The 97600-nt window shown below is 58.4% G+C and carries 97 protein-coding genes and 15 pseudogenes (1 of these 112 running past the window's edge); 63 read left to right on the top strand and 49 right to left on the bottom strand.

Annotated features, from left to right (window positions below):
• The 6 genes and pseudogenes from CUR85_RS19310 to CUR85_RS19335 form a co-directional block, all read left to right on the top strand.
• Positions 1 to 320, top strand: partial view of an integrase gene (locus tag CUR85_RS19310; RefSeq protein ID WP_280323172.1) — the end only. It extends 841 nt beyond the left edge of the window; only the last 320 of its 1161 coding nucleotides appear in the window; its start codon lies off the left edge, out of view; its stop codon occupies positions 318 to 320.
• The gene (locus tag CUR85_RS19315; protein ID WP_280323173.1) at positions 293 to 685 is read left to right on the top strand and encodes a tyrosine-type recombinase/integrase; all 393 of its coding nucleotides are present in this window, start codon (positions 293 to 295) and stop codon (positions 683 to 685) included. The genes CUR85_RS19310 and CUR85_RS19315 overlap by 28 nt, the downstream gene beginning before the upstream one ends.
• Complete coding sequence (locus CUR85_RS19320) at positions 682 to 1464, top strand: tyrosine-type recombinase/integrase (RefSeq protein WP_280323174.1); 783 nt, start codon at positions 682 to 684, stop codon at positions 1462 to 1464. Before CUR85_RS19315 ends, CUR85_RS19320 begins: the two co-directional genes overlap by 4 nt.
• 5 nt (positions 1465 to 1469) lie before the next feature.
• Positions 1470 to 1592: a hypothetical protein gene (locus CUR85_RS19325; RefSeq protein ID WP_280323175.1), complete on the top strand. Its 123-nt coding sequence runs from the start codon at positions 1470 to 1472 to the stop codon at positions 1590 to 1592.
• A pseudogene (locus CUR85_RS19330) lies at positions 1589 to 1819 on the top strand (site-specific integrase); the annotation flags it as partial. The gene CUR85_RS19325 and the pseudogene CUR85_RS19330, both read left to right, overlap by 4 nt.
• 87 nt (positions 1820 to 1906) lie before the next feature.
• Positions 1907 to 2593: a tyrosine-type recombinase/integrase gene (locus CUR85_RS19335; RefSeq protein ID WP_280323208.1), complete on the top strand. Its 687-nt coding sequence runs from the start codon at positions 1907 to 1909 to the stop codon at positions 2591 to 2593.
• A 39-nt stretch (positions 2594 to 2632) separates the two neighbouring features.
• On the opposite strand, the gene CUR85_RS19340 is transcribed toward CUR85_RS19335, so the two are convergent.
• Positions 2633 to 5074, bottom strand: a complete 2442-nt coding sequence (locus tag CUR85_RS19340; RefSeq protein ID WP_280323176.1) for a TOTE conflict system archaeo-eukaryotic primase domain-containing protein — start codon at positions 5072 to 5074, stop codon at positions 2633 to 2635.
• Positions 5075 to 5314: 240 nt separating this feature from the next.
• Between CUR85_RS19340 and CUR85_RS19345 the strand changes: the two are divergent.
• The 5 genes and pseudogenes from CUR85_RS19345 to CUR85_RS19365 all read left to right on the top strand — a co-directional run.
• Positions 5315 to 7099, top strand: a pseudogene (locus CUR85_RS19345) (strawberry notch C-terminal domain-containing protein); the annotation flags it as partial.
• A gap of 120 nt (positions 7100 to 7219) precedes the next feature.
• Entirely contained in the window at positions 7220 to 7606 is a 387-nt protein-coding gene (locus CUR85_RS19350) for a DUF6878 family protein (RefSeq protein WP_184583025.1), read from the top strand.
• Between the two features lies 1 nt (position 7607).
• A complete protein-coding gene (locus CUR85_RS19355; RefSeq protein WP_280323177.1) occupies positions 7608 to 8069 on the top strand; it encodes a DUF6915 family protein in 462 nt (153 codons plus the stop codon).
• 100 nt (positions 8070 to 8169) lie between these two features.
• Positions 8170 to 8472, top strand: a complete 303-nt coding sequence (locus CUR85_RS19360; protein ID WP_280323178.1) for a hypothetical protein — start codon at positions 8170 to 8172, stop codon at positions 8470 to 8472.
• A 124-nt stretch (positions 8473 to 8596) separates the two neighbouring features.
• Complete coding sequence (locus CUR85_RS19365) at positions 8597 to 9325, top strand: DUF736 family protein (protein WP_280323179.1); 729 nt, start codon at positions 8597 to 8599, stop codon at positions 9323 to 9325.
• Between the two features lie 479 nt (positions 9326 to 9804).
• Here CUR85_RS19365 and CUR85_RS19370 read toward each other — a convergent pair whose 3' ends face one another.
• The 4 genes from CUR85_RS19370 to CUR85_RS19385 all read right to left on the bottom strand — a co-directional run bounded on the left by CUR85_RS19370 (position 9805) and on the right by CUR85_RS19385 (position 12995).
• Positions 9805 to 11037, bottom strand: coding sequence for a type II toxin-antitoxin system HipA family toxin (locus tag CUR85_RS19370; protein WP_280323180.1), 1233 nt, complete (start codon positions 11035 to 11037; stop codon positions 9805 to 9807).
• The gene (locus tag CUR85_RS19375) at positions 11030 to 11638 is read right to left on the bottom strand and encodes a helix-turn-helix domain-containing protein (protein ID WP_280323181.1); all 609 of its coding nucleotides are present in this window, start codon (positions 11636 to 11638) and stop codon (positions 11030 to 11032) included. Before CUR85_RS19375 ends, CUR85_RS19370 begins: the two co-directional genes overlap by 8 nt.
• A 125-nt stretch (positions 11639 to 11763) precedes the next feature.
• Positions 11764 to 12675: an ImmA/IrrE family metallo-endopeptidase gene (locus CUR85_RS19380; RefSeq protein ID WP_065331961.1), complete on the bottom strand. Its 912-nt coding sequence runs from the start codon at positions 12673 to 12675 to the stop codon at positions 11764 to 11766.
• Entirely contained in the window at positions 12672 to 12995 is a 324-nt protein-coding gene (locus CUR85_RS19385) for a helix-turn-helix domain-containing protein (protein WP_065331960.1), read from the bottom strand. Before CUR85_RS19385 ends, CUR85_RS19380 begins: the two co-directional genes overlap by 4 nt.
• A gap of 141 nt (positions 12996 to 13136) precedes the next feature.
• On the opposite strand from CUR85_RS19385, the gene CUR85_RS19390 reads away from it, so the two are divergent.
• The 18 genes from CUR85_RS19390 (at position 13137) to CUR85_RS19475 (ending at position 33943) form a co-directional block, all read left to right on the top strand.
• Positions 13137 to 13370, top strand: a complete 234-nt coding sequence (locus CUR85_RS19390; RefSeq protein ID WP_065331965.1) for a DUF2188 domain-containing protein — start codon at positions 13137 to 13139, stop codon at positions 13368 to 13370.
• A gap of 17 nt (positions 13371 to 13387) precedes the next feature.
• Complete coding sequence (locus tag CUR85_RS19395; RefSeq protein WP_065331959.1) at positions 13388 to 13654, top strand: multiubiquitin domain-containing protein; 267 nt, start codon at positions 13388 to 13390, stop codon at positions 13652 to 13654.
• Positions 13629 to 14813 (top strand): ThiF family adenylyltransferase, encoded by a 1185-nt coding sequence (locus CUR85_RS19400; protein ID WP_065331958.1) that lies wholly within the window; start codon positions 13629 to 13631, stop codon positions 14811 to 14813. The genes CUR85_RS19395 and CUR85_RS19400 overlap by 26 nt, the downstream gene beginning before the upstream one ends.
• Complete coding sequence (locus CUR85_RS19405; protein WP_280323182.1) at positions 14803 to 15228, top strand: ubiquitination-like system serine protease family protein; 426 nt, start codon at positions 14803 to 14805, stop codon at positions 15226 to 15228. The genes CUR85_RS19400 and CUR85_RS19405 overlap by 11 nt, the downstream gene beginning before the upstream one ends.
• Before the next feature lie 840 nt (positions 15229 to 16068).
• Positions 16069 to 16998, top strand: coding sequence for a DUF2493 domain-containing protein (locus tag CUR85_RS19410; RefSeq protein WP_280323183.1), 930 nt, complete (start codon positions 16069 to 16071; stop codon positions 16996 to 16998).
• A gap of 534 nt (positions 16999 to 17532) precedes the next feature.
• A complete protein-coding gene (locus CUR85_RS19415; RefSeq protein WP_007120662.1) occupies positions 17533 to 17739 on the top strand; it encodes a hypothetical protein in 207 nt (68 codons plus the stop codon).
• A gap of 562 nt (positions 17740 to 18301) precedes the next feature.
• Positions 18302 to 18895 carry an HTH domain-containing protein gene (locus CUR85_RS19420; protein ID WP_343245500.1) on the top strand — a complete coding sequence of 198 codons (594 nt, stop codon included), beginning with the start codon at positions 18302 to 18304 and terminating at the stop codon, positions 18893 to 18895.
• Entirely contained in the window at positions 18882 to 21215 is a 2334-nt protein-coding gene (locus CUR85_RS19425; RefSeq protein ID WP_280323185.1) for a relaxase/mobilization nuclease domain-containing protein, read from the top strand. Before CUR85_RS19420 ends, CUR85_RS19425 begins: the two co-directional genes overlap by 14 nt.
• Before the next feature lie 8 nt (positions 21216 to 21223).
• Positions 21224 to 23203 (top strand): type IV secretory system conjugative DNA transfer family protein, encoded by a 1980-nt coding sequence (locus CUR85_RS19430; protein WP_280323186.1) that lies wholly within the window; start codon positions 21224 to 21226, stop codon positions 23201 to 23203.
• A gap of 206 nt (positions 23204 to 23409) precedes the next feature.
• Positions 23410 to 24567, top strand: coding sequence for a cysteine desulfurase family protein (locus CUR85_RS19435; RefSeq protein WP_280323187.1), 1158 nt, complete (start codon positions 23410 to 23412; stop codon positions 24565 to 24567).
• 9 nt (positions 24568 to 24576) lie between these two features.
• On the top strand, positions 24577 to 25515 hold the full coding sequence (locus CUR85_RS19440; protein ID WP_271423243.1) for a DUF4007 family protein: 939 nt from the start codon (positions 24577 to 24579) through the stop codon (positions 25513 to 25515).
• The gene (locus CUR85_RS19445) at positions 25505 to 26518 is read left to right on the top strand and encodes a hypothetical protein (RefSeq protein WP_280323188.1); all 1014 of its coding nucleotides are present in this window, start codon (positions 25505 to 25507) and stop codon (positions 26516 to 26518) included. Before CUR85_RS19440 ends, CUR85_RS19445 begins: the two co-directional genes overlap by 11 nt.
• A gap of 107 nt (positions 26519 to 26625) precedes the next feature.
• A complete protein-coding gene (locus CUR85_RS19450; RefSeq protein ID WP_280323189.1) occupies positions 26626 to 28806 on the top strand; it encodes a hypothetical protein in 2181 nt (726 codons plus the stop codon).
• The gene (locus CUR85_RS19455) at positions 28803 to 29639 is read left to right on the top strand and encodes a phosphoadenosine phosphosulfate reductase family protein (protein WP_271423245.1); all 837 of its coding nucleotides are present in this window, start codon (positions 28803 to 28805) and stop codon (positions 29637 to 29639) included. The genes CUR85_RS19450 and CUR85_RS19455 overlap by 4 nt, the downstream gene beginning before the upstream one ends.
• Before the next feature lie 67 nt (positions 29640 to 29706).
• Entirely contained in the window at positions 29707 to 30627 is a 921-nt protein-coding gene (locus CUR85_RS19460) for an ATP-binding protein (RefSeq protein WP_280323190.1), read from the top strand.
• A gap of 190 nt (positions 30628 to 30817) precedes the next feature.
• Positions 30818 to 32053 (top strand): sensor histidine kinase, encoded by a 1236-nt coding sequence (locus CUR85_RS19465; protein WP_280323191.1) that lies wholly within the window; start codon positions 30818 to 30820, stop codon positions 32051 to 32053.
• Positions 32053 to 32244, top strand: a complete 192-nt coding sequence (locus tag CUR85_RS19470; protein ID WP_280323192.1) for a hypothetical protein — start codon at positions 32053 to 32055, stop codon at positions 32242 to 32244. The genes CUR85_RS19465 and CUR85_RS19470 overlap by 1 nt, the downstream gene beginning before the upstream one ends.
• A gap of 70 nt (positions 32245 to 32314) precedes the next feature.
• Positions 32315 to 33943, top strand: coding sequence for a hypothetical protein (locus CUR85_RS19475; RefSeq protein WP_280323193.1), 1629 nt, complete (start codon positions 32315 to 32317; stop codon positions 33941 to 33943).
• Between the two features lie 17 nt (positions 33944 to 33960).
• On the opposite strand, the gene CUR85_RS19480 is transcribed toward CUR85_RS19475, so the two are convergent.
• From CUR85_RS19480 to CUR85_RS19570, 19 genes and pseudogenes are all read right to left on the bottom strand, one after another.
• Positions 33961 to 34902 (bottom strand): phospholipase D family protein, encoded by a 942-nt coding sequence (locus CUR85_RS19480; protein WP_280323194.1) that lies wholly within the window; start codon positions 34900 to 34902, stop codon positions 33961 to 33963.
• Positions 34902 to 35300 (bottom strand): hypothetical protein, encoded by a 399-nt coding sequence (locus CUR85_RS19485; protein ID WP_280323195.1) that lies wholly within the window; start codon positions 35298 to 35300, stop codon positions 34902 to 34904. The genes CUR85_RS19480 and CUR85_RS19485 overlap by 1 nt, the downstream gene beginning before the upstream one ends.
• Positions 35297 to 36733, bottom strand: coding sequence for an ATP-binding protein (locus CUR85_RS19490; protein ID WP_280323196.1), 1437 nt, complete (start codon positions 36731 to 36733; stop codon positions 35297 to 35299). The genes CUR85_RS19485 and CUR85_RS19490 overlap by 4 nt, the downstream gene beginning before the upstream one ends.
• Positions 36717 to 38369 carry a DEAD/DEAH box helicase gene (locus tag CUR85_RS19495; protein ID WP_280323197.1) on the bottom strand — a complete coding sequence of 551 codons (1653 nt, stop codon included), beginning with the start codon at positions 38367 to 38369 and terminating at the stop codon, positions 36717 to 36719. Before CUR85_RS19495 ends, CUR85_RS19490 begins: the two co-directional genes overlap by 17 nt.
• A gap of 187 nt (positions 38370 to 38556) precedes the next feature.
• Positions 38557 to 39635, bottom strand: a pseudogene (locus CUR85_RS19500) (TrbL/VirB6 family protein).
• Between the two features lie 6 nt (positions 39636 to 39641).
• A complete protein-coding gene (locus CUR85_RS19505; protein ID WP_082386782.1) occupies positions 39642 to 40046 on the bottom strand; it encodes a hypothetical protein in 405 nt (134 codons plus the stop codon).
• A complete protein-coding gene (locus CUR85_RS19510; RefSeq protein ID WP_054540613.1) occupies positions 40043 to 40231 on the bottom strand; it encodes a hypothetical protein in 189 nt (62 codons plus the stop codon). The genes CUR85_RS19505 and CUR85_RS19510 overlap by 4 nt, the downstream gene beginning before the upstream one ends.
• Positions 40228 to 41214, bottom strand: coding sequence for an ATPase, T2SS/T4P/T4SS family (locus tag CUR85_RS19515; protein ID WP_280323199.1), 987 nt, complete (start codon positions 41212 to 41214; stop codon positions 40228 to 40230). The genes CUR85_RS19510 and CUR85_RS19515 overlap by 4 nt, the downstream gene beginning before the upstream one ends.
• Before the next feature lie 4 nt (positions 41215 to 41218).
• Positions 41219 to 42597, bottom strand: a pseudogene (locus CUR85_RS19520) (TraB/TrbI/VirB10 family type IV secretion system protein).
• Positions 42594 to 43289 carry a TrbG/VirB9 family P-type conjugative transfer protein gene (locus tag CUR85_RS19525; protein WP_067261115.1) on the bottom strand — a complete coding sequence of 232 codons (696 nt, stop codon included), beginning with the start codon at positions 43287 to 43289 and terminating at the stop codon, positions 42594 to 42596. The pseudogene CUR85_RS19520 and the gene CUR85_RS19525 overlap by 4 nt, the downstream one beginning before the upstream one ends.
• 2 nt (positions 43290 to 43291) lie before the next feature.
• The gene (locus CUR85_RS19530; RefSeq protein ID WP_280323046.1) at positions 43292 to 43945 is read right to left on the bottom strand and encodes a VirB8 family type IV secretion system protein; all 654 of its coding nucleotides are present in this window, start codon (positions 43943 to 43945) and stop codon (positions 43292 to 43294) included.
• 17 nt (positions 43946 to 43962) lie between these two features.
• The gene (locus tag CUR85_RS19535) at positions 43963 to 44772 is read right to left on the bottom strand and encodes a type IV secretion system protein (protein WP_280323209.1); all 810 of its coding nucleotides are present in this window, start codon (positions 44770 to 44772) and stop codon (positions 43963 to 43965) included.
• Positions 44772 to 45926 (bottom strand): lytic transglycosylase domain-containing protein, encoded by a 1155-nt coding sequence (locus tag CUR85_RS19540; RefSeq protein ID WP_280323045.1) that lies wholly within the window; start codon positions 45924 to 45926, stop codon positions 44772 to 44774. The genes CUR85_RS19535 and CUR85_RS19540 overlap by 1 nt, the downstream gene beginning before the upstream one ends.
• On the bottom strand, positions 45916 to 46083 hold the full coding sequence (locus CUR85_RS19545) for a hypothetical protein (protein ID WP_280323044.1): 168 nt from the start codon (positions 46081 to 46083) through the stop codon (positions 45916 to 45918). Before CUR85_RS19545 ends, CUR85_RS19540 begins: the two co-directional genes overlap by 11 nt.
• Positions 46080 to 48455 carry a VirB4 family type IV secretion/conjugal transfer ATPase gene (locus CUR85_RS19550; RefSeq protein WP_425520178.1) on the bottom strand — a complete coding sequence of 792 codons (2376 nt, stop codon included), beginning with the start codon at positions 48453 to 48455 and terminating at the stop codon, positions 46080 to 46082. Before CUR85_RS19550 ends, CUR85_RS19545 begins: the two co-directional genes overlap by 4 nt.
• Positions 48445 to 48723: a VirB3 family type IV secretion system protein gene (locus tag CUR85_RS19555; RefSeq protein WP_008327373.1), complete on the bottom strand. Its 279-nt coding sequence runs from the start codon at positions 48721 to 48723 to the stop codon at positions 48445 to 48447. Before CUR85_RS19555 ends, CUR85_RS19550 begins: the two co-directional genes overlap by 11 nt.
• Positions 48716 to 49000, bottom strand: coding sequence for a TrbC/VirB2 family protein (locus tag CUR85_RS19560; protein ID WP_027246639.1), 285 nt, complete (start codon positions 48998 to 49000; stop codon positions 48716 to 48718). The genes CUR85_RS19555 and CUR85_RS19560 overlap by 8 nt, the downstream gene beginning before the upstream one ends.
• 107 nt (positions 49001 to 49107) lie before the next feature.
• Complete coding sequence (locus CUR85_RS19565) at positions 49108 to 49728, bottom strand: lytic transglycosylase domain-containing protein (RefSeq protein ID WP_067261108.1); 621 nt, start codon at positions 49726 to 49728, stop codon at positions 49108 to 49110.
• A gap of 43 nt (positions 49729 to 49771) precedes the next feature.
• Positions 49772 to 50140, bottom strand: a complete 369-nt coding sequence (locus CUR85_RS19570) for a hypothetical protein (protein WP_047997960.1) — start codon at positions 50138 to 50140, stop codon at positions 49772 to 49774.
• Positions 50141 to 50282: 142 nt separating this feature from the next.
• Between CUR85_RS19570 and CUR85_RS19575 the strand changes: the two genes are divergently transcribed.
• Positions 50283 to 50603: a hypothetical protein gene (locus CUR85_RS19575; protein WP_231886268.1), complete on the top strand. Its 321-nt coding sequence runs from the start codon at positions 50283 to 50285 to the stop codon at positions 50601 to 50603.
• Between the two features lie 105 nt (positions 50604 to 50708).
• Here the strand turns inward: CUR85_RS19575 and CUR85_RS19580 are convergent, their stop codons facing one another.
• Entirely contained in the window at positions 50709 to 51716 is a 1008-nt protein-coding gene (locus tag CUR85_RS19580) for an alpha/beta hydrolase family protein (RefSeq protein ID WP_067261105.1), read from the bottom strand.
• Positions 51706 to 52857, bottom strand: coding sequence for an RcgA family putative transporter (locus CUR85_RS19585; protein ID WP_280323200.1), 1152 nt, complete (start codon positions 52855 to 52857; stop codon positions 51706 to 51708). Before CUR85_RS19585 ends, CUR85_RS19580 begins: the two co-directional genes overlap by 11 nt.
• A gap of 658 nt (positions 52858 to 53515) precedes the next feature.
• Between CUR85_RS19585 and CUR85_RS19590 the strand changes: the two genes are divergently transcribed.
• The 3 genes and pseudogenes from CUR85_RS19590 to CUR85_RS19595 all read left to right on the top strand — a co-directional run bounded on the left by CUR85_RS19590 (position 53516) and on the right by CUR85_RS19595 (position 54641).
• Complete coding sequence (locus CUR85_RS19590; protein WP_136720524.1) at positions 53516 to 53791, top strand: hypothetical protein; 276 nt, start codon at positions 53516 to 53518, stop codon at positions 53789 to 53791.
• A 98-nt stretch (positions 53792 to 53889) separates the two neighbouring features.
• Positions 53890 to 54372, top strand: a pseudogene (locus CUR85_RS20665) (hypothetical protein); the annotation flags it as partial.
• Between the two features lie 143 nt (positions 54373 to 54515).
• A complete protein-coding gene (locus CUR85_RS19595; RefSeq protein ID WP_280323212.1) occupies positions 54516 to 54641 on the top strand; it encodes a hypothetical protein in 126 nt (41 codons plus the stop codon).
• An 80-nt stretch (positions 54642 to 54721) separates the two neighbouring features.
• Here the strand turns inward: CUR85_RS19595 and rpsU are convergent, their stop codons facing one another.
• The gene (rpsU, locus tag CUR85_RS19600; RefSeq protein ID WP_067261102.1) at positions 54722 to 54916 is read right to left on the bottom strand and encodes a 30S ribosomal protein S21; all 195 of its coding nucleotides are present in this window, start codon (positions 54914 to 54916) and stop codon (positions 54722 to 54724) included.
• Between the two features lie 485 nt (positions 54917 to 55401).
• Positions 55402 to 55692: a hypothetical protein gene (locus CUR85_RS19605; protein ID WP_093743709.1), complete on the bottom strand. Its 291-nt coding sequence runs from the start codon at positions 55690 to 55692 to the stop codon at positions 55402 to 55404.
• Between the two features lie 44 nt (positions 55693 to 55736).
• Here CUR85_RS19605 and CUR85_RS19610 point away from each other — a divergent pair, with 44 nt between their 5' ends.
• From CUR85_RS19610 to CUR85_RS19645, 8 genes are all read left to right on the top strand, one after another.
• Positions 55737 to 56012: a hypothetical protein gene (locus CUR85_RS19610; protein ID WP_280323201.1), complete on the top strand. Its 276-nt coding sequence runs from the start codon at positions 55737 to 55739 to the stop codon at positions 56010 to 56012.
• Complete coding sequence (locus CUR85_RS19615) at positions 56009 to 56167, top strand: hypothetical protein (protein ID WP_156505593.1); 159 nt, start codon at positions 56009 to 56011, stop codon at positions 56165 to 56167. Before CUR85_RS19610 ends, CUR85_RS19615 begins: the two co-directional genes overlap by 4 nt.
• Positions 56164 to 56673, top strand: coding sequence for a hypothetical protein (locus CUR85_RS19620; protein WP_067261093.1), 510 nt, complete (start codon positions 56164 to 56166; stop codon positions 56671 to 56673). Before CUR85_RS19615 ends, CUR85_RS19620 begins: the two co-directional genes overlap by 4 nt.
• 215 nt (positions 56674 to 56888) lie before the next feature.
• Positions 56889 to 57182: a (2Fe-2S)-binding protein gene (locus tag CUR85_RS19625; RefSeq protein WP_082851923.1), complete on the top strand. Its 294-nt coding sequence runs from the start codon at positions 56889 to 56891 to the stop codon at positions 57180 to 57182.
• Positions 57130 to 57615 (top strand): bacterioferritin, encoded by a 486-nt coding sequence (bfr, locus tag CUR85_RS19630; protein WP_067261091.1) that lies wholly within the window; start codon positions 57130 to 57132, stop codon positions 57613 to 57615. The genes CUR85_RS19625 and bfr overlap by 53 nt, the downstream gene beginning before the upstream one ends.
• Before the next feature lie 277 nt (positions 57616 to 57892).
• Positions 57893 to 58132, top strand: coding sequence for a transposase (locus CUR85_RS19635; RefSeq protein WP_485129819.1), 240 nt, complete (start codon positions 57893 to 57895; stop codon positions 58130 to 58132).
• A gap of 272 nt (positions 58133 to 58404) precedes the next feature.
• On the top strand, positions 58405 to 59421 hold the full coding sequence (locus tag CUR85_RS19640; protein ID WP_067261087.1) for a Fe(3+) ABC transporter substrate-binding protein: 1017 nt from the start codon (positions 58405 to 58407) through the stop codon (positions 59419 to 59421).
• Between the two features lie 219 nt (positions 59422 to 59640).
• Entirely contained in the window at positions 59641 to 61029 is a 1389-nt protein-coding gene (locus CUR85_RS19645) for an IS1182 family transposase (protein ID WP_244153715.1), read from the top strand.
• A gap of 37 nt (positions 61030 to 61066) precedes the next feature.
• Here CUR85_RS19645 and CUR85_RS19650 read toward each other — a convergent pair whose 3' ends face one another.
• The 11 genes and pseudogenes from CUR85_RS19650 to CUR85_RS19700 all read right to left on the bottom strand — a co-directional run bounded on the left by CUR85_RS19650 (position 61067) and on the right by CUR85_RS19700 (position 73405).
• Complete coding sequence (locus tag CUR85_RS19650; protein ID WP_093743708.1) at positions 61067 to 61822, bottom strand: hypothetical protein; 756 nt, start codon at positions 61820 to 61822, stop codon at positions 61067 to 61069.
• A gap of 21 nt (positions 61823 to 61843) precedes the next feature.
• On the bottom strand, positions 61844 to 62488 hold the full coding sequence (locus tag CUR85_RS19655) for a hypothetical protein (protein WP_231886324.1): 645 nt from the start codon (positions 62486 to 62488) through the stop codon (positions 61844 to 61846).
• 811 nt (positions 62489 to 63299) lie between these two features.
• A complete protein-coding gene (locus CUR85_RS19660) occupies positions 63300 to 64253 on the bottom strand; it encodes a cation diffusion facilitator family transporter (protein WP_093743706.1) in 954 nt (317 codons plus the stop codon).
• A gap of 133 nt (positions 64254 to 64386) precedes the next feature.
• A complete protein-coding gene (locus CUR85_RS19665) occupies positions 64387 to 64821 on the bottom strand; it encodes a CBS domain-containing protein (protein ID WP_067631023.1) in 435 nt (144 codons plus the stop codon).
• Positions 64822 to 65025: 204 nt separating this feature from the next.
• Positions 65026 to 65646, bottom strand: coding sequence for a cation efflux transmembrane domain-containing protein (locus CUR85_RS19670; RefSeq protein ID WP_093743705.1), 621 nt, complete (start codon positions 65644 to 65646; stop codon positions 65026 to 65028).
• A 240-nt stretch (positions 65647 to 65886) separates the two neighbouring features.
• On the bottom strand, positions 65887 to 67248 hold the full coding sequence (locus CUR85_RS19675) for a c-type cytochrome (protein WP_280323202.1): 1362 nt from the start codon (positions 67246 to 67248) through the stop codon (positions 65887 to 65889).
• A 36-nt stretch (positions 67249 to 67284) separates the two neighbouring features.
• The gene (locus CUR85_RS19680) at positions 67285 to 67662 is read right to left on the bottom strand and encodes a hypothetical protein (RefSeq protein WP_136720527.1); all 378 of its coding nucleotides are present in this window, start codon (positions 67660 to 67662) and stop codon (positions 67285 to 67287) included.
• Between the two features lie 8 nt (positions 67663 to 67670).
• Positions 67671 to 70216 (bottom strand): annotated as a pseudogene (ctaD, locus tag CUR85_RS19685) (cytochrome c oxidase subunit I).
• Positions 70213 to 70809, bottom strand: a complete 597-nt coding sequence (locus CUR85_RS19690) for a c-type cytochrome (protein WP_248646527.1) — start codon at positions 70807 to 70809, stop codon at positions 70213 to 70215. The pseudogene ctaD and the gene CUR85_RS19690 overlap by 4 nt, the downstream one beginning before the upstream one ends.
• A gap of 397 nt (positions 70810 to 71206) precedes the next feature.
• Positions 71207 to 72202 carry a cytochrome c oxidase assembly protein gene (locus CUR85_RS19695; protein WP_067263753.1) on the bottom strand — a complete coding sequence of 332 codons (996 nt, stop codon included), beginning with the start codon at positions 72200 to 72202 and terminating at the stop codon, positions 71207 to 71209.
• A gap of 774 nt (positions 72203 to 72976) precedes the next feature.
• Positions 72977 to 73405: a MerR family transcriptional regulator gene (locus CUR85_RS19700; RefSeq protein WP_067263750.1), complete on the bottom strand. Its 429-nt coding sequence runs from the start codon at positions 73403 to 73405 to the stop codon at positions 72977 to 72979.
• A 214-nt stretch (positions 73406 to 73619) separates the two neighbouring features.
• On the opposite strand from CUR85_RS19700, the gene CUR85_RS19705 reads away from it, so the two are divergent.
• The 13 genes and pseudogenes from CUR85_RS19705 to CUR85_RS19770 all read left to right on the top strand — a co-directional run bounded on the left by CUR85_RS19705 (position 73620) and on the right by CUR85_RS19770 (position 84156).
• Positions 73620 to 74186, top strand: a complete 567-nt coding sequence (locus tag CUR85_RS19705; protein ID WP_067263755.1) for an SCO family protein — start codon at positions 73620 to 73622, stop codon at positions 74184 to 74186.
• Between the two features lie 5 nt (positions 74187 to 74191).
• Positions 74192 to 74613, top strand: a pseudogene (locus CUR85_RS19710) (disulfide bond formation protein B).
• On the top strand, positions 74610 to 75269 hold the full coding sequence (locus tag CUR85_RS19715; protein WP_067263745.1) for a DsbA family protein: 660 nt from the start codon (positions 74610 to 74612) through the stop codon (positions 75267 to 75269). The pseudogene CUR85_RS19710 and the gene CUR85_RS19715 overlap by 4 nt, the downstream one beginning before the upstream one ends.
• Before the next feature lie 28 nt (positions 75270 to 75297).
• On the top strand, positions 75298 to 75765 hold the full coding sequence (locus CUR85_RS19720; protein WP_209274031.1) for a copper chaperone PCu(A)C: 468 nt from the start codon (positions 75298 to 75300) through the stop codon (positions 75763 to 75765).
• A complete protein-coding gene (locus tag CUR85_RS19725; protein ID WP_067264364.1) occupies positions 75765 to 76382 on the top strand; it encodes an SCO family protein in 618 nt (205 codons plus the stop codon). Before CUR85_RS19720 ends, CUR85_RS19725 begins: the two co-directional genes overlap by 1 nt.
• Entirely contained in the window at positions 76379 to 77746 is a 1368-nt protein-coding gene (locus CUR85_RS19730; protein ID WP_136720529.1) for a M23 family metallopeptidase, read from the top strand. Before CUR85_RS19725 ends, CUR85_RS19730 begins: the two co-directional genes overlap by 4 nt.
• Positions 77747 to 77749: 3 nt before the next feature.
• A pseudogene (locus tag CUR85_RS19735) lies at positions 77750 to 78207 on the top strand (DUF411 domain-containing protein).
• A gap of 22 nt (positions 78208 to 78229) precedes the next feature.
• A pseudogene (locus CUR85_RS19740) lies at positions 78230 to 79011 on the top strand (ZIP family metal transporter).
• Positions 78995 to 79489, top strand: a complete 495-nt coding sequence (gene lspA / locus CUR85_RS19745; RefSeq protein ID WP_082852052.1) for a signal peptidase II — start codon at positions 78995 to 78997, stop codon at positions 79487 to 79489. Before CUR85_RS19740 ends, lspA (CUR85_RS19745) begins: the two are co-directional and overlap by 17 nt.
• Positions 79486 to 81056: pseudogene (gene lnt / locus CUR85_RS19755) on the top strand (apolipoprotein N-acyltransferase). The gene lspA (CUR85_RS19745) and the pseudogene lnt overlap by 4 nt, the downstream one beginning before the upstream one ends.
• A complete protein-coding gene (locus tag CUR85_RS19760) occupies positions 81056 to 81223 on the top strand; it encodes a hypothetical protein (RefSeq protein WP_093744243.1) in 168 nt (55 codons plus the stop codon). Before lnt ends, CUR85_RS19760 begins: the two are co-directional and overlap by 1 nt.
• A 24-nt stretch (positions 81224 to 81247) precedes the next feature.
• On the top strand, positions 81248 to 83167 hold the full coding sequence (locus CUR85_RS19765; protein WP_093744242.1) for a penicillin acylase family protein: 1920 nt from the start codon (positions 81248 to 81250) through the stop codon (positions 83165 to 83167).
• Positions 83164 to 84156, top strand: a complete 993-nt coding sequence (locus tag CUR85_RS19770; protein WP_067264385.1) for a cytochrome c oxidase assembly protein — start codon at positions 83164 to 83166, stop codon at positions 84154 to 84156. The genes CUR85_RS19765 and CUR85_RS19770 overlap by 4 nt, the downstream gene beginning before the upstream one ends.
• Before the next feature lie 237 nt (positions 84157 to 84393).
• On the opposite strand, the pseudogene mntR reads toward CUR85_RS19770, so the two are convergent.
• Positions 84394 to 84863, bottom strand: a pseudogene (gene mntR / locus CUR85_RS19775) (manganese-binding transcriptional regulator MntR).
• 243 nt (positions 84864 to 85106) lie between these two features.
• Here mntR and CUR85_RS20475 point away from each other — a divergent pair.
• The 4 genes and pseudogenes from CUR85_RS20475 to CUR85_RS19795 all read left to right on the top strand — a co-directional run bounded on the left by CUR85_RS20475 (position 85107) and on the right by CUR85_RS19795 (position 89244).
• A complete protein-coding gene (locus tag CUR85_RS20475) occupies positions 85107 to 86834 on the top strand; it encodes a cytochrome c peroxidase (protein ID WP_280323133.1) in 1728 nt (575 codons plus the stop codon).
• Entirely contained in the window at positions 86834 to 87709 is an 876-nt protein-coding gene (locus tag CUR85_RS19785; protein ID WP_067264393.1) for a phosphate/phosphite/phosphonate ABC transporter substrate-binding protein, read from the top strand. The genes CUR85_RS20475 and CUR85_RS19785 overlap by 1 nt, the downstream gene beginning before the upstream one ends.
• Before the next feature lie 2 nt (positions 87710 to 87711).
• The gene (locus CUR85_RS19790) at positions 87712 to 88488 is read left to right on the top strand and encodes a phosphonate ABC transporter ATP-binding protein (RefSeq protein WP_280323207.1); all 777 of its coding nucleotides are present in this window, start codon (positions 87712 to 87714) and stop codon (positions 88486 to 88488) included.
• A gap of 268 nt (positions 88489 to 88756) precedes the next feature.
• Positions 88757 to 89244: pseudogene (locus CUR85_RS19795) on the top strand (PhnE/PtxC family ABC transporter permease).
• 3 nt (positions 89245 to 89247) lie between these two features.
• Here the strand turns inward: CUR85_RS19795 and CUR85_RS19800 are convergent.
• The 7 genes and pseudogenes from CUR85_RS19800 to CUR85_RS19820 all read right to left on the bottom strand — a co-directional run bounded on the left by CUR85_RS19800 (position 89248) and on the right by CUR85_RS19820 (position 94121).
• A complete protein-coding gene (locus tag CUR85_RS19800) occupies positions 89248 to 89757 on the bottom strand; it encodes a L,D-transpeptidase family protein (RefSeq protein ID WP_067264398.1) in 510 nt (169 codons plus the stop codon).
• Between the two features lie 66 nt (positions 89758 to 89823).
• A complete protein-coding gene (locus CUR85_RS20690; RefSeq protein WP_280323134.1) occupies positions 89824 to 90117 on the bottom strand; it encodes a hypothetical protein in 294 nt (97 codons plus the stop codon).
• Positions 90117 to 90820: pseudogene (locus tag CUR85_RS20695) on the bottom strand (HAD-IC family P-type ATPase). Before CUR85_RS20695 ends, CUR85_RS20690 begins: the two are co-directional and overlap by 1 nt.
• Positions 90733 to 91464, bottom strand: a complete 732-nt coding sequence (locus tag CUR85_RS20700; protein ID WP_485129820.1) for an HAD-IC family P-type ATPase — start codon at positions 91462 to 91464, stop codon at positions 90733 to 90735. Before CUR85_RS20700 ends, CUR85_RS20695 begins: the two are co-directional and overlap by 88 nt.
• Entirely contained in the window at positions 91422 to 92216 is a 795-nt protein-coding gene (locus CUR85_RS20705) for a hypothetical protein (RefSeq protein ID WP_485129821.1), read from the bottom strand. The genes CUR85_RS20700 and CUR85_RS20705 overlap by 43 nt, the downstream gene beginning before the upstream one ends.
• Before the next feature lie 517 nt (positions 92217 to 92733).
• A pseudogene (locus CUR85_RS19815) lies at positions 92734 to 93386 on the bottom strand (L,D-transpeptidase); the annotation flags it as partial.
• 405 nt (positions 93387 to 93791) lie between these two features.
• A complete protein-coding gene (locus CUR85_RS19820) occupies positions 93792 to 94121 on the bottom strand; it encodes an ArsR/SmtB family transcription factor (RefSeq protein ID WP_231886347.1) in 330 nt (109 codons plus the stop codon).
• A gap of 72 nt (positions 94122 to 94193) precedes the next feature.
• On the opposite strand from CUR85_RS19820, the gene CUR85_RS19825 reads away from it, so the two are divergent.
• From CUR85_RS19825 to CUR85_RS20485, 5 genes and pseudogenes are all read left to right on the top strand, one after another.
• A complete protein-coding gene (locus CUR85_RS19825) occupies positions 94194 to 95042 on the top strand; it encodes a cation efflux transmembrane domain-containing protein (protein ID WP_067264414.1) in 849 nt (282 codons plus the stop codon).
• Complete coding sequence (gene lspA, locus CUR85_RS19830; protein ID WP_035714444.1) at positions 95039 to 95539, top strand: signal peptidase II; 501 nt, start codon at positions 95039 to 95041, stop codon at positions 95537 to 95539. Before CUR85_RS19825 ends, lspA (CUR85_RS19830) begins: the two co-directional genes overlap by 4 nt.
• Before the next feature lie 3 nt (positions 95540 to 95542).
• On the top strand, positions 95543 to 96130 hold the full coding sequence (locus tag CUR85_RS19835; RefSeq protein ID WP_280323204.1) for a cytochrome P450 family protein: 588 nt from the start codon (positions 95543 to 95545) through the stop codon (positions 96128 to 96130).
• Positions 96131 to 96252: 122 nt separating this feature from the next.
• Positions 96253 to 96492 (top strand): annotated as a pseudogene (locus CUR85_RS20480) (hypothetical protein); the annotation flags it as partial.
• A gap of 20 nt (positions 96493 to 96512) precedes the next feature.
• Complete coding sequence (locus CUR85_RS20485) at positions 96513 to 96785, top strand: hypothetical protein (protein ID WP_280323213.1); 273 nt, start codon at positions 96513 to 96515, stop codon at positions 96783 to 96785.
• On the opposite strand, the gene CUR85_RS19850 is transcribed toward CUR85_RS20485, so the two are convergent.
• Positions 96769 to 96903 (bottom strand): hypothetical protein, encoded by a 135-nt coding sequence (locus tag CUR85_RS19850; RefSeq protein ID WP_280323205.1) that lies wholly within the window; start codon positions 96901 to 96903, stop codon positions 96769 to 96771. The two genes, CUR85_RS20485 and CUR85_RS19850, sit on opposite strands and share 17 nt — an antisense overlap.
• 72 nt (positions 96904 to 96975) lie before the next feature.
• Positions 96976 to 97425: a cation diffusion facilitator family transporter gene (locus tag CUR85_RS19855; RefSeq protein ID WP_280323206.1), complete on the bottom strand. Its 450-nt coding sequence runs from the start codon at positions 97423 to 97425 to the stop codon at positions 96976 to 96978.
• Between the last annotated feature and the right edge of the window lie 175 nt (positions 97426 to 97600).

Raw genomic sequence — 97600 nt, forward strand, 5'->3', positions numbered from 1 at the left:
GCAAGACGGTCACCGTGTTGCGCGCCTTCCTGCGCTTTACGATCGTCCAGGGCGCATGCGCCCCGTCGCTCCTGCATGCGGTGCCATCTGCTGTTCGGCGCAAGCTTTCTACAGTCCCGCGCACGATTCCCACTGCGAAGATCGAAGAGATCATCGTCTCCTGTCGCACCAATACGCCGGTCGAGATCCGGGACCGCGCGATACTTCTCCTTCTCGCCCGGTTGGCCCTGCGCGCGGGGATATCTGGCAGTTGCATTTGTCAGATATCGACTGGCGCGCGAGTCGGTTGCGATTGTACGGCAAGGGCAGGCGCGGCGTGATGATGCCGCTGCCGCAGGATGTAGGCGATGCGCTGCTGGCCTATATCGAGAATGCGCGTCCGGTGGTCGCGTCGGACAGGGTCTTTCTCCGAGTCCAGGCTCCTTTCACCCCGCTGCGATCCTCCGCCGAGATTGCCGGGATCGTTTCCCGCGTCCTGAGACGCGGCGGCTTTACCGGCTTGCCGACCGGTTCGCATGTCTTTCGCCATTCACTGGCTTCCGCCTGGCTGCGCGGTGGTGCAGACCTTGACCTGATCGGTGCCGCGCTGCGCCACAGTTCCCGCGATACGACCGCGATCTATGCCAAGGTCGATGTCGGGATGCTGGCGGAAGTGGCTCAACCATGGCCGGGGTACGAGTCATGATACATCACCACGTTGATCGCTTCGTCCAATTCAACCGCACACTCGGAAAGAAGTTCACCGCGCAGGAGGTATCCTTGCGCGCCTTCGCGGATTTTGCCGCGGAACGATCCATCACGCATCTGACAGCAGCACCGATTCTCGAATGGGCCGGCGGAGCTGCAACGCCGGACGCCGCGCAGGCCCGGTTTGATCGCGCCCGCGCGCTGGCGGTGTTCCTGCATGCGGAGGATGCGCAGCACGAGATACCGGCGATAGGGCTTCTGGGCCGATCACGGCGAAGGCGGCCCGCTCCACATATTCTGACGCGAGACCAGATCAATCGGATCATGCAGGAAGCGCTTCTGGTGCCCGGCCTGTCGCCGATCAGCCCGCTGACTTACCATAACCTGTTCGGGCTGCTCGCTTCGACGGGCTTGCGGATTTCGGAGGCATTGTCCCTGCAGCGCGGCGATCTGACGGAAGACGGCCTCATGATCCGCAAGGGCAAGTTCGGCAAAACCCGTCTCGTTCCCATTCATGCCTCGACCCGCGCCGCGCTGGATCGGTATCTTGAAGCCCGCAACAGCCTACGCAAAGTAGGCGATGCGCTTTTCGTTCTGGGCCATGGCCGCCCCCGACGGCGACGAGGGTCCACGTGGTTTTCGTGCGGATCGTGCGCAAGCTCGGCTATCGCAACCCAACGGGTCCCGGTCCCCGGGTGCACGATCTGCGCCATACCTTCGCCGTGCGATCGCTGGAGGCCTGCGGGAACAACCCGCAGGCGGTGTTGCGGCACATGAAGGCCTTGAGCACCTATCTCGGCCATGTGGATATTGCCAACACCTACTGGTACCTTGAGGCCACGCCGGTTCTGTTGCGGATGATTGCGTCGACCGCCGAGGAGACCTGGATCGGAGGTGCGACATGACCCCGCTTGCTCCCGACCTTTCCGCCTTTCTGCAAACCCATCTTCCCGATGAATGCGGGGCAAGCCGGCATACCATCGCGGCCTATGCCCGTGCTTTCGCCCTCTTGCTGCGGTTTGTCGCCGGGCGGCTCAAGCGAACTCCATCGGAACTTTTCATCGAAGATATTGATGTGCAGATGGTCAGGGCGTTCCTCGAACATATCGAAGAGGGACGCGCCAATTCCATCCGGTCCCGCAACGCGCGACTGGCAGCGATCAAATCGTTTTTTCGTTTCATTGAGCATCGCCATCCGGCCTGCCTTGAGCAGGCAAGGATGATCCGCGCCATGCCGACCAAGCGGACAGACGCCAAGCTGATCGATTATCTGACCAAGGAAGAAGTCCGCGCCCTGCTTGCCGCGCCGAACCGCCACACGCGGGGCGGATTGCGGGATCGGGCCATGTTGCATCTGGCCTATGCGGCGGGGTTGAGGGCGTCCGAACTGCTCGCGGTGCGGATGGACGATTTTCCCGATGGGTCGTTTTCCAGCCTGCGGATCCTGGGAAAGGGACGGCGGGAGCGTGTGCTGCCGCTCTGGAAGGAGACCCAGGGCGCCATCCGGGCGTGGCTGGCCGTCCGGCCCGGCAATGTAGGCCCGGAACTGTTTCTGAACCGAGATGGGCGGCAAATGACGCGGGATGGATTTGCATATCGGCTCAGGCAGCATGTGACGGTGGCCGAACGTTCGGCGCCGTCGATTGCCGCAAAGCACGTCACCCCACATGTGCTGCGGCACAGCTGCGCCATGCACACGCTTCAGGCCACCGGCGATATCCGCAAGGTCGCGCTCTGGCTTGGCCATGCCAGCATCCAGACGACCGAGATGTATCTGCGCGCGGATCCAACCGAGAAGCTTGCGCTTCTCGAGGCGCATCACGCACCGCTGATCAAGCCCGGCAAGTTCCGTGAGCCTTCGGACAAGCTGATGCAAATATTGGCCGTCGCCGCGCAGCGTTCCTGAACGACAAGACAAAATTGGCGTCCCGCATTCTGCGGGGCGCTATTCCATCACATAGCCAAGCGCCCGATAGCCCGTCCTTCGTTTGGCAGCCATTCTGGCGAGGACGGGGACCGAACTGTCGACATAGTCAACCACCAACACGTCTTTCTTGTCGTCATGCCGCCGGTGCAACCTGCCGACATATTGCGCCAACGTTCCCTTCCATGCGATCGGCATCGTCAGGAACAGGGTGTCGAGCCGCGCATCATCGAAGCCCTCGCCGATATAGCGCCCTGTCGCGAGGATCAGCCGTTCCTCATCATCGGCAACGCTCAACGCCGTCTGCGCGGCCTTCCGGTCCGTTGCCGACATGCCGCCCCGGAGCACGGCGATATTCCTGGCGAATCTGGAAAACCGCTGCTGGAGATAGTCGAGGTGATCCTTTCGCTCGGTCAGGACAATCGGCGAGCGCTTGGCCTCAAGCGATTTCAGAACGTCGTCGAAGATCAGGTCGTTTCGGGTCTCATCCGCCGCCAGTGCTGCATAAATTGCGGGCATGGACGGGCGCTCGGCCATGGCGAGCGCCTCCGGCAACCGGAATCTCGTGTGACGTTCCCGTGCCCGATGGCGAAGGCCGCTTTCGGCGGCCTGCGATTTTGCGCTCACCTGATGGCGCACCGGGCCGCATTGCATGAAGATGATCGGGTGATGCCCGTCCTTTCGGGCAACGGTTGCCGACAATCCGGTGACATAGCGCGCTTTCGATCTGCGGGCGACGAGTTCGAAGCTTGCAGCGGACAAGTGATGGCATTCATCAACGACAAGATGGCCGTAATCGGCAACGATGTCGTCAACTTCACCCTTGCGAACCAGACTCTGGATAAGCGCCACGTCGATCACACCGGTGGGTTTGCGCTTTCCGGCCCCGATGGCGCCGATCAGCTTGGGATCGATCTGCAAAAATGAGCCAAGCCGTTCGACCCATTGATTCAGCAATTCCCGGCGGTGCACCAGAACCAGCGTGTTGCGGGCGCAATGTGCGATCAGCGCGGAGGCCACGACCGTCTTGCCGAAGGCGGTGGTGGCGGCCAGCACGCCGGTATCGTGTTCGACCAATGCGTCAAATGCCTGCGACTGTTGCCGGCGCAGCTCGCCTCGGAAGCGCACAATCTCCGGCAAAGGGGCTCCGTCCTCACGCAAATCGTCCACTTCGACAGTTGCTCCGTGATCGGAGAAAAACCCGGTCACCTCATCAAAGCAGCCACGCGGCAACGCGACGTGCCGGGGATGCAACTCGGCGCAGGACACAATGCGCGGCTTCCCGAATGTAGGCAGCCGCATCGCTTGTGCGCGGTAGAATTCGGGATTCTGGAACGCGGCCAACCGCACCAGTTGGGCAATCATGGCCGATGGAAGGTCGGATCGGTCGATGTAAATTTGATCGGCAACCGTCACCTTGATGGTCTGCGGGATGGGCACTTCCAGTCGACGCGGCGTGCTGCGACGTGACGGAGGCATTTTCCAAGGTTCGTCCGCCTGCTCGTCCTCAACCGGCATGCGGACGCCCAGCACCCGCCCGGAAAGCTCCGCCGCTTCAACGAGGTTGGTCACCGCTGCGGCGGTCATTCGCGGCAAGGAAGACAAATAGGCCCACTGATCATCATATGGCCGCATGTCCGCGTCGACAAAGACGCTGTTGCCCACCTTGCGCGCGGTGTTCTGGAGCGGCAGCGCGATCAGGTTGCCAAACCCGCCAAGCGGCATGATGTCCTGGTTCGGAAACAGCCGGTCATAGGATGCGAAGCCGATTTCCGGCCGCCTTTCCATCGTTTCCGTGATCAGGACGGATCCAAGCTGGCGCGCCAGACGGGCAGAAACCGCTTCAGCAAAGAATATCCAGACATGTCCGCCGTTACCCGACCTCGACCGCTCCAACGCTGCGGGCACGCCCTTCACCCGGCAGGTTTCGAGCAGCGCATTGGCGTCCTCCGACCAGGAAGTCTTGTCAAAATCCGCCGCCAGGAACCAGCAGGTATCTCCGGGCAAGAGCGGATAGACGCCTGCAACAAAATCCCCGCCCCGACCGTCGTCGCCACGCAGGTGCCTTGCAATAACACCTTCATCCGGCGGTATGAACTTCTGATGAGGACACTCGCCGCATTTGACCTTTGGCTTGCCACAGATGCCCTTCACCCATTCGTTGCCGCAAGCCGGCGAGTATCCTGAGCGACCGGTCCTCCTGTTTTCCCATCGCACCGGAAACACGTCAGGCCGACCGGCGAACAGGCGACGGAACAGCTCGACCTTTTGGTGCGACGGAGAAGCATTCGTAACCGGGGCGTTCTCGAATGAGGATTGTCTCACTGCCGGCACGTGCTCTGCAGCGAGACGAGCCTCTAGCGCTGCAACGTCGCGCTGAAGCTGCGTTCGTTCGACATCCAGATCGGCCAGACGGGCTCGAACCCGCGCCAACTCCGCCTCAATGTCGCTTCTGTCCGCCACCTGCGATTTCCACCCAGACCTTTCCGCCCCGTCCAGCATAAAGCGCGAAAGCGGCAGGCGTAAGCAGGTCGTCGGCTTCGGCGCGGCCGCCGACCGGAGAGTTCGAGGGGGAGTTCATGGGGATGTCCTTCTGCAGTTGAGAGCAGAGGCATCATTATTATCCAAAGCGGAAACCCGAAAATGAATCACCAGAACAACAACTTGAAACCCAGAACTCCGCATAACGGTGACGCGGCATATTACGTCCTGGGATACCTCGAACAGGCCTTCCCGATTCATGCGCAAAAGCTGGTCGAGATCGACGGCAATATGGTGGCCGAGCCGCTCCGCGATGAAACTGGCGCGCTGGTCGTCTCGCGCGAGGCGCTCGCCCTGCGCGATGCGGCCATGATGGAGTTGATGACGCTGGCCCCGATCCCTTCGGCGCTGGATCAGATCCTCTGGGCCTTTGGCGACGATGCCGTGGCCGAAGTGACCGGAAGGTCGATCCGACCTCTGAAGGCGGACGATGGCCACCTCTTCATCGAGAAGCGCGCCGCCAGCAGCAATTCATCCGAAACCCAAGCCTTCATGGACGGCGAAAAGGATGTCCTGATCTTCTCCGATGCGGGCGGCACGGGCCGTTCCTATCATGCGGCACAAACGGCGAAGAACCAGAAACGGCGGCGGCACTACCTGCTGGAGCCCGGCTGGCGCGCCGATGCGGCCATCCAGGGGCTCGGCCGCACCCATCGCTCTGCCCAGGTCAGCGCGCCTTTCTTCCGGGTCTGCACCTCGGATGTGCATGGCGAAAAGCGTTTCACCTCGACGATAGCCAAGCGCCTCGACCAGCTAGGGGCCTTGACCAAGGGTCAGCGCGAGACCGGCTCGCAAGGCATGTTCCGCGAGGAGGACAATCTCGAAAGCCCGATCGCACGGGCGGCGCTGCGTGGGTATTTCGCCGATCTTGCCGCCGGGCGCGCTGAGGCGATGAGCTACGAGAGCTTCACCGACTGGACGGCCCTGCGGCTGATCGACCAGGACGGGGTGCTCCTTGAGGAGCTTCCCCCGATCCAGCGGTTTCTCAACCGGGTTCTGGCCCTTCCCATCCACATGCAGAACGCGCTCTTTGGCGAGTTCATGAGGCGGATTGCCGATCAGTCTGAGCGGGCGCGCGCGGCGGGCACGCTCGATCTCGGCGTCGAAACCCTGCGCGGCGAAAGAATCGAGCAGGTTTCCACCGAAGACCTCTGGACCTGCCCGAAATCCGGCGCCGTGACGCGGATCATCGGGCTGGAGGTCACCGACCCGGTCCACGTCCTTGGGGCTGAAGAGGCCATATCGCGCAATCCGGACAAGCTGCCAATGGTCAATCGCGCCTCCGGTCGCGCGGCGCTCATCTCGGCACGCCCGATGCAGATGTATGACGAAGACATCGTCACGCTGATGCGCAAGGTTGTGCGGCCAAACGGGTCGAGCTACCTGGAGGAGGCGCGGTTCACGTCTTCGGCCTGGGAAGACATCGAAAGGCCCGAGTTTGCAAAGCTTTGGGATGCCGAGGCAGCGTCCCTGCCAAAAACCACCACAACCAAGCTCTACCTGCTGACCGGGCTCTTGTTGCCGATCTGGAAGGATATTCCGACCACCAATGAGCGCATCTACCGGGTCACGCCCGATGGGGCGACCGCCATGATCGGGCGCACGCTGAGCGAGGAAGGGGCGGCCGCGCTGCGCGCCCGCTTCCTCGTGTCCAACCCGCAAACACCGCAGGAGATGTTGACCGCCGCCCTCGGCACCACCGCGCCTGTCGATCTGGGCCGGGGTCTCACCCTGACCCGTCGCCGTGTCGCAGGCGAGATGCGCCTTGAGTTGTGCGGCGTGGACAGGGGCATGATTGATGGCCTCAAGGCCCTCGGCTGCTTCACCGAGATCATCGCCTTCCAGCTACGGGTGTTCCTGCCGCATGGGGACGGGATCGACACGGGAAGCATTCTGGCCCGGATCGTGGGGCAGGAAGCCGCCATGACGTCAGAACAAGCCGCCTGAAAAGTCAAAGCGGGCTTTCGGTCGGGCGTCGCGGATCGGGGTTTGCCCGGGCTGCGCTTTCCGGGCGCGGGCAGACCAATGCCGGGCCCGGCCCCCAAATTCAGACAAGAGGACAGACCCATGACCAATCCCCAGATCGACTATGCCGCAATGGCGGCTCAGTGGCGTGCAGAGCGCGAAACCACATTGAAGGCATCCCGAACGGAGCTGCTCGCGCAACTACGTGCGCTTGGCATCAGCGAGGTCACTGCCGAATACGAAGGCTATGGCGACTCCGGCAATGTCGAGGATGTGACGGTGCAGCCCGCAGAGGTCCAACTGCCGGAGGCGCTTGCCACAGAGGTTGGCGACTTCGCCTGGTCGCTCGCCTATCACCATCACCCGGGGTTCGAAAACAACGAGGGCGGCTACGGCACGCTGACATGGGACATAGCACTAGACAGCATCATCCTCGATCACGCGGACCGCTATGTCGAATGCTCGCACAGCTATGTCGAGGGGCTGTGAGATGGCCCATCCGCTTCATCATGCTGAAAGCTCTGCCCAGAAATTCGGCGGGGTGCCATCTGACTATCAGTCTGTGCACGATTGGTTTGACGCCTCGAAAGAGCACCTCGCGCTCTTCACGCACCGAGCCATGCGCCACCATGCACAAGGCCTGTTCGAGGCCGAACGTGTCTTCGGCTTGACCCTGACCAATAGCGCGGGTCGGGACATTCCCGTGCGCTGGATCGGCGAGCAGCATATCCGCGAAGACTGTCAGGGCCGTATCCCGAGCATGGCGGACTGGCTGCGACGGATCCAGCCCGAGCCATGGATGGCCAATGGCCATATCGACCGGCATTCTGGCGATGAGCCCTGCGGCGACCCAAGGGTCGCCTGGGCCTCCGAGGTTGCCGCCGGACGAACGGTTCTTGGCCTGAAAGATTGGATGGCGGCGCGCGCGACGCGGGCCACGCAAAGCGCCTGACAGCTCTCGGCCGTTTGCCAAACGAATACTGTATGGAAGCCCGGTTGGAAGATCGGGCTTCTTGCGTCGTTTCCCCACCATTCTTCTTGAGGAGGATCGCATGACACTCGATGAAATCAAGGCGGCCGTCGATGCCGGCCAGACCGTGCACTGGGCCAATACCGGCTACGTTGTCCACAAGGACCGGCTCGGTCAGTACCTCATCACCTATCAGCCGAACGGTAGCTGCATCGGCCTGACCGACCGGAGCGGGCACCGGTTGAACGGAAAAGAAACGGTGTTCTTCGTCGCGCAATCGAAGGACGCCGCAGAAAATCCGGGCAACCAATCAAGACCAGACGGGCAGGGGAGGGGCGTAGCACCCGGAGGCGCGGGGGCATTCCCACTCGGACGGCAGCTCTGACCCGTGGGCGGGGCTGAAAGGAAAGCGAGCTTTCTGATTTGTGATCCCAAGAGGGGTCGAGAAAGCAATCCCCGATGCGTTGGCAAGAACGTCAGGCACCGGCCAATCCAAAAGGAACCATCCCATGTTCGCAGGAACCCTCACCCGCAATGTCGAGACCGCAGACGCTCAGTACACCGGCATGATCCACTCGACGCGCTTTGACATCGCCATCCAGTTGGAGGCGCGGGCTAAGATGTCCGAACGCAGCCCGGATTTTGACGTGACGGCAGTCAACAAATCAGGCCGCAAGGTGCGAATCGGCACGGCCTGGAACGAGACCGGCAATACCAGCGGCAACCCCTACATCTCGATGCAGATCGATGTCGGCTTGGGTCCGTTCCGGGTCAACGCGGTGCAGACGAAAGAGGCGCGCGCGGCCCAAAGCGGCGAATTCGAGATCATCCCGCTGGTCTCGAACGGCCTGATGAAGTCCGGCTCGATCTCGGGCGAGCTCACCGCCATGGACGCGGACAACGCCTTCACTGGCTACATCGCCAACATGATGTTCGATCTGGAGTTCATGCTGATCGAGAACAGCTACAAATCCGAGGAAACCCACCCCGATTACCGGATCGAGGTCAGCTCACCCCGGGGCACACCGATCCGCGTCGGCTCGGCCTGGATGGCCAAAAGCAGCCGCACGGGCAATGACTACCTGTCGCTGCTGATCAACACGCCCGATGGCGACCTGCGCGTCAACGCCGTGCAGAACGAAGAACAGCGCGGCGGGCAGACCTTCTCGATCATCCCGTTCATCGACAGCGGTGAGCAGCCGCAGGACGCGGGCGCGGGGCTCTCCTTGGTCGCCTAGTCGGCGCGCGAGGGGGAGACGATCTGAACCCAAAGGGGAACCGTGGGATCACGGTTCCCCTTTTTCTGTGCTGGTGTGGTTTGGAGATGGCGCGAAGTAAACTATGCTTAGGTCAGGTGTCGAAGTAGGCCTAGAGCCGCCATTCTGCAGTCGGTGGCGACCCCGGCTGATGCCGCAGCAAGCACCAAGGGCAGCGAAGCGCAGTTAGCGATCTTTGGAAACTCAGCCTTTCTCTATCTCAACAAGCGCCTTTGCTAACATGACAGCTGGAACGAGGCAAAGATCAGCGGACGATCGGGCGACTTGTTCGAGAGCGCCAAGAAATTCTGGAACCTGCCAAACGTCGCAAGCTAACATCTATCGCCCTGCTTCGCCGGAGCCGTCCGTCACCCCTCACTTGCTGATGGGGGTGCGGCGGCGCAGAAGATCAGGGCACCCGCCTCCGCCCTGCTCTGCTAGTGAGTCAGGAACCTCTTGCCCTATGAAAGTTCTTCCAGGATGGGCACTGTCTTCATGTGATCCTCAACGGCAGACCTGACCTCATCACTCATCGGCAGGTTTGCCGCTTCTGTGCCCCAATGCTCCCGAAAAGCCTGAACCGTCTCTTGGGCCGCGTCGATCGCCATCTTCCTCGGGATCGATGCTTTGACGGCAAGGTGTTCTAGCTCATCAACCGAGAATGCCGAAAACACCTTGGCACGGCTGACCTTCATGTTGGTCGCATCACCCGGAATGTAGGGCACAGTCGCCACAAAATCATAAGCTGGTGCCAGCGAGACATACCGCCTGTCCGGATAGATCAGTGACCAGTTCTTCATGTGCATATCAGCATTGCCGATCAGCATGTTGAAGGTCAGGCGCCGGACATATTCGATGATGTCGGCATCATTACCTTCGGCGGCGATCACCTGGGCGATGTTGCGGAATGTGCCATTGCCGTATTTGTCTTCGGGATAGAGCCCATAGACCTGCGCAAAATCCTCGATATGCACGCGCGACCCGTCGGAAAGGCGATCAAACCGCTCGATCACAAAGGCATGGTTGCCGATCTTATCGATACCCTCGGGCAGGTTCTTGATCGCATCGATACTGACCAGATCGATGGCAGGGACGTTCATCCCGATAAGGCCGGCCAGCTTCATCATCGAGAATTCATTTTCAGGGACGCCTGCGAATTCACGCGAGGGTAGCTTCACGATCCAGGAGCCCCCGACACCAGAGGCGGGAATGGTCAGCCCGCCACTAGCTTCCATCACGGCGGAAAACTTGAGCTGAACGCCTGCCAGCGAAAACCGCAAAGCATTCTCTCGCTGATCATCGCCATGATCATCGGCGCCATCGGCCGCATCCGGCGGCCAGGCTTCACCGTCAGCAGGGGTGATCGTGATCGCGCCGGGCAGGTCATGGCCAAGCGCCCAAAGCAGATAGAATTCTCGTTCGGGATTCACGCCCGCCTGTTCGGCCAGGTATTTGCGCAGATGGCCTTCGGGAAGAAGGTTTGAGAAGAAGGGCATGACGCGCTTCTGATAGGGCCGAAAATCCGTATAGAGTTCCCCGAATTCATCCTTGAAGGCGAGCCCGAGGGTCGGCCTGTCAGGATTTTCGATGTACTCGTCGGTGAAGGCAAAGATGGTGCGATCGCCGCCAAGATTGGTGAGCGTGCCAATGGGCTCGCCATACAGGTTTACGTTCAGCACGGAGACATTACTCATCGTTGTCTCCATCAAGGCGATAGGCAGGACGCGGCAAGCGCGTCCGTTCCTCATCGGCTATGCCATGGGCGAGTGCGTTGCGGAAACTGTTCATCTGCTTTGACGCTTCCTGCAGCGCGGCAACGCCACCCGCGTTCTCCACGGCTTTGAGCGCTTCACGTATGCTGCGCAATGTGTCGGTATTCCGGATCAGGTTCTCGAACTGTCGCATCTCGCGAAACTGCCGCTGCAGGTTTTCGAAGACGGGACTATCGATCTTGAGCGACTGGATGTGCTCAAGCTGCTTGGCGAGCCGGGTAATCTCTTTACGCGCCTCCGGCGTGGCCTTCGGCACGTCGTTTACGCTACGGGTGATCGTTCTTACGGCAGGCGCGGCCTTGCGCGGAACAAGCGCCAGTTCCAGATCAAGGGCGTTGGCGATGGCGGTCAGACTTGAGACGGTGAGGTTCACAGCGCCGCTCTCGATCTTGGAGATATGCGACTGCGGCACGCCTGCATGGGCGCTCAGCGCGCGCTGGCTCAGCCCCTTCTTTTCGCGGGCAGCTTTCAGTGTCGCCGCCAGTTTCTCGCTCTCATAGCTCATTTTGATATAATCCTGCATATCAAGCAAAGCGCTTGATCTACTTTAATGTATCATATGAAGCCTGAATTTTCAAGACGTGATCTAGTTTGACATATCGTAAGCTAGAAACGATCTATTTCTATAGATCGAACCATGGGGCATTGCTAGCCCAACCACGATGAACCCGGCGTGCGGCTCACCATACGGTCGTATGTATCCTCTTCAGCCTCTTCGGCAGGCTCGAAGCGTGACGGCGCGTCCCCAAGATGGATTAGGGAAAGCGCAAAGTCGTGGACTTCGGAGACCAGAGCATGTTCGGTGCAGGGCTCTTTGAACCAGCTTCCTGACTCATGCTCTCTCGTTGCTTTTCGCCGAACCAGTTCAGTTTCCGTTGCCGGTATCGCGGTCGCCGGTATCTCGATTGGCGGTCGGCCAGCCGTCTTGAAGTAGGCGCCAGTGCGCAAGGCGCGATCACTCGACCGCGCCCAATGAATGAAGCCATCAATAGATTTCACAAGAACTGCCCGGCGCTCGGTGTACTGCAGCCAGCGCAGCGTCGCCGCGATCAGGGAAACGCCGTAGCGGTCCGCGCATGCGCCCAAGGCCTCTAGGTCAGGCTGAGACTTCGGAGCGATCTGCGCACGGAAGTCATCCAGTGGCATGAGGAGATTTGCGGCGAACTCGTTCGCTTCTTTCTCGATCTGCCGATATTTGCTGTCCCAGCGTTCCATGTCCTCGGTGCTGCACTGGATACCGTCAGGATGATCCTGCCTGTGCAAGAGGTAGTGCCCGAACTCGTGGGCGAGGGTAAAGTTGATGCGCCCCGGCGATGCTGTGTCCGAATTGTAGAAGATGCCCCAGCCCATTTCGCCAGGCGGGGCCTTCATCAAGGCGCCCTCGAATCCCTTCAGCGGGGCACCCTGCACAAGACTTATCGGATCGTCAGGAAAGCGCTGCTTTGAAAAATCGTAGGCAAGCGCTTCAACATTGACCGGAAAGCGGTCGTCGCCACCCAAGGTGTTCAGGATGATGGTCAGGTCGTATGCCCATCGTTGCGGCGACTTCGGCTTGGTCATCCGGGTTTCCCCCACAGCTTTACCATCTCGCGGATTTTTTCTTTGGTATCAGGGTCCATGTGTTTGTATTCACGATAGAACTGCGCATCGACGGCGTCTTCCTCGGTTATCGCCTGCTTTTCATCGAGCAGGTATTCAATCGTGACACCAAGTACTTCTGCAATCTTGGCCAGCTTCTCCGCCGATGGACGCGGCGGGTTCTTGTTCTCCAGTTCCCATATGTAGCTTTTGCTGGAGCCGGTGAGCTCGGCAAGTTTGTCAAGCGTGAGCTTTTGCTCCTTCCGTAAGCGGCGAATCTTCTCTCCCAGGCTGTTGGTCATGTGGCGGCCTCCCCGTCGATCTTATTGTTCGGTAAAGACGTACTTTACGTGCTTGACTTCTGACTTTCAACAAATATATGATGTTCGGAGTAGTCATACTTTTTATGCCTGCAACCCTAACGAACAGGAGGTATGGAAACCATGAGTAAGGGACCGAAGACCCATCACGTCGTGCCGAACCCGGCAGGCGGATGGGATGTGAAGCGTGGCGGCGCATCCCGCGCCAGCAGCCACCATGAAACCAAGCAGGACGCCGTTGATCGCGGACGTGAAATCAGCCGCAACCAGCAAAGCGAACTGCGTATCCACAACCGCGACGGACGGATCGCCAGCAGTGACAGCCACGGTGGCGACCCGTTCCCGCCGAAAGGCTAAAAAGAAAGGACCTGGCCATGCCGAAGGACGAAAAAGGCAAACCGGAAAAAGAGTACACGATTGTTGTGAACGGCCGCGAGAAGACGGTGACGGCGACAGAACTTGGCGAGGACGATCTGGTCGCGCTTGCTTACGAAAACCCGCCCAAGGGCGAGTTGATCTGCTTCACCATTACCTACCGGCGCGGCCAGGGCAACAAGCCCGAGGGCACGCTGGATGAGGGCGATACCGTGAAGCTGAAGGAGGGCATGATCTTCAATGTCACGGCAACTGATAAGTCGTAACGCCGATCTCAAGGCCCTCGAAGAAGGCGGATACGAGGTGGCTGTGAAAAGTGGCCACCTCGTGATCTCCAACGTGCCCTACGTGAACGCCAATCGCGAGGTAAAGCTTGGCACGCTCGTTTCTGTTCTGCAGACGAACGGTGGCGAGACGATGGCGCCGAGCGACCATAAGGCGTACTTCGTGGGCGAGCATCCTTGCGATCACAATGGCAAGACACTCGAAGGCATCAGGCACTCCAGCAAACGCCAGAGCCTCGGCAAAGACATCACGGTAGACCACATGTTTTCGGCCAAGCCAAAAGAGGGCTACCGCGACTACGAACACAAAATGACCACCTATGTGGAGATGATCGCATCGCCCGCGCGGAAAATCGATCCGACGGCTGATGCGCGCACCTACGTCGTCGCAGACTCCGATGAACCTGATCCGGTATTCAACTACCAGGACACAGCCTCGACACGGGCCGGGATCGGCGGTTTTTCCGAAAAGCTGGCGATGAACAAGGTCGCCATTGTTGGCCTCGGCGGAACAGGCTCTTATGTGCTCGATCTGCTCGCTAAGACGCCGATCCGCGAGCTGCATCTTATCGACGGTGATGATTTCCTGCAGCACAACGCGTTCCGTAGCCCGGGCGCACCCAGCATTGAAACACTGCGGGAACGGAACAAGAAGGTCGATTACTTCGCAGCGCTTTATGCGCCTATACGTAAAGGGATCGTCCCGCATCCAGTCTATCTCGACGAATCCAACGTGGACCTGCTGAACGAGATGGATTTCGTCTTTGTGTGCGTTGACTCCGGCGCCGCCAAACGCCCGGCTGTCGAACACCTCGAAGAACAGGGCACCCCCTTCATTGATGTTGGTATGGGGATCGAGATGGGCGACGATGCCCTGGTGGGTGTGCTGCGGGTGACGCTGAGCACCGCCGAACAGCGAGAGCCGCTTCGTCGCCGCGTCGGCATGGGCGAGGCGGACGTAGATGATGCTTACGCCACCAACATCCAGGTGGCTGACCTGAACGCCCTGAACGCGACGCTCGCGGTGATCCGGTGGAAGAAGCTTGTAGGGTTTTACGCCGATTTTGAGGGCGAGCATTCCAGCAACTACACGATTGATGGCAACACGATAAACAACATGGACGGGCGCGATGACGATTAAGAAGATTACCCACAAATTTGTAGATGCGATCCCCGAGCAGACCGAGGAGGGCGTTCTGTACCTCGCCATGGATTACGCAACGGCCGTTCACAAATGCGCCTGCGGCTGTGGCAGGGAAGTCGTCACGCCCTTAAGCCCGACGGACTGGAAGATGGGCTATGACGGTGTGTCGATCTCGCTCTCGCCGTCCATCGGGAACTGGAGCTTTCCTTGCCGGTCGCATTACTGGATCAAGCACAGCAATATCCGGTGGGCAGGTGATGTGAGTGATGAACAGATTGCCGCTGGACGGGCGCACGACCGTCGCGCCAAAGGTCGGTATTACGATGCGCCGGAAGCCCCCGCATCAATGGCGAATGCGGATGTGCCACAAGGTCTTTGGCAACGTTTCCGGCGGTGGCTAAGCGGCAAGTAATGGTTAGTACCGACGCCGATATCCTTACCGCGAGAGCAGTTTTGCCCCGAATCCCTTCCGTTGGATGATGTATGGCGGCTGCCCCTACGGCAAAAGACGGTTTATCCAGATGCGCACGCAGCATATGTATCTCCACCCGCCGCCAAAACCCGCAACTTTGCGAAGTCCACTTCCTACGCATCGCTGCCGTTCGTCCAAGGCGCAGCGAATGACTGGCTCCCGCCCATCACGTCCAATGCCCGGAAAAGCAATCACTATAGTCGGCAGCAGCGTCGCCAGCACATCAACCTTGGGCTAAGCCTTGCGGCCTCCCCAGCTCGGCTTCGCGTGTCGCAGGGGAGAACGGCCCTTCGGTCCGTCGCGCATTCGGCCATGCGGCCTCACCGCGGCGTCGCGCTTGGCGTCCCGGTTTGCCCGCCTCGCGAGCACGTCTCTCCCTGGCCGCTCCGCCGGATTGCGCTCTGGTCTGTTTTGGCCGAGGCCAAAACGATCCCGCCGCTTCATCCGTCTCCCGCGTCCGGTCGGGCCGTTTGCCTGCTCGGGTCGGGCAAACCTACCGTCAAAACACACACACATGAGCGTGGAAGCATATCCTCCGGATGGCCCCCAAATCAGCCCGCCTCAAGGATCGCAAAACTTTTCGGCGAGGGCGGGGCCTTTGGCGCGGGGCGGTCCCATGCGTGAGGGCGCGCATGTGTCCGGTGCTGCGCGCGGAAAACTTTTGCGCCCGGCAAGCCGGCGGCTGCGCCGTCCCTGACCCGGGCAGATTCGGAAACCAGGCATTCGGCCATGCCCCCACACTCACGTGGTGGCTCCACAACCGAATACTGGAGACCAGACATGGCTTACGACAATGCAAACACCTACGAGACCATCGAACTTTTCGGACTGACCGAGAAGGACGCACAGCTCCCGATTCCGGAAGATCACGTCCTGACTGACCACATCGTCCGCGAAAGCTTCGAGGCTCTGCTCGGTCCGCTGCGTGGGACCGGACTCGAGGCGGAAATCGAACCGCTGGCCCATGGGCTCGCCACGATCCTGCAGCGCCGCAAGGTGGCGCTCGGCAAGGAGGTCGACCGCACCGCCGACAAGATCGGCGCGCTGGCAAAATCTCACGACGGATCGGAGATCGCCGAGACCGCGCTCGAAGGGGCGCAGGCCCGCTTCCTGCAGCTGCGCGAGGTTGTCAGCGCCATCGAGGTGATGAGCGAGGCGGCGGCGGAATGCTACGAGATCGAGACGGGCCACGCCTTCATCCCGGCAGCCGGGTCGCGCGCAAGCATCCGGGCGCAAGAGACCGGGGCGGTCTTCGAGGCGCGGCAGCTCCTGGAGCAGCACGACCGTGAAACCGCCGAGAAGTCGAAAGTCGAGGGGGTGCCCCTGATCGTCTCAGGCGCCACCGACTGGACCGATGTCGATGTGATCTTCAACACGCTCGACAAGGTTCGCGAACGAATCAAGCAGAACCGCAATCAGGAGATCTTCCTCTGCCATAAGGGTGGCAAGCACGGGGCGGAGATGATTGCGGCTCGGTGGGCCCGGGCACGCGGGGTCGCGCAGGCGCGCTTCGATCCGCGCTGGTCCGCGCATGGCCGGGCGGCACCGTTCAAGTGCAACGACGAAATGCTGGATGACAAGTTCGCGGCGACGGGGGTTGTACTCTTCGGCGGCAACGGGGTCGCGCTGAACCTCGGGCAGAAGGCGGAAGCGAAAGGTCTGACGGTCATGCGGGTTGCTGACCCGGCGAAGAAGACTGCGCAGGATTGAAGAGAGGGGGTCGCGCTTGGCGCGGCCCTTTCGTCATGTCTCATGGCGCGTGCGGTCGGTTACGCAAGATTGACAGGCTGCGGCGCCCGGCACTGTCATCGCTCTACCCGGTCCGTCAGTGTTCGGCCCATCCACATCGGTACGGGCTGGGGATGGTGCGCACCTCGCACATCATCAGCAGCGCAAGACCGAGGGGCGAGACGTCGCACATGAGGCTGAAGACCTGCACAACCCTCGGGTGGTGTTTCGGAACATCGCATCCACGCGGGCGGGCGTCATCAGCACCCCGGCCAGGTTCGGCAGGACGTGGACGCGGATGGTGGCGACTGCGTGACGGCACAGGTCAATCGGGTCCCTCCTTTTTGCTATGCATGTGGATCGCACGGGGTCTGCCCGTTCGTGCCCTCAGCTCACGCTTCGGCAAGCACAAATACGGCTTCCACGGCGGAGCCGCGAACCCTCCGCATTTGCACTTGCGACCGGGCCTCTTGCCCCCGTGCTGGCAGATCCCCATCGCAACAAGGAGTAACCCAAATGACCAACCACTACGTCGCCACCGTCCCCGTCAAGTTCACCGACACCGATGGCCAGGAGCGCACCCGCTTCCAACGCGTGGGCGCCATGTTCCGCAACACCCGCAACGGGGATGGCTCGGAGTTCTTCAGCCTCAAGCTCGACTTCCCGGTCGCGGTCTCGGAGCTGGTGATGTTCCCGCCGAGCGCGAAGGATCCCCAGGACTGAATCCTCTCACGAGGATGGGCCGCCCCGAGACGATCTCGAGGCGGCCTGATCCCTGTTCCAGGGATGCCGGGGCCCGCGGTAAGATCGCCCGAGGCGACCTCACGAAGCCGCCGGTCGCTGCGTATTGAACGGACGCACTTCTCCCGGAATGATCAGGCCGCGATAGACCGGCCAGTCAGCCTCAAGGGGGCCATCCACAAAAACCTATCGGCCAGGGCCTCCCGGTTTTTGCGGCAGAGATTTGGAAAGCCAAATCTGGCCCTCTTTGACCCTGCCTGTCCGCCCTGTCGGTGGGGTTTGCGCCCGCCCGCGGTTCCGTCCGAACACATGCGTGTTCGGCCAGAGCCTCGGGCGGGGCTGGTGGACGGGACCCCTAGGATAGGTGGGTCGCCCGGTGGTGAGGGCGGCAGAGCCGCGTCCCTGCGGGCCGCGGCGTGAAGCGGACACCAAGGCTGCCTGAGCCTGAATGTGACGTAAGTATATATTTGACATCTAGGTATATTATCGTAGGGTGGGGTCAGCCTTGGTGGAAGGTGGCAGGAAATAGGGGGTCTTTCTTCGCATGTCTCGTTCAAAACGTCTCACAGATGCGGACCGCATGGAGATCGTTCGCGAGGCTGGAGAAGGTGTGTCGACGTCTGAGCTTGCTGAACGGTTTGGCGTGTCGTCGCGAGCGATCCAGTACACGCTCAAAGCCGATGCCGAGCGCCAGACGGATGCCGCGATCCCGGTCTCCGCGGTCAGTGTGAAGGTCACCGCTGCTGAGCTTGCGGCGCTCGACGAGGTGTTGGCGAAGGCCGGGATCGAGAGCCGGGCCGAGGGGCTGCGGCGGCTCATTCAAGCGGCCGGCGGGGTGTTCGTTCCGGACGCGCAGATGGCGGCCGAGATGGCGCGCTACCGCGCCTCGCTTCACGAGGTCGGCAATGGCGTCGCGCAGATCGCCAAGCAGATGACACGGGCCAACCTGCAGGGGCAGGGGGCTGATGGTGGCACGCGTGCCGAGTTCTCCGAAATGCGCCTTGCGCAGATGCGGGGCTTGGCTCGGTTCATCCTGGATTCCGCTGACGAGATCGATCTGCTCCTGCGCCGCCGTCGCGACGCGATGCAGCTCGAAGCCACGGCCGCCTTGAGGGAGTTTGCCCATGCGGCTGAATGATGCCGTCCATACCGTCACGGGCGAGGTCTTCCGGGGCGGCTGGAGCCGGATCCGGGGCTCGATGCAGGGGCTGCACGTGGCGAAGCAAACCCAGCTTGTGCGCGCGGCAGCGGGGCATCGGCCAGCGGTCTTCAAAGCGATCCGGGGCGGGGGGACGCACAACAAGTCGCAACTGATGAACCAGCTCGAGTACCTCACCACCAAGTCCACCCATATCGTGGACAGTAGCGGGTTTCTGGATGGCAAGGCGAGGCTTGAGGCGAAGGACATCAAGGACCTCACCGAGCGCTTTGCCAAGCGGTGGGACGCGGGCTTCAAGCCCAAGCTCGGGCAGACCACCCACATGCTCATGTCTTTCCCCATCGGCACGCGCGGTGAGGATGTGCGCGATATCGCGACGGATGTGGCCGAGCGGTTCTTCCAGAGTGACGCGGGGCATTTCGACTACATCATCGCGGTGCATGAGGACCGCGATCACCCCCATGCGCATCTGGTGCTGAACCGCCGCTCGCAGGAGGGCGAGTTCTTCTATCTGGGGCGCAACCACCGCTTCAACTATGACGATTTCCGCCTCGCCATGGTCGAGGAGGCGGAAAAGTATGGCGTGCGCCTGGAGGCCACGCGCCGGGTGGATCGCGGGGTTGTGCATTACCCAGCCAGGACCAGCGAGGTCTACGCGGCCAAGGACGAGGGTCGCGCGCCCCGCGAGCGCGAACGTGTGGGGCAGGACCTGGCGCGGACGCTGGCGGAGATCGCCAATACCAGAACCGTCTACCATTCGCTTGCCGCGGAAGCCTCCCGCGAGGCCCGCGAGGATATTGCCGCAGCCCTCTTCCGCGCGGGGGAGGTGCTGGCGCGGGGCGGGCAGGTGGATCGAACAGGAGATGTCTATATGGCCGAGGATCAAAGTTTCGAGGATCTGAGAAGCCTCTATGCGGAAAAGCTCGCGCGGGTGCAGGGCATGATCGCCGAAAAGTCCGACGCGGAACGTCCCGTGCTGGAAAAACGCCTCATCGAGATCCAGACGCAGGTCCAGCACATGCAGCCTCTCGGATTGCGTTCGAGCACGTTGTCAGAGGCACCATCGGAGGGCGGGGTCTATTCCGAAGTAAACATCCAAGAGAGCCAGTTGGAGCGCCTCACAGAGCCGCGACTGCGGTCGCGGATCGACGCGGCCCTGCGGGGCACGGGGATCAGCACATCGGAAGTGGTGGCCCGGATCGAGACGGGCGCCTCAAATGAAGCGCTCGAGCATCAATGGATCGCCAATGATCTCTCCAAAGTGGCTGAGGCGCGAGATCTGAACCTCGAGCGCCGCGCCGATCTGGAACAGGCCCGCGACATTCTCAATGACGTGCATGTGGAACTTGGCACGCTGTTGGAGCGCGAGAACGTGCTGCGCCGGGATGGCGTCATGGAAGCGGAACCGGTCAGCGAGCGGTTCCATTATCATCGGGACGCGGTCCGGGCGATGGAAGGGGCAATCCGTCAGGAGATGCGCGCAGACGGCCTGACTGCGCAGCAGATCGAGGACCGGGACAGGGAGGTGGTCTCACGGGCAGAGCGCCGGATCGAGGCGGAGCAGCGCGCGTATCTCGAGGCACACCCGGACTTGCTCGCACGCCCTGGCGATGTGATCGACCGGTCTGAACCCTACAGGGAGACCATCACCGATGCGGCCCGCGCCAGCGAGATCACCCGCGAGGTCGACCGCATCATGGAGGGACGCGACCTCCGCACGCCCGTTGCAGACGCTGTCACGGATGACTTGCGCGCGCGCTATCCGGACATGCCGTCCCACCTTGCCCGTGGCCTCGGCGCGACCTATGCGGCGGTCGTCGAGATAAGCGACACGGAGGTCATCAATCAGGTTCGCCGCGACAACGAGTTGCGCGAGGGGCTTGGGGTTGGCACGCGTGACGAACGTCTAGCCACCCGCGATGAAACGGCGCCGCAGTCTGGCCGTACCGACCGCCTCGCAGACGAGATTGCGCGTGTCCTGGACCATGAGCGGGCAGGGGAGTTGTCCGCGCCCTTCGAGAGCGAGGCGGAGCGGGACGCCTTCCGTGGCGAGATCGCGCGGGTGCTGGATGACCGTCAACTTGAGCGGCTCACATCCGGCGCTGCCGATGCGCTTGAACAGGTTCTCGAGGACCGTCTCGACCGGCTCTATGTCGCCAAGGTCTACCTGCAATCTGATGCAGCGACGGCCAACACGGAGGCCTTGCGCCAGGTGGTCGATGATCTCGCCGACACCGAATACGAAAAACACCGCACCACAGACGTGGATGGCGAGACCGAGCGGGTACAGGTCCATTGAGCGCGCCCATGGGAAAGGCGCGGATCGCGACCGGTGTCTTGTTGGTAACGCTGGTGACCGCCGCCATGGGCTATACCATCGCATCGGCGGTGCTGACCTACCAGGATCTTGGGTTTGGGGCCGAGATCGACTTTGCTTATATCGCGCAGAACTACATGGCGATCCTCGATCGCCGCCCGGAGGCCGCGCAACTTATTCACCTGATCATCGGCAGCTTCGCCGCCGCCGGCCTGATGCTGAGCCTCGCCCTCTCGGGGTCCGCCCTGACACGGTTTGGCCAGACCCATTGGCAGAGTGCGCGCGAGATGAAGGCCAATGGCTTCTTCGGGGCACCCGGGACCGGGTTCATCCTGGGCAAGCTGGGGACGCCCGGCTCCCGCGCCAATTACATTTGCTCGAAAGTCTTCCCGCACGCGCTGATCGTGGCCCCCACCGGGCGCGGCAAGACCACGGGCTTCGTCATTCCAAACTTGCTGACCTGGCAAGGCTCCGCCGTGACGCTCGATGTGAAGGGCGAATGCTTCGAGGCGACGGCCCGGCACCGCGCAGCCCAAGGCGACAAGGTCTATCGCTTTGCCCCCACCGATTGGGAGGGCAGGCGCACGCATCGCTACAACCCGCTCCTGCGCATCTATCAACTGAAAGATCCCGCGCGCCAGCAGATGGAACTGCAGCTCCTGGCGACGCTGTTCCTGCAAAGCGACAATGACCGGGTGCAAGGCCTCCTCAAGGGCGGGATCGATCTCTTCGTGGCGGCAGGGCTCTTGGCCTTCCAGCGCAAGCGTCCGACCTTGGGCGAGATCTACCGCATCGCCGCCTCGGGCGGAAACAAGCAGAAGGAGTATTTCGCGCGGGGCCATGAGGTGGACAACAGGGCCGCCAAACTGATCTTCACGCGGCTGGCCTCGACCAACAACGATACGCTGACCTCTTATGTTTCGCTCCTGATGACCTCGGGGCTCGATCAATGGCAGAACCCGGCCATCGACGAGGCGACGGCGGTGTCGGATTTTGATTTCCGGACGATCCGCAAGAAACCCTTTTCGGTCTACCTCGTGGTCCAGCCGCTGATGGTCAAACCCCTCGCACCCCTGATCCGGCTGTTCTTTTCCGATCTCCTCTCCGCCATGCAGGAGAAAGACCCCGGGCCGGATGAGCCGTGGCCCGTAATGATCATGCTCGACGAGTTCAATCGCCTCGGCAAGATGCCCATCGTGGTCGAAAGCATCGAGACCCTGCGGACCTATCGTGGACATCTGGCCGTGGTCACGCAAACCATCCCCGCCCTCGATGAAATCTATGGCGAAAACGCCCGCCGCGCCCTGCAGGGCAACGCCGGCGTGAAGCTGTACCTGACGCCCTCGGATGAGAAGACAGTCGAGGAGCTGAGCAAGGCGGTCGGCAAGACCACGAAGACCGTGGTCACGCGCTCCCAATCCATCGGCAAGAACCCCTTTGAGGGCCGTAGCCAATCCACACGGACCGAAGAAAGCTCTTTGTTGCCCGAAGATGAAGCGCGCCGCCTGCCGCTCGATGAAATCGTCATGGTCATCGACGCGCAAATGCCGGTCCGAGCGAAGCGGATTCAGTATTTTGACGACCGGCTGTTCAAGGCGATCCACGCGGCGCAGACGGGTGAATTGCCGTTTCCGGAACCGGGGGGAGGGGGGCCGCGGGGGAACCTGCCGCTGAGTGTGCGCGCCATGCCGATGACGCCGCCAGCGAGTGGAGCAGGTGGGTCTGACGCCGTTGTGGAGACCGCACGCCAAGATGCTGGCAGCGAAACGTCAGGGCAAATCGACGTCGCCCCAAAGAAGACCGCGCCCGTCGTCCAAGCCGTTATCGCCGAGGAACAACGACAGATGGAGTTGGATTTTGCGGTGCTGGTGCCTTCTGATGATCTGGCAAAGGAGGTGGGTGACGAGCAGGTGAGGACCGCTGTGGATGGCCTGGGCGCGCTAGAGTCGGCTATGAAAGATGGGCCTTAAGACGTCTAGTGATTTTTTGGAGGGTTGTTTTCTTGAAAAATGGGAATGAGGAATGAAATTTTGGTGCAATGAGAACAGTATGGCAACATTTGCAGTCGCCCGAAATCGTGGTAAGCGGGAAAAGCCATCAGAAAACGGGGTTACTGTGGCTCATTGTCTTTTTTGTTTGAGCGCTAACCGGCGGATGACGGAGTAAAGCTTACACCATGTATTACCTTGATGGCCTCGCCAGCTGGCCAATGCGTCCGGAAGCCAAAGACGTTCTCATTGAGGCGCTGGCTCAACCCGGAAACGCGAACTCCAATCACGTTGCAGGCTGGCAGGCTAACCGCCTCTACGAAAAAGGAAGGAGGGCCGTTGCGACCCTTATCGGTGCTGCGCCAAACGAGATCTTCATTACCTCGGGCGCTACTGAGGCAAACGCGCTCGCGATCATAGGGACTTCGCGCGCCGTTGCAGAACAGTTTCCGCACAGAAACAAAATCATTCTGTCCGCGCTGGAACACGACGCGGTTCGACGTCCTGCGGAAGCACTGCGCGAGTTGGGCTTCGAGGTCCTGATGTGTCCTGTCGGCATAAATGGTTCGATTTGCCTGGAAAGTCTCGAGGCTCTTTTGGGCGAGACCACACTGCTCGTCAGCACAATGCTCGCAAGCAATTTAACGGGTGTAATCCAACCAATTGAAAAGATAAGTGAAATGGCGCATGCCGTCGGCGCGCTCATGCATGTCGATGCTGCTCAGGCCGCGGGTAAGCATCCGATCGACGTATTCGATCTCGGTGCCGATTACCTCAGCCTGTCGGCTCATAAATTTGGGGGACCACAGGGTGTCGGTGCGCTTTTTGTGGCCGCCAACGTCCCAAAGCCATCCGAGCTGACATCCGCAAGACCGTTGGAAGAGCATCTGAGCGGAACGCAACCTGCCGCGTTAGTTGCGGCGATGGGCCGTGCAGCCGAGATATCGGCTCAGAATATGGCGCGAGAGTCTGTCCACAGTAGGGGTCTGATATCCCTGTTCGAGGAGCAACTCTCTGGCGACGGCTTGCGTGTGGAACGACTTTTCCCATCAAGTCCGGCGGTTCCCGGAGCTGCCGCATTCATAGTCGACACGCCGGCGAGCTCAGATCTGATCGACAGTCTGAACACTAAAGTATGTCTTTCGAACGCGTCTGCCTGCCATTCCGGTTCATTGCAGCCTTCGCCGGTTCTTTCCGCGCTGCATCTCACTCATGACGAGCAGAAACGCTTCCTGCGTATAGGTGTCGGGTGGTGGCTTTCTGAAGACGATATTGGCTCGGCGACGGCGATCATGGTCGGCGCTATGGAGAAAGTCCTCCTTGCTACTGGTGAGCTTCACCAGTAGCATAGGCCTATGGCCGATGTATTTGACAATTGGTCCGGCAAACCGCAATTCGCCGGGCACGAAACATTCCCGCTGCGCATCCTTTGGTTGCGCAAAGCATATGACGCGGTTCGCGGCGGCGCCCCGCTGACGGTATTCAAGGACGACGAAGCCATCTCCCGGTTCGGCGTTGGCCGAAACATGGCTGTTTCAATGCGATTTTGGGCGCAAGCGGCGGAAGTTATCCAACTCGACGGCAAGGAATTAAAGCCTGACAATTTGGGTGACCTGCTCTTTGGCGAGAACGGATTTGACCCTTTTCTGGAGCATCCGACCTCTCTGTGGCTCATCCATTGGAAGCTTGCATCGGTGCCGGAGCACACCACAACTTTCTACTATTGTTTCAACGGGTTATTTGGCCACGAGTTTCGATCGACAGATTTGGTGGATGCCATCGAGAAGTTGATCGAGCAAAAGGGATGGCGTGGTGCTCACAAGACTATCCAGAACGACGTCACGGTCTTTCTGCGGAGCTACTGCAGCCGACCGAGCGGGGCGATGGATGACGCCGCGGAACCCTTGCTGGCTGAATTGGCATTGGTCCAGGAGACCGGCTCGAGCGGATGGTACGAATTCTCGATTGGCCCAAAGCCGAACCTTCACGACGCCCTGTTCGCCTACGCATTGGATGCCTACTGGACTCGCGCGCACGACAACCGCGCGACGCTCGCCGCGGAAATGATCTGCCACGACGCGGGCAGTCCCGGCCGGGTGTTTAAGATGGACGAAGATAGCGTCATCGAACGGCTGATGCGGATCGACGAAAGCACTGGTGGTGCTTTCGTCTGGACCGATACGGCAGGCCTGCGACAGGTCCAACGGAATCGGCGTCCTGACTTGGATGCTCTGCTGCAAAGCGCGTTTGGCGAGATTGCGCGCCGCGGAAAGGGCGTATGGCATGGCGCGTGAAACGCTCTCAGACAAAGTCAGACTGAACGGCCGGTTCGTACGAAGCGCGCGGATCGACATGGATCTGACCGGCACGCCGCCCCTTCAAGGTTATGTGCTCCAAGCCAGTACCGAAAAATCGCTCCTCGCGATGGCCGCATCGCTATCGGAGGGAGCACAAAGTGCTTTTACCTGGACCGGACCCTACGGCGGCGGCAAGTCGAGTACCGCACTGCTTTTGGGTAACCTCGTTGCCGGTTCCAAAGAGGGAAAGTCTCTCGCTCGGAAGATCGCCGGTCCGAAGCTGTCAAAGGCAATTGAGAAAGCCTTTGATCCCGGCTTGGGTGGTTGGAGCGTTATTCCGGTTACCGGAAGCCGTGTTAATCTGAGACAAGCCATCGCCGAGAAGATGGCAGAGCGATACGGGTGGACCCGCACAAAAAAGGACCGCGCGACAAAAAGCGATGGCCAACTCGTCCAAGACATATCTGATCACGCAAGTCAGGGACCAATTGTTCTGGTTCTGGATGAATTGGGAAAGTTCCTCGAAGCCGCGGCCGATAAAGACCACGATGCGCACCTCCTGCAGGATCTGGCTGAGATAAGCGCCAGAAGCGAAGGCCGTTTCGTTGTGATCGGAATCTTGCATCAGGCTTTTGAGGCATATGCGGACAAGCTCGCTTCGAGTGCCCGTCTCGAATGGGCGAAGATCCAGGGGCGGTTTCAGGATCTCTCCTTCCTTTCCGCAAGTGATGAAACGGTCAGGCTGCTCGGGCGGGCGATCGATACGGATGATATCCCTGGCACAGCAGAAGCGCAGGCCAAAAGCTTGGCCAAAATCGTCGGTTCAAATCGACCAACGGACGAAGAGGAGCTGACCGAGGCGCTTTCGCAGACCTGGCCTTTGAACCCGATTTGCGCGTTGTTGCTCGGCGGCATCACGCGCCGAAGTTTCGGTCAGAACGAGCGTAGCATCTTCGGATTCTTGGCGTCCGAAGAACCTGGGGGTTTCGCGAGTTCCTGAAGTCGGAATCGGCAAGCTCAGGGGAAACCTTCGGCCCCGATCGTCTTTGGGACTATCTTCAAACGAACTTTGGTCTGGCTCTTGCGGCTGGGCCGTTGGGGTCGCAAATGACGCTCGCGGCGGAGGCAATCGAGAAAGCGAACGTGCTCGGAGCGGACCTGCACGTGAAGCTGGCGAAATCTGCCGCGCTTATTGAAATCTTCAAGAACGGGACAGGATTGGCTGTCGACCAGGACGCCCTCTTGATCGCCGTTCCGGGGAACAACGTCTCTGATATCACGGGTGCACTCGATGATTTATGCGACTGGGGAGTTTTGCTTCGCCAGAAACGAGTGGGTGGGTATGCACTGTTCTCTGGCAGCGATTTTGACCTCGATGCGGCTTTAGAGAGATTTGGGGGTCGGACCACCTCGTCAGATCTTTCCCAAGTCGCCGCAAAGGCTGGCTTCGACCACATTGTCGCTAAAAGACATTACTTTGATTGCGGCGTGCTGCGGACCTTTGCGTTGCACGTAGAGTGCTTGGGGGAGCAATTCGATCCAAATGAGTTCAAGCGCACCGTAGGTCGCAAGGCGTTGGCCGCGAGTGGTGTCATGGTGATGGCTATCGCGCCCCAAGACGCCCGCTCACCAGACATCGAAGAGAAGATGGATGAGATTGTTCGGATCCTAAGGAAAACGGGAGTCGTGAGTGCATTCTCTTTGGTCGGCGATGGGAAGCGCTTGATTGAAGATGCAGGCGACCTGGCGGCGTTGTCTCAAGTTCAAAAGCAAGTACCGCAGATCGCCGGAGACAGGATCGCGCGGCGGGGAATCCGTGCGCGTGAGGCATTGCTGCGAAATCGCTCGAATGTCGAACTCCAACGCTTGATGCTGTCGAGCCAATGGCAAATCCTTCGGCCAAACGACTCCGAGATGGTGCTCTCTCTGTCCGCCGCGGCATCGCACCTGGCTGACAAAGCCTATCATTCGACGCCAATCATTCACAGCGAGCTGCTGCAAAAGGACAGACCATCCTCGAGTGCTGCGGCCGCTCTTCGAGCCCTTTGCCATGCCATGGTGAAAAGCCCGGATCGGAAGAACCTGGACTTCGAAGGGTTTCCAGCTGCATTCGGTCTCTACCTCACAACTCTGGCCCCAAGCGGCCTGCACCGAAAATCCAAGTCTGGCTACGGTTTTGCTGACCCAGATAAGACCATGACCGGTGCGTCCCTGAAGCCAGCATGGAAAATCTTGCGCTCGAAAAAGGAACAGTCGCTGGCGGAAGTCTATGAGGCTTGGCGGGGAGCGCCCTTTGGCATGAAGGTCGGCGTGATGCCGGTTTTAGCGCTGGCATTCTTGCTCGCAAATCGGCAGATTTATGCTGTCTACCAAGACGGTCGCTTTGTCGCGGATCTCGATGACATCTTTGTCGACAGAATGCTTCAGGATCCGTCGGCCGTCGTTCTGAGGCCCGCTGGACGCTCTGAACACCATCTGGCGTTCCTTTCCCGGATTGCGGAAGGGCTGGATCTGTCTGATGCATCTGCACTTACCGTTGCAAGTGCAGCCTTCCAGCGTATTGAGGCTTTGAGCGACTTTGCCAAACGCACCAGTCTCCTCTCAGCCGATACGCGCAAGATACGCGATGCAATCCGGCACGCAGACGATCCGGAAACACTGCTCTTCGAAACGCTTCCGGGTCTGAACATCAAAGGTGATCTAGTCGAAAAAACGGTCGCTGCGATTGAAGAGTGTGAGGCGGCCTATGATAGCCTTGCTAAAGATCTGCGACACGCGTTGGCGCAATCCATCGGAGTTCCGAGTGACACCTTTGCCGGAAGCCTCGAGCGCGCAGAGTCCATCAAGGGGTTGAGCTCAGATCTGAAGTTTGAGGCTTTTGCCGCGCGTGTTGGGGAGATTGAAGCCGGGACCGGCAGCCTTGAGGCGGTGGCCGGAACTCTGCAACCGAAGCCCATGCGCGACTGGTCCGACCGCAACCGCGAAGGAGCATTGTCTGAGGTAGCTAGGCTTGGGCGCCGCTTTAGGCAGGCCGAAGCAGTGGCGTTGATGCGCGACCGAAAATCAAACACCGAAGCGATCGCTCTCATTGTGGGCGTCGATCCGAAGCAGCCGCCAATCCTTCAGAGCTTCGAACTCAGCGAAAACGAAAAAGAGACTGCCAGTAAGCTTGCGGACCAGATCATTCGGAATCTTGGCCAAAGTGAACATGGGCACGAAATCGCGCTGGCGGCTCTCGCTCGGGCGGTTGCGGCGCTCACGGACAGTATGGACAAGATTGAAGCATGACCAACGAACGACACATTCTCGGGATATCGGGTGGCCGTGATAGCGCCGCCTTGGCCGTCTATATGCGCCAGAACCACCCCGACATCGACATGGAGTACTTCTTCACCGATACAGGGAAGGAACTACCTGAAGTCTATGACTTTTTAAATAGGCTCGAAGGGTTCCTTGGCAAGCGGATCAATCGGCTGAACCCAGATCGGGATTTCGATTTCTGGCTGGCAGAGTATGGGCATTTCCTACCGTCGGCCAAAACTCGTTGGTGCACACGACAGCTCAAATTGAGGCCATTGAACCTATGGCTGCGTGACGACTTGGAGAAAGGCGTAGTCGTCCATTCCTACGTCGCGATTCGGGCCGATGAGCCAAATCGGTCTGGATACAAATCGCAGCATCCAAACATGTTGGTTCGCTTTCCACTTCGGGATGCCGGCATTGACAAGGCAGGTGTCGTCGACTTGCTGAAAGACACCGACATCGGCGAGCCAGAATACTATCGCTGGCGCTCTAGATCCGGATGCACCTTCTGCTTCTTCCAACAGAAGATTGAATGGGTGCGGTTGATGGAAGAGCATCCCAAGGCATTTGAAGAGGCCCGGGCCTATGAAAAAACGGCTGAGGAACACGGTTCCCCCTTCACCTGGAGCGATGGTGAAAGCCTAGATGACCTCGCCAAACCTGAACGCGTTGCGGCGATCAAGGCGGACTACGAGAAACGCCGAGCCCGCGCCATGCGCGCCATACGGCCCAACCCTCTGTCAGCGCGCTCCGAGCCGTCGATCGACGAGATTTTTGGTGTCTCTGAAGGAAATTCTTGTGTTGTTTGTCACAAATAGTCTCCAGGCTCTTTAGCACATGGATCCACAGCACAGTGCTTTGGCAAAGGGGCGAGAAAGGCAATAGTTGTTTAGAGTAACGGCAAGAACAGTTCTGGAACTCGGCTCCGAGCTTATCAGTTCGGACGTGATCGCGTTTTACGAGCTTATCAAGAACGGGTTTGACGCGCGAACCGAGAATGGCGTTGAGGTACGATTTAATGTTGTGCTTGGTCTGCGAAGCTTCAGCTCGCTTCGCAATCGCTCGAAAGAGCAAGAAGTGCCGCTGGAAAATCTCAAGGAGCGTTGTCTGTCTGAGCTGAACTCATCTGCCACAACGATTCATGACCAAGCGCGGAAACTGATTGCTGCCGCAGACTCGTATGATCAGCTTTCTAAAGCGTTGAAAGAAGTCTATTCGCTAAACACGATCCGCGTCATTGATACAGGGACCGGGATGTCGGCGACTGATCTGGAAGAAAAATTCCTGGTCATTGGCACACCCTCACGAAAGATCGCAGTCGAGAAGTCCGTTGCTGAAGGGCAGAAGAAGCCCGATTTTCTTGGTGAGAAAGGCTTGGGTCGGCTGTCAGCAATGCGATTGGGTGGAACGCTCTCTATCGAAACCGCGCGAAAGAAAGACAGGAAAATCAATCATCTACAGATCGATTGGCGGGCATTTGAAGACGTCAATAAGATGATCGAAGACATATATATCAAGGCGAGTACGTCTGGAACAAAACCTTCGCCGGACTACTCTGGAACTGTCCTTACTATCTCAGAACTAACATCCGATTGGAACGAAGGACGGATCAAGCAGTTGGCCGCTGCAGATTTTGCTTTTCTGACCAATCCCCTTGCAGATAGTAGAAATCGACCACGAATTGCATTGGTATGGAATGGTGAGCGCATCCCAGTTCCTATGCTTGGAAAAAGCTTTCTCAAGCTCGCCCACGCCAGCATTTGGGGGCATATACGGTCGGAAAAAGCGGACCCCAACTTACCCTGAACTTGAAACTCAGAGAGTTGGGTTTTGAGCACCCAATTGTCGAAGAGGAGCTAAGGTTCGGGGAGAAGGATCTGTTTGCAATGATACGCGGCCGGGACGAGGCGATTCCAGAAGATGCGCTGACTGACTTGGGTCCATTCACCTTCGAGGCGCATTGGTACAATAGGCGCCGTGTGAAGGCTGGGGAGGAATGGATCGGGAGCAGATCCTGAAGCTACACCGTCAATGGACCGGGATCAGAATGTATCGGGATGACTTTCGGGTCTATCCGTATGGGCAGGAGAAGGATGACTGGCTCGGGCTCGATCGTGAAGCCCTTATGGCCAGGGGATACCTCCTCAATAAAATTCAGCTTGTCGGTCAAGTCGACATCAGTCGAAGCGCGAATCCTGGTCTCGTAGATCAGACTAATCGGGAAGGCCTGAGAGAGACCCAGGAACAGCAAGCGATGCTGAGGATTGTTCAGTTCTCTATTCAAGACCAATTGCGTAATGCAATGAGGCGTGCGGAGACCAAGTACAAAGCTAAACGTGCAAGACCAGTCGAAGCAAAGACGGAGATCGCAAGGCTCGAGACGAGAGCGCAGAAGGCAATCAGCAATTTGCGTTCAGTCACGACCAACCAAGAACGCGAAACAATAGAAGAACTACAACAAACGTTGCTTGAGTTAACGGAACTGGCGAAGATCTTGAGAGAAAGAAACGCCGAAGTCGAGGGCGATGCAAAGCTAATGCAAGATATGGCCGGCATAGGACTACTGGTTGAAATCGTCGCTCACGAACTCGCACGGACCTCAGAGCATGCTTTGGAGCGCATTCGGGAAATTCGAAGCACAGCAACGTCGGATGAAGTCGTAACGGGTTTGGATGGGTTGGCAGCTTCGATGAAGAGCATTCACAAGAGACTGCGTATTCTGGACCCATTGAGTGTAAGCGGACGACAAGCTCCTGAGACCTTTTCACTCACCCAACTCATCAGTGAAACCCTTGAGGATCACCAGACTCAGTTCGATAGGCACGGAATTCATCTCAAATATGAACCACCAAAAAACCGCTTCACGACGAAGACCGTCAAAGGCTACGTTGTACAGATATTTGAGAACTTACTTGCAAATTCTGTTTACTGGTTGAGTCTTGAAAAAGAGAAGTCCCCTCTGTTCAAACCTCAGATCAGTGTCCGCATTGTCGGCTCTCCGACCAGAATTATATTTTCTGACAATGGCCCGGGGATCGACCCAGAACATAAAGATCGCATCTTCGATATGTTCTTTTCTTTGAAAGAGAGCAAGAAACGACGCGGCTTAGGTCTATACATCGCTAGAGCCAACGCTATCGCAGCGGGTGGATCACTCGAGCTACAAGAGGAGCCAATCAATGATTTCGGGCGCCTGAATACATTTGAGTACTGCATTTCGGAACATACCTAATGGATATCCAACAGCACGGCGTTGTTACCGCGATTATTGTCGATGACGGTGTAGATCCGTCACCCCTAGTATCCGACCTTGGCAATGTGGATGATGAATGGTCGGTTTTCTGGGCTGATTTGACAGCCGAGGACAAAGAGCTGCTCGATGAGATCTACCCGAGCACAAGGATCTCGATGCGGAAGCGCTAATCAAAGACCAGACCTTCGTTACGCTAATGTTTGAACGACGGGGGGATTTTCTGGTAGCGCTCTCGGCAAGGTGTTTGAGGCATTCCTGGGAAATCAGCAACAAGTCCGGAAATTTATCGGCGCTGCGACCGCTAGGCTTAATGGCATTGGTCTAAAAGTGAGCGAAGTTGGTAGAGATTTTATTGGGGCCGCTAAAGACGCCGATCTCATTATTGTTGATTTGTTTCTTGGATCTGAACAAGCGGAGGGGGACAAAAACCGATCGATAAGTGGTTTGAAAGAAGTCTTGCGCGAGCGATCCGATAACCCGCCCATTGTGATCCTGACTTCTGCACACAACAGCCTTCATGACCTACGCCACGAGTTTCGCGACAAGACGGGGCTACTGGCGTCTGGCTTCCGGACCATCAAAAAGTCGGAAATCGAAGAAGATGGGCACCTCGAGCAGCTTGTCTTCGAACTGGCCGAGCATCGTGGAGATGCGCTGAAGCTGTGGTCGTTCCTGAAATCCTGGGAGACGGGCATCTCACAAGCGCTTCAACGCGCACAAAACGAAGTTCGTAAGCTCGATCTCGAAGACCTTTCTCACGTAAAGCAAATGCTATCCTCAGAAGGTGTGCCATTGGGCGGCTACATGGTCGATATTATGGATGCAGTGCTCGCACATGAGCTGGAGGCAGAGCAAGGCGTTATCGACGCGGCGATCGCACTCAACGCACTTGAGGCAACGTCCTTTCCGCCGAACTCAATCACGGGAAATAAGAACACATTGGAAGTTGTCCGTAAGACTCTGTTTGTCAACGAAAAACGAAGGCAACTTGATCCGAGCAGCGGCTTTCCAGTTTCTTTGGGCGACATTATTGCAATCTCACCGGAAGAAGACGGGCCCGATGTTCGGAGCGGCACAATTTTCGAGGGCGATGAGCGACGTGTTTTCCTCGTATTGACACCCTTGTGCGACCTCGTGCGCGATCCACCGAAGGCTAAGCGCGTTTTGCTACTCGCTGGTATCTTTTATGATCACGGGGCACTCAACTTCAAAGCTGTGGCCAATGGGGTCCATACACCCGTCTTGGATCTGAATGCAGAACTGCGGGGTATTGTTAAATGGGACCTGAAGCATGTTGAGACGATCGGGAATGACGCACTCTCCTCACTTCTATCGGCCGAAGGACCATGCTTTGTCCCGGCCAGGTTGAAGGAGCAAACAGCAATTTCTCTACAGCAAAAGTTGCTCAGTGACCTAGGTCGGGTCGGAGAATTGAAAACTATGCCATCGATGTTCCCGGTTCGGTGTGTGGTGTATTTCACAAACAGCCATCGCGAACTTGTCCCGTTGGCGACGAACCTCGATGGAGTCTTGGTGGGCGAAAGTTCTAATCGACTAGCCTTCGACGCCGCGCACAGGTTTAACTTCATGAAAGAGGTCCGGGCGGCAATCGCGGATGTCTACGAAACAAGCAGAGCGAAACTCGAGTCCACCTTGGCTCCGAGCGCGTTGGACGCTCTGTTCACAACTGGAGTCGATTACAAGTCGGATGTTAAGCCAAAGCCTTGCAAAGTCCCTGGTGATGGGGACAGCGTAGAGATTGGGAGAATCATCATAAATGTATTAGTCGAAGATGCCTTGCCCGATATCGGCCAACGTCAGGGGGCCGGTCTGTTGTTCGCGCTGGATGAGACACCAGCGAATGGTTAGTGTACCGGACTCCATCTCTACCCGGAAGAAATCGTGCGGCCCTTAATCAGGATTTCTTGGCCTACCTCTATTCGATATTGCTCCGGAAAGAAGTGCATCATCCATTGCTTGAGAATTCTCCAGGCGTCAGGCGGACTGATCATTGGTAACTCATCGATATACTCTTCTATCAACTTGGCCGCCTGAGTATCCGAAACCCCTGAACTGCTGGCAGAGACTACTTTCTGGACAACTTCCAGATTCTGGAGCCGAACTGCAACGTATTCCAGGAACTGTTCCTCCGAGTAGCCTTTGGGAGGGCCTAGTGCTCTCAAATCGCGTTGCGCGAATTCGAAGGCCGACCGGACCATTTTGGCCTCGTCAAGTTCGCCGGTATATACCTTGAATAGCCTTTCTGGCGCCGGGCAGAGGGGTACCCATCGAAAACTCGGATCATCGTCGTGCTCAACATCGATCGAGGTTATCTTTGGACGCTGGGCCGCTATGTCTGCGGCTTGTTGCGCGATCTGATCACGCAGTTTGGCTGTCACTGGGACGCAGCTGTTCATCAACGATGTCTCCCACGCTTGGAGCCCAAGCAGATTAGTATCTAGTTCAACAAGGAGTTCGAGGTTGGTCGGGAGGCGCCAACCAAGTGCCCGCCCGGTTAGATTTGCGGACCCGATGAGACAGGACTGGTCGGCCCTGAAGAACTTGGCATGCAGGTTTGGATGCTTCCAAAGTTGGGCGTTAGCGCGATCGGCGATGACCTCGAAGATCTCCAAATCACAGACACCATCCACGATGTCTTCAGGCCGCCAACGCGTCACGCAATCAATATGCGCTCCTCCAGAAACTGGGATGGCGTCGAAAACGCGCTGGATCGCATCAACCTTGATAAAGGGTGCAACGAGGATGACTCGCTCTTTCGCCGATGACACCAGTTTCAGCAGCTGGTTGCCGAGCATTTCATCCGTCATCAATCATCCTCGCCATCGTCGAGGAAGAACCGGGTCATCTTGCCCCACTCTTGACGCATATCCGAGAGACGTTGTTTATGCCTGACTTCTTCCATTTCGTAGCGAGCCCAAGCCGAAAACACGATGCGCAGTGTGTCTGAAGCGGTGTGTACCCGGTCGAGCAGCTCCTTCTCGGTGTCTTCTTCGGTGTCCGGGTTCAGCGCCTTTACCAAGTTTTCGTAGAAGGGGTGGTTAGAATTGAAGACCACGTTGGTGACACCGCCTTGGACGCTCTCTACGTTGAAGAACGCATAGCCTTCCATGGCTTTCTCTAGAAAAGCGACCTTGCGCTTTCTGGTAAGGATGGCGTCAGCAATGGCTTTGGCGACGTCGTCGGGATAGTGCTTGTCGTCCTTCAAATCGTCTTCATAGGCGTCCCGGTCTTCGGCTTCGAAATCCTCCGTGTCCCCGGCGTCTCATGTCCTTCGTCCGCACGTTGGCGGAACTTCGAAGTGACGGTGTCTTCCACGCCTGGCTCTTCATGACGCTTGCGACCACCCGTACTTCGCGTTCCTTTGGTCTGCTGCTCTGTTCTTTTCCTCAGTTGGGTAATCTGTTCCCGGATGTGCTCGACGATTGGGATTAGCAGCGCCCGCGGGTCACCTTCGCTACTCGCCCTTTCGATGAAAGAGGAGCGGCTTTCATTTTCCTCCGCGTCGGCCTTCCAATCATATTGGGCCAGCTGCGAAAAGATCGTCGCACTTTGCTTGTTGTTCGTTACGCCGAAGATTTCGTCGAGCGTGGCAGGGAATTCGACCTCAGCTCCCCACCATCGTTCGGTGGGATCATAGCTGTTGGTCCAAGATGTATCCAAATCGAGTTCACGACCTTCTCGAACGATCGAAAGGCCGAGGTTCTTCATTGCATGTTTGCCGTACGGCTTTGCGCCGCGATTCAGCCCGTCATCTGGCACGGTTTCCGGCGTGGCCCAACTGAACCTGACGAAAACTTTATGCTGCTTGCCTCCAAAATCGATTGTGAACTCTTCGTCGTTCTCGCCCCAACGCTGAAACATTGGAACCTTGTCAAAAGGTTCGGGAGTCGAGGAGTTTGGCATAAGGTAGAGGGGATCATTGACAACCGCCAACCTTCGGCCGGTGTTCCCATCCTCTTCCACCCGTACGAGATGAATGGCGACACGGCCATCGTTAATGAACTTGCGATACATCCGGCCGATGATCGCCTCGGTATTTCGCAGGGTCGCCTCAGCGCCTCGCCATGTAAGTCGATACTCTTCAAATCGCGACCAGACCACCAGTGTACCGGAGGTCCCCAAGATTTCGGACCGTTCGCGCCATTTGGTGGGAAGGGCTGAAGGAGTTGGCGGCGGCACCCGATCTTTCACACCGCTTTGAATGTCAGCGACATCCAGATAGGAATGAATGGCATTGTCCGGCCCGTTCGTCCAAGTCCAGACATCCAAACGGCGACATTGCGAAATTGACGAGTTTGGAAGTCCCATGCCGAACCGTCCAATGCCAGCTCGATCATCCAGGTGAGTGCCGTTTCCAAACTGCAGTGCGATAGCCAATGTTCGTGCGGACATGCCCTTGCCGTTGTCAATCGTGCCGATCTCCTGCAGGCGAAGGCGCTGCTGAGAATTTACCTGTTCGTACTTCTCGACACAGATGAGCTCAACTTCACTGGCGTCAGCCTGAATTGAGTTGTCGATCAGCTCTGCGAGAGCGTATGCGGTATTTCGATACCCACTATCGCGCATCGCTTTTACGGCGAGTTCCGGTGGAATAATGAACCCGGATTCTGTGGTCCCGTCGCTAACAATTTCGTTCATTCCAAACATCTTCCCAATTGCAGAAAGCGTCAGCTACATCTCCGAAGCCGTGCATTTCAGTATCCGTCACCGTGACAATCTCTGAGGTTTCATTTCCCCCAGCTCTTACACCTCGCGTAGCCCGGCCCACCATTTGGCTATAGAGAACCAAGGATTTGGTAGGGCGGGCAATGATGGCCGCGCTCGTTTGCGGTGCATCGAATCCAGTTGTCAGAACGCCATAGTTGAACATCACAATAGGTTCTGGCGCCTGGCTCTTGAAGCGTCGAATTGCCCGTTCGCGAGCCGCCGGAGCGGATTCTCCGGTGACGACAAGTGCTTCGGTGCCGCGTGCGACCATGATGGCTGCCAGCATCCTAGCGTTGGCAACCGATGGGGCAAAGACAATGACGCGGCGATGGGATGACACGAGATGCTCGCACTCTGAAATTATCCTCAGGTTTCTTTGTGTGCTTTGACCTAGTCGCTCCAGAACGTCCCCCGGCACATCAATCGCCTGTGACAGGCCCTTCATGTCCTCTTGTGACAAGTCGAGTCCGGCCTGCACATTCAGAGTCCGGAAGTGCGGACGGGCAAGATAGCCTTCTTCCATCAGATATGTGACTGGGTCGGGGTGGCCTTCGATTTCCAACATTACCTTTTCACGACCGAAGAATTCGGAGAGCTCTTCGTCTTTACTCAAATCATCCCAGGTTCGTCCGGGAGTGGCCGTAAGGCCAAGGAGACGCGTCGTCGCCCGTTTTGTTGCTAGGGCGTCAAGTACAGAGCGATATGTTGGAGCGATCGCTTGGTGTGCCTCGTCGATGATGACCAAAGATACTCGGTCAGCCAAAGTGAGCAATTCATTCACCGAGTTCTTTTCCAATGCTGACATTTTACCTAAGCCAGCGACAACTAGCCCGTCCTTGGCGTTGGCAAGATCGACACGCTTGTTTCCCCAAAGCCGCCAAAGCCCGACATCCCTGTTGCCAAGGAAGCGCCACGACTTCTGAAACTCATCTGCGGCTTGATCGAGAAGCTCTATGTTCTGGGCGAGCCATACGACCAGTGTCGGCTCACTGGCGCTCAGGTGGGATGCGACAAGGTGCATTGCGGTACGTGTTTTTCCTGCGCCTGTTGGCATGTGCAGGACACCACGGTGGGGGCCCTCGAAGAGCATCCGTTCAGTGCGCCTTGCCGCCACTCGCTGATGCTGAAAGAGCCCATAGCCGACGGGCGCGCGATCATTTCCTGGTAGCTGCGCCCCTGGGGCAGTCGGGTCATCGATGACCCCAAAAAAGGAAAGCAATGCTGGGAAGTTCTCTTCGTCCGACGCGAGCTTCAGTGCATCATCGAAAGGGTTTCGCCCGGCTGGAGTCCCGAGTTTTGTGCAAAGCTCGCGCGCCTTCTTCAGCGGCATCAGAGAAATCACGGAGTCCCGCAACGTATCGTTCTGCAGCGTCTCGGTAGGATCCAGCATGTTCACTGCCAACGCAGTCAATTTCTCTGAAGTGCTGAAACCCGGTTCTAAACCATCCAGAATGTCGAGCATTTCGTCAGGAAGAAGCGCCTTTACCCTCCCGGGCTTCGCCAGCATTAGAAGTTTGGAAAATGCAAGGCCCGGCGAATCCAAATCAATGTCTGTATCGGATGACATGGCCTGCTCGCTGCCCTCTCAATCGTTCTGGAACAATTGCTGGCAGGTTACGGTGGTTCTGAATAACGCGCCACCTTGAAAGCAGAATTTGCTTCCGTTTCGTCACAGAACTCTTGTTGCGAAGGATTAGCATGCTCTCGATCAAGACGGTTGGGTGCGTGAAACAAGTCGGTAGACTAGACAATCCTTACCGTCTGCCTAATCTCCCCAACCTAGAAAGCTGTGCCAGCATCCGAGCGCCAGTTCCGGTCCCGTCGCCGGCAGGAGATGCAGTTGGCCCACCCGCTGTGTTGGGCCGGCTTGGCAACACTTGCACACCGAAGAATTGTCGCGCTCGAAGGGCTGCGTATTCAGCCCCGGTTGCACCCCCGATGGCGTAACGGTTGTAAACCTGTTGGCTACCTGCCAGCCCTCTGGCGAACGCATAGCTCCCCCGAACCCGGCCGAAAGTGCCGGCATCATGATGTTCCCAGAAATCGCACGAACCAAGAAAGGCGTTGCTATGATGAAACCCTTTGCCATCAGCACCATCATGAAAAATGGGATAAGGGCCCCTATGTTTGAGGCCCCCTCTGGGTCGCCAAGCTCGGCAAGAAGCGCCCGAGAGACCCCCGTGATCGTCGCGAACACGCCGGCGACTACGATCGGATACATCGCGAAGGAGATCAGCGCCGAAAGCCAGCGCGCGAAATAGTCCTTGGTCACGTCGAAAAGGGTCAGGAAGATCATGACCGGCGCGATGCCGATCAGAAGGGCGATCATGAGCCGTGACGCTACAACAATGAACGCCGCCAAGCCACCGAGGATCGAGAGCAGCAGTACCCCAAGCGTGTCGAGCAAGGCGCCGGCCATCCAGTTCAACTCAGATCCCGCAGCATTCAGATAGTCCCCGAGGGCTGCGATCAGATCGTCGAATTCCTCTGCAAAGGTACCGGACGGACCTGGTGATCCGCCGCCAACAGAAGCAACAAGGGCCCCGGCAATGCTGTCGATCCCATTCAGTATCGCTGAGGCAAGCGCATTGAACTGGACCCAGTTGGCCGCGAAGACCCCTATAAGTCCGACCTTCACGGCCAGCCAAAAGGCAGTTCGGCCGTCCATGGCGCGATACTGGTAGATCATGTTGATGAAGACCAGAATGACAACTAGTGTTGTTCCCAGAACCAGCAACGTGCCGACCGTTGCGGCGACCGCGCCGAATTGCGTCTCGGCAGCGGTATTGAGATAGCCTTCAGCGGTTTCCACGAAATAGGTGACGACACTCATGGAGACCTACCAGTTTCCGGTGGCTTCGCAGATAGGCATGGCTTCGCGTCGAAGCTCATTTGCTTGGCGTCGGTATGCGGAAGTCGCTTCCACGATGTCCCAGTATTCAGATGCGGCGAAATGCTCGATGTATACGCGTTCGGCTGCTGCCCAAGATGGATACCGCGTGGGACAGTCGCAGTTTTGCGATTCTACGACGCGCTCCATGCTTTGAGCCCGATATATCTGTTGGATTAAAAGGCGCTTATAGGATTCGCGCACATTGATGTTCTGCATCCACTTCGGCTCAGGTGGCTGGTCTGGGCAAACATTTGGGTGGTTGTCGAGCGTCGGGATCAGGTTCCGCTCGGCTACGCCAGCAGTTGTGCCAAAGATCAAGAGCAGGCCAGCGACTGCGATAGCCCGTGTCATTCCGATGCCGCCTTCATTGTACCAGTCTCACGCTTCAAGAAAGTGGTGTAGCCGTAGTCGCCGGCTTCGGCGGTGATAACCTCCCACCCTTCCGCGCCGCGCTCATTCAAAGCACGTCGCACCTCGTCGTAGTCCTTTTGCTTCTTCACCGGAAAGGACAGGATATCGTATTCAAAGGTTTTCATTGGGAAGCTCCGATCTCATTGGTGCCGGGGAGGTAGAATTCGGTGATGCCGCGTTTGCCATCATGGCGACCGGCCTGGATGATCACATCGATGGAGTTCTCGATGTATTGGATCATGTCGGCATAGGTCATCGGGATCTCGGTCTTGAGTGCGGCGATGGCCAGACGCTGCACGGCGAGCTGCGGGGTTTCGGCATGGAGCGTGGTCATAGATCCGCCATGGCCGGTGTTGATCGCCTCGAGGAAGGTCATGGCCTCCTTGCCCCGCACCTCGCCGAGGATGATCCGGTCAGGTCGCATGCGCAACGTTGCGGTGAGCAGCACATCGGCGGTCTGGAACTCCGCATCGCGATTGGCGATGAGGGTCACGGCATTGGGCTGGGTCGGCAGAAGCTCGGCGGCTTCCTCGATGGTCACGATGCGTTCCTCGGATGGCACGTGCGAGAGGATCTTGCGCGCAGCCACGGTCTTGCCGGTGGAGGTGCCGCCAGAGACGATCATGTTGAGCTTGTTGTCGACGCAAAAGGCCAGCGCATCGTCGATCACGCCCGCGGCCACCACTTCGCGCAGTTCGTGGGTTTTCTCGAGGCGGAGTTCTTCGAGTTTGCGCTCCTTGCCAAAAAGGAAATCAAGCGCAATCCCGTCAAGCGGCAGGCTTGAGAAGAACCGAAGGCTGATCGACATGGCCGAGAGCACGGCAGGCGGGGTGATGACCTGTGCGCGGATCGGGCGCCCCTTATAGGTGATCGAGACCGAGACGATCGGGCGGTCCTTGCTCAACGTTGTGTTGGCGGAGGAGGCGATCTGGTTGCCGAGGTCCTTCACGTCCGTCGCGGTCAGTGCCTGGTCCAGCTTTCGCATGAAATGATCGCCCTGGAATTCGCCCCAGCAGGTGCCGTCAGGGTTGATGCAAATCTCGATGACATCGTCGCGGGCGGCGGCGTCGATCCGGTCGAGCGAGGTTTCAAGATAGCTCAGCGACATGGGCTCAGAATATCTCCAGATCGCGGTCGACCATGACCGTGACGCGGGCGCCCTGGTCGACATAGATGACGGAGCCGATGGAGAGGTAATCGCCGATGACGCTGTCCGTCGCATCTGCCAGATCATCGCCAACGTCCTCAAGAACGTCGGCGGCAGTCTCATCCTGGACCTCGGAGGCGGCGGCACCAGGTGCTGCGGAAATCAGCGAGATCAGGGCGGCCGACCCGAAACGCTCGGCAAAGCGCGTGTCTATGAGCCCCGTGACACCGGAACGTCCCAGTTCATCGCCCCCGAAAGAGCTGATCTGGACGGTCTGGCCCGCGGGCAGGATGATCCGGTCCCAAGCGATGGTGACCCGGCGCTGCGCGATATCGACGCCCGAGCGGTAGCGCCCGATGAGACGGGATCCGCGCGGGATCAAGAGGCGCGCACCATCGACGCTGTAGACATCCTCGGACACCACGGCACGGGTCTGGCCGGGCAGGGAGCTGTCGAGGGCGGTTTCCATGACGGCCTGGATCATGGTGCCTTGGATGATGGTGTTGGAGGGATTGGCGATCACTTCAGCCTGCGTCACCGTCGAGGGCAGCGCCCCGTTCAGCACGAAATCCGTCACCTCGCCAAAAGTGCGTTCGGTCAGAGCCGTTTCATTCGCTCCGGACGTGCCCCAAACGCGATGGTGGGCGAGACGATGCGCCGCTCCTGAAAAGCGCGTTCCTCCGCGGCGCGGCGCTCCAGTTCGGCCATGCGCCGGGCTTCTTCCTCACGGCGCAGTCGCTCTTGCTCGCGTGCGCGCAGCTCATCCTCCGTAGGACCCGCTGGGGCGGGTTGGGGTCTGCTGGCCTCGAGTTGGGCCAGTTCCAGATCCATGCGTAATTGCTCAAGGTTGCGATCCCGGGCCGTCAGTTCGTCCTGGAACCGTTGCTGTGCGGCTTCCGAGGCGGCTTGTAGCGCAGCGATCTGAGCGGTCAGCGCGTCGATCGCCTCTGCGGCGGCGGTGTCTTCCTCGACGACCGGTTCAGGGGCGTTGCGCAATTCCTCGATCTGAGCCTGCAGGGCGGTGATCTGCGCCAGAAGCTCCGCGTTGGGCTCGACGGGGTCTGGTCCGACGAACACAACCTCGGGCTCGGGCGGGGGCAAGGTCTCGATAGCGCCAAAGCCGTCCCCTTCGTTTTGGAAGACGTCCGGAGTGGCCGTCGGCAAGGCTTCCTCTTCGTCGGGCTGTGAGAGGAGATAGAACAGGGCACCACCTGCGCCGATGACGAGGACCACGATCAGCGCGAGAAGGGGCGACCGGCGCTGTGCCGCCGTGGGGGCGCGGGCACTGCCTTTCTCAAGGGCGGCGAGGCGCTTTTCCAGCTCGGTATTCTCGGTATCGCTCATGAGGCGGCCTCCGCGGGCGGGATCGCCTCGATGCAGACCACCTCTTCGCCAAGTCGCAGGACCCATTGGCGGTTTACGCCGCTGACGCGGATCACGCCGTCCTCAGGGGTTTGCGTGTTGACCGTGCGTTCACGGTCGCCCGCGTAGCGGAAGATCGCTGGCACAGGTGCGTTTCTCGGAAAGGCGAAATACGTGAACGTCCCGTCATCCCAGATGCGGGTTGGCGTGAACTCGGTCCGCGCGCTGGCGCCGTAGTTGTAGTTCGGCGCTTGGGCGGCGATGGCCCGGGTCGGGCGCGCATCGTCCTCCGGATAGCGGAACTGCACCACGTAGAAGGTTGGGCTGCGGACCTCCTGGACGTTGAAGTAGTAGCTCCGGCGGTTCGTATAGACTGTCACATTGGTATGCACCCCGCGCGCCACAGGCTTGATCGCGAAGGCCTGACCGCCCGGGACGCCGTCGATCTCGAAGCCCTCGGTGTCGCCCGCGATGATCGAGCGGATGCTTTCGCCCTCGCCGAACTCGATGGTGGTCACATGGGTGAGCGACACGCTGAGACGGTAGACCTGACCCTCCTGGTAGGTGGCCAAGCGCACCCGGCTGTCGTTGGGACCGCCGCGCGGGATGGCTTCGGCAGAGGCGAGGCCGGGCAACAGGGCAATGACAAAAATAAGCGATCTTATAAACAACAACGTCAGTTCTCCAATCTGTCGGAGCGGATGGAATATTCGAGGACGGTGAAGCCGAAGGGATTGGTCCAGACCTCATCGATGGAGCGACGGGTTTCGGGGCGGAACTCGAAGAGAAGCGTGGCGGTGAAGAGCCCGGTCTGGGTGCCGTTGATGGAGGTCAGCTGCTTGCGCAGGCGGACCGTCGCGCGGTTGGTTCCGATCCGGTTGATGCTGAGGATCTCCACGTCGAGCCGGGCATTGGGGCCATAGACGGTCGGCGGATAGTTTTCATTTGCGCTGTTCCAGATCTGGCGTAGCCCGCTCTCGGCAGCCCCGTCAGAGCGGCGCAGGACGCTGCGGATGCGCAGGTCGTTGTCGAGCTGGTTGTAGACCTCGCGGTCGGTCACATAGCGGAACACTTCCGCCTCGATGATCGCCTGGTTGGCGGTCACCGAGGAAGCGCCCACCGAGGCTTCGGGGAGTGCAAAGCCGGTGGCGGGATCATAGGGGACAACGACGGGGGGCGGATCGACATCGAGGATCGAGACAGCTGCCGCGCTCAGACAGCCGATGATGCCGAAGACAAGGCCTATCAGGCCAAGACGCTGCCAGAGCCGTTCACGGCGCAGGGCACCGTAGACCAGTTCTTCCTCGATGATTTCCTGTTCAGTCGCCACCCGTCATGCCTCCGCGATCACTCGGCCCGCAGGTCCGGCAAGGTGAAATCCATGAAGCGCTGCTCCTCGGCGATTGTGGCGGCATCGATCACGCCGCCCGTGCCATCGCCCACCGTTTGAATCGCTTCCAGCTGCCACATTGCCACCAGGGCGATGGCCAATTCAGCTGTCACGCGCGTGTTGAGATCGACGCTTTGCTTGAGCTCTTCCATGTCGTCGATGAGCCCGACAAGGCGGTCTACCCGCTCGAGCGATTGGCCCGCATCTTCATAGCTGTTCTGGGCGGCGGCTGATACGAGCGCGCCGGTGGTGGCCTGCGTCGCCACGCGGTTGGCCCCGGGATTGCCGCTCGCGGCCATTTCCGAGAGGGTGTCTTCGTCAAAGCCGAGGTCGGCCAGCACCCGGTCCATCTGGGTTTCGATCTCGCCTGCGCCGGAGCCCGAGAGGCCCGAGAAATCCCCCGTCTTGATCGCCTCAATTGTGGCGAGGATGTCCCCGAACTCCTGGTCGAGTAGGCCATTGAGTTCGTCTTCCATCTCGGTGCGGATGATTTCTGGAAGCTCGGCGAGGCGGGTGAGGGCCTCGTAGGTTCTTTGCAGCTCCGCGAGTTGGTCCGTGAGCAGGCCGAGCTGTTCACGGAGCTGCGTCAGCTGCTCGTTCTGCAGGATCTCGTCGTCGATCATCTGCCGCAGCTGCTGGATGTTTTGCGCGATGTTCTGGGTGTCGACGACCGGTACACCTTGTGCTGCGGCAGGGGGTAGGACGCTGAACTGCAAGCCAACGCCAAATGTCGTGGCCAAAGCTGTCCTCAAGAGCAGATGTCCCATCATTCAATCTCCCTGATCGTAAAATCCATGAACGCGCCTTCGGCCATGCGAGCGCTGGCCTGGGCCAGCTCCTCGGCAGAAAGGACGCGGGTGCGTGCCGCCTGAAGCCGGATGCGTGCAGCGACGAGGCGCACGAGTTCGGCGCGGGCATAGGTGTTGAGCGCGACGCTCTCCTGCACGTCCTCGGTTTCGGAAATCCGTTCGACGATGTCGGAAATGCGTAGGGCGGCTTGGCGGATCGCGGCGGGCGAGTTGTTGCCATAGAAGGCCGCCCCATGACCCGTGATTGAGAGGTTGGCATTGGCCAGAAGCGCGGGGTCGATCGTGCCAAGCGCTTCGATCCCGCCGATGCGGCTCAGGTAGAGATTGTAGCGTTCGGGGATGACTTGGACGTAGTGCTGGGTCTCGGCAAAGGGCGGCACCCCACCATATTCGAACACGCGACCGGGTCCGGCGTTATAGGCCGCGAGCGCGTTGATGATGTTGCCGTCGAAGGTGTTCAGTTGCGTTGCGAGATAGCGCGCGCCGCCATGCACCTGCAGGTAGGGGCTGTCATAATATTCCGGGTTGATCCCGAGATCGCTGGCCGTGCCGGGCATGATCTGGGTGAGGCCAAAGGCCCCGACAGGCGAGCGCGCACCGATGGTGAAGCGGCTTTCCTGCCAGATGAGCGCCTGCAACAACGCGCGCCATTGAACGGGGGAGAGGCCCGCGCGGCCCACGCCCGCGAAACCGCTGGTTTCCTGGGCGACGCGGATGATGAGTTGCTCAATGTTTTCGGCGGCATCCCCGAACATCTGTGCGCCGCCGGGGTTGGGATCGATTTCGGCATTGCCATAGACGGCCTCGACGGAACGGTCCGGATCCCCGCTGCCGCTTTCCAGCCCCGAGACCATAGCCGGCAATCCCTGACCGCCGAAGCTGGTCTGGGCATCGAGGATGCGTCGGAGGGTTTCCAGTTGCTCCCGTTCGATCTCGGCGATGAGTTCGCGCACGGCAAGCTTGTCGGCCTGAACGGCCAAGTCAGCCTCGCGATCGCCAGTCTCGACGATGTCACGCGCGGTCAGCCCACTGTCATTGGTCGGCACGCCTTGAGACAAGGCGAGACCGGGCAGCAGGCAAAATGCGAGGATATGAGGCAGGCTAGACTTCAACGTCGCCCTCCGGCGCGCCGAGCGGTGCGAAGTGGCAATCCTGGGCTGTCGCTCCCGTCGAGGCGAGAAAGGAAAAGCAATTGGCCTGCGGCTCCCGATACTGGGTGCAGGAGGCCAGCGCGCCGAGCGCAGCCAAAGCGATAAGAATACGAATCATGAAAGCCTCCAAAAATCTGGGCGGTCGCGGTAATCGGAGCCGACGAGCGCTTCGCCCTTTTCCATGCCGCCAAGGATCGTGAGATTGGGCCCAAGGGCGCTCAGATCGGCATCAACGACGATTGAGCCCTGATCGTCGCGGATCAGTGCGAGGCGGCTGTTGCTGCCCGTGTTGAGAAGGACGTCGAGCTCCTTCTCCGTGAGGTTCAGCATGGCGTAATCCGAGGCACTGGCGCGGATATTGGGCAGCAGGATCTGCGTCGGAACGGCTTCGACGATGGTCTTGCCGGTCCGGGTGCGCTCAAGCTGGCTGGCATATTGCGTCATCATCACCGCTACGGTGTTCTGCTTGCGCGCAGTCACGAGCCAGTTCGACAGCCGTTCGGCGAAATATGCGTTGTCGAGCGCCTTCCAGGCCTCGTCGATCACGATGATGGTGGGGCGGCGGTCCTCGATCTCGCGTTCGACCCGGCGGAAGAGATAGGACAGGACCGCCATCCGCTCCTTGTCGGCTTCGCTGTCGAGAATGCCTGTCAGATCGAAGCCCACCACATCGCCTTTGAGCGAGAACGTGTCCTCGAGGCTCTGCCCGAAGATCCAGCCGTAGCGGCCGTCTTCGGTCCACTCGAGCAGGCGCTGGTGCAGATCGCCGCCATCATCGGTGGACACAAAAAGCGACGCGAAATCCCGCCAGTTCCGCAGGGCCGGATTGGTGGCCTGGGCATTCTGGCGCACGACCTCCTGGATACGGTTGGTCTGCGCCGGGGTCAGGGGCTTGTCAGCGCGGTAGAGCAAGGTGGCAAGCCAGTCCGAGAGCCAGGCGGTGCCGCGGGCATCGGTCTCTGTCCAGAGCGGGTTGAGGCCCGTGGGCTGACCGGCGTTCAGAGACGCGTAGCGCCCGCCATTGGCGCGGACCGCCATCTCCATACCAAGACGGTAATCGAAGACGAAGATCCGGGCACCTGCGCGACGGGCTTGCGTCATTAGAAAGGCCGAAAGCACCGATTTGCCCGACCCAGGCCGTCCCATGATCAGGGTATGGCCGCTGGTCGGTTCTTTGTCGGGCGAGCCCTGCTCGTGATAGGAAAACCGGTAGGCGCTTTGCTCGGGCGTGGGCAAATATGTGACGACCCGGCCCCAGGGGGTAAGTGCTGCGGGTTTGCCGAGTTGTGTTCGGTGGAAGGCCGCAAAATCCGCGAAGTTGCGGTTGGTGACGGCGCTGGCACGCACGCGCTTGGGCTGGTTGCCGGGATGCTGGCTGAGGTAATGGGCCTTTGCGGCGACCCGCTCGCCGATCATCTTCACGCCTTCGGTTGCGGCGGCGTTCACGATCTCCGCGCTGAGGGTCTGCAGCTCTTCGAACGTGTCGCAAAAGAGCGTCACGACCATGTGATGCTCGCCGAAGCTTTGGCGCTTGGCTTCGAGATCATCGGCGGCGATGTCGAGGGCTTCCATCAGCGAGAGCGCCGCGTCCTGAGACGCTTGCATCTGGCGCTTTTGCCGCTTGATGCGGCCCGCCATGAGGTTCGAATTGATCGGCGTGAAGGAATGCGTGACGATCATGTCGACCGGCAGGTTCAGCATGTCGAACATGGTGCAGGAGGTGCCTTCCGAGTATTCTCCGATGGTGAAGCTCTTGCCGTAGCGATGTCCGACGACCCCTTCCGAGAGCTCGAAGTGATCCCCCTGAAACGTCACGCGGGTATTGGCGACATTGAAGGACAGAAAACCGTAGGTGTTTGCGGGGTAGAGCGGCAATTCCTGGCCGGTATTCAGCGCGCCCAGAAAGCCGATGAGTTCGCCGCTCTCGGAAGTCAGCACGCGCGGGTTCAGCTCGGTCAGGCCTGACACAAACACGCTTACGGCCTCGCCGAGACGGCGCAGGCGTTTCTCGGTTGCTTCCTTGAGGCGATTAGGGGCGCTGCGATTGAGGAAGGGCAGGACGCTTTTGGGAGGTGGGCGATGGATGACCGTGAGCGTCAGGGTTTTGTCGCGCAACCCGCTGGTTTCGAGTTTCGTGCGCCAGAGACGGTCAACGACTCCTGCAAAACTCTCCTCGCGTATGGGCTCGAGCTCCGGCGTGATCGCCTTGGAGACCTTGTGGACGTAATAGCTGAACTCCGGCCCCAGCTGCGCGATGATCCGGGCGAAAAGCGCCGTCACCTTGTCGAGATAGGCATCATCCGTCGTGTAGCTATTGACCCCATCGAGCCGGATGCACTGAAAAAGCTCATTCACCCGCGTTCGCACGGTGCGGTCATCGACTAGGCTGACATAGGGCAGCATATGCGCGAGGCGTGTTTCGCGCGCATACCAGTCCGGCGTCATGGTGCGGAGATCGATTGCTTCATCCAAGGCATTGTTAGGGCGCATAGCTGTCACCGCCGTGAATGGAGCGGTTGCGCGTCGGTGGGGTTTCCTGCAGCGCTGTCATCATCACGTCGATGAAGCGCGGGTCCCAGTCCGCGGCCTTCCACAGCACGGGGTAGAGCAGGGCGGCCACCCCCAGCACCGCGATGTGCTGGACCCAGACAAAGAGCAGCACCGAGCCGAAGAGCCAGACCATGGCGTACATGATGGGTAGGCCCAGAAGCTTGGGCGGGCGCACGAGGCCGAGAAAGAGGGGCGAGCGCTCAGCCACCGGCAAAGACCGCGGCAACGATGGTGGGAGCGGCAGCAACACCGGCGATGCCGACAAGCACCCAGAGCGCCTGACGCAGATCGATGATGTTGAAGAACCAGCTCAAGAAAACGCCAAGGACCGCGAGTGTGGCGATCACGACGCCGAGCGGGCCGGTCAGCGCATCGACAATGCCCTGCAACAAGCTTTGGATCGGGGAGAGATCGATGCTTTGGGCAAGGGCGGGCTCGGCAATGAGCAGGAATAGCGCCAGTGAGGCGACAAAGAGGTTTGAAATCCAACTTGTTTGGAAAAAGCGGTATCGCCAATGCACTGCCGCGCTGCGCGCTCTCGTGACATTGCCGATAAGTGTTTTGAGGAATGATTTCCAAAAAGGTTGGGACATCATGAATTTGATCCTTCCAATCGGGCCACGACAGCCATGACGCGGGCCACGTGGTTCTGGGTTTCTCTGTAAGGGGGAATGCCACCGTACTGGCGTACGGCGTCCGGCCCGGCGTTGTAGGCTGCCAGCGCCAAATGCGGATCGCCGAAGCTTTCCAGCATCATTGTCAGGTAGCGGGCGGAGCCGTCGAGGTTCTGCAGCGCGTCATGAGGATCCACACCGAGATCTCGGGCAGTAGCAGGCATCAATTGGCCCAGACCAACGGCGCCCGCGCTCGAGACGGCATTCTGCCTGTAGGCGCTTTCCACCTCGATATTGGCCCGGTAGAGAGCCAGCCAATCCGTGACGGACAGTCCCGCGCGGCGCAGGCCGGGATGGCCGACATAGCGCAGGGCTGTTGCCTCGATGCCCAAGAGAACGTCTGCGCGGGGCAGGGGTGCTGGCTGGGCGAGTGCCGCAAGCCTCAGCGCGTCAGGTTCGGAAGCTGTTTCAGTCTCACCAAGAATGGCCAAACCATCGGACGCCGATCCCTGACCAACGCCGTCATTGTAGTTCCGGGCAAAACCGCTCTGAGACCGCGACGGGGTCAGAGAGCCGTCGCTCTCCATGATCAGGACCATTTGCGCTGAGGCAGGTGCTGCGACCAGCCAGAGACAGACGAGGTTAGTTGCCAGTGCCCAAGTCTGATGGGGCTTTGTCTGGCGGGGCGAGCTTATGCGTGCGGCTTGTACCCGCCTCAAGCGGCAGGTCGACATGCGCAAAGCCAAGGCCAATGAAGAAGGACACCACGCCGGAGATCGTCTTGAACTCGCGGATCTTGATATCGTTGTAGGTCGTCCGCGTGCGGGCGGTGACGAGGAGCTTTTCCACCCCGTCATCAGAGACAACGCGCATGATCCAGACCCCGTAATAGCTGGGGCCTTTCTTATGTGCCGACTCCTGGCACAGGATTTCTGCGCTATAGCCGCTTTCCACGAGTTCGCGGAACCTGGCTTCCGTAACCACATTTGGTGCTTCGATGTCCCAGTTCATGGCCCGGCTCACGCTTTCTCCAAAGACGCAACACCCGGGCACTCCTACTTGATGCCTAGGGTTACGATAGTATACTGATGACCGCAATAGTGTATTATAATTTTCGCGGTATACGTTGATCCGATACCTTTAGGCACGTAACATGCACTCGTTCAAGGATTTAAGCGGCTTTTGCTACCTTCGGTTGCGCATCGTACCTTTGATGCGCACATTCGTTCTGCTGTCGCTCGTCGGTTGTCCGGCGCTCGCCGGTCCATGCATCCCCCCGCCTCGGCCATTTGTTCCAAGAGATCCAAAGGTTGCCACGGAATTTATGGACATCCTCCGTCATGACTTCGAACTCTACTTCCGTGACGTACAGGTTTATTTTCGCTGCCTCGACGAGGAGCGTGCTCGCGCCTTCGAGGAAGCGCGCGAAGTCAGCGAGGAATATGGGCGCTTCTTGGGCTCGCTTCACCGATAACTTCGGGGCGAAACTTTTGGTCCGAGTCGCGCGGGTTCCGAATTCGATAACTGGACTACGAGCGAAATTCAGCCGAGAACCCGTTCGAGTCCCGTCGTCAGCGGCTTAGGGGCCGGGTTTCAATAAGCGAGCCACGCTTTGGCCGGCCGACACAATGTAGGGCGGCATGGACAGCGAATAGTGGCCACAATTCAGTTTCAATATGCTGGGCTCGGCCCCAGCGTCCTTCAGCCCTTGTATCAGCCTTTCAGAAAGCTCCGGCAGCACCACCTTGTCTCGTTTGGCCAATACTACTTTTAGTTCGAGATTGTCCCGCGCAAGATGATGCGCATGGTTCACCAAGTTTAGTGGTCCCCAAGCCCTTCTGAGATCGCCCAATTCTATCGCGGGTTGGAGGCTCTCGCAAATCGTTCGCGTTGCGCGCCCGGTCCACACCATGTCAGCAAGGCTTCCGGCTGTGAGGAATAGCGCAGCTTTTGAAACAGTTTTGTCATGGGCAGCAATCAACCCGGCAACCCAGGAACCCAGACTCATTCCGAGTACAGAAATCTCTTTATAACCTTGCCCTTTCAGCCATCTAATGAGCATTCGACCGTCCCGCACTGCTTGTCTGAAGGATTGAACCGTCCTTCCGAGATTAGGGCTGAGCATGTAATCGGCATATTCAGCGCCGGATCGACTGCGCTCGAAGTGATACGGCAGTGCCATCTCGACAACTGTAATCCCGCGCCGAGAGAAAAAGTTGGCGATCTGTTGATACCGCGCGCTTGCATTCCAATGGTGAAACACAACCAAAGCTTTATCGAATAATCTGCTTTCTGTTACTTTCGCCCAGACGAGATTGTTCTCTGCGACGTCAGTAGAAATTCCTGAAGGAAATTTGACCCACTCTCCTTCGCGTTCGACGACCAAGTCGTTGTTACCCGGATCATCGAAATAGGTTGGGTCCTCGACCGCCTGTTCTGCAAGTTTACAAAAGGCCTCGATACCTGCCGGACGCCCGGAGCCAGGAAAGGCAAGTTCAGTTTCCAGAGCGAAGTCTGTCGGCTTCTTTACTTCGTCCCCGCGCTCTGCTCGTCGCTCATCCCAACGGTCCAGCCAGCTATGATACACTTTGTTTTTCTCCTTGGTCAGTCGCCCGCCATGTATCAATGCTTGGATAAACCAGACCGTAGATTGCTGACAGCAGCCCGATGCACAGCAAGATCGAGAAACCGGCAATCGCACCGATCAGCACGTAGACGATGACCAGTAGGGCGACGCGCGCCAACATGATTCTAAATTCTCTCTGATTTCGACCATGTCCAATTTCCCCTTGCTGACGCAACGCGGCGTGGACTCGAATAAGCCCATAGAGAAACACAGTGCAGGTCGCCAATACGATCAGCAGGCTGCTATAGTTTGTTGGCATGCTGTATTCGAGCCAGTCGCTTGCCTTCTCATGATTTCCCAAGACTGACAGAAAATCGCTAGCCAACCAACCCGTTATGGTCGATTCACTTGATAGCATAAAAGTGCTTTGGAGCTTCATGCATATGGCAATCAAGAGTCCCAAAATACAGCACCGAAAAATCCCACGCATGATTTTGAGACCGACTTGATTAGGCTGACATTGATATTCTCGATCTACCCACGATTCAGACTTTCGTCCAAGTTCCCAAGAATCGTGCGCTATTGTGAAGAGCAAAATGAGTCCTGCAAAGAAGAGAAAAAATACCACACCCATGTAGAGATAGGCGAACCCGGTGAACGCGACCGCCTCCGGTATTGAAATGACGTGCGGGCGCTCAATCGCCATCCGAGCCCATTCCACCGGGTAGTTGCCGGTATCGCGGGTCAGTAATGGGCCTAAACACCTATCGATCCACTGAAGAACCGTAGCTATAGGTAAACAAACAAGAAAGGCCGCCCAATACGTCACCGAAAAGGTCGCGACTTTTCGCACCCACATGTCGTCATTCGCGATTCCTTCACCTTCAGGACTTAACAGTGACCGCCTTGTACCCCTCCAAAAGACCACTAAGTCGCGCACGAATACAAAGTATAGCGGCATGAGCACCATGAAGAGGAGTGTCCAGTTCGGTGCCCATAAGTACCCAACCTGCTTAATCACGCCATTCGCCTGCGGAAAAACAATGCTGTGAATGCCCAAAAAGTAAGAGGAAAATCCAAGGGCCACTGCCCCTGCGAACACCGACGCCGACAAATCCAAAGGGGATCCCCGGTTGAACACGGCCTCCGTTGTTCTCGCCAAGCTAAATCCCGACTCGGCGAGATAACCTCACCTTTGTGCGCCAGCGGTGACGGAACCACGGTATCAACATCGATTGCCGCGTTCTGAACCGTATCTGGAGGACTATGCGCATCGTGGCCGTCTGACCCCGCACGCAGCGCTCGCCTCCTGGCTACCAATCGTGCCCGGGCCGCACTTAGTTCCGTCTGCCATTCGCTGGTCGCCTTCGGATCATCACACCCAAACACCCTTGCTAGCCATCGAATGTTCTCGGTGCTGATTCCTTTCTCGTTGTCTTGGTACCAAAGCTGCACCGTTCGCAGTTCGATCCCGGACCGGTTGGCTTCGATCTGAGTGATTGCGGTGGCAAGAAGCTCGGCTGTCCACGGCCCCAAGGGTATCCCATCTTTGTCAATAGGCCGACCCGCTCCCGCTGCGCTCAACCGTCTGAACAACTCCTTGAAGTCACTTCCGTCATCCAGCGGAGGAACAAAATATTTTCCATTCTTTATCAAGGGCGTACCGGTGTTCGTTTCGTTCTATTTCGCTGGCGTTCGCTTGGTATCGTGAATTCGCGGCTCACGACAGTGCAACTACAGGCAGTGTGATTCGATCGCCATCTAATGGGCCAGAGAATGTCTGACGTGATCGAAATCCTGCTTGGTGGTTGGAAACTGGAATGAAGAAAGCGGTGAGACTGTTGAAAGAAGAAGCAGAGCCCATAGCCCGATTGTCTGGAAATGATCGGGAGCGCACGGTTGGATGGGTATACCTGTGGAATTCCTCTGAGTTGTCGGTGCTCTGGCTGGACGAGCAGGTACCTGCCGGTTCTATCGAGCCGCCGCTTCATCCCGAAGTGCTGGCAGAGGCAAAATCGTCGACACCGGTGAAAGTGATCGAGTACCTCGAAGCGCTTTCGAGTGGCGGCGAGCATACCCAAATTAGCAGGCCTTAATAGTCATCGGAGCAGGGCTTTCAAAAATATACTATTGGCGTAATAATATAAAATATCTAGAGAGACCGTCAACCTGCCAAAACTGTAGGAGAGTATTCATGCCCAAAACTCTTACTCGTTTCGTCGTCCTTGTCGCTCTTGGCTCCACGTCTTTCTTCGGAACGGCCGAGCGGGTTAGGGCGCAAACCTATCCGATCGATTGCGCAATTCTCCTCTGTCTTTCAGGGGGTTGGCCCGCATCAGTGCCATGCTCACGCGCCCGCGCGGAATTCATTCGAAGAATAACACCCTGGCCAGTAGAACCTCCGTTGCAGATATGGCGTTGTCCGATGAGAGCATCCCATGAACTCAATGGCACTGGTGAAAATGGCGGCCGTATCTTCGACATTCTGTTCGATAGACCGCGTCATCAGCTGCTCCAGACGATCACCGTTGCCCCATCTCAGGAAGTCGACCTACCACCGACAGGCGTGTTCCCGGCGGAAAGGGTTGAAACGGGTGATAGGAGCAATGAATTTTCTATTATGCTTGGTCAAAATCGCGCCGACATCGACATCAGCGGTCCGGAGTTTAACTTCGTGCGCTCGATACGGATCTTTGATGTGCGGAACGCTCGACAATATGAGGCAGGCAGCGAGGGGGCTGCGAGCGGAGCGCGGTCGTTGTACTTGGAACTTATGGCGTTCAAGGAGACTTCTCTTGGCAGCGTTCATCGATCGGAACCTTGCCGAAAGATCATGTGGGGCTGGAGAGGTGGGGCGACAATTGTCCGAGCATCCGCCACCGTTCGGTATTCGTCGAGTGGCGGGATTACGAGGGCAAATATGGCTACGAGCAGGTCAACTACTGAGCCCAGTCGGGAAAAGCCATTTGTTTTAGATGGGAACTCACGCCGAAGGGCAATTTTCTGAGTGATGTGTTTCCGTAGACCTACATCACGCCTTCACGCTCCAAACGCTTGCGCGCCGCTTTGCGAGCCCGGCGGATCGCTTCGGCCTGTTGGCGAACTTTCTTCTCAGAAGGCTTTTCGAAGTGCTGCTTGAGCTTCATTTGGCGGAAAACGCCTTCGCGTTGAAGCTTTTTCTTTAAAACCTGAAGAGCCTGATGCAGGATAAGCAAATGCACTCTGCCATGGCTCAGGTGTTCAATAGCGGAGAAGTCGCGCGCCTGCGTCGGATCGCCGTTCAATTGGCCAAGGTGGACGCGAAGCCTGCCGCAGACGTGGGCAATGTCATGGACAGCCCCGCGAACAAGATGGTCGAAATGGTCGTCAGGATTGCCGCAGCACGGCATGGCGGCAGCATGGGGGCGGGTCGATGGGTGGTAGCATCCAAACCGCCAACATCTTCACAGAACGCGCTCGGAAGGCACTGCGTAATTTGACAAATGATAGCGCAAGGCAGTTGCTGTTGGATGCAGTAGAGGACCCCGAAATGTTCAAGGAGCTTCTGCGGACGCCCGCAAGTATTCGGCTGTCAGGGCCGAAGAAAAGCAGGCTTGCACCGTATTTGATCGGTGACCGGGCTGCTGTGGCTCAAGATTGAACACGCCACGCTGCATGATACAGCGTGGCGCAGACACCCTCTGATGCCACAAGTGATAAGCCAGCATCATTGGCTGTCGTCTACCACCAAGGTAATTTCGCCAGAATTGGCGGAGTTGACGGCGACCACTTGGTCAACCGAATAACCTTCGGCCTCCAGTGCGGACATCAACTCTGCGTTTGCCTCAATCTCTGTGCGTAGGTCAGCAATGCCTTCTTCCTGCTTGCTCAGAGCATTGTCCAAAGCGCTTGCGTTCTCGGTAGCTTCACCTTTCAGCTCAGATAGCAGTGTAATTGTCGCGTCAGCTTCCGCGTCAAGGACGGACACAACATCCGCAGATACTTCGAAGCCTGTCACGATTGCAACTGTTATACCTTAGTAATTCAGTCAGCCATCCCCAATTGACTTACCTGATGCTTTCAGTCAGCTTCTCTAGAGGTGCTCTAGGCACCTGTCAGACAGGTCTGATTCTAAAAATCCTGAGAGGCACATTGATGTTTTTATTCAGTATTCCGAACGGCATTCTCGGGTCTTTTCGCCATGCTAAGAGAGTTGGCAAGCAAGACCGCGAGCCTCGTCTTTATCGTTGCGAACTCGTCAAACTTGCCATGGATGGAATTTTCCCGAGCGACCTCCCGCTGGAATATCTTCTGGATCGTATCAAGGGCACACCATGACTGCACCAAAAACCTTATACAAAATAGTCCTCGCTGACACCTCGCAATTACCGGCCTACAATGTCAGTGCTCTGAAGGAAGGTGGGATCGTGGACGAGGGTCAGGTCTACACTCTGCGCATTACCCGCGTGAGCAAGTTCAAGTCGACCAAATGAAGTTGCGCTCTGAATTACCGGAGATCGCTCCAACCTCTGGGACGCAGCGCGGCGCGGCTCCAATCGGCCTTTTGCAGGAACTGCCTTCCATCGAATTGGCGGCGATCGTCTATCTGCGCGCTTGGTGCAAAGGCAGGGCTGACCGAGAAATGATCGGACGGGATTTCACCTTTGTATTGGGCGAGCGTGAAGGAAAGAAAGCCGCCGAAGACTGGGATGCTCTGATGCAGATGCTCCTTAGCGGGGCACGTAGGCCAGTCATGCGTCATAGCCTTGGCTGCGAGTGCTTTGGGGGCGACGAGAGCGCCTTCGCCAATATGATTGCGGCGGCCGCCAGTCAGGACCGCGAGGACGCGCTCCTTTTTGCGAGCACTCTGATGACAGGTGCTGCGGCATGGGTCGCCGTTCAGGTGGCGCTGCCACTGGGGCAAGCCTTCCTTCGCCTGGCGCGCAACGCAGGCCTCCCAGGAACGTCCAAGGTTCAACAAACTAGCTATAGGCACTGAAAGAGGTTCTACCCGTTGAAACCCACACGCATGGCGGTTCCCGCCACCACCGCGCAAACCAACCTTCCCGCATCTGCTGTTAAGTTCGTCCGCGAAAGGAATGATCTGAGCGTCGCCGGGTGGCAGGTAGATAAACTTGAACCTAGGCCGAATAACCGAACAGAGACAAACCGGGCACATATGGCCGCTAACGCGACGTATTATGGCGGTTTCCAATGATTATTTGCCATTGTACGGGCATCACCGACCATGAAATCCATGCGGCTGTCGACTGGATGCGCGCCGCAGATGCTCAGACACTCATTACGCCGGGCAAAGTCTACCGCGCTTTGGGGAAGCGACCCGATTGTGGCGGCTGTCTGCCACTTTTCATTGCCACGTTGGCAAGTTGCGATACTATGGAAGTACCCATGCAACTGCGCGGCCTACAGCGCGCTACAACTCAGGGGAAAGCGGATGAAGGGCGACACCAAAGTCATAGAGTACCTCAACAACGCGCTGCGGAGTGAACTCACCGCCGTCAGTCAGTATTGGCTGCACTACAGGCTCCAGGAGGATTGGGGGTTCGGCAAAATCGCAGCTAAGTCCCGGGAGGAAAGCATTGAAGAAATGAACCACGCCGACAGGCTGATCGAACGGATCATTTTTCTGGAAGGACACCCAAACCTGCAAAAGCTTGATCCGCTGCGCATTGGTCAGAACTTGAAAGAGACCTTGGAGGCCGATCTTTCAGGGGAGCACGATGCGCGGACTCTTTATATTGAGGCCCGGGAGCATTGCGAGAAGGTTGGCGATTACGTCAGCAAGAATCTATTCGAAGACCTTATTTCTGATGAGGAAGGACATATCGACTTCCTCGAAACCCAGCTCCACCTCTACGAAACGATTGGCGCCGCCGGATTTGGCCAAATCAATGCGGACTCCGCAGACGAGGCAAAGTAAGGGCAGGACCCAAGATATGGCGATTTTCTTGAGCCTCTCTGGCAATTTCTATGCTGGAGAGCGCAGGTAATTTAGACCCGAAGAGGCATCAAAATGTAGAACCTTCGAAGTCTTACTCGAAAGTCAAACTATCTTGAGGGAAATCTGAAAAACCTCCCTTTTCCAACGTGAACTTGTTAACTTTGGCATCCCCTGCAAGGAACCTTGCTGATGCTGAAGCAACCTGCATTTCACGGCCTTCGCGATGCGATGAAGAAGAAGCAAACGCGGGCGGGAGGTGTCCCTGTCCGAGATGGACGCAGTAGTACCCCGGGGGCGGCTGATGGGGTTAATCACACCGCACTATCCGAAGACCGGATCGAAAGGCGGGCGTTCACCGAATCCGTTGGAAATGATGCTGCGCATCTACTTCCTCCAGAATCGGTATGCCCTGAACGATCCGATGGCCGAGGACACGCTCTATGACGTCACAGCAATGCGCAGCTTCGCTGGCCTCGAAATGACAACCCCCCAGTGACTTCTTTCGCTTTAGCGCTCGGCCCTCCGACGCAATTTTTGAAGTCTTACGTTTGAGGCAGCCACGGAGTGTCCTATTGCGCAGCCAGACAAGTCGAGATGTTTGTTCCGCCCTCATCGCCCGGCCTCTCGGTGCGCTCAATGGCTGATGGTCTGCGTCGGGAAATGGTGCCGGGCCTTCTGACCGATTTTATCGGAATTGGTTGCAGTGACGTTTGAAATCTGTTTCTTACTATTTCAGTCAAGTTATCCCAAATGGAACAGGACCCTGATATGACCTTATGCAAAACATCGACTGCCGCCGCCGCGCTGATGGCGCTGGCACTACCCGCGCTGGCCGATGGCGAGTTGAACCTCTACTCTTCGCGTCACTATGACACCGATGAGCGGCTCTACTCCGACTTTACCGAAGCAACCGGCATCACCATCAACCGCATCGAAGGCAAAGCCGACGAACTGCTGGCCCGTATGGAAGCCGAAGGCGCGAACTCCCCCGCCGACGTCCTGCTTACCGCGGACACCAGCCGCCTCAAGCGCGCCAAAGACATGGACCTGCTGCAAGCGGTCGAGAGCGACACGCTCGAAGAGCGCATCCCCGGCAACCTGCAGGACGACGACAACCAGTGGTTCGGTCTGTCCCAACGCGCGCGGATCATCTTCTACAACAAAGAGACGATGGACAATCCGCCAGCGACCTACATGGACCTCGCCGATCCGGCCTACAAAGGTCAGGTCTGCATCCGGTCCTCGACCAACACCTACAACCAGACGCTGCTGGCCTCCATCGTGACCCATGAGGGCGAAGAAGCCGCGACCGACTGGGCACAGGGCGTGGTCGACAACATGGCGCGCGCACCCCAAGGCGGCGACACCGACCAGCTGCGCGGCATCGTTTCGGGTGAGTGCGACATCGCTGTGTCCAACAGCTACTACTTCGCCCGCGCGATCCGCACCGACGTCGACGGCGTGAGCGCCGATATCGGCAAGATCGGCCTGATCTGGCCGGACCAAGAAGGCAACGGCACGCATATGAACCTCTCGGGCGGCGGCGTGGCCAAGAACGCCCCGAACCGTGAGAACGCGGTGAAATTCCTTGAGTATCTCGCCTCTGATCAGGCGCAGGTCTATTTCTCGGCGGGCAACGATGAATTCCCCACCGTGGAAGGCGTGGAACTGGCCGACAGCGTCAAGCAGTTGGGTGAGTTCAAAGCCGATGAAGTGAACCTGTCGGACGTGGCCGAGAACATCGGCACCGCGCAGAAGATCTTCAACTCGGTCGGCTGGGAATAAGATTTCACATCAAGTAACGCAGAAGGCGGGCTTTCGAGCCCGCCTTCTATTTGGGGGTGTCCGCATATTGTGTTGGTCCGCTAAGCGGAGAGGCTGTGTGAAAACTCCCCCATTTTGAGCGGACTGATGGTATAATTTCCCTATTCGGTACGGAGGTTGATGATGACGCAGTTTATCGAGGGTCAAAACCGTCAGCAGACGATGTTGCTGCCCTAATGTCTGGACGATTATGTTGATGAGAACAGCCCTGTTCGTGCGATTGATGCCTTTGCAGACCTGCTTGATTTGGCGACGCTTGGCTTCAACACGCAGGCTGCTGCCACGGGTCGGCCGGGTTATCACCCGGGGTTGATGCTGCGGATTTATCTCTACGGATACCTTAATCAAGCGCAGTCGTCGCGACGGTTGGAGCGCGAGTGTGGCCGCAACCTGGAGCTCATCTGGCTGACGGGTCGGTTAAAGCCGGACTTCAAGACGATTGCCGACTTTCGGAAAGATAACGGTTCCGCGATCCGGAAGGTGTGCCAGCAGTTTGTCGCGCTATGCCGCAACATGAACTTGCTCGATGGGGATGTGGTTGCGATTGATGGCAGCCGATTCAAGGCTGTGAATGCCAAAGCCAAGAACTACACACGTGGTAAGCTGCGCCAGAAGCTGGGCAAGATTGACAAGGCAATTGAGCGCTATTTGGGTGAGTTGGATCGTGCGGATGAAGTGTTGGAGCAAACCGGCACGGTGCTGCCAGAGGCCCGCATGGAACGCACTTTGAGAAAGCTGGACCACCTGCAAAAGGAGGCGGTGCGCTACAGATCAATCGAGCAGCGCATGGATCAGACGGGCGAGACGCAGGTCTCGTTGAGTGATCCTGATGCGCGCTCGATGGCGACCACAGCACGCATGCCGCGTATTGTTGGCTACAATGTCCAAACGGTCGTTGAAGCAGATCATCATCTGATCGTCGCGCACGAGGTAACAATGCTTGGGTTTGACCGGGATGCCTTGTCGATGATGGCTGCGGCAGCAAAAGATGTCATGACGACAGGTCAGCTCACAGCAATCGCAGACAAGGGTTACTATAAAAGCGAGGAAATCGTTGCGAGCGAAGACGCGGGTATCTCAGTTGTCGTTCCCAAACCCATGACATCAAACGCCGCTGCACGCGGTCAGTTTGACAAGGCTGACTTCGCCTATGACAGCGAAAAGGATGTGTATATCTGCCCGGCGGGTGAGAACCTAACGTACAGATTTACCGGCCAGCAAGACGGCAAAGCCATTAGATCGTATTGGTCGAGAGCCTGCGCCGACTGTGTCATCAAAGACAAATGCACGACCTCAAAAGAGCGGCGCGTGCGTCGATGGGAGAAAGAGGGTGTGCTTGAGCGGGTCCAGGAACGGCTGGATGGAGACCCAACCCAACTGGCTGTTCGCAGTATGACCGTTGAGCATCCCTACGGCACGATCAAATTATGGATGGGGGCCACCCACTTCAAAATGCGGCGGCTAAAAAACGTCGCCACCGAGATGGCGCTGCATGTCCACGCCTACAATATGACCCGCGTCATGAACATCATGGGCATTCCAGCAATGATCGCAGCGATGAAGGCGTAAGGGGTCCCGTTTACCCCAAAAATTTCTGCCTAAAACGCTAAATCAGCCACAGAGCGGCTATGAGAACAGCGCCTCCGCACCATTGCGCAAAGACGAAACGGCGGAACACCGGATCGTCCCGGAACGTCATTACACCTTCGCGCAAATAGGCCATGAAGCTTGTGGCCGCTTTTGAAGGTGCTTTCTGCTCAGGCTCTCCCATTGCAGTGAAAATGAGGGACGAGAGCAACATCAGGAGCGCTGCAATCCCAAGCACCGCAGCATAGGAAATCGGAAAATCAAGCGTTCGCAGAAGCCTGTCCGCCACCACAGCTATAAGAAGTGCTACGAGGCCGCCGCCGAAAAAACGGACCGAGAGCATCCGGCTCCGGCGTTCCGACGAAACGGACCGCGCAACAATGTCATTGTAAGGAACGCCCACGATCCCGCTAAGGAAAGCGTAGAGAACCCAAAGCCCAAGGGTCGCAGCACCAAGCGCGGCATCACTCCAACCAGCGACCGCGCCGGTCCACAGAACGATTGCGAGCAGAGCAATAGCAGCGGTCCTTCCGAACGCGCCCACGATGTAGAATGGCATTGAGGACGCACCGCGACCGGCGAGATAGCCGACGAAAAGTTGGGGCAGAAGCCAACCGAGCCGCAGAATTGTGGAAACTGCGCCTGCGGCGATAGTGCTGCCTGTCAACTGAAAGACCAGCGCAGACATGACTGTTCCACTGTCCACCGCAGCCGAACCAGCCTGGAATGCAGTGCCTGCGCCTGCCACATGCCAGAAGCGGCGGCGGGGGGTCATGTCCCACTCCAATCCACAGGCTCAACAAACAATCCAAACCATATCGACCAGATACCGAGGCCAACAAAGATCACGCCCAGCAACCAGCGTCGAGGCCGCAGCCATACGGCAACCCGGTCGAGGGGGCGTGCAAGACCAGGGATAACGGAGAGCGGGATCAACGGGAGCGACAGCGCAAGAGCGAAGACTGCCATCATCAAAAAAACCCATACTGGCTGATCCAATCGCTGTTGCCGTGCCCATAAGTCCAAAAAGGATCGGCGCAGCACAAGCTGGTATGTTCAGTCCGAACGCCAGCCCTTGAAGCATCGGGCTTGAGGCCATTTTCCAGCGATCCGGCGCGACCCCGATGCGGTGACGCATTGGTTTGTCCCAACCCGCAAGGATCGTTACCCCAAGGCCAAGATAGATCGCACCGAAAATGAGCCATGCGCCTGTCTGCAACCCGATAAGGCGCTGACCAAGCACAACGATCATACCGCCAAACCCGCCCATGACGGCGAGCCTTGCCAAAAGAAAGATTAACGCTGCGCTGAGCCGCTGACCCATCGGTCGGGTCCTCTGACTTCCCAGAAACAGCATATGGGCACCGATTGTGCAGGGTTCGACAAAACCGAGCAAGCCGAGGCCAAATGCAAGCAGCAGCGTTTGATCAGTGATGTCCATAAGTATCTTTTATTGCACTGAATATTTAGCGCTTATTCTGGACCCTCCGCCGACTGGAGGGATCTCAAGCTGGCGGAAATTGCTGTTGAGCGGTTTCTCCGCGTTCCAGTGTCATGCCCGCAGTTTGCTGTGAAATCGGCCAGCTGCAGCAGCTAAGTCCCTTGTCGATCCACCCGGATCAACAACAATCGTTCCGGAATGGACCAACAGAAGCACGCCGCGAATGGCGAGTTCTGTCAAGAACCAGTTCACGTCACGTTCTGACAATCCCAAGCATTCTGGTACCGTCACAACGACCTTATCCCTTGATTTACCGACAGCAGCAGTTGCTCTCGTTGGATGAGATGCTTTCGAGGACGCGTAGTTTGCCCTTCAAACTGGTCACACCTAACCTGTTCAATTACCCCATGCAGCGAAATTTCTTGTCGCTGTCGTTTGGCGGACGGCCTACCTTGGGCGGAAAGGATATATCCCCACGTAGCGTCGGATTTCGAAAACTTTGGGTCCATTTAAGGTCTTCCTCCTCTTAATCGTTCTTAGAAGCGGGAGGACTAGATCACGATCCAGCTTGCCGATTGATTGGCTCCGGCTAAGCTCACCCCTCTCCGCGGAACCATCTTCTTATCTGACCTAGTAGGCCAGATTCACAGAGCCAAACGCGACTATGCGCCGGCTTCGAACCTCGTGAGATTGAGGTCTCGGCCCTAGCTTGCTTGTCTCTTGCAGACGCTGCTGAAGCAGGACGTGCATCCGTTTCAGATCGCTTTCGCTCAGCTTGCCTTCGCCGACAAGGGCAATCATCTCGTCATGATCAGCCAGTGTCTTGGTTAACATGGTTTTTCTCGTCTTCTTCCGGCTTGCCGTGACCGTAAAGGTCGGCGTTCTCATGGGCTCGGTCTTCGTGCTCAAATTCCAAACTCGAATGACCGATGCTAAAATCGTCCTTCAGACGGTCCTTGATTGCCGTCTTGATTTTTTCGATTTGACGCCAGCCGTCCGCTGTCAGCACGACGTGGCAGTCCAAAGCCGCTTCGTGCTCCTGCATCTGCCACAGATGCACGTGATGAACTTCCGCCACGCCATCCACACGCCGCATCGCCTCAACGACGGCTTCATTATCGATGTCCGGCGGACTGCCGAGCATCAGCGTCCGAATCGGACCGCCGATCTCGGTGAAGGCGAGGTAAAGGATGTAGAGAGCGATGCCGATGGTGATCGCCGGGTCAACCCATCGCATGTCGTAGAGTAGGATAAGCGAGCCGCCGATGATGACCGCGACAGAGGCCAAAGCGTCCGATAGGTTGTGCAGGAAGAGCGCACGGATGTTCGCACTGCCCTTCTGCATCGAATAGGTGAGCACCGCCGTCAACGTGTCGACGACTAGTGCCACACCGCCTAGGATCACCACCGTCCAACCCTGTACCTCGGGCGGGTCGATCATGCGCATGCCACCCTCGTAGATCAGGTAGAAGCCGATCAGGATAAGGGTCGTGTAGTTGATGAGCGCTGCGACAATTTCTATCCGCCCATAGCCGAAGGTCATGCGCGCGTCCGCAGGCCGCCGCGCGATTTTCCGAGCGGCAAAGGCGATCACCAACGATGCCATATCCGAGAAATTGTGCAGAGCATCCGCGATCAGTGCGAGGCTGCCGGATAGGATGCCGCCGACAATCTGCGCGACGGTCAGAAGACCGTTGGCCCAGATGGAGATGGAGACTCGACGGTCGCCGGACTCGGGGTCGATATGGGCGTGATCGTGGGCCATCAGGCAATTTCCTATCTGTTCGGCAGATCAAAACGCGGTCAAGCGCCGCGTTTTGACTTCCTTTCAACATGTGCAGCCAGACCGGACTTATTCGCAACAAGTTCGGTCACTCGGGATCCCATGCGCCATTGGGTCAGCAGCAGCCAGAACTCTTCTCTGGCTGCGACACTTCCTGCACCAATTCGGCTGTTTCCGCGCCGTCGGCTTCCCGTGCCACGTCCGCTTGAGCCACGATCCCACAGCATTTGCCGCTTTCGTCTGTAACCACGCTGCGGCGCACCTGTTTTTCTTCCATCTTGCTGCAACAGCTTTTAACGTCCTCATCAGGTGAGACTGTCAGGAGGTCATCCGACATGACGTCAGAAACCGGCGTGTCGGCTGCCTTTCCCTCTGCGACGGCACCACAGCAGATGTCGCGGTCCGTAATGATGCCGACCGGCTCACCGGCGTCATTGATCACGGGAATCGCGCCGACCGACTTTTCATCCATCAGCTTTGCGGCCTCCTGAATCGTAGTGTCGGTACTACAACATGTTGGATTGCTGGTCATGATTTCGTGAACTTGCATGATCTTACTCCTTGTTTTGGTTACTAGCGTGGAAACCGAAAGACGGGTGTTCAAGTTCCTTTCATTGCGCTGAGCAGCGAGTTTCCGCGCAAGCGGTGCAGCAGCCACAATTTGGATTTTTCAATACTTGGAGTGCTGGTTTCTCGTCGGATCGCTTCCAAGGAAATGTAGTTGCTACGGTCACTGTAGCTTCAAGCCCCGATTTCAGGCGATGTCCTCACTTGCCTTACCGTCATCGTGCACCGCCTTGTGGTGTTCACCATGTGCGTCTCTCAGGATTCCGACTCCACCCCAGGCCGCGATACCGGCGACGATCACGCCCACGACAAGGTCCGGCCAGTTAGTTCCGAGCCAGGCCACGACCCCGCCTCCGACGACGATTCCGAGATTAGCCGCGAAGTCGTTCCAGCTGAACGTATTCGCCGCTCGGATGTTTACGTCCGGATCGCGAATCCGCGCCAACAGCCAGACGCAAAGCGCGTTGATGGCCGCCGCTATCAGCGCCATGACAATCATGATTGTGCCAAGAGGATCCGATCCGTCGACGTAGCGGCGCCAGGCGTCATAAAGGATGCCAAGGGCGAAGAGGATCAGTAGGCCGCCCGAAACATTCGCCGCTCCGCGTTTCCACTTAGCGGAACGGGACAGCGCAAGGAGGCTAATCGCGTAGACGAAACTGTCCGACAGGTTGTCGAGGCCATTGGCGATAAGCGCACTTGAATCGCCGAATGCACCCGATGCGAAGAAAGCGACTGCCAGCCCGATGTTGAGACCCAGGACGATCCAGAGTGTGCTTCTTTCCGATGCGTCCTGCCGCTGTACCATTCGCGAAGTCCAAAAATACTAATTTCAGTTCAACAAGAACGCGCAAGCGGTTATTTGGTTCCCAATCTGCATCTAGGCGATGTCGCCGTTCCGCAACGACGGTTCAGGCTCCGCCTTTTGATGTGTTGTCACGAAACGGAAGCTGGCATTGCAAGACCGTGACATCTGTACCTATTCCATTGGACTTGCGAACTACTGACGCTGTCGCACCCTAAGGGTCTTTGGAGCGCTCCGGCCACTTTACTTGCGCCTGCGCACGTGAGGTTGTTCAGCGTACCAGGCGGCAACTGCTGCAATTTGATTATCGCTCATGTTTTGCACGATTTCGGACATAATGTGTGAATATACAGTGCCGCCCCGCTTCCTCTGTTGCCAAAGGCTGAGTTGCTCCGAAAGATACCATTCGGGCTGGCCCTCAAGATAGGGGTAATAGGGGTTATTTCCCCGCGCTAACCGGCCGTGGCAGCTTTGGCAGGCAGGAATTTTTAACGGTCTGACTCCCTCGACAGCGATGCGTCTTCCAAATTCGAGCAATCCTTCCCTTGGAGTGACGAGACCCGCGGGCGCTGCTGTCGGGGTCATGGGATTAGAAACATCATCTTCTCTTTCCAGGATTCCGGCTTCGTCCTGCCAGGAGGACAACGGCGGTACGAATGGTTCTGGACTTCTGGCAACGAGAGGGCTGTCCACGGCATTGCTATCGGTGGGAAGGTCAGTGGTTGCGCTTCGAAACTCCGCTCCGGAACCTGTGACTGTTGCCAGAGCCGGATTCGGTTGCTCCGAGAAATAGCGCGCAAGCGCTTCAAGCACCTTCGGTTCATAGCGGCTCGCGGGGAGCTCCATGAAGCCGCTTCGTCGCTTTCCGAGTGCGAACGCGCGCAGCGTGGCATATAGATACGGCGCGGGCTGACCGGCGATGGCAGGAAATGCGTTCTCCGCCTCTTCGTCTACTTGACCCAAGCCATCGCGTCCGTGGCAAAGGGCACAATCCGCGAGCGCGTTTTCAACAACGCCGTCTGGTGCAGCGGCGGATTCGGCGCCTTGCGCGAAATCAATGCCCGTCGGCTCACCGCGCAAGGCCAACTCGGCGTACTGGCCTAGCGTCATGCCGGGAAGTGCCCGCAAGAAGGCGACCTGTGCCCAGACCTCATCGTCGCGATCTTGCGTTGGCCAAGCAGGCATGCCCGAATACTTTATCCCGTACTTGACGATCCAGAACAACTCCTCGTCGCTCCATTCAGAGACTTTTTCCTCGAGACGAGGCGGGCTCGGAGTCATCGCCTGAACTACTGGAGATTGCGGGACACCTGGGGCGCCGTGACATATGGAGCAGGCCGTCGCATAGTGGGCGGCCGAGCGAAGAACCAATGTGGGGTCATCGAGGTCGAGACCCTCCGGCTTTGAGACAAGCAACGACTGGCTCTCGACCGCATTCTCCATTGTCCAGCCGAGAAACCAGCGCGTCACGCTCCAGTGGCCGGATGAGGCGGCGATCGAAACCAGTCCCGACCAACTGATCAGGAGCGCCCCGCGATGCCGAGGCCAACGATTCCGGCCATCCATTTCCAGGTCAGAACGAGCTTTAGCCGCATGAAGCTGCATCCCAACTGTGCGATAATGAGCGATAAGGTCTGCAGTTCATCTACAGTCTCCAATGACCAGAATGGGCATGGTTTCGAAGACTACCGCAGCGAATGAAAGTCCGGCCAAAAGCAGCGTGGAGAATTCGAGAAAGCTTTCACGCCCTTCCGGCGTGTCTTGGTCATTCCGGAAACCCCCGCCTCCGGTTAGCCATTCGTGCCATGCGCGGCGAATTACGAGTGCAATCAGGCAAAGCGAGACGAGCGTCACGAAACCGATAGCAACGCGTGTGCTTCCGATCGATTCGAAAATATCGGCATTTGGGGCACACCGAAAGGCTGCGAGAAAGTAGCTGAAGAGAAAGTGAATTCCCCAAATCACTGGTGCTGCGATCAGTGTCCAAAGATTGTCCTTTGTTCTGCCAAATATCTGCATGGCCGATCTCACATCAACATCGGAAAATACGCGAGCGTCGCCACAGTGACCAGAGCGGTACCTCCGGCAAAATGCCAATATAGCGCCACGTTCGAGATATCGATATCGTATTCGGGGGTCATCCGGTCGGCATAGGAACGAGCCAAGCAGTAGCCGAGCATCAGGCCGCCCACCCCACCGTGGACGGCTGTCCAGATTGCTAACACCCAAACAGTCGCCGGATAGACGTGGGCGGACGGGTCGAGGCCGTTGGTGAACGGTCCCCAAAGCAGTGTCGCGCTGGCAGCGAGCGAGGCCACGCTGCCGGCAGCCATTAGGCCACGTGCCGGTCCGACCCGTCCAGCGCGGTTCAATATCCGTGCGAAGAGGGCTGCCGTCCAAGCGCTCGCGAACAGCAGGAGTGCGATGCTTGGCCAGAACACACCAGGTCCGACCGCTGTCGGTGGTGGAAAATCGGCATGGATAGTGAAGAAGTAGAAGTATCCGAAGATCAGGCCGACGAAGGCCGTGGCGTCGCCCGTCATGGTGATAAACATCGCCCACCAGCCAATCGAATCCGGACCCGACTTGTAGAGTGGCAGTTTCAGGCCGAGGCCGACATCCTTTTCGGCTTTCTCAGGAATCTGGGCGGTGCCGCGCCAGAGCCAAATAATAATAGACGCGATGGACAGGACCATCGCGGTAATGGTGAGGGTCCACCAGTGGAACGTGGCGAAGATGAACACTGCGCCGGTCATGATGGCTGCGATCATCGGCATGAAGCTGGGGCCAGGTACGCGTAGGCAATGCAATGGTTTGCCGTCGAGAACTGTTGTGACCAAAGTCTCGCGCTTCATCTCCTCGGCGTCGGGCAGGTAGAACCGGCCCTTGTCGACATCGTCGACGAAGTTCGGCTGTTCCCAGAGGGGATAGCGAGAAGAGATTATCGGCACCGAGCGCACACCCCAACTCTCTGAGGGCATTCTTGCCAGCCACTCCAGCGTGCCGGCGGTCCACGGATTTCGCTTGGCGTATGGCTCCCTGCTGCGGGGCCGAATCACGTCCCAGACGATCACCAACACACCGGAGGCGAACACGAAGGCGCCGACCGAGGAGACCAGATTTGATATGCCAACGCCAAGTGCCTCCGGGTAGGTCCAGACGCGGCGTGGCATTCCCATTAGTCCAGCCCAGTGCATCGGCAAGAATGCGACATTGAAGCCCACGAACATCAGCCAGAACGCGATCCGGCCCAGCCGATCCGATAGCTTCCGCGCGCCGATGATCGGCCAGTAATAGTAAACTCCGGCCATCAAGGGGAACAGCATCCCCCGATCAGCACATAGTGCAGGTGAGCAACCACGAAGTAGGTGTCGTGGGCCTGCCAATCAAAAGGCGCCAACGCCACCATGACGCCAGTCAACCCACCGATGACAAAGGTGGCGAGCGCTCCCGCGACAAAGAGCATCGGAACGGAAAAGATCACGCGGCCGGTCAGGAGCGTTGCCAAAAACACAAAAATCTGCACACCGGTCGGAATCGCAACTGCCTCTGAGGCGGCTGAGAAGAAACCGAGCGAGATCGCAGGGAGGCCCGTGGTGTACATGTGGTGCACCCAGAGCCCGAAGGAGATGAAACCGGTGCCCACGGCCGCGAGCACGATCCACGAATAGCCGAGGATCGGACGCTGGGCGAAGGTCGGCACGATCATCGCAACCAGCGCGATTGCCGGGAGAAAGACAATGTAGACCTCCGGATGGCCGAAGATCCAAAACAGGTGCTGCCAGAGGACAGGATCGCCGCCGCGGCTAGGGTCGAAAAATGGCCAATCGAACATCCGCTCGAGCTCAAAAAGGATGTCACCTGCGATCAGTGGCGGGAAAGCGAAGAGGATCATACCGGCAACGACGAGTACGTACCAGGCGTAGAGCGGCATCAGGTTTAGCCGCATGCCGGGCGGGCGGCATTTCAGCGTTCCCACGATCAATTCAACCGCCGCGGCAAGCGAGGCAATCTCGATGAACGACAGACCCAGCAGCCAGATGTCCGGGCCATAGCCCGGCGTGTACCGCTCGTCCGTAGTGAGTGGCGGGTACATGAACCAGCCTGCGTTCGGCGCGGCATCGAAGAAAATGGATCCTGCGACGAACACGCCGCCGATCATGAAACACCAGAATCCGAATGCCGACAGGCGAGGAAAGGGCAAATCACGAGCGCCAAGCATTTCAGGAAGCAGAATTATGGCCACTGCCTCGAAGATCGGAACGGCGAAAAGAAACATCATCACCGTGCCGTGAAGGGTATAAACCTGATTGTAGAAGGTTGCCGTGAGAAAGTCGTTCTCTGGCACCGCGAGCTGCACCCGCATTGTCAGCGCCAATACTCCAGCGAATAACATGAACCCGAATGCCGCAGCCGTGTACCAGATACCGACCTCAGTGTTGTTCACCGCCGACCAGTAGCGCCAACCTTTTGGTGCAGCCCAGACCTTGCGGAGCCGCTCCTCCTGGCCGCGACGAACCTCCTCGTCCTCCTGATCCGGTCCATCTGCTGCGGTGTTCTCGCGTTCGGTCATTCCAGACTCCCTAGCCAAGCAGCAATTTGAGCGATCTCGTCTTTCGGCAGCATGCCAAAGGCCGGCATCTCGATGCCTGGCTTGAAATGGTCCGGCGAGGCAACGAAGTCGGCGATATTCTCGACAGTGGTTGGAACAATGCCAGCTCCAATCGTACGTCGGCTGGCGAGGTGCGTAAGGTCGGGCCCTACTACCCCGTCGGGCGGTGTGCCCCGGATCGCATGGCAGGCTGCACATCCGTTCCGAATGAATAGATCGAGGCCCTCGCTCTCGGGCACTGCTGCAGGCTGGGCCTGCGCCCTCACATACTCCGTGAATTCGGTTTCAGGCACCACGACCACACGAAAACCCATTTGCGCGTGAGCCGTACCACAGAACTCCGCACAAGCACCGTTGAAGACGCCGACTTCTGTCGGTTCGAGGATGAGCCGATTCACCCGTCCGGGTATCGCGTCCATCTTGCCCGCAAGCGGCGGCACCCAAAACGAATGGATAACGTCCGGGCTGCCGAGGAGAATTTCCGTACGTTTCCCCAGCGGGATCCAGATCTCGTTGGCGCTAGGGACCCCGCCTATCGGGAGGTTGCGCACCACGCCGGGTTCGCCCTCGACGCCGTAGGCGACGCGCCACCAGAATCGTTCACCCGAGACGGCGATGGTAGGGCCGTCACCGGGGGGCGCAGATCAGGCATCATCCTGAGCCCCCAGAACAGCAGCATCGCCAGCACGACGGTCGGAAAGACGCATCCTCCCCAGATGATGAGCCGTAGGCCGGCTTTTTCGCTGTGTTGTCCGGGCCGCGTCTTTGTAGCGTAGTAACCGATGGCGACAACGACAGCCCAGATCGCCACGGCGCCAATAAGCATTACCCAAAAAAGTGTGAGAACCCGCGCAGCCTCAGCACCGGCCGCGTCGAACGCAGATTGAGGACCTTCGCAAGCGGAAAGTGCGAAGATCGCTGGAAATGTTCTGCTCGTTCGAAATTTCTTCATCAAGTGGGACCCTTGCGCGTGGCCTTCGAGCCGAATCCGTTTGGCGTCATTCCGGTTTTTTCCGATACCCCCAGCCAGACGCCCACTAGAATGACTGTCGCCACGACGTACATCATGGAACCGACCGTCATCATCAGCAGTCCGGCCAGCTGCTGGTCTTCGAGCGGCGACAAGCCCCAAGCCATGGAGCGGATACCGTAGCTCGTATAGAACGCTTCTGGAGCGAAAGCGAGCAAGGCTCCGGTGATCAGTGAGAACTTAAAGGTAATCAGCAGTCCCAGAACGCCGGCGCCCGGTCCGCTACTGTGCTTGCGTGTTATCGCTGTCCAGAAGACTAATGCAGAAGCAAAGATCGAGCCGTGCATGATCGAATGCACGAGGTCGTTTTCCAGGGAAACGGCAATCGCTGGTGGCGCGTGCCATAAGATAAACACGACCAGTTGCTGAAGGGATGCGATGCTGGTTGCGGTGAGCCAGTTCCATCCCGTTCGCCAGGCCTCAGATGAGGCGAGTGACGCGAGCCCCCTTTGCCATGTCCTTGGCAACGTGCGCATCATAGTCGGAACAGGATGGCCCAGCACAAGGAATGGCGCTGCCAGCCCCATCAAGACGATGTGCTGGCCCATGTGAGCAGCGAAGAGACTTTCGCCCAACGCATCGAGAGGCCACACTAAGGCTGCAATCAGGGCCAGTATGCCTATGCAGAACGAACCCGTCTGCCAAGTTCGGACGCCGCGGCCTAGGCCGGCCTTCGTCCATGCAAGAAGAACGCCCCGTGAGTACAATGCCACGACACTTGCTAAAGGCAAAATGACGGAAGGCGGTAGAGACCAGGTTGTCCAGAAGTCATGGGGCTCTAGAGGTGCGCCGTCGGTGTGGGCGCGAAGCGACGTTGCGGTAAGAGCGACTACGATTGAGACAGATAGAATGAGCCACCTTTGGGACGGCGATGGCAAAGTGGTCTGGGGAGGTTGATGTCCTGCAATGTGCAGCATACACAATCTTTCTACATCTCCGTCTCATCCAATATCGGCGGGTCCTGACTTGCACCTGTCGCCATGCGATCAGATTAACTGGCTGATCCGTCACACGCGGGCCGATGAAAAAACATGCGGTATTCCTTTTGAACGAGAGGCGTTCGCGTTACGCGGCTTCGAGAGGCGCAGGTAGTCGGTCTTTCCAACCTTTGTGCAACATAGTTCCTCTAGCTGCTATAGGTTCAAGCGAATTCGACACCCGGCAGAGCGGCGCAATACGATAGAGCACAAATACGAACCCAACCGGCAACCTCTTCAATGATCCCGACACCGGAGATTTCGAACATTCAATACGTCCCTTGTCTGCGCCAATGTTTGTCGCCCGTCGTATCGCCCAGAGGCCAGCCGCGACAAGTCAGCTTTTAGCGTTCAGCAACGGAGATCGGAACCTGCGGCGATTTTCCGGGACTGGAAGATGGGATCCCAGTCTGCACAAGATGACTTCGTCGCCAAAGATGCGCGCGAACTCAGAGCCGTGCCCAGACCGACCAGACACGGCTGCCCGATTCTTTTCAGTCAGTCCGCGTACCACATGCGCGACAAGTTGGCCTTGGCCTTGAGCACGCGGTCGAAGGCCGGGGTCTTGCCCTCTGCATCATGAAGAGCGCGCGCAGCGACATCGAGATCATGCAAGTTGAACAACAGTGTCTGTCTCTTTGACGCGAAGAGCGGTCACACCCCACGCGGCGCGGCAAGAGCGCCGCGATCGGATAGACAAACGCAACGGGCATCTTAGCCGCCGATCTCTTCATGGTTTGTCAGGCATTCGGAGTGGTCTCTCAACACCTCTAACACACGGCAGTCAGCGGTCTGCCCGCCACTGCACTCATGCACCATACGTTTCAATTCCGTGCGCAGCGCCTCCAGGCGAGCCAGTCGATGCTCAACTTGCTTAAGCTGCCGGCGGGCAATCGCATCGGCCTCCGCGCAAGATTTTCCCGGGTGATCGCTGAGGTCGAGCAGTTCGCGGATCGCATCCAACGAGAACCCCAGTTGCCGCGCGTGCCGGACGAACGACAGGCGGTCAAGCTCGGCATCACCATATCGTCGCTGGCCGCCTTCAGTTCTGCCGGGTTCTGGCATGAGCCCGATCTGCTCATAATACCGGACTGTCTGCACTTTTGTACCGGTCTTTTTTGCAAGCGTCCCAATGGTCAACATTTCAGGCCCTCCACATTAGCTACAGAGGGTGTAGCTTTAAGTGGCAGACATCACAAGATTCACCACCTCCTCACAGGTCCGTGATTGCCAGCCAATTAGCGACAATCGCGCTTGAACCTACAGCTGCTAGAAGTTGTAGACACCTCCAAAATATAGAATCAAGTTCGGGCGTAGCGGTGTGAGGCTTCCAGGTTTTCAGAAGGTATCGAAGGTGTTGGCGGGCGTGGCGGCGTTCGTTCTCATCTGGCTGTTGCTGTGGGTGGACTACCGTGCCGACCTTGCCCGCACAGAGAGTGAACCACCGTTTTTTGCTGATTTCGAACTGACCGATCATCGCGGGATGGTCCAAACGGAGGAAGATTTCAAAGGTCGCTGGATGTTGGTCTTCTTCGGCTTCACCAATTGCCCCGACGTCTGTCCGACAACACTGTCCGAAGTCGCGGCCGTGATGGAGGGCTTGGGCGATGAGGCGGCAATGGTTCAGCCGATTTTCATAACGATCGATCCCGAGCGAGATACGCCGACGGCTTTAGCAGAGTACGTGCCCATGTTCGACGCAGGAATCATCGGGCTGACCGGCACGCCGGAGCAGATCGCCGCAACATCCGAGACTTTCCCAATTTTCTTTGAGCGGATCGAGGAGGCTACTGCGCCGGGTGGATACACGATGGGTCACACGTCACACCTTTTCCTTTTCGACACGCAGGCAGGCTTCGCGGATTCCTGGCCCTATGGCACGCCCGCCGAAGAGATCCTCGCCGATCTGAAAGAGAGGATCTGATCGTCATGCCCCGACTCTCTGGAGAAACAGCCCTTGGCCTAGCGTGGATCATTGCGCTTATCTCATCGCTTGCCGTGCTCTTTATTGGCGAGGTGCTTGGTCAAACGCCTTGCATCCTTTGCTGGTTCCAGCGCGCCTTCATGTTCCCCTTGGCCATCGTTCTTGGGCTCGGGTTGTGGTGGCAGGATTCCCGCGTGGGGCGCTATGGCGTTGCACTGGCGCTTGGGGGGCGGCGGTGGCGATGTATCACATCGGCCTCTATGTCGGTCTGATCCCCGAGGCGATCCAGCCCTGCACGGCGACTGGCCCCTCTTGTACCGACGACAACCAGTTGGTCTTCGGGATTCCGATTCCGCTGATGGCGCTTGTCGCCTTCACGATTATCGGGGTGCTGTCGGCCCTTTCACTGAAGGAAAAACAAACATGAATCGACGCGGCCTCGTTCTATCCGTTCTGGCTGTTGGTGCCGCAGGTTTTGGCGGCGCGGCTTGGTATGCCACCCGCCCCCAACCCATGGCAGAGGCAGTCCCTGTCGCGCCCGAAGTGAACGATGTGCTGATCCGGTCCTATTCCCCGATCCTTGGCCCCGAAACGGCACCTGTCACGATTGTCGAGTTTTTCGATCCAGCTTGCGAGGCCTGCCGCGCCTTCTATCCCGTGGTCAAGGATATCATGACTGAGCACGGTGGTGCGGTCCGTGTCGTCATTCGATATACTGCCTTTCACGGGAAAGCTTCAGTGGAAGCGATCCGTGTTCTCGAAGCTGCGCGGATGCAGGATGTGTTCGAACCCGTGCTGGAAGCGGTCCTGCGCGAGCAGCCACGATGGGCGTCCCATGGCACTCCAGCACCGGGTTTGATCCTTGAGATTGCCGCAAGCGGTGGTCTGGATGTCGAAGCTGCTCGAACACAGATGCTGGCCCCCGGTGTCGTGGCAGTGCTCAATCAGGACCGCGCTGATGTCGAAGCGGTAGGCGTGCGACAAACGCCCACGTTCTTCGTCAACGCCAAGCCATTAGACCCGTTCGGTGAGGCCGAACTGCGGCGACTGGTCGCTGCAGAAATTGCGGTCAGCCAAAGTTGATGCTCGGATAGATAAAGGAGAATCTGTCATGATAGAGCTACCTTATATCAAGGGCTTGACTCTTTTTTTGCTGCTCTCGGGCATGTCGACTCCGACATTTGCCGGTTCGGAGGACGTCATCGTAGTAAACGCGTGGTCCCGTGCTTCGATTGGTATAAACCGACCGGGCGCGGCATATTTCACTATACATAACGCAAATGAAGACACAGTCACGCTGACCGGACTTACAACACCACTGGCCACGATGCCCGAGATCCATGAGACGAAAACCAACGCTGCAGGCGTCAGTTCAATGTCACCTGCAGGCGACATCACGATTGGGCCGGGCGAAAGCGTGGCATTGGAGCCGGGCGGGCTGCACGCCATGCTCATGAAGCTGCAAGACCCGATGATCGAAGGCGAGACCTTCCCGCTGACACTGACTTTCTCGGACGGTGGCGAAGTGACTGTTGAGGTCCCAATTCTGGGGATCGCCGCGCGCGGGCCGGAAAGCTGATGCAGCGTCGGCAATTGTTCCAATACGGTGCAGGCGCTCTGGCTATGATGCTTGGTATCGGCTGGTGGCGCGTGGATGGTCCCGGCGCTCCGAAACCTACTGGCCAAAGGCCGCTCCCCCTAACGGTGATGGATTTCCGACTGACCGATCACGAAGGCCATGAAGTGGGCCCAGAAACCCTGATCGGACGGCCGACCATGGTGTTCTTCGGGTTCACCTACTGCCCGGATGTCTGCCCCACGACGTTATCGGATATCTCAGGCTGGCTTGAAGATCTCGGAGACGAAGCCGCGCAGATGAACGTGGTCTTCATCACGGTCGATCCGGCGCGTGACACGGTCGAGGCCATGGCCGAATATGTCGGCTATTTTCATCCGGCCATTCGGGGTTGGACCGGAACGGAAAACCAGATTACCCGCGCTACAGAAGGGTTTCGGGCTTCGTATGAGCGCGTCCCGACCGAGGGAGGTGACTACACGATGAACCATACGGCAAGCATATTCCTTTTTGGCGCCAACGGTGAGTTCGTCACCATGATTGACCACCACGAGCCAAGAGAATTCGCAGTACCGAAGATCCGACGTGCGTTGACAGAAGATGTAGAGATCACAACATGAGAATAAGAGTTGCCTCGGTGGCCCTGGTTGGCGCCTTTTCGATGACTGCCATCGCCACCTTAGAGTGGTGGTCCAAAGAACCGGTGCCCCAATCGATTGCCGAAGCAACGCAATGGGCGCCTGCTGCAGTTTTGGAACCGCGACTTGCTGATAGCGTCATGACAGTTCCCAAAACCACACAAGTCGACGGAGCGCGCAAAATCCTAAACGTCCCTCTCTTGCAGCCTGACGTCACCGAAACCGCCTTGCCAGAAATTGAACCGCCCTTGGTGACTTGGACGCGTCAAATCGCGTCGGGTGAGACGTTGGATGCAGTTTTAGCGAACGCCGGCGTTGCCGCACCCGCCCGTGCGGAGATCGCTCTCGCACTTGGAGTGGAATATGATCTGCGCCGATTGCGCCCAGGCCATGAGATCACCGTGATCTCAAACGCGGACGGCAATCCGAAGCGCGTAGAACTGGCCATTGACGATGGAGTGCGGATCGAAACTGTTTTTGGTGAAGAACTTCTTACGCGCGTATTGGAACCAGACCCTGAAGTGGTGATTTTCGCAAGCGAGGCGGTGGTTGAAAGTTCGATCTCCGCAGCGTTGGACAAGGCAAAGATACCTGCACGCTTCGCGGTCGATCTGGCACAGATGCTGGGCGGCACAATCGATTTTCGACGTGAACTCTCCGGGGGTGAGAGGATGCGTCTCCTTTGGCGCGAGGCGCGAGAAGGAAACAAAAGGATTGGCCAGCCCGAGCTTGCCTTTGCCGCATTGGACCTTGCTGGATCGGTCTATGAGATCGTCTGGCCGGATGACGGCAGCGGTCAAGCGACGATCTATGTGGATGGAGAGGTCCTGCGTGTCTTTGCCCAACCGGTGGAAGGAGCGCGGCTGAGTTCCGTCTTCGGCCGTCGCACGCACCCGGTCTATGGGAATGTACGCATGCACACCGGCGTCGACTTTGCTGCGGCCCGCGGTACGCCTGTAAAAGCAACGGCGCCTGGACGCGTGAGCTTCATCGGACGTCGTGGTGGATATGGCCGGGTGGTGGAGATATCGCATGGTTCCGACACCCTGACACGATACGCACATCTCAGCGAGGTGCCGGACACACTCGAACAAGGGCAGCGCGTGATGGCCGGAGACATGATCGGTCGCGTCGGTGCTACCGGCACCGCGACCGGCCCAAATCTGCATTATGAGGTTCTGGTCGATGGTCGCCCGACGGATCCTCTCTCAGACGACCGACTGGTAGAGGCGGCCGACCGGGATGCGGTTGGCCCGGCTGCACTTGAGCGATTGGCTGAGGCTCGCTCGCTACTGGCCGAGAGGCTCACCAGCGAATTTGTACAGACAACAACCGAAAGGCTTTAATCCATGAAACGACTGGCTCCCGCTCTTGCAGTCACGCTGGCCTTGTTTTCCGCGGCGCAAGCTGTCGCCGATGCGATCCAGATTGATGTCCGGAAGACAAACGGCTGCGGCTGTTGTCTGTCTTGGATGAAGCATCTTGAGGAAAGCGGATTCGCGCCGATAGGCGAGGACATGTTCGGGGATCTCTTGTGCGATTCAAACTCGACACCGGCGTGCCTCAGCGCATGGTATCCTGCCATACGGCTTTGGTCGGCGGCTACGTGATCGAAGGTCATGTACCGGCATCAGACATCCAGCGTTTGTTGGATGAGCGTCCAGATGCAGTGGGGGTGGCGGTGCCGGGTATGCCCTATGGCTCGCCGGGCATGGGACCGGAAGATGATCGCGAGGGCTACGATGTCTTTTTGATCCAGGGCGATGGGTCGACCGAAATCTTTAGCAGCTATTTGGCCGCTGACTGACGTATCGGCGGGAACTCTGCGCTTGGAACCCTTGTCCTCAATAACTCTCGGCTTTCTTGGAAGCCTTGCCGCCGGATCGCTGACAGCGGTCGGGGCGACCCCGTTCTCTTTGGACGCGTCCCCTCCCGTGCCACGCGCGATTTGCTGCTTGGCTTCGCGGCGGGTGTCATGCTCGCTGCTTCATTCTTTTCGTTGATCATTCCGGCTCTCGACGCAGCCGAAAGACAGTTCGACAACGGTGCTCTCCCGGCAGCCATCGTTTGTGTTGCGATCTTGCTTGGCATGGGGGCGGTCGCTCTGATGAATGAACGACTGCCGCATGAACATTTCAAAACGGGGCGAGAAGGGCCCGCCGCCGCATCTCTGCGCCGCGTCTGGCTCTTCATCATAGCGATCACGATCCACAATTTTCCCGAAGGGCTTGCCGTTGGTGTCGGGTTTGGGGCTGATGGTTTCTCTGGTGGCTTGCCGCTCGCGATTGGCATCGGGCTGCAAAACGCGCCCGAGGGTCTCGCCGTAGCGGTCTCATTGCTTGGTGAGGGGTATTCCAGGCGCCGTGCGTGGGGGGTTGCCGCCCTGACAGGTCTTGTCGAGCCGGTAGGCGGGCTTCTTGGCGCTGGCATCATCGGCATCTCGCAGCCCCTGTTGCCATGGGGCCTCGCCTTCGCCGCCGGGGCGATGCTCTACGTAATCAGCCACGAAATCATTCCCGAAACCCACCGATCCGGCCATCAAAACAGGGCGACTTTCGGTCTCGCGGTCGGCCTCGTGATCATGTTGTTCCTAGATGTATGGCTGGGGTGATGAGATGAAACAGTCCCATTTCCAAGGCTTCATTGCGGCTGGAACTGCTTTTCTTGTTGATCAGGTGACAAAAGCAATCGTCGTCGCTAATGCGACAGATTTGAGCGCCGGAATTCCGGTCTTTCCCAGTTTTAATCTTATTTACTTGCGCAACGATGGCGTGACATTCGGACTGCTTGGTGGAGCACCATGGTGGGGCCTTGCGACCTTGGCCCTAGCCATCTGCGGCTGGTTGACCGTCATGCTGGTACGCACTGACAACCGGGTTGAGGCTATCGCCTATGGTGCGATCATCGGTGGCGCGCTCGGCAACGTCCTCGACCGCATTCGATTTTGGGGTGTGACGGACTTCCTCGATTTCTACGTCGGCTCCACGCATTGGCCCGCCTTCAACATGGCGGATGTGTTCGTGGTCGGTGGCGTGGGGCTGCTGCTCTTAGCACCGTGGTTAGCCGCTAAACTTCAGACTGGCCCATGATGACGGGTTGGCTGCAATTGACTGGCTGCAGCCGTTGCTTTCCCCTGCGATCAGGGATTAGCTTTATGGCGGGCGGTTTAACGGTTTTAACCCTTCCACCGTTCTCATGGATCATCGCTGTTCCAGTCGCCTTCTCAGCACTCTTTCTCGTGCTCATGCAGGTTTCCACCGCGCGCGCCTTCGTCATCGGCTGGATCTTTGGAATGGGCCAGTTCCTGTTTGGAATTTCCTGGATTGCCGAAAGCTTTTACGTCGATTCCGAACGTTTCGGTGCCCTTGCGATCCCAGCAGTCGCGGGACTGGCCGCCGGACTGGCCATTTTTCCAGCTATTGCGGCGATGTTATTTGCCACCGTAATGCAGCGCCGTGCTGTCGGCGGCATTACGGCAGGTCTTCTGCTTGCAACGTGTTGGGTTGCCGCGGAATGGCTGCGTGGTCATGTCCTGACGGGGTTTCCCTGGAACCTTGCTGCTTATGCCCTTGTCGAACATGCCCCCTGCGCCAACCCGCCGCATGGGTCGGAAGTTACGGTCTGGGCTTTGTCACGGTATTTATCAGCATATTGCCAGGTGTGTTCATCGCAGCCGCGCCAAACAGCCGCGCAGCTGTTTTGGCGCTCTTTGCCGTCGCGGTGACGGTAATTTGGGGGGGCGGTGTGCTTCGGCTAAATCAGAACGTGCCGCCAACGGACATTGCTTTGCGCATCGTCCAAGGCAATGTGCCGCAAGTCGAGAAGTGGGCGCCGGGCAGCCGCGAACGCACGCTGGAAAAATACCTCGGCTTGTCCGCGCAACCCGGACGCTTCGACCTGCTGCTGTGGCCGGAAACGGCCTTTCCCGGTTTTCTGGACGAAGACGCCTTGGCGCGCAGGCGGTTATCCACGGTTTTGCCAGACGGTAGGATCCTTTTGACAGGTGTGCCTGACCGCGTAGAGAGGGATGGGGGAACCCGATATTTCAACACGGTTCAGGCCTATGACGGCAGCGGCGAAATTCTAACGGGATATGCAAAACATCATCTTGTTCCGTTCGGGGAATATGTGCCCCTGAAAGGTTGGCTGCCGATCGAGCGCCTGGCCGAAGGTTTGGGTGATTTCACGCCGGGACCAGGGCCACGAACGCTGGCAATTCCGGGCGCGCCTCTGGTTGCGGTGGCAATCTGTTACGAGATCATTTTTCCGGGCCACGTGGTCGATGATCTTTTCCGCCCCGACTGGATTTTCAACGCCACGAATGATGCCTGGTTCGGAACCAGCATCGGGCCCGAGCAGCACCTTGCCACCGCGCGCATGCGCGCGGTCGAAGAGGGCCTTCCGGTGATCCGGGCGGCCAACACCGGGATTTCCGCGGTCATCGACGCCAAGGGAGAGATCATCGCGCGCCTCGAGACCGGACAAACTGGAGTCATAGATGCCAGCCTGCCGACAGCGCTTGCGCCCACACCTTACGCTCGTTTCGGTGATTGGACATTGCTGGCGCTCATCTGTGCGGTCTGGGCCCTAGCCTTTACCGTCGGATTGGCCGGACGACGTTTCAATTCAGAAAAATCAAAATCGGAGGACTCGTGATGCTGGTGCTCGCAGGCTTTGTCGGAGGGGCGCTCTGGGGTGGCTATCTGGCGCAACGGCGGAAAGGGAACCGCCTGGATATACTTCAGTACGCGACAAGCTTCAGTATTGCTTTCGGCCTACTCGCTTTTTTCGCCTCGGTGATCCTCTTGCGCATCACGTCTTGAGATTACTTTGGTACCGGCAACGAATTGAGACGACTGTTCAACATATTACTGTACTTGCTCCTGGCGGTTTTTGCATCAGGACTGGCCGTATCCGGTGTCGTCTACTTTCTTTTGCGCGCCTCCGTCCCCGACTATGACGAGGACTTCAGAGTTGCGGGAATCGAAGGTCCAGTCGATATTCTGCGAGATGCTGCGGCCATACCGCACATTTCTGCAGACTCTGCTGCGGACGCCTATTTCGCGCTTGGTTTCGTTCACGCTCAGGACAGGCTTGGCCAGTTATTGCGGGCAAGGCGGGCAGCGCAAGCCTTGTTGCCACTTGACCAGACGTTCGAAGTCGAGCCTTCGACAGCCCAGGCGCTCGACGCATATGCCGCAGGTGTCAACGCGTGGCTTGGTCTGGTATCCGAAGGCGGGCGCGGCAGAGGCTCACCCGATCTGTTGATCGCGGATGAGAGAATGATCGCAGCCTGGAGACCCGTCGATAGTCTCAGACTTGCTCAAGCGTTTCTGAACGATCTTCAATCCGAGAGTCGCCAGAGTGACCTGTCCGGCTTGTCAGACCGACCTTTTTTGCCCGAGCTGTTTGTGACCTCGCCCAAGGTCAGCCTCGAAGCTTGGGCGTTGCCTGGAGACAGAACAGCTATGGGAGCACCAATTCTCACCGCCGATATACGTGGCCCCTTATCGCTGCCTTCTGAATGGTACCTGGCGGATATTCAACTCCCGACCGGAGCCGCGATTGGGGCTACAATGCCGGGTGTGCCCTTCATTGTCGTCGGTCGCAGCGAACGCGTCGCTTGGGCGTTCCGATCTGTGTCACTGAAAACCCTGAAAGAGCCAGTGAGTCCCACCGCTGCGAAGGCCGGCAGTTTTCTGATGATGCTTGACCGTCTGGCGCGGTCCGCCGATGTGAACGATGCTATGGACGCAAGCATGAACCTGGCACCAGCCGGATTGGAGATTCTTGCGATCGACCGAGAAACCCTTGCTCGCTGGCCTGACAGGGAGGTCGAAACTCCTTTATCGTTTCGAGGCGCCCGTCTGGCTGCTCTTGATGAGCGGCAGCCGATATTCTCGGTCGAGGGCGCGATTGCGGTGCAGCGCGACACGGTCAGCGCTGCCGCGCGGGCGCTTCTTCCTATAATGGCAAAAGAGCTTTGGTTCGTGGGTTCCACAGGTGCTCTCGAAGAGAACCGCGCAGATAGGCTTCGCGGCGTTATTCTGAATCAACTTGCCCGATGGAATGGCGACATGGATCGCTTTTCACCGGAGCCGCTCTTGTTCTGGGCCTGGGCGCGCGCGTTGCAAAAACGGATACTTCAGGATGAATTTCCATCCGCGACGAAGGTCTGGGCCAGGCCAAATGCCGATGTCCTATTTGCGGTGCTTTCAGATCGCGGAGGGAGCGCAATCTGGTGCGACATCCGCCCGTCCACCCCCATCGAGACCTGCCAGGATCAGGTTCGTGCGGCCTTGGATGATGCCATCGGCTGGCTTGTCGACCGCTACGGACCCGATCCGTCCGCTTGGGTCTGGGGCGAAGCACACGCTTCGAATATGAAGTGGGCACCAATCCGATCGAGCGGGATCATCAGCGATCTGCTGTCTCTCGAAGCCCCATCTTCGGGCGCTCCCGACACGCTGATTGCAACATTGTTTGCTTCTGACGATGACCGCCCCTTCGCGACCAGCGCGGGCACCAATTTTCAGGCGGTCATGTCGTTTTCGGAAGAAGCCGGTTCCTATTTCATCGCGCCCGCCGGTCAGTCCGGCCACCCGCTCTCACGATTCTATGAAAACCTGTTTCCAATGTGGATGCAGGGCAAATACCTCGCGATGTCCACTGATCTGTCCTTGGCCCGGGGTGGCGCTGTGGGAACATCCCGACTTTTACCGGCATCTGTCCAAAGGCCAACAATACAAGATGACATGAGCCAATGATCGCCTACTTCCTCCTTTTCGACCCGTTTGGATACGCGATTTCGCCAGTGTCCCTTGTTTCCGTCAGCTTGGCCGCATGGATCTACATGCGCGGCGTCGCGCGATCCACACGGCTGCGCGGGACGGTTTCCATTTGGCGGCAAGCCCTGTTCTTCGCTGGCTTGACCTGCATTCTCGCGGCCACGAATGCGCCTCTGGCTTCGTTGGGGCACAGCCTCTTTTCGGCGCATCAAGTGGAGCACCTTCTCCTCCGCCTTGCAGGACCACTGCTCATCGCGGTCTCGCAGCCGTGGCGATTCCTGCAAGTCGGTTTGAACAGACGGTGGCGTCGATACCTCGGCGCTCTTGGAAAATCTATTGCATTGCGGTTCTTGGCACATCCGGTAACCGCCACTGCCGCGCTCATCACGTCGCTCTTTATCTGGCAGATTCCACTGCTTTACGGACTTGCGCAGCGCATCGCGGCGATCGAGATGTTCGCCCATTTTGCGATGGTTCTGGCAGGGATCTGGTATTTCGGCATGCTCTTCGACCCGAGAGATCCCCCTGAGGGCGCGAGGCGCGGCGCAAGGCTGATCTCTGGTTTTGCGGTGATCGTTTCAAACATTTTTCTGGGTTCCCTGACGACACTCAAAGAGGTGAGCCTCTATGCCTCCTACCAAACGGCGGCAACCGGGTTGCTTGATCCCCTGTCCGACGAAACCATGGGTGGCTATACGATCTGGGTCCCGTCCTCGATGCTGATGATCGCCGCGATCATTCTGGTCTTGAACGGGTGGAACGCGGCCGAGGTGCGTCGCTGGAATTCACGATACGAGTTGGTGCGAGGCTCGAACTCCGCGGCGCTCGAGTTTCCGGAAACGGCCGAAGAATTGCGTCTGAAAGTGGCAAAGCCAAACCGCGACATGGGCCGGACGCTCGCCATAGGCGCCTTGGTCATGTTCTTCATCGTCATGACGACGGTGGTGACTATTGTCTATGCGCTTTGAACAGAGGAGCAAATCAAAGGTTGTACCCACGTCTTTTCCCGCGATCGACATTTTCGCTGCACCGTCGTCGCAGTCAGAGATTTTGGGCACACTATCTCGGGCTGGCCAAGCTCAGAGGACACGAACGATTTTCTGCACTAAAGTTGACCATCAGAACAGACCCACCAGCCTTTGACTGCTGACGCCGCCGCCTCCTGAGTCTTGCTTTTCTGAATTTCGCGAGAACTTGATGCTGCGCTACTTGCCGCTCTGAGATTGCAGGAGGGCGTGTTCGAAGGCCTCCAGCGTGGTCGTGCTGACGTGATGCTCGATCCCCTCCGCATCGCGTTCTGCAGTCTCTTCGTCGATTCCCAGGCTGAGGAGAAACGCGACAACGACTCTATGACGGCGGCGACAGGCCTCGGCCAATTCTCGGCCCGCATCGGTTAGAAATATTGCGCGGTAACGCTCCCGCCGCACCAAACCAGCAGCCTTGAGTCGGGAGATGTTCTTGGTCACTGTTGGAGATTTCACGCCAAGCCGCTCGGCGATTTCGACCGGCCTAGCCTCCCCCGCAACTCGATCAGCTCTGCGATCAGTTCCACATAATCCTCCGCCATTTCGCTTTCATGTGCTCGGCGCACAGTCGCGAAACCCTTAGCCTGCGCTTCGGGAGCTCTCTCGACAGTCTCGAACGCCTCGCGTTCGTATGATTGTAGCTTCGACATGTCCGGACATTGCAACGAATAACTAAAATTGACAATCTAATTAGCCTAGAATATCTAAGTTAGACGAGTCTAAGTTTTAGCGCTGGAGGCTATGGTGATAAAAAATCTTTCGAGGCTGCTGCTAACCGCTGCAAGCGCGGTCCTGCTGTCCGGACCCGGGGGGCGACGCCTGTCAAAGAGGCTCCGTGGCTTCCTGAGGCGGCAGCCTATCGGCTGACACTTTTTCTTGGGAATCTCGCGCCAGTGCCTTGGGACGACATCGAGACCGCTTGGACAGAACCTCACCGGGGTTCGGAATTCTCGACCGGCGCGTTGGAGTGGGTGGACCGCAAAAGCGGTATCAAGCCGGATGGTATCCTTGACGCCGTGGCACGTGAAGACCGGCAAGCAGTTTTCACAGAGGCCACTCGTCTTGTAGCGCTTAGGATCGAAGAGGAATTGGACCGGGCTCTCGCAGCCGAAGAACCTGCAAAGGCGCGCCAGGCTCTGCGAACGGCAGGCGAGCTCTACCGTGCGTTTGAGGATGGTATCGCGGCAGCCGACCCCGAAGCAGCAAGACGTATCGGCCTCGCTTGGCTGGAACTTAACAGCAGCACGGGGTCCGCTGGTCTTCTCGGCGCTGGCGCCTTTTCCGCGGATCGCGACACGCTGGGGGCCGCGCGCGCAGTCATTTCCAGCTATCTCGCGGAAAATTACCTCTTAGCCAACTATGCTCCACGTCAGACACTGAGTGCCCTGCCCGAAACCGCTGTGTTCAGCCGACGCACTATCGAGGTGCCGCCAAGCTTGCCGCCTGGCTCCGACATCTTCGATCAGGACCCGCTGCCATTGCTTGTCCTCAACTTCGAGGAACAAGGTATCGACGAGACCGATCTGCCCTTGGTGGCTTATGGCGACATGCTTTTCGACAGCCCGCAGATATTCGGAAATCCTGCGCGAAACCTCGGGATCGCCTGTTCGACCTGTCACAATCGCTCGGATGTGAACCAGCGCCTCTTCATCCCGGGCGCCAGCCACCAACCCGGTGCCATCGACGTCGATGGCGCGTTCTTTAATCCTATCTTCAACGACCGGCGCGACGACCCGATCGACATTCCGAGCCTGCGCGGGCTGCGCTTCACCGGGCCTTATGGTCGCGATGGGCGCTTTGCCTCTCTGCGCGACTTCAGCCGGAACGTGATCGTCAATGAATTTGGCGGCGCGGAGCCGACGCCCTTGATGCTCGACGCGCTGGTAGGATACATGCTCGAGTTCGACTTCCTACCAAACTCTAAGCTGAATGCGGATGGTACGCTGTCCGAGGCAAACCCGGACGCGGCGCACCGAGGCGAGGCTATTTTTAATCGGCCTTTCGCTGGGCTAGGCGATCGCTCCTGCGCTAGTTGCCACGTGCCTGACGCAAATTTCCTCGATCGGCAAGCCCATGACATTGGATCGGTCTCGCCGGCATATAGTGGCGCGCGCGCAGGCGCGCTGGATACGCCGTCCTTGCTGGGAACCGCATATACCGCCCCCTATTTTCACGACGGTTCGCTGTCGACGTTGGCCGCCGTTGTTGAGTGGTTCGATGAGACGAAATCGCTCGGGCTATCAGAGACGGAACGGACTGAACTGACCGCGTATCTGGAGACTGTAGGGTCGGCAGACGAGCCTTACGAGAAGTTCGACGCAGAGAACACCGCCTTTCGCCTGACATTTGCCGAATTGGCGACATTTGCATCGACGCTCGACACGCTTCTGCCCCGACGTGACGCAGAGCACATCCTGCTGCTGACCGATACTGTCGCTGCGGACCTCGCCGCAGACGCGAGCACCATGTCGAACCTGACCGCACGGCCCGAAGTCTATGCCTTGGCCGAGCGTCTTGCCGCAGTCGGCGATGCAGCCCGTGACGACGACTGGGAGGCCGCCGAAGCAAGTTGGACCGCGTTCAAGACCGAAGCCGACGCGATCGAAGAGAGGGCATTCTGATGGAATTCTACCTAACCCGCAGAAATATGCTGGCCTTGGCCAGTGCAGGCGCGATCTCGCTGGCCTCCCCGCTGATCGCACAAGACACTCCCTTGCGGCTTGCTTTCATTCCGCAGGAGAATCCCGACAAGCTCTTAGGCGACATTGAGGCCATCACAAGATGGCTATCCGAACAGATTGGCGTTCCCGTGGAAGGCTTCGTCACCATCGACCATGCTGCGGCTGTCGAGGCACTTCGCAACGGAGATGCAGACGTCTCCTTCATGGGCGCGTTGCCTTTCGTTCTGGCGGAGGCGGAAATTGGCGCGGTACCTCTCTTGTCTGAGGTCTACCGGGGCGCGTCAAGTTACACAGGACGCATTTTTGTCCGCCGCAACAGCGGTATCGATACGCTGGCAGACCTGCGCGGGCGCGATATCGCCTTTGCCGACCCGATCTCTGAATCAGGTTATCTTTATCCTCTTTCCGAATTCGTTAAGGCCGGGCTAATTGAGGGTCCTGGCGCAGCGGAGAAATTCTTCGGCCGCGTGTTCTTTGCGGGAGGCTACCAGCAAGCCATGCAGGCTATGGCCGAAGGTCTGGTCGATGCCGCCGGTGCCAGTCAGTATGCGGATTTGTTGTTGACCCCACAACAGCAGGCCGAGGTGACTTGGCTCGTAGAAAGCGCGCCGATTCCAAGTCACCTTGTGATCGCACGCCCAGAACTCGATGCCGCCCTGCAAGCCCGTTTTGTTGACGTCATGCTGAAGCTCAACGAACCGAAGCACCGCGACAAATTGAGCTATCTTTACGGACCAGATGGCTACGTCAGGGCAGACGGCACCGCGTATGAAGGCGTACGCGATATGGCAAAGAAATACGGGCTGTTACGATGAGCATGGCTATCGAAATAGACGATCTGAGTTATGTCCATAAGGGCGCACAGCTACCAGCGTTGGAACGAGTCTCATTTCGGCTCCCGGCGGGCGAGTGTGTCGCTTTACTGGGCCCATCCGGGGCGGGCAAAACGACGTTGCTGGCGCTGCTCGACGGTAGGATTCAGGGATGGCGCGGGCGCGTTTCTGTCTTGGGTGCGCCGCTCAATCCCGACCGCCCACCACCCCGAGCTCGCCGTCCTGATACCGGTTTCGTGTTTCAGGAATTCGCCCTCGTAGAACGCTCCACGGCACTACGCAACGTGCTCAACGGCCGCCTGGGGCGGATGTCACCTTTCCAAGCAGTACTGGGATCGCCAATGGCTCACGATCTCGATATTGCCCGCACAGCACTCGCCGATTGCGGCATCGCAGAACTCGCGGAACGCCGTGTCGACAGTCTCAGCGGAGGACAGCGACAGCGCGTGGCTATTGCGCGATGTCTGGCGCAGGAACCACGGCTGATCCTCGCCGACGAGCCAGTGAGCAACCTCGACCCCGCCCGCGCTGGAGAGGTTCTGGGGTTGATGACCAAGGCGGCGCGAGCGCGTGATGCAACAGCGCTATTCTCCTCGCACCAACCCGATCTGGCGCGGCGTTTTGCAGGGCGCATCATCGGCATACGAGAGGGGCGGATCGCGTTTAACGTGCCAACGTCCGAGTTGAAAGACGATGCGACTGCCGAACTCTATCGGGGGTCAGGACCGACGCCGGAACTCGGTCCCCGGGCGGTGTTATGATGGCCCCCGCGACTTCGGCGGCTTCGTCACCAGTTCGCTGATCGCTATTGCCATCCTATGGTCCCTCGTCACAACCGATGTCGAGTTGTCGCGTCTTGCTTCGGCCGGTCCACGGATTACCGACTTTATCGGCCGGATGTTCCCGCCCGATCCGACAGTGATGACCGAGATCAAAAAAGGCAGCGCAGAGACACTAAGAATAGCAATCCTCGGCTCCCTCGGCGCAGTGCTGCTGTCGACCCCTCTGGCTATTCTCGCGTCCGAAACCATGGTTTCGCGTGCGGTGTTCGGGCCGGTCCGCGCGCTGCTGGCCTTTATCCGGGCGGTACCGCTGATCCTCGTGGCCATGCTCATGGTGGGCGCGGTCGGGCTCGGGCCGCTGCCCGGCATCATCGCAGTTGCCTTTCATGCCACTGGGATGCTCGCTAAATTCTATGCCGAGGCGATCGACGGCGTATCTCGCGCCCCATCGCAGCACTTGAAAGTGCAGGGGCTGGACCGCTCGTGCGGCTCAGACATGCGATTTGGCCACAGATGGCCCCAGTCATCGCCCGCGACACGATTTTCCGGTTCGAACTGAACCTGCGTGAGTCGTTGGTCCTCGGCATCGTCGGCGCGGGCGGGATCGGCTTTTACATCCAGACCTACATCCGCTCTTTTCAGTATGACAAGGCGGCCAGCGTCACGATTGCCGTCGTCGGCCTAGTCATCGTCATCGAGGCGATCAACATCACGCTGCGTCGTCGATTTACCTAACCATCAAGCATAAATGTCGATCGGTGTTCCATTTTTCACCATTGCGTAGATTTCCTCGATCTGACGGTCCGTTACGGCGATGCATCCTGCGGTCCAGTCACGCTTGTTCATCGGGTCGATCCCCTTGCGTGGCCCACCGTGAATAAAAATATCGCCACCCGGCGACTTTCCTTGGGACTCAGCAAAGGCAATATCCGCCGCGTTGGGATATGAGATGCCGATGGAGAGGTGGAAGAGGCTGTCCGGGTTGCGTCGGTCAATCACGTAGGTGCCTTCTGGCGTACGGCCGTCTCCCTCGAACTGTTTGTGACCCTGGGGCGCGAAGCCCAATCCGATGGGAAATGTACGCAAAACGCCAGCCTTCCCGTCAAGGACGAGCAACCGCTGTGCCTTGTACATGCGAAGACGGGTTACTTTGGGTCCGTTGTAGGTCCGGAACTTATCTGCACAGCCTGACAGGAAGGCAGCCAACCCACTTAGAATAAAGACCCGTCGTGGAAAATTGGTAGTCATTACTGCTTGATGCCCCTTTCGTGAGGTCTGATGTGTTTTAGGCGTTACTTAACCGCAAATGCCGGATCAATGACCGTGCGCCAGTGCTCCCTTTGCCATATTCTCGCCCACCGGTTCACCGCCCGAAGGCCCGCCCTTGATCTGATAGCCGTTCAAAAGCCGCAGTGCATTGGCGACCACCAACAGGGATACGCCCACATCCGCAGCGATGGCGCCCCACATAGAGGCCATGCCGAACGCGGTCAGCCCGACGAACAGCGCTTTGGTCGCCAACGATATACCAATATTCTGGTGGATGATCGACATGGTCCGGCGTGAATGACCAATAAGCCAGGGCACCTTGCCGATATCGTCAGTCATCAGCGCAATGTCGGCCGTCTCGATGGCCGCATCAGATCCGACAGCCCCATGGCAATGGCATAATGCGCCCGCGCCATGGCCGGTGCGTCGTTCACGCCGTCACCAATCATCGCCACCATGTCGTGGATTTCCACCAGTTCTTCGATTGCCGTCACCTTATCTTCTGGCAAAAGTTCGGCGCGCACTTCGTCGATCCCAACTTCGGCCGCGACGGCACGCGCGGTGCGTTCGTTGTCGCCCGTCAACATCACGATCGTCTCCACACCCTGCGCATACAACTTTTCAACGACCCCTTAGCATCAGGGCGGATGCGGTCGCGCAGCTCTAGTATGCCGACCACGGCAGTCTCGTCACCCACTACAACTAAGGTGCTCCCTGCTCCTTCTATTCGATCTCTCAAATCTGTCGGAATGTGATTGCCAAACCCCTTCTCCTCAGCGAACCGATCCGAGCCGAGCCAGATTACACGCCCGTCGGCGCGCCCTTCCAGCCCGCGTCCAGGCACGGTGCGTGTATCCTCTGCAGCAGTTATGGAAACACCATCAGTTTGCGCGCGCGCGAGAATGGCCCGTGCCAGCGGGTGCGAAGACCGTGCCTCCAAACTCGCTGCCAGCGTTATGAGATCGCCCGCGGAGGCTTCGCCCAATGCGTGAACTGCTGCAACCTCGGGTTCGCCCATAGTGATCGTTCCCGTCTTATCCATCGCCAGCGCAGTGGTGCGACCTGGCGCCTCAACATAAGCGCCCCCTTGATAAGCACCCCTGCTCGCGCCGACGCGGTCAGCGCTGCCACGATCGAAACTGGTGTTGAGATGACAAGGGCACAGGGGCAGGCGATTACCAGCAGCACCAACGCATTGTAGAACCAATAGTCCCAGGCACCGCCCAGGAGGAGCGGCGGCACCAGCGCAAGGGCGACCGCCAGCGCCATCACTATGGGGGTGTAGATGCGTGCAAACTTCGCGACCCATTGCTCGACCGGGGCGCGACGGGCATGGGCATCGCCGACCATGCGAATGATTTTCGCGAGCACCGTGTCCGAGGCGGCCTTCGTAGCGCGCACCGTCAGTGTGCCCTCACCATTGATTGTGCCGGCATAAACCTCGTCGCCGAGTTCCTTCGGAACCAGTGCGCTTTCGCCAGTGATCGGGGCCTGGTCAACAGCCCCGGCCCCCTCTACGACCTCGCCATCAAGTGGGATGCGATCGCCGCCGCGCACGATGAAACGATCATCCACGGCAACTTCTGCCGCTGGAACATTCGCCTCGCTACCATCCGGCCGAATGATCCTGGCTGTCGGCGGTGCTAAATCCAGAAGGGCCGACACCGCATTGCGCGCCCGCCCCACACTCCAGCTCTCAAGGTAGAGCGACAGTGAAAAGAAAAACGCAACTGTCGCTGCCTCGAAGAATTCGCCCAGCCGATAGCACCCGCCACGGCCACCACCATCAATAGATTCATGTCAGGGCTAATTCTGCGTGCTGAAGACCAGGCCTTTGGTGCAACGAGCCAGACGCCAAAAAGGATTGCGACGGCAAACAGCCCGGCTTCCGCGATGGGCATCGGCGCCGTGCCATGCCCTGCAAACAGACCAAGCGCACCACCCATGCCCGTTTCGACGATATGGTAGAGAAATCCTGCCGCCCAAAACCCGCCGCTCAGCGTGGTAAAACGCTTTTGACGTGCCAAATGCGCTGCCTGATTTTCGGCCGCGTTGTCGGCATCCCACGGTTTCGCGCTCATCCCCGTGCTCGCGACCAACTCAGCGACCTCATCATCTGAAATCTTATCCGCAGTATCCAGAATCGTCATTCGTCCATTAATGACATCAAACGCCAGATGCTCTGTCCCGCCAACTGTTGGACCGACAGCCCTATTCAGGATCGCCACCTCTTCGGCACAATCCAGACCAGAGACCTGGAAACTTCGTCCGGTCGCGGGGATGGGTTGTGCTGGTTCCGTGTCGGCTCCAGCACCGCAGCACGTACCACCTTCTCCATGAGAGTGGGAAACTCCTTTCGGATGCTCTTGATAATCACTGTGCTCGCGATCGCGGTCAGATTTGTGTTTGTGGTCGCGGCGGTGGTCATGGATAGACATAGATTGACCCTAGGATTAGATTGATTCAACTCTGACATAGCCCCTACAGTTACTAGAGGTTCAATAGAAAAATTGCGTTTCTTTTTATGAACTCTTTTGAAGATGCCGCGCTCCGACCGCCCCAGGGTGGTTCTTGTGGACCTGTGCCCGGTATGCAAGATTGTTGGTGAAAACCAAAGTAGGACAGGTCAGAGGACTGAATGCAAACACGACATATGATGATTGGAGCGGCCCTGCTGCTCGCAAGCGGATGTGCCGCACCAATGGCTAACTCCCGCGCGCCGGTAGACGCGGTTGGAAACCTTCCCGAACAAATCGTTAACCTAGCTGCACCTGGTCAGGACCTCACAACAGCTCGGCTTCGTTCCGAGGATGGGTGCTACTGGTATGAGCACAGCGGTCCAGTAGAAACGACACTGGTGCCGCTCCGCTCAATAGGTGGCAACCCGATCTGCACCACGCGCTCGGCGTGACTAATTGACCAGTGCAGACGGGTTGGGCGTAGATCACGTTCGCGGGTCACGCTTTCTTCTGCCGAATACAGGAACGCCGTCGAACCAGTTTTGACGTTCGGGTATAGATGGTTGATATGTGCCATGACCATGCGGACACACCCCGAACTCGCGCGCCCGCCGATGCTTCTTGGTTCGGGCGTCCCGTGAATGCGAAGATAGGTGTCTCGGTTGCCTTCAAAAAGGTAAAGCGCCCGCGAGCCAAGAGGGTTTTCTGGGCCAGGGTCAACACCGTCGGCAACCGGGCCATAGAGCTCGGGATCGCGTGCGATCATGTTTTGGGTCGGCGTCCAGTTTGGCCATTCCACTTTTCGCTGGATCGTATACGTGCCGGGCTCGTACAGGTTACCACGGGCGATCGCCACACCGTAACGCATCGCAGTTCCCCTTCTTCGATGTGATAGATGTAGCGCGCTACGGCATCAACGTGGACGTCTCCCGGAACAAGCCCGTCCTTAGCGTCCACCCGCTGGGGCAAAAAGCGCGGGTGCAGGCCCCACGGGTTTGACGTAGTTGGATCAAAAGCGGGAGGTGTGACCTGCGCGTCCCAGGCGGCCTTCTCCTCCTTGGTGGGCCGGGTGGCTGCCAGTAGCGGGCCAGCGATTGGAGTAGAAAACAGCGCACCGCTGGTTTGGAGAAAATGTCGTCTTGTCAGCATCATTCTTATTCCTTCAACGTTAGGTAGGCAAACTAAGCTCAAACAAAACCGCTCTGCCGTTCATTAAGGAAAGCCTGAAGCAGTATGGCCTGTTTGAATCGAATGCCGTTCTTCGCCTGCGGTCCTAACTCCTAAAGCTACTATAGGTTCAAGAAAAATATTGAGGTCGAACCGGGGCTTTCGTGTTCTTACTTAGACAAGAACAGACCAGTCCGCCAGCAATTCGGTCGTGGCCCGTCACCGCAGGACTATCCGATATTCTGGGTGCGGGGCCGATGTTCGCCATTGGTTGAAAAAACCTTCGCGGTAACATCTCGACTGTGTCTCACGTCGAAAGAACTACATCTAAAGAACGACCAAACCGGAGCGATGTAACGACCTGGCCGAAGGCCGCGACATCTTGAATCACGTCTCGCGATAGTTGTCACAAGCCTCAACCCCTTCTGCGACGACATCAAGAAGAGCATCTACATCGCTCAATAGCGTTATGATACGTGAATTGCTGATACGGTAGCGAACAAACCGTCCATCTCGATCGCTGGCGACAAGCCCGCACTCCAGCAGGCATCGCAAATGATTGGAGATATTGGGCTGAGTTAGTCCCGTGTGCGCGACGAGCTCCTGAACGACGAACGGACTTTTTGCCAAGGCGTCCAAAATCGTCAAACGACTGGTATCTGCGAAGCCGCGAAGCAATTTCGCGCGCTGTTCAATAGTGGTGGTCTTGTTGTCCATAACGATTTGCGCCATATCATTTCTCGCTGATATATGGAATCTTCTATCCACTTTAGCAGGAAAGCCGCGATCATGGCCAACACAGACAACGAGATAGCAGATGCGCCATTGTTTCGATACCGGGTTTCCGGCATGGATTGCGCGAAGGATGCTGCACAGATCGAGCGGGCGGCACAGTCGGCCGGGGTAGCGCCCGGCGATGTGAAAGTGTCGGCCGCAACCCACATCATGACACTGGCTGCACCCGAAGGGCGCCTGCCGGACATCGAAAAGGCCGTTGCGGTGACTGGTTACAGCTTCGACCGGATCGAGGACAATGCAGACATTCCGCCAAATCCGGCCCATCAGGACCCGGCCTACCGCCGTGCCCTCTGGATCGTCGTGATCCTGAACGTGGGATACGGGGTCCTCGAAATGATCGGCGGTTTCATTTCCGGATCGCAGGCCGTGAAGGCCGATGCGCTCGATTTCATCGGCGATGGCGCGATCACCTTCCTCGGCCTGCTGGCCATCGGCTGGAGCCTCGCTTGGCGGGCACGGTCGGCTCTGATCCAAGGCATCTTCCTCGGGCTCCTCGGTCTTGGCGTCCTCGGCACAACCATCGTTCGGGTCTTCGAACAGACGACGCCGGATGCAGGTCTCATGGGCCTGCTCGGTATGATCGCCCTTGTCGTGAACGTCGTCTCCGTTCTGCCGCTGCTGCGATTCCGCAAGGGCGACGCGAACATGCGGGCTGTCTGGCTGTTCTCGCGCAACGACGCTATCGGCAATGCGGCGGTCGTCATCGCCGCCGGTCTCGTGGCGTGGCTGGGCAGCGCGTGGCCCGACCTTATCGTCGCCTTCGGTATCGCCGGACTGTTCCTGCACTCCGCTTGGGCCATCATCCGCGACGCGCGGGGCGATCTGAAGGCGACGGCATGAACGGTCGCGTTCTCGGTGGGCTCTGCGCAATCGCAGCGCTCGGTCTCGATCAGGGCACCAAGGCGCTCGCCCTGACCACACCGGCGCTCGAGAGCGGGGTCGAGGTTTTACCCTTTCTTAACCTCGTGCGGGTTCTGAACGATGGGGTCAGCTTCGGTATGCTCGGCGGGTTCGTACCGTGGTGGGGTCTCATCGCGCTTGCTGGCGTGATCGTGGCATGGCTATTGATCTGGTTATGGCGCGCGCCGGACAGGCTGACAGCTGCCGCTCTCGGTCTGATCATCGGCGGCGCACTCGGCAATATTCTTGACCGCGTACGCTATCAGGCCGTTCCTGACTTTCTCGACTTCCATTACGGATCATACCACTGGCCGTCCTTCAATCTCGCGGACGTAACGATTTTCTGCGGTGCGGCCCTGCTGTTCTGGGACAGCTTCCGCTCTGCGAAGGACAAGCCTGGTCAGAGTGAACGCAAGGAAAACACAACGGGGGTGTAACCCATGTTCGGCATACCATCTGCGAAAGGCTTTGACAGCACACTGGCCCTGCTGCGCAACCCATATGGGTTCATCTCGGAGACCTGCCGCGCACTCGACACAGACCTGTTCGAAACCCGCATCCTCCTTCAAGAGACGATCTGCATGACCGGCGCGGCGGCAGCGAAAGTTTTCTATTCCGAGGATAAACTGATCCGCGCGGGCTCGATGCCGGGCCGCATACAGAAGACCCTGCTGGGCGAAGGCGGCGTTCAGGGATTGGACGGCGCTGCCCACCAGCACCGCAAGAAGATGTTCATGTCACTCATGGGGACCGAGCGGATCGCCGCGCTTCAGGGCACGTCGCTTCACATGTTGGACAAATATGCGCCGGACTGGGAGGCGAGGAACGAGGTCGTCCTCTATGACGAAGTGCGCGAAATGCTCACAAGAGCTGTTTGCGCCTGGGCCAGGGTGCCGCTTGATGAAGCTGAGGTGGCGACCCGAACGGCGCAGCTTACAGCGCTTTTTCAGGACGCCGGTGCCATTGGCCCGAAACATTGGGCCGCGCGACTGGCGCGCCACCGCCTGGAAAATGGGCAGCACGGATGATCCAACAGGTCCGCGATGGCGAGCTTCAGCCGACGCAGGAAAGCGCCCTTCATTTCATCGCGACATGGCGCGATCTCGATGGGGAGTTGTTGACCCCAGGGTGGCCGCCGTAGAGCTGTTGAATGTCCTGCGCCGACCGTCGCGGTATCCGTGTTCATAGTTCAGGCGGCGCATGCTTTACATCGGCATCCCGAGTGGCGGCAAAAGCTGAAGGACGACGAGGGACAGCTCGAACCTTTCGTGCAAGAGGTCGCCGTCTGTATCCGTTCTTTCCCGCGGTTGCGGCACGGGTGAAGAGCGATTTCGAGTGGCGCGGACATCGCTTTCCCAAAGGGTACAGGGTTCTGCTCGACCTCTACGGCACGAATACCGACGCTCGTTCGTGGGACGCGCCGCAAGAGTTCCGGCCGAGCGGTTTCACGATCGGGAGGTCACTCCCTACGAGTTCATTCCGCAGGGCGGTGGCGATCACCACAGGAACCACCGTTGTCCGGGCGAGTGGATCGCGATCAGCCAGATGAAGGCGTTTTGCAGTTTCTTCGTGAACGCCATCGACTACGAAGTGCCGGATCAGGATCTGGATCTGGAAACCGGAGAACTGCCGCCCATGCCCAAATCTCGGTTCATCATGCGTAACGTCAGGCCTCGGCAGTAGCTTCGCCCTCGTCCGGATCGACCGACCGCGCATCCTTCGTGGCCTCGAACGCCTCCCATGCAACGTAGGGCACGATCAGAAGCGCCGCACCGGGTCGGCCCACCACCAGCCCATCCATTGCGTCAGACCGATCCCGGCCAACACACGATCGTCTGATACTGGCAGATCATGGTGTCCTTGGCATTGTACTTCAGGGCGGGCGCATCGAGCCGCTTGCCGTAGCGATACTTGCCCCAGGCGAGGAACGGGTTGGCCACGAGCGAAGCACCCAGAATCGCGATACCCACCAGTTGAAGCCCGGCGCCTTCTGCGAAATGAAGGCGGAGACCGCCTCGTAGAGGATCGCCGCGACGACGATCCAGAAGGCACAGGCAACCACGTAGAGCGCGACCTTCTTGCGGTGCAGGACCGTGCGCTTGTCGGCACCGTCCACCTCACTCTTCAAGCGCCAGATCAGAGTCGCAGCCGAGGTGGCCTCGACCGTACTGTCGAGGCCCCAACTCACCAGCGCTGCGCTGCCGGTCAGAAGTCCCACGGTGACGGATACGACGACCTCGATGATGTTGTAGACGAGGCTGGCGATCTCGACCCGGATGCCGCGCGTCAGATTGGCCTGCCGGTTATCTTGATGACTGCTCATAACATCTCATCACCGCAAAATTTTCGGCGAAAGTTCGAGGCGAGAATTGGCTACTTGCCATCAGTTGCGCCACGGATCGAAAGCGAGATTGTCCTGTTTCCAAGCTTCTCAGTAGAGGCGAGCTTGTCCCTCATACATGAAACCAGGGCTTCGGACCTGTCGCGTAACCGGTGTT

The sequence above is a fragment of the Sulfitobacter faviae genome, from assembly GCF_029870955.1.
Classification (GTDB): Bacteria; Pseudomonadota; Alphaproteobacteria; order Rhodobacterales; family Rhodobacteraceae; genus Sulfitobacter; species Sulfitobacter faviae.

Excerpts from the sequence above, each read along its gene's own strand:
- CUR85_RS19320 (WP_280323174.1), top strand. The coding sequence starts at position 682 with ATGATACATCACCACGTTGATCGCTTCGTCCAATTCAACCGCACACTC.
- CUR85_RS19335 (WP_280323208.1), top strand. The coding sequence starts at position 1,907 with ATGATCCGCGCCATGCCGACCAAGCGGACAGACGCCAAGCTGATCGAT.
- CUR85_RS19350 (WP_184583025.1), top strand. The coding sequence starts at position 7,220 with ATGACCAATCCCCAGATCGACTATGCCGCAATGGCGGCTCAGTGGCGT.
- CUR85_RS19355 (WP_280323177.1), top strand. The coding sequence starts at position 7,608 with ATGGCCCATCCGCTTCATCATGCTGAAAGCTCTGCCCAGAAATTCGGC.
- CUR85_RS19360 (WP_280323178.1), top strand. The coding sequence starts at position 8,170 with ATGACACTCGATGAAATCAAGGCGGCCGTCGATGCCGGCCAGACCGTG.
- CUR85_RS19365 (WP_280323179.1), top strand. The coding sequence starts at position 8,597 with ATGTTCGCAGGAACCCTCACCCGCAATGTCGAGACCGCAGACGCTCAG.
- CUR85_RS19370 (WP_280323180.1), bottom strand. The coding sequence starts at position 11,037 with ATGAGTAATGTCTCCGTGCTGAACGTAAACCTGTATGGCGAGCCCATT.
- CUR85_RS19375 (WP_280323181.1), bottom strand. The coding sequence starts at position 11,638 with ATGCAGGATTATATCAAAATGAGCTATGAGAGCGAGAAACTGGCGGCG.
- CUR85_RS19380 (WP_065331961.1), bottom strand. The coding sequence starts at position 12,675 with ATGACCAAGCCGAAGTCGCCGCAACGATGGGCATACGACCTGACCATC.
- CUR85_RS19385 (WP_065331960.1), bottom strand. The coding sequence starts at position 12,995 with ATGACCAACAGCCTGGGAGAGAAGATTCGCCGCTTACGGAAGGAGCAA.
- CUR85_RS19390 (WP_065331965.1), top strand. The coding sequence starts at position 13,137 with ATGAGTAAGGGACCGAAGACCCATCACGTCGTGCCGAACCCGGCAGGC.
- CUR85_RS19395 (WP_065331959.1), top strand. The coding sequence starts at position 13,388 with ATGCCGAAGGACGAAAAAGGCAAACCGGAAAAAGAGTACACGATTGTT.
- CUR85_RS19400 (WP_065331958.1), top strand. The coding sequence starts at position 13,629 with ATGTCACGGCAACTGATAAGTCGTAACGCCGATCTCAAGGCCCTCGAA.
- CUR85_RS19405 (WP_280323182.1), top strand. The coding sequence starts at position 14,803 with ATGACGATTAAGAAGATTACCCACAAATTTGTAGATGCGATCCCCGAG.
- CUR85_RS19410 (WP_280323183.1), top strand. The coding sequence starts at position 16,069 with ATGGCTTACGACAATGCAAACACCTACGAGACCATCGAACTTTTCGGA.
- CUR85_RS19415 (WP_007120662.1), top strand. The coding sequence starts at position 17,533 with ATGACCAACCACTACGTCGCCACCGTCCCCGTCAAGTTCACCGACACC.
- CUR85_RS19420 (WP_343245500.1), top strand. The coding sequence starts at position 18,302 with ATGTCTCGTTCAAAACGTCTCACAGATGCGGACCGCATGGAGATCGTT.
- CUR85_RS19425 (WP_280323185.1), top strand. The coding sequence starts at position 18,882 with ATGCGGCTGAATGATGCCGTCCATACCGTCACGGGCGAGGTCTTCCGG.
- CUR85_RS19430 (WP_280323186.1), top strand. The coding sequence starts at position 21,224 with ATGGGAAAGGCGCGGATCGCGACCGGTGTCTTGTTGGTAACGCTGGTG.
- CUR85_RS19435 (WP_280323187.1), top strand. The coding sequence starts at position 23,410 with ATGTATTACCTTGATGGCCTCGCCAGCTGGCCAATGCGTCCGGAAGCC.
- CUR85_RS19440 (WP_271423243.1), top strand. The coding sequence starts at position 24,577 with ATGGCCGATGTATTTGACAATTGGTCCGGCAAACCGCAATTCGCCGGG.
- CUR85_RS19445 (WP_280323188.1), top strand. The coding sequence starts at position 25,505 with ATGGCGCGTGAAACGCTCTCAGACAAAGTCAGACTGAACGGCCGGTTC.
- CUR85_RS19450 (WP_280323189.1), top strand. The coding sequence starts at position 26,626 with ATGACGCTCGCGGCGGAGGCAATCGAGAAAGCGAACGTGCTCGGAGCG.
- CUR85_RS19455 (WP_271423245.1), top strand. The coding sequence starts at position 28,803 with ATGACCAACGAACGACACATTCTCGGGATATCGGGTGGCCGTGATAGC.
- CUR85_RS19465 (WP_280323191.1), top strand. The coding sequence starts at position 30,818 with ATGGATCGGGAGCAGATCCTGAAGCTACACCGTCAATGGACCGGGATC.
- CUR85_RS19470 (WP_280323192.1), top strand. The coding sequence starts at position 32,053 with ATGGATATCCAACAGCACGGCGTTGTTACCGCGATTATTGTCGATGAC.
- CUR85_RS19480 (WP_280323194.1), bottom strand. The coding sequence starts at position 34,902 with ATGACGGATGAAATGCTCGGCAACCAGCTGCTGAAACTGGTGTCATCG.
- CUR85_RS19490 (WP_280323196.1), bottom strand. The coding sequence starts at position 36,733 with ATGAACGAAATTGTTAGCGACGGGACCACAGAATCCGGGTTCATTATT.
- CUR85_RS19495 (WP_280323197.1), bottom strand. The coding sequence starts at position 38,369 with ATGTCATCCGATACAGACATTGATTTGGATTCGCCGGGCCTTGCATTT.
- CUR85_RS19505 (WP_082386782.1), bottom strand. The coding sequence starts at position 40,046 with ATGACACGGGCTATCGCAGTCGCTGGCCTGCTCTTGATCTTTGGCACA.
- CUR85_RS19510 (WP_054540613.1), bottom strand. The coding sequence starts at position 40,231 with ATGAAAACCTTTGAATACGATATCCTGTCCTTTCCGGTGAAGAAGCAA.
- CUR85_RS19515 (WP_280323199.1), bottom strand. The coding sequence starts at position 41,214 with ATGTCGCTGAGCTATCTTGAAACCTCGCTCGACCGGATCGACGCCGCC.
- CUR85_RS19535 (WP_280323209.1), bottom strand. The coding sequence starts at position 44,772 with ATGGGACATCTGCTCTTGAGGACAGCTTTGGCCACGACATTTGGCGTT.
- CUR85_RS19545 (WP_280323044.1), bottom strand. The coding sequence starts at position 46,083 with ATGATTCGTATTCTTATCGCTTTGGCTGCGCTCGGCGCGCTGGCCTCC.
- CUR85_RS19550 (WP_425520178.1), bottom strand. The coding sequence starts at position 48,455 with ATGCGCCCTAACAATGCCTTGGATGAAGCAATCGATCTCCGCACCATG.
- CUR85_RS19565 (WP_067261108.1), bottom strand. The coding sequence starts at position 49,728 with ATGGTCCTGATCATGGAGAGCGACGGCTCTCTGACCCCGTCGCGGTCT.
- CUR85_RS19570 (WP_047997960.1), bottom strand. The coding sequence starts at position 50,140 with ATGAACTGGGACATCGAAGCACCAAATGTGGTTACGGAAGCCAGGTTC.
- CUR85_RS19575 (WP_231886268.1), top strand. The coding sequence starts at position 50,283 with ATGCACTCGTTCAAGGATTTAAGCGGCTTTTGCTACCTTCGGTTGCGC.
- CUR85_RS19590 (WP_136720524.1), top strand. The coding sequence starts at position 53,516 with ATGAAGAAAGCGGTGAGACTGTTGAAAGAAGAAGCAGAGCCCATAGCC.
- CUR85_RS19615 (WP_156505593.1), top strand. The coding sequence starts at position 56,009 with ATGACTGCACCAAAAACCTTATACAAAATAGTCCTCGCTGACACCTCG.
- CUR85_RS19620 (WP_067261093.1), top strand. The coding sequence starts at position 56,164 with ATGAAGTTGCGCTCTGAATTACCGGAGATCGCTCCAACCTCTGGGACG.
- CUR85_RS19625 (WP_082851923.1), top strand. The coding sequence starts at position 56,889 with ATGATTATTTGCCATTGTACGGGCATCACCGACCATGAAATCCATGCG.
- bfr (WP_067261091.1), top strand. The coding sequence starts at position 57,130 with ATGAAGGGCGACACCAAAGTCATAGAGTACCTCAACAACGCGCTGCGG.
- CUR85_RS19640 (WP_067261087.1), top strand. The coding sequence starts at position 58,405 with ATGACCTTATGCAAAACATCGACTGCCGCCGCCGCGCTGATGGCGCTG.
- CUR85_RS19650 (WP_093743708.1), bottom strand. The coding sequence starts at position 61,822 with ATGACCCCCCGCCGCCGCTTCTGGCATGTGGCAGGCGCAGGCACTGCA.
- CUR85_RS19655 (WP_231886324.1), bottom strand. The coding sequence starts at position 62,488 with ATGGACATCACTGATCAAACGCTGCTGCTTGCATTTGGCCTCGGCTTG.
- CUR85_RS19660 (WP_093743706.1), bottom strand. The coding sequence starts at position 64,253 with ATGGCCCACGATCACGCCCATATCGACCCCGAGTCCGGCGACCGTCGA.
- CUR85_RS19665 (WP_067631023.1), bottom strand. The coding sequence starts at position 64,821 with ATGCAAGTTCACGAAATCATGACCAGCAATCCAACATGTTGTAGTACC.
- CUR85_RS19670 (WP_093743705.1), bottom strand. The coding sequence starts at position 65,646 with ATGGTACAGCGGCAGGACGCATCGGAAAGAAGCACACTCTGGATCGTC.
- CUR85_RS19675 (WP_280323202.1), bottom strand. The coding sequence starts at position 67,248 with ATGCAGCTTCATGCGGCTAAAGCTCGTTCTGACCTGGAAATGGATGGC.
- CUR85_RS19680 (WP_136720527.1), bottom strand. The coding sequence starts at position 67,662 with ATGCAGATATTTGGCAGAACAAAGGACAATCTTTGGACACTGATCGCA.
- CUR85_RS19695 (WP_067263753.1), bottom strand. The coding sequence starts at position 72,202 with ATGCTGCACATTGCAGGACATCAACCTCCCCAGACCACTTTGCCATCG.
- CUR85_RS19700 (WP_067263750.1), bottom strand. The coding sequence starts at position 73,405 with ATGTTGACCATTGGGACGCTTGCAAAAAAGACCGGTACAAAAGTGCAG.
- CUR85_RS19715 (WP_067263745.1), top strand. The coding sequence starts at position 74,610 with ATGAATCGACGCGGCCTCGTTCTATCCGTTCTGGCTGTTGGTGCCGCA.
- CUR85_RS19720 (WP_209274031.1), top strand. The coding sequence starts at position 75,298 with ATGATAGAGCTACCTTATATCAAGGGCTTGACTCTTTTTTTGCTGCTC.
- CUR85_RS19725 (WP_067264364.1), top strand. The coding sequence starts at position 75,765 with ATGCAGCGTCGGCAATTGTTCCAATACGGTGCAGGCGCTCTGGCTATG.
- CUR85_RS19730 (WP_136720529.1), top strand. The coding sequence starts at position 76,379 with ATGAGAATAAGAGTTGCCTCGGTGGCCCTGGTTGGCGCCTTTTCGATG.
- lspA (WP_082852052.1), top strand. The coding sequence starts at position 78,995 with ATGTATGGCTGGGGTGATGAGATGAAACAGTCCCATTTCCAAGGCTTC.
- CUR85_RS19760 (WP_093744243.1), top strand. The coding sequence starts at position 81,056 with ATGCTGGTGCTCGCAGGCTTTGTCGGAGGGGCGCTCTGGGGTGGCTAT.
- CUR85_RS19770 (WP_067264385.1), top strand. The coding sequence starts at position 83,164 with ATGATCGCCTACTTCCTCCTTTTCGACCCGTTTGGATACGCGATTTCG.
- CUR85_RS19785 (WP_067264393.1), top strand. The coding sequence starts at position 86,834 with ATGGAATTCTACCTAACCCGCAGAAATATGCTGGCCTTGGCCAGTGCA.
- CUR85_RS19790 (WP_280323207.1), top strand. The coding sequence starts at position 87,712 with ATGGCTATCGAAATAGACGATCTGAGTTATGTCCATAAGGGCGCACAG.
- CUR85_RS19800 (WP_067264398.1), bottom strand. The coding sequence starts at position 89,757 with ATGACTACCAATTTTCCACGACGGGTCTTTATTCTAAGTGGGTTGGCT.
- CUR85_RS20690 (WP_280323134.1), bottom strand. The coding sequence starts at position 90,117 with ATGACTGACGATATCGGCAAGGTGCCCTGGCTTATTGGTCATTCACGC.
- CUR85_RS20705 (WP_485129821.1), bottom strand. The coding sequence starts at position 92,216 with ATGTCTATCCATGACCACCGCCGCGACCACAAACACAAATCTGACCGC.
- CUR85_RS19820 (WP_231886347.1), bottom strand. The coding sequence starts at position 94,121 with ATGGACAACAAGACCACCACTATTGAACAGCGCGCGAAATTGCTTCGC.
- CUR85_RS19825 (WP_067264414.1), top strand. The coding sequence starts at position 94,194 with ATGGCCAACACAGACAACGAGATAGCAGATGCGCCATTGTTTCGATAC.
- lspA (WP_035714444.1), top strand. The coding sequence starts at position 95,039 with ATGAACGGTCGCGTTCTCGGTGGGCTCTGCGCAATCGCAGCGCTCGGT.
- CUR85_RS19835 (WP_280323204.1), top strand. The coding sequence starts at position 95,543 with ATGTTCGGCATACCATCTGCGAAAGGCTTTGACAGCACACTGGCCCTG.
- CUR85_RS19850 (WP_280323205.1), bottom strand. The coding sequence starts at position 96,903 with ATGGATGGGCTGGTGGTGGGCCGACCCGGTGCGGCGCTTCTGATCGTG.
- CUR85_RS19855 (WP_280323206.1), bottom strand. The coding sequence starts at position 97,425 with ATGAGCAGTCATCAAGATAACCGGCAGGCCAATCTGACGCGCGGCATC.